This window comes from Paenibacillus sp. NPDC058898, from assembly GCF_049316025.1.
Taxonomy (GTDB): Bacteria; Bacillota; Bacilli; order Paenibacillales; family Paenibacillaceae; genus Paenibacillus_AQ.
On the sequence record NZ_JBMOSM010000003.1, the window covers coordinates 403,073 to 518,415 of the forward strand.

At 48.6% G+C, this 115,343-nt stretch carries 110 protein-coding genes and 1 pseudogene (2 of these 111 running past the window's edge); 23 read left to right on the forward strand and 88 right to left on the reverse strand.

Annotation, left to right across the window (positions count from 1 at the left end; all coding sequences use genetic code 11):
- The 4 genes from nagE to ACOZB4_RS10240 form a co-directional block, all read right to left on the reverse strand.
- Window positions 1-1,463 carry the 5' portion of an N-acetylglucosamine-specific PTS transporter subunit IIBC gene (nagE, locus tag ACOZB4_RS10225; protein WP_379404532.1) on the reverse strand. Its footprint begins 1 nt before the window's first position, so the window shows 1,463 of its 1,464 coding nt (coding positions 1-1,463); it begins with the start codon at window positions 1,461-1,463; only part of the stop codon is in view: it crosses the left edge, with 2 bases visible at window positions 1-2.
- A gap of 327 nt (window positions 1,464-1,790) precedes the next feature.
- Window positions 1,791-2,288: a PTS sugar transporter subunit IIA gene (locus ACOZB4_RS10230; protein ID WP_379404534.1), complete on the reverse strand. Its 498-nt coding sequence runs from the start codon at window positions 2,286-2,288 to the stop codon at window positions 1,791-1,793.
- 1 nt (window position 2,289) lies between these two features.
- On the reverse strand, window positions 2,290-3,177 hold the full coding sequence (locus tag ACOZB4_RS10235) for a PRD domain-containing protein (protein WP_379404536.1): 888 nt from the start codon (window positions 3,175-3,177) through the stop codon (window positions 2,290-2,292).
- 272 nt (window positions 3,178-3,449) lie between these two features.
- Entirely contained in the window at window positions 3,450-6,134 is a 2,685-nt protein-coding gene (locus ACOZB4_RS10240; protein WP_379404538.1) for a CHASE3 domain-containing protein, read from the reverse strand.
- 250 nt (window positions 6,135-6,384) lie between these two features.
- Between ACOZB4_RS10240 and ACOZB4_RS10245 the strand changes: the two genes are divergently transcribed.
- On the forward strand, window positions 6,385-6,951 hold the full coding sequence (locus tag ACOZB4_RS10245) for a cupin domain-containing protein (RefSeq protein ID WP_379404540.1): 567 nt from the start codon (window positions 6,385-6,387) through the stop codon (window positions 6,949-6,951).
- 68 nt (window positions 6,952-7,019) lie between these two features.
- Here ACOZB4_RS10245 and ACOZB4_RS10250 read toward each other — a convergent pair whose 3' ends face one another.
- Window positions 7,020-7,397: a DivIVA domain-containing protein gene (locus ACOZB4_RS10250; RefSeq protein WP_098746829.1), complete on the reverse strand. Its 378-nt coding sequence runs from the start codon at window positions 7,395-7,397 to the stop codon at window positions 7,020-7,022.
- A 238-nt stretch (window positions 7,398-7,635) separates the two neighbouring features.
- Between ACOZB4_RS10250 and ACOZB4_RS10255 the strand changes: the two genes are divergently transcribed.
- Window positions 7,636-8,199, forward strand: coding sequence for a TraR/DksA C4-type zinc finger protein (locus ACOZB4_RS10255; protein WP_379404545.1), 564 nt, complete (start codon window positions 7,636-7,638; stop codon window positions 8,197-8,199).
- Between the two features lie 66 nt (window positions 8,200-8,265).
- On the opposite strand, the gene ACOZB4_RS10260 is transcribed toward ACOZB4_RS10255, so the two are convergent.
- From ACOZB4_RS10260 to hrpB, 7 genes are all read right to left on the reverse strand, one after another.
- Window positions 8,266-8,826 carry a winged helix-turn-helix domain-containing protein gene (locus ACOZB4_RS10260; protein WP_076322102.1) on the reverse strand — a complete coding sequence of 187 codons (561 nt, stop codon included), beginning with the start codon at window positions 8,824-8,826 and terminating at the stop codon, window positions 8,266-8,268.
- Window positions 8,827-8,907: 81 nt separating this feature from the next.
- Window positions 8,908-10,185 carry an MFS transporter gene (locus ACOZB4_RS10265; protein WP_379404547.1) on the reverse strand — a complete coding sequence of 426 codons (1,278 nt, stop codon included), beginning with the start codon at window positions 10,183-10,185 and terminating at the stop codon, window positions 8,908-8,910.
- Window positions 10,186-10,381: 196 nt separating this feature from the next.
- Window positions 10,382-11,386 carry a Gfo/Idh/MocA family protein gene (locus ACOZB4_RS10270; RefSeq protein WP_379404549.1) on the reverse strand — a complete coding sequence of 335 codons (1,005 nt, stop codon included), beginning with the start codon at window positions 11,384-11,386 and terminating at the stop codon, window positions 10,382-10,384.
- A gap of 42 nt (window positions 11,387-11,428) precedes the next feature.
- Complete coding sequence (locus ACOZB4_RS10275; protein ID WP_071220214.1) at window positions 11,429-11,788, reverse strand: helix-turn-helix transcriptional regulator; 360 nt, start codon at window positions 11,786-11,788, stop codon at window positions 11,429-11,431.
- Between the two features lie 304 nt (window positions 11,789-12,092).
- Window positions 12,093-13,289: an acyltransferase gene (locus tag ACOZB4_RS10280; RefSeq protein ID WP_379404551.1), complete on the reverse strand. Its 1,197-nt coding sequence runs from the start codon at window positions 13,287-13,289 to the stop codon at window positions 12,093-12,095.
- Between the two features lie 470 nt (window positions 13,290-13,759).
- On the reverse strand, window positions 13,760-14,311 hold the full coding sequence (locus tag ACOZB4_RS10285) for a general stress protein (RefSeq protein WP_379404553.1): 552 nt from the start codon (window positions 14,309-14,311) through the stop codon (window positions 13,760-13,762).
- A gap of 78 nt (window positions 14,312-14,389) precedes the next feature.
- Window positions 14,390-16,900 carry an ATP-dependent helicase HrpB gene (hrpB, locus tag ACOZB4_RS10290; RefSeq protein ID WP_379404555.1) on the reverse strand — a complete coding sequence of 837 codons (2,511 nt, stop codon included), beginning with the start codon at window positions 16,898-16,900 and terminating at the stop codon, window positions 14,390-14,392.
- A 182-nt stretch (window positions 16,901-17,082) separates the two neighbouring features.
- Here hrpB and gluQRS point away from each other — a divergent pair, with 182 nt between their 5' ends.
- Entirely contained in the window at window positions 17,083-18,060 is a 978-nt protein-coding gene (gene gluQRS, locus ACOZB4_RS10295; RefSeq protein ID WP_379404557.1) for a tRNA glutamyl-Q(34) synthetase GluQRS, read from the forward strand.
- A gap of 124 nt (window positions 18,061-18,184) precedes the next feature.
- Here the strand turns inward: gluQRS and ACOZB4_RS10300 are convergent, their stop codons facing one another.
- From ACOZB4_RS10300 to ACOZB4_RS10345, 10 genes are all read right to left on the reverse strand, one after another.
- Window positions 18,185-18,565 carry a DnaJ family domain-containing protein gene (locus ACOZB4_RS10300; protein WP_076322109.1) on the reverse strand — a complete coding sequence of 127 codons (381 nt, stop codon included), beginning with the start codon at window positions 18,563-18,565 and terminating at the stop codon, window positions 18,185-18,187.
- A 108-nt stretch (window positions 18,566-18,673) separates the two neighbouring features.
- Window positions 18,674-19,471 (reverse strand): SDR family oxidoreductase, encoded by a 798-nt coding sequence (locus ACOZB4_RS10305; RefSeq protein WP_076322110.1) that lies wholly within the window; start codon window positions 19,469-19,471, stop codon window positions 18,674-18,676.
- Between the two features lie 159 nt (window positions 19,472-19,630).
- Complete coding sequence (locus ACOZB4_RS10310) at window positions 19,631-20,473, reverse strand: hypothetical protein (protein WP_076322111.1); 843 nt, start codon at window positions 20,471-20,473, stop codon at window positions 19,631-19,633.
- Window positions 20,474-20,485: 12 nt separating this feature from the next.
- Entirely contained in the window at window positions 20,486-21,238 is a 753-nt protein-coding gene (locus ACOZB4_RS10315; RefSeq protein ID WP_076322112.1) for a vWA domain-containing protein, read from the reverse strand.
- Between the two features lie 44 nt (window positions 21,239-21,282).
- A complete protein-coding gene (locus ACOZB4_RS10320) occupies window positions 21,283-23,352 on the reverse strand; it encodes a hypothetical protein (protein ID WP_379404561.1) in 2,070 nt (689 codons plus the stop codon).
- A gap of 165 nt (window positions 23,353-23,517) precedes the next feature.
- Window positions 23,518-23,793, reverse strand: a complete 276-nt coding sequence (locus ACOZB4_RS10325) for a WXG100 family type VII secretion target (RefSeq protein WP_006211202.1) — start codon at window positions 23,791-23,793, stop codon at window positions 23,518-23,520.
- 156 nt (window positions 23,794-23,949) lie between these two features.
- Window positions 23,950-24,462, reverse strand: a complete 513-nt coding sequence (locus ACOZB4_RS10330) for a WXG100 family type VII secretion target (RefSeq protein ID WP_076322113.1) — start codon at window positions 24,460-24,462, stop codon at window positions 23,950-23,952.
- 27 nt (window positions 24,463-24,489) lie between these two features.
- Window positions 24,490-25,296, reverse strand: a complete 807-nt coding sequence (locus ACOZB4_RS10335; protein WP_339266123.1) for a hypothetical protein — start codon at window positions 25,294-25,296, stop codon at window positions 24,490-24,492.
- 16 nt (window positions 25,297-25,312) lie between these two features.
- Window positions 25,313-29,290: a type VII secretion protein EssC gene (essC, locus tag ACOZB4_RS10340; RefSeq protein WP_379404565.1), complete on the reverse strand. Its 3,978-nt coding sequence runs from the start codon at window positions 29,288-29,290 to the stop codon at window positions 25,313-25,315.
- Between the two features lie 88 nt (window positions 29,291-29,378).
- On the reverse strand, window positions 29,379-29,690 hold the full coding sequence (locus ACOZB4_RS10345) for a hypothetical protein (RefSeq protein WP_076322205.1): 312 nt from the start codon (window positions 29,688-29,690) through the stop codon (window positions 29,379-29,381).
- 365 nt (window positions 29,691-30,055) lie between these two features.
- On the opposite strand from ACOZB4_RS10345, the gene ACOZB4_RS10350 reads away from it, so the two are divergent.
- From ACOZB4_RS10350 to ACOZB4_RS10370, 5 genes are all read left to right on the forward strand, one after another.
- Entirely contained in the window at window positions 30,056-30,295 is a 240-nt protein-coding gene (locus tag ACOZB4_RS10350) for a hypothetical protein (protein ID WP_098746871.1), read from the forward strand.
- Between the two features lie 440 nt (window positions 30,296-30,735).
- Complete coding sequence (locus ACOZB4_RS10355) at window positions 30,736-31,065, forward strand: PadR family transcriptional regulator (protein WP_071220202.1); 330 nt, start codon at window positions 30,736-30,738, stop codon at window positions 31,063-31,065.
- Window positions 31,058-31,618, forward strand: a complete 561-nt coding sequence (locus ACOZB4_RS10360; protein WP_379404569.1) for a DUF1700 domain-containing protein — start codon at window positions 31,058-31,060, stop codon at window positions 31,616-31,618. The genes ACOZB4_RS10355 and ACOZB4_RS10360 overlap by 8 nt, the downstream gene beginning before the upstream one ends.
- Window positions 31,615-32,463 (forward strand): DUF4097 family beta strand repeat-containing protein, encoded by an 849-nt coding sequence (locus ACOZB4_RS10365; protein WP_379404571.1) that lies wholly within the window; start codon window positions 31,615-31,617, stop codon window positions 32,461-32,463. Before ACOZB4_RS10360 ends, ACOZB4_RS10365 begins: the two co-directional genes overlap by 4 nt.
- Before the next feature lie 263 nt (window positions 32,464-32,726).
- Entirely contained in the window at window positions 32,727-33,353 is a 627-nt protein-coding gene (locus tag ACOZB4_RS10370) for an FMN-dependent NADH-azoreductase (RefSeq protein ID WP_379404573.1), read from the forward strand.
- A 93-nt stretch (window positions 33,354-33,446) separates the two neighbouring features.
- Here ACOZB4_RS10370 and ACOZB4_RS10375 read toward each other — a convergent pair whose 3' ends face one another.
- Window positions 33,447-33,755, reverse strand: a complete 309-nt coding sequence (locus ACOZB4_RS10375; protein WP_379404575.1) for a DUF2087 domain-containing protein — start codon at window positions 33,753-33,755, stop codon at window positions 33,447-33,449.
- Between the two features lie 179 nt (window positions 33,756-33,934).
- Here ACOZB4_RS10375 and ACOZB4_RS10380 point away from each other — a divergent pair, with 179 nt between their 5' ends.
- The 7 genes from ACOZB4_RS10380 to ACOZB4_RS10410 all read left to right on the forward strand — a co-directional run bounded on the left by ACOZB4_RS10380 (window position 33,935) and on the right by ACOZB4_RS10410 (window position 39,157).
- Window positions 33,935-34,912 carry a YpdA family putative bacillithiol disulfide reductase gene (locus tag ACOZB4_RS10380; RefSeq protein WP_379404577.1) on the forward strand — a complete coding sequence of 326 codons (978 nt, stop codon included), beginning with the start codon at window positions 33,935-33,937 and terminating at the stop codon, window positions 34,910-34,912.
- Between the two features lie 20 nt (window positions 34,913-34,932).
- Window positions 34,933-35,376, forward strand: a complete 444-nt coding sequence (locus ACOZB4_RS10385) for a DUF441 domain-containing protein (protein ID WP_015736251.1) — start codon at window positions 34,933-34,935, stop codon at window positions 35,374-35,376.
- A gap of 223 nt (window positions 35,377-35,599) precedes the next feature.
- Complete coding sequence (locus ACOZB4_RS10390; protein ID WP_379404580.1) at window positions 35,600-36,505, forward strand: decaprenyl-phosphate phosphoribosyltransferase; 906 nt, start codon at window positions 35,600-35,602, stop codon at window positions 36,503-36,505.
- Between the two features lie 28 nt (window positions 36,506-36,533).
- Window positions 36,534-37,166 carry an HAD family hydrolase gene (locus ACOZB4_RS10395; protein ID WP_379404582.1) on the forward strand — a complete coding sequence of 211 codons (633 nt, stop codon included), beginning with the start codon at window positions 36,534-36,536 and terminating at the stop codon, window positions 37,164-37,166.
- Window positions 37,154-37,495 carry an EamA family transporter gene (locus tag ACOZB4_RS10400; protein WP_076322123.1) on the forward strand — a complete coding sequence of 114 codons (342 nt, stop codon included), beginning with the start codon at window positions 37,154-37,156 and terminating at the stop codon, window positions 37,493-37,495. Before ACOZB4_RS10395 ends, ACOZB4_RS10400 begins: the two co-directional genes overlap by 13 nt.
- Window positions 37,485-37,805 (forward strand): EamA family transporter, encoded by a 321-nt coding sequence (locus ACOZB4_RS10405; RefSeq protein ID WP_076322124.1) that lies wholly within the window; start codon window positions 37,485-37,487, stop codon window positions 37,803-37,805. The genes ACOZB4_RS10400 and ACOZB4_RS10405 overlap by 11 nt, the downstream gene beginning before the upstream one ends.
- Window positions 37,806-37,864: 59 nt before the next feature.
- Window positions 37,865-39,157 (forward strand): DUF6080 domain-containing protein, encoded by a 1,293-nt coding sequence (locus ACOZB4_RS10410; protein ID WP_379404585.1) that lies wholly within the window; start codon window positions 37,865-37,867, stop codon window positions 39,155-39,157.
- 97 nt (window positions 39,158-39,254) lie between these two features.
- On the opposite strand, the gene ACOZB4_RS10415 is transcribed toward ACOZB4_RS10410, so the two are convergent.
- A complete protein-coding gene (locus tag ACOZB4_RS10415; RefSeq protein ID WP_076322126.1) occupies window positions 39,255-41,000 on the reverse strand; it encodes an ABC transporter ATP-binding protein in 1,746 nt (581 codons plus the stop codon).
- A gap of 133 nt (window positions 41,001-41,133) precedes the next feature.
- Here ACOZB4_RS10415 and ACOZB4_RS10420 point away from each other — a divergent pair, with 133 nt between their 5' ends.
- Complete coding sequence (locus ACOZB4_RS10420) at window positions 41,134-41,646, forward strand: ADP-heptose synthase (protein ID WP_098746891.1); 513 nt, start codon at window positions 41,134-41,136, stop codon at window positions 41,644-41,646.
- 138 nt (window positions 41,647-41,784) lie between these two features.
- Here ACOZB4_RS10420 and ACOZB4_RS10425 read toward each other — a convergent pair whose 3' ends face one another.
- Both ACOZB4_RS10425 and ACOZB4_RS10430 read right to left on the reverse strand, forming a co-directional pair.
- Window positions 41,785-42,234 (reverse strand): NUDIX domain-containing protein, encoded by a 450-nt coding sequence (locus ACOZB4_RS10425; RefSeq protein ID WP_076322128.1) that lies wholly within the window; start codon window positions 42,232-42,234, stop codon window positions 41,785-41,787.
- Window positions 42,235-42,280: 46 nt separating this feature from the next.
- Window positions 42,281-42,586: a HesB/YadR/YfhF family protein gene (locus ACOZB4_RS10430; RefSeq protein ID WP_076322129.1), complete on the reverse strand. Its 306-nt coding sequence runs from the start codon at window positions 42,584-42,586 to the stop codon at window positions 42,281-42,283.
- A 584-nt stretch (window positions 42,587-43,170) separates the two neighbouring features.
- On the opposite strand from ACOZB4_RS10430, the gene ACOZB4_RS10435 reads away from it, so the two are divergent.
- Together ACOZB4_RS10435 and ACOZB4_RS10440 are read left to right on the forward strand one after the other, a co-directional pair.
- Window positions 43,171-44,928, forward strand: coding sequence for an ABC transporter ATP-binding protein (locus tag ACOZB4_RS10435; RefSeq protein WP_379404852.1), 1,758 nt, complete (start codon window positions 43,171-43,173; stop codon window positions 44,926-44,928).
- On the forward strand, window positions 44,929-47,031 hold the full coding sequence (locus ACOZB4_RS10440) for an ABC transporter ATP-binding protein (RefSeq protein WP_339290788.1): 2,103 nt from the start codon (window positions 44,929-44,931) through the stop codon (window positions 47,029-47,031).
- Between the two features lie 161 nt (window positions 47,032-47,192).
- On the opposite strand, the gene ACOZB4_RS10445 is transcribed toward ACOZB4_RS10440, so the two are convergent.
- The 6 genes from ACOZB4_RS10445 to ACOZB4_RS10470 all read right to left on the reverse strand — a co-directional run bounded on the left by ACOZB4_RS10445 (window position 47,193) and on the right by ACOZB4_RS10470 (window position 52,378).
- Window positions 47,193-48,122 carry a protease complex subunit PrcB family protein gene (locus ACOZB4_RS10445; RefSeq protein WP_379404589.1) on the reverse strand — a complete coding sequence of 310 codons (930 nt, stop codon included), beginning with the start codon at window positions 48,120-48,122 and terminating at the stop codon, window positions 47,193-47,195.
- Between the two features lie 67 nt (window positions 48,123-48,189).
- On the reverse strand, window positions 48,190-48,654 hold the full coding sequence (locus ACOZB4_RS10450) for a hypothetical protein (RefSeq protein WP_076324908.1): 465 nt from the start codon (window positions 48,652-48,654) through the stop codon (window positions 48,190-48,192).
- 79 nt (window positions 48,655-48,733) lie between these two features.
- The gene (locus tag ACOZB4_RS10455; RefSeq protein WP_379404591.1) at window positions 48,734-49,462 is read right to left on the reverse strand and encodes a hypothetical protein; all 729 of its coding nucleotides are present in this window, start codon (window positions 49,460-49,462) and stop codon (window positions 48,734-48,736) included.
- Window positions 49,462-50,352 carry an ABC transporter ATP-binding protein gene (locus ACOZB4_RS10460; protein WP_379404593.1) on the reverse strand — a complete coding sequence of 297 codons (891 nt, stop codon included), beginning with the start codon at window positions 50,350-50,352 and terminating at the stop codon, window positions 49,462-49,464. Before ACOZB4_RS10460 ends, ACOZB4_RS10455 begins: the two co-directional genes overlap by 1 nt.
- A 477-nt stretch (window positions 50,353-50,829) precedes the next feature.
- Window positions 50,830-52,215 (reverse strand): vWA domain-containing protein, encoded by a 1,386-nt coding sequence (locus ACOZB4_RS10465; protein WP_379404595.1) that lies wholly within the window; start codon window positions 52,213-52,215, stop codon window positions 50,830-50,832.
- Window positions 52,216-52,255: 40 nt separating this feature from the next.
- On the reverse strand, window positions 52,256-52,378 hold the full coding sequence (locus tag ACOZB4_RS10470; RefSeq protein ID WP_422759537.1) for a hypothetical protein: 123 nt from the start codon (window positions 52,376-52,378) through the stop codon (window positions 52,256-52,258).
- A 465-nt stretch (window positions 52,379-52,843) separates the two neighbouring features.
- On the opposite strand from ACOZB4_RS10470, the gene ACOZB4_RS10475 reads away from it, so the two are divergent.
- Window positions 52,844-53,002 carry a hypothetical protein gene (locus ACOZB4_RS10475; RefSeq protein WP_379404597.1) on the forward strand — a complete coding sequence of 53 codons (159 nt, stop codon included), beginning with the start codon at window positions 52,844-52,846 and terminating at the stop codon, window positions 53,000-53,002.
- A gap of 129 nt (window positions 53,003-53,131) precedes the next feature.
- Here ACOZB4_RS10475 and ACOZB4_RS10480 read toward each other — a convergent pair whose 3' ends face one another.
- The 3 genes from ACOZB4_RS10480 to ACOZB4_RS10490 all read right to left on the reverse strand — a co-directional run bounded on the left by ACOZB4_RS10480 (window position 53,132) and on the right by ACOZB4_RS10490 (window position 56,078).
- Entirely contained in the window at window positions 53,132-54,352 is a 1,221-nt protein-coding gene (locus ACOZB4_RS10480) for an ROK family protein (protein WP_379404599.1), read from the reverse strand.
- 207 nt (window positions 54,353-54,559) lie between these two features.
- Window positions 54,560-54,898, reverse strand: a complete 339-nt coding sequence (locus ACOZB4_RS10485) for a four-helix bundle copper-binding protein (protein WP_076324913.1) — start codon at window positions 54,896-54,898, stop codon at window positions 54,560-54,562.
- A 127-nt stretch (window positions 54,899-55,025) separates the two neighbouring features.
- Window positions 55,026-56,078, reverse strand: coding sequence for a CobW family GTP-binding protein (locus ACOZB4_RS10490; RefSeq protein WP_379404602.1), 1,053 nt, complete (start codon window positions 56,076-56,078; stop codon window positions 55,026-55,028).
- Between the two features lie 107 nt (window positions 56,079-56,185).
- On the opposite strand from ACOZB4_RS10490, the gene ACOZB4_RS10495 reads away from it, so the two are divergent.
- Both ACOZB4_RS10495 and ACOZB4_RS10500 read left to right on the forward strand, forming a co-directional pair.
- Window positions 56,186-56,704 (forward strand): MogA/MoaB family molybdenum cofactor biosynthesis protein, encoded by a 519-nt coding sequence (locus ACOZB4_RS10495; RefSeq protein WP_379404604.1) that lies wholly within the window; start codon window positions 56,186-56,188, stop codon window positions 56,702-56,704.
- Window positions 56,705-56,956: 252 nt separating this feature from the next.
- Window positions 56,957-57,175 (forward strand): annotated as a pseudogene (locus tag ACOZB4_RS10500) (transposase); the annotation flags it as partial.
- Window positions 57,176-57,386: 211 nt separating this feature from the next.
- On the opposite strand, the gene ACOZB4_RS10505 reads toward ACOZB4_RS10500, so the two are convergent.
- Both ACOZB4_RS10505 and ACOZB4_RS10510 read right to left on the reverse strand, forming a co-directional pair.
- The gene (locus ACOZB4_RS10505; RefSeq protein ID WP_379404608.1) at window positions 57,387-57,914 is read right to left on the reverse strand and encodes a hypothetical protein; all 528 of its coding nucleotides are present in this window, start codon (window positions 57,912-57,914) and stop codon (window positions 57,387-57,389) included.
- A gap of 92 nt (window positions 57,915-58,006) precedes the next feature.
- Window positions 58,007-59,005, reverse strand: a complete 999-nt coding sequence (locus tag ACOZB4_RS10510; RefSeq protein WP_379404610.1) for an NADPH:quinone oxidoreductase family protein — start codon at window positions 59,003-59,005, stop codon at window positions 58,007-58,009.
- 206 nt (window positions 59,006-59,211) lie between these two features.
- Between ACOZB4_RS10510 and ACOZB4_RS10515 the strand changes: the two genes are divergently transcribed.
- Complete coding sequence (locus tag ACOZB4_RS10515) at window positions 59,212-60,012, forward strand: hypothetical protein (RefSeq protein ID WP_379404612.1); 801 nt, start codon at window positions 59,212-59,214, stop codon at window positions 60,010-60,012.
- Window positions 60,013-60,091: 79 nt separating this feature from the next.
- On the opposite strand, the gene ACOZB4_RS10520 is transcribed toward ACOZB4_RS10515, so the two are convergent.
- The 27 genes from ACOZB4_RS10520 to uxaC form a co-directional block, all read right to left on the reverse strand.
- A complete protein-coding gene (locus ACOZB4_RS10520; protein WP_339273603.1) occupies window positions 60,092-61,546 on the reverse strand; it encodes a nicotinate phosphoribosyltransferase in 1,455 nt (484 codons plus the stop codon).
- Window positions 61,547-61,603: 57 nt separating this feature from the next.
- Window positions 61,604-62,161, reverse strand: a complete 558-nt coding sequence (locus ACOZB4_RS10525; RefSeq protein WP_379404614.1) for a cysteine hydrolase family protein — start codon at window positions 62,159-62,161, stop codon at window positions 61,604-61,606.
- A 70-nt stretch (window positions 62,162-62,231) separates the two neighbouring features.
- The gene (locus ACOZB4_RS10530; protein WP_071220157.1) at window positions 62,232-63,017 is read right to left on the reverse strand and encodes an NUDIX hydrolase; all 786 of its coding nucleotides are present in this window, start codon (window positions 63,015-63,017) and stop codon (window positions 62,232-62,234) included.
- 162 nt (window positions 63,018-63,179) lie between these two features.
- Window positions 63,180-63,629, reverse strand: a complete 450-nt coding sequence (locus ACOZB4_RS10535; RefSeq protein ID WP_076324921.1) for a RicAFT regulatory complex protein RicA family protein — start codon at window positions 63,627-63,629, stop codon at window positions 63,180-63,182.
- 100 nt (window positions 63,630-63,729) lie between these two features.
- On the reverse strand, window positions 63,730-65,289 hold the full coding sequence (gene miaB, locus ACOZB4_RS10540) for a tRNA (N6-isopentenyl adenosine(37)-C2)-methylthiotransferase MiaB (RefSeq protein WP_379404616.1): 1,560 nt from the start codon (window positions 65,287-65,289) through the stop codon (window positions 63,730-63,732).
- 493 nt (window positions 65,290-65,782) lie between these two features.
- Window positions 65,783-66,355: a phosphate propanoyltransferase gene (gene pduL, locus ACOZB4_RS10545; RefSeq protein ID WP_076324923.1), complete on the reverse strand. Its 573-nt coding sequence runs from the start codon at window positions 66,353-66,355 to the stop codon at window positions 65,783-65,785.
- Between the two features lie 178 nt (window positions 66,356-66,533).
- Entirely contained in the window at window positions 66,534-67,490 is a 957-nt protein-coding gene (locus ACOZB4_RS10550) for a dipeptidase (RefSeq protein ID WP_379404618.1), read from the reverse strand.
- Window positions 67,491-67,581: 91 nt separating this feature from the next.
- A complete protein-coding gene (locus ACOZB4_RS10555; protein WP_006211249.1) occupies window positions 67,582-67,842 on the reverse strand; it encodes a stage V sporulation protein S in 261 nt (86 codons plus the stop codon).
- Between the two features lie 129 nt (window positions 67,843-67,971).
- On the reverse strand, window positions 67,972-68,775 hold the full coding sequence (locus tag ACOZB4_RS10560) for a TIGR00282 family metallophosphoesterase (RefSeq protein WP_076324925.1): 804 nt from the start codon (window positions 68,773-68,775) through the stop codon (window positions 67,972-67,974).
- A 127-nt stretch (window positions 68,776-68,902) separates the two neighbouring features.
- Complete coding sequence (rny, locus tag ACOZB4_RS10565) at window positions 68,903-70,444, reverse strand: ribonuclease Y (RefSeq protein WP_076324926.1); 1,542 nt, start codon at window positions 70,442-70,444, stop codon at window positions 68,903-68,905.
- A gap of 359 nt (window positions 70,445-70,803) precedes the next feature.
- The gene (locus ACOZB4_RS10570) at window positions 70,804-71,541 is read right to left on the reverse strand and encodes a regulatory protein RecX (RefSeq protein ID WP_076324927.1); all 738 of its coding nucleotides are present in this window, start codon (window positions 71,539-71,541) and stop codon (window positions 70,804-70,806) included.
- Window positions 71,542-71,680: 139 nt separating this feature from the next.
- Window positions 71,681-72,742: a recombinase RecA gene (gene recA / locus ACOZB4_RS10575; RefSeq protein WP_076324928.1), complete on the reverse strand. Its 1,062-nt coding sequence runs from the start codon at window positions 72,740-72,742 to the stop codon at window positions 71,681-71,683.
- 289 nt (window positions 72,743-73,031) lie between these two features.
- A complete protein-coding gene (locus ACOZB4_RS10580; RefSeq protein ID WP_339266162.1) occupies window positions 73,032-74,294 on the reverse strand; it encodes a competence/damage-inducible protein A in 1,263 nt (420 codons plus the stop codon).
- A 109-nt stretch (window positions 74,295-74,403) separates the two neighbouring features.
- Window positions 74,404-74,991 carry a CDP-diacylglycerol--glycerol-3-phosphate 3-phosphatidyltransferase gene (pgsA, locus tag ACOZB4_RS10585; RefSeq protein ID WP_076324930.1) on the reverse strand — a complete coding sequence of 196 codons (588 nt, stop codon included), beginning with the start codon at window positions 74,989-74,991 and terminating at the stop codon, window positions 74,404-74,406.
- 258 nt (window positions 74,992-75,249) lie between these two features.
- Window positions 75,250-75,741, reverse strand: coding sequence for a YajQ family cyclic di-GMP-binding protein (locus ACOZB4_RS10590; protein ID WP_076324931.1), 492 nt, complete (start codon window positions 75,739-75,741; stop codon window positions 75,250-75,252).
- A gap of 148 nt (window positions 75,742-75,889) precedes the next feature.
- A complete protein-coding gene (locus tag ACOZB4_RS10595; RefSeq protein WP_144023504.1) occupies window positions 75,890-76,063 on the reverse strand; it encodes a DUF4175 domain-containing protein in 174 nt (57 codons plus the stop codon).
- A 77-nt stretch (window positions 76,064-76,140) separates the two neighbouring features.
- Window positions 76,141-77,133: a helix-turn-helix domain-containing protein gene (locus ACOZB4_RS10600; protein ID WP_076324932.1), complete on the reverse strand. Its 993-nt coding sequence runs from the start codon at window positions 77,131-77,133 to the stop codon at window positions 76,141-76,143.
- A 47-nt stretch (window positions 77,134-77,180) separates the two neighbouring features.
- Window positions 77,181-77,948: a DUF3388 domain-containing protein gene (locus tag ACOZB4_RS10605; protein WP_076324933.1), complete on the reverse strand. Its 768-nt coding sequence runs from the start codon at window positions 77,946-77,948 to the stop codon at window positions 77,181-77,183.
- 204 nt (window positions 77,949-78,152) lie between these two features.
- Window positions 78,153-78,407: a DUF3243 domain-containing protein gene (locus ACOZB4_RS10610; RefSeq protein WP_076324934.1), complete on the reverse strand. Its 255-nt coding sequence runs from the start codon at window positions 78,405-78,407 to the stop codon at window positions 78,153-78,155.
- Between the two features lie 108 nt (window positions 78,408-78,515).
- Window positions 78,516-79,286 carry an elongation factor P 5-aminopentanone reductase gene (ymfI, locus tag ACOZB4_RS10615; RefSeq protein ID WP_379404624.1) on the reverse strand — a complete coding sequence of 257 codons (771 nt, stop codon included), beginning with the start codon at window positions 79,284-79,286 and terminating at the stop codon, window positions 78,516-78,518.
- A complete protein-coding gene (gene yfmH, locus ACOZB4_RS10620; RefSeq protein WP_379404626.1) occupies window positions 79,286-80,566 on the reverse strand; it encodes an EF-P 5-aminopentanol modification-associated protein YfmH in 1,281 nt (426 codons plus the stop codon). The genes ymfI and yfmH overlap by 1 nt, the downstream gene beginning before the upstream one ends.
- Before the next feature lie 3 nt (window positions 80,567-80,569).
- Window positions 80,570-81,850, reverse strand: a complete 1,281-nt coding sequence (gene yfmF, locus ACOZB4_RS10625; protein ID WP_339266169.1) for an EF-P 5-aminopentanol modification-associated protein YfmF — start codon at window positions 81,848-81,850, stop codon at window positions 80,570-80,572.
- 125 nt (window positions 81,851-81,975) lie between these two features.
- Complete coding sequence (gene sleB / locus ACOZB4_RS10630; RefSeq protein WP_339266170.1) at window positions 81,976-82,788, reverse strand: spore cortex-lytic enzyme; 813 nt, start codon at window positions 82,786-82,788, stop codon at window positions 81,976-81,978.
- 192 nt (window positions 82,789-82,980) lie between these two features.
- Window positions 82,981-84,093: a glycoside hydrolase family 88/105 protein gene (locus ACOZB4_RS10635; protein WP_379404629.1), complete on the reverse strand. Its 1,113-nt coding sequence runs from the start codon at window positions 84,091-84,093 to the stop codon at window positions 82,981-82,983.
- 45 nt (window positions 84,094-84,138) lie between these two features.
- Complete coding sequence (locus ACOZB4_RS10640) at window positions 84,139-85,653, reverse strand: UxaA family hydrolase (protein ID WP_379404631.1); 1,515 nt, start codon at window positions 85,651-85,653, stop codon at window positions 84,139-84,141.
- Entirely contained in the window at window positions 85,650-87,107 is a 1,458-nt protein-coding gene (locus ACOZB4_RS10645) for a tagaturonate reductase (RefSeq protein WP_379404633.1), read from the reverse strand. The genes ACOZB4_RS10640 and ACOZB4_RS10645 overlap by 4 nt, the downstream gene beginning before the upstream one ends.
- A gap of 62 nt (window positions 87,108-87,169) precedes the next feature.
- Window positions 87,170-88,594 carry a glucuronate isomerase gene (gene uxaC, locus ACOZB4_RS10650; RefSeq protein ID WP_379404855.1) on the reverse strand — a complete coding sequence of 475 codons (1,425 nt, stop codon included), beginning with the start codon at window positions 88,592-88,594 and terminating at the stop codon, window positions 87,170-87,172.
- A 194-nt stretch (window positions 88,595-88,788) separates the two neighbouring features.
- Between uxaC and ACOZB4_RS10655 the strand changes: the two genes are divergently transcribed.
- Complete coding sequence (locus tag ACOZB4_RS10655; protein WP_076324943.1) at window positions 88,789-89,649, forward strand: helix-turn-helix transcriptional regulator; 861 nt, start codon at window positions 88,789-88,791, stop codon at window positions 89,647-89,649.
- A gap of 77 nt (window positions 89,650-89,726) precedes the next feature.
- On the opposite strand, the gene ACOZB4_RS10660 is transcribed toward ACOZB4_RS10655, so the two are convergent.
- The 24 genes from ACOZB4_RS10660 to ACOZB4_RS10775 form a co-directional block, all read right to left on the reverse strand.
- Entirely contained in the window at window positions 89,727-92,393 is a 2,667-nt protein-coding gene (locus tag ACOZB4_RS10660; protein ID WP_379404636.1) for an FtsK/SpoIIIE family DNA translocase, read from the reverse strand.
- Between the two features lie 40 nt (window positions 92,394-92,433).
- Window positions 92,434-92,676 (reverse strand): YlzJ-like family protein, encoded by a 243-nt coding sequence (locus ACOZB4_RS10665; RefSeq protein WP_076324945.1) that lies wholly within the window; start codon window positions 92,674-92,676, stop codon window positions 92,434-92,436.
- A complete protein-coding gene (locus ACOZB4_RS10670) occupies window positions 92,673-93,449 on the reverse strand; it encodes a ClpP family protease (protein ID WP_379404638.1) in 777 nt (258 codons plus the stop codon). The genes ACOZB4_RS10665 and ACOZB4_RS10670 overlap by 4 nt, the downstream gene beginning before the upstream one ends.
- Before the next feature lie 267 nt (window positions 93,450-93,716).
- Window positions 93,717-95,396: a ribonuclease J gene (locus ACOZB4_RS10675; protein WP_076324947.1), complete on the reverse strand. Its 1,680-nt coding sequence runs from the start codon at window positions 95,394-95,396 to the stop codon at window positions 93,717-93,719.
- Window positions 95,397-95,620: 224 nt separating this feature from the next.
- Window positions 95,621-96,502 (reverse strand): 4-hydroxy-tetrahydrodipicolinate synthase, encoded by an 882-nt coding sequence (gene dapA, locus ACOZB4_RS10680; protein WP_076324948.1) that lies wholly within the window; start codon window positions 96,500-96,502, stop codon window positions 95,621-95,623.
- Between the two features lie 103 nt (window positions 96,503-96,605).
- Window positions 96,606-97,820: an aspartate kinase gene (gene dapG / locus ACOZB4_RS10685; RefSeq protein WP_379404641.1), complete on the reverse strand. Its 1,215-nt coding sequence runs from the start codon at window positions 97,818-97,820 to the stop codon at window positions 96,606-96,608.
- Window positions 97,821-97,890: 70 nt separating this feature from the next.
- Window positions 97,891-98,085, reverse strand: coding sequence for a hypothetical protein (locus ACOZB4_RS10690; RefSeq protein ID WP_379404863.1), 195 nt, complete (start codon window positions 98,083-98,085; stop codon window positions 97,891-97,893).
- Window positions 98,086-98,166: 81 nt separating this feature from the next.
- Window positions 98,167-98,757, reverse strand: a complete 591-nt coding sequence (locus ACOZB4_RS10695) for a dipicolinate synthase subunit B (RefSeq protein ID WP_379404643.1) — start codon at window positions 98,755-98,757, stop codon at window positions 98,167-98,169.
- A complete protein-coding gene (dpsA, locus tag ACOZB4_RS10700) occupies window positions 98,758-99,654 on the reverse strand; it encodes a dipicolinate synthase subunit DpsA (protein ID WP_379404645.1) in 897 nt (298 codons plus the stop codon).
- A gap of 242 nt (window positions 99,655-99,896) precedes the next feature.
- Complete coding sequence (dut, locus tag ACOZB4_RS10705; protein WP_179090701.1) at window positions 99,897-100,343, reverse strand: dUTP diphosphatase; 447 nt, start codon at window positions 100,341-100,343, stop codon at window positions 99,897-99,899.
- Complete coding sequence (locus ACOZB4_RS10710) at window positions 100,318-101,586, reverse strand: pitrilysin family protein (protein WP_339266186.1); 1,269 nt, start codon at window positions 101,584-101,586, stop codon at window positions 100,318-100,320. Before ACOZB4_RS10710 ends, dut begins: the two co-directional genes overlap by 26 nt.
- Window positions 101,587-101,677: 91 nt before the next feature.
- A complete protein-coding gene (locus ACOZB4_RS10715) occupies window positions 101,678-102,670 on the reverse strand; it encodes a polysaccharide deacetylase family protein (protein WP_379404648.1) in 993 nt (330 codons plus the stop codon).
- A 213-nt stretch (window positions 102,671-102,883) separates the two neighbouring features.
- On the reverse strand, window positions 102,884-104,989 hold the full coding sequence (gene pnp, locus ACOZB4_RS10720; protein ID WP_339266188.1) for a polyribonucleotide nucleotidyltransferase: 2,106 nt from the start codon (window positions 104,987-104,989) through the stop codon (window positions 102,884-102,886).
- Window positions 104,990-105,394: 405 nt separating this feature from the next.
- The gene (gene rpsO / locus ACOZB4_RS10725; RefSeq protein ID WP_006211281.1) at window positions 105,395-105,664 is read right to left on the reverse strand and encodes a 30S ribosomal protein S15; all 270 of its coding nucleotides are present in this window, start codon (window positions 105,662-105,664) and stop codon (window positions 105,395-105,397) included.
- A 165-nt stretch (window positions 105,665-105,829) separates the two neighbouring features.
- Complete coding sequence (locus ACOZB4_RS10730) at window positions 105,830-106,783, reverse strand: bifunctional riboflavin kinase/FAD synthetase (RefSeq protein WP_379404651.1); 954 nt, start codon at window positions 106,781-106,783, stop codon at window positions 105,830-105,832.
- A 35-nt stretch (window positions 106,784-106,818) separates the two neighbouring features.
- Complete coding sequence (truB, locus tag ACOZB4_RS10735) at window positions 106,819-107,730, reverse strand: tRNA pseudouridine(55) synthase TruB (RefSeq protein WP_379404653.1); 912 nt, start codon at window positions 107,728-107,730, stop codon at window positions 106,819-106,821.
- Window positions 107,727-108,704, reverse strand: a complete 978-nt coding sequence (locus tag ACOZB4_RS10740) for a DHH family phosphoesterase (RefSeq protein WP_379404655.1) — start codon at window positions 108,702-108,704, stop codon at window positions 107,727-107,729. Before ACOZB4_RS10740 ends, truB begins: the two co-directional genes overlap by 4 nt.
- Window positions 108,705-108,734: 30 nt before the next feature.
- Entirely contained in the window at window positions 108,735-109,088 is a 354-nt protein-coding gene (gene rbfA / locus ACOZB4_RS10745) for a 30S ribosome-binding factor RbfA (protein ID WP_076324958.1), read from the reverse strand.
- A gap of 19 nt (window positions 109,089-109,107) precedes the next feature.
- Window positions 109,108-111,774 (reverse strand): translation initiation factor IF-2, encoded by a 2,667-nt coding sequence (infB, locus tag ACOZB4_RS10750; protein WP_339266197.1) that lies wholly within the window; start codon window positions 111,772-111,774, stop codon window positions 109,108-109,110.
- A complete protein-coding gene (locus tag ACOZB4_RS10755; protein ID WP_179090708.1) occupies window positions 111,767-112,090 on the reverse strand; it encodes a YlxQ family RNA-binding protein in 324 nt (107 codons plus the stop codon). Before ACOZB4_RS10755 ends, infB begins: the two co-directional genes overlap by 8 nt.
- Window positions 112,083-112,394 (reverse strand): RNase P modulator RnpM, encoded by a 312-nt coding sequence (gene rnpM / locus ACOZB4_RS10760; RefSeq protein WP_053492673.1) that lies wholly within the window; start codon window positions 112,392-112,394, stop codon window positions 112,083-112,085. Before rnpM ends, ACOZB4_RS10755 begins: the two co-directional genes overlap by 8 nt.
- 25 nt (window positions 112,395-112,419) lie before the next feature.
- A complete protein-coding gene (gene nusA, locus ACOZB4_RS10765) occupies window positions 112,420-113,517 on the reverse strand; it encodes a transcription termination factor NusA (RefSeq protein ID WP_076324961.1) in 1,098 nt (365 codons plus the stop codon).
- A 32-nt stretch (window positions 113,518-113,549) separates the two neighbouring features.
- Complete coding sequence (gene rimP / locus ACOZB4_RS10770; protein ID WP_076324962.1) at window positions 113,550-114,011, reverse strand: ribosome maturation factor RimP; 462 nt, start codon at window positions 114,009-114,011, stop codon at window positions 113,550-113,552.
- A 179-nt stretch (window positions 114,012-114,190) separates the two neighbouring features.
- Window positions 114,191-115,343, reverse strand: partial view of a PolC-type DNA polymerase III gene (locus tag ACOZB4_RS10775; RefSeq protein ID WP_379404659.1) — the 3' portion only. Its footprint extends 3,164 nt past the window's final position; only the last 1,153 of its 4,317 coding nucleotides appear in the window; its start codon lies beyond the right edge, outside the window; the stop codon is at window positions 114,191-114,193.

The following is a 115,343-nucleotide window of genomic DNA, read 5'->3' on the forward strand; positions in this document are numbered from 1 at the left end:
TATTTTTTCATAATGTCCTTGATGTCGTCCTTCAGTTGCTCGGACTGTGGTCCAAATACGATCTGGACCGCACCTTTGCCCAACCTCATGACACCGGAAGCACCTAGCGTTTTAAGAGCAGCATCATTTACTGCTTTATCGTCCTTAACAACTAGACGAAGGCGAGTGATACATGCATCGACGCTGACAATGTTATCCTCTCCGCCGATGTTTGTAAGAACCTTCGCTGCTTTCGTGTCACCACTTGACGCTGGACCGTCAGCAACCTCGTTAATTTCAGTCTCTTCACTTTCATCCTCACGGCCCGGTGTTTTCAGGTTCAGCTTCACGATCAGAATTCTGAACAACAGATAATACACCACCGCAAAAGCAAGACCAACTGGAATGAGCAGGAGCGGGTTCGTAGACAACTGATAGTTAATCAAGTAGTCGATCAGGCCAGCTGAGAATCCAAATCCGAGCTTCACGTCAAGCGCATACATGATAAACCCTGAGACACCTGCCAGGACGGCGTGAATAATGTAGAGTACAGGAGCTACGAACATGAATGCAAATTCAAGCGGCTCCGTGATCCCTGTCAGGAATGAAGCCACGGCCGTTCCGATAAAGATGGAAGCAACCATCTGGCGTTTTTCCTTTTTCGCTGTATGAATGATCGCCAGCGCGGCTGCCGGAAGACCGAACATCATGATTGGGAAGAAGCCTGTCATGAACATGCCCGCTGTTTTATCTCCGGCAAAGAATCGATGCAAGTCACCATGAATGACTTTACCTGCCGCATCCGTGAAGTCACCGATCTGGAACCATACAATGGAGTTAATGATATGGTGAAGCCCGAATGGTACAAGTAAACGGTTTGCAACCATGTGAATCGCGCTGCCTATGCCTCCGAGCCCTACGATCCAGCGGCCGAATGTATCCAGCACTTCCTGAACAGGACCCCAGATGATACCGAATACAATACCCAGGACAACCATGGTAATCGCGGTAACCATCGGAACAAAGCGTTTTCCGCCGAAGAAGCCTAACCAATCCGGCAGCTTGATATTATGGTACTTGTTGTAGAGGAATGCAGCGATCATACCAACGAAGATACCGCCGAGTACGCCCATGTTCAGTTCCGCATCCGGGCTCATGATGGTTGAGAAAGCTGTAGGCACTTTGCTCAATACATTCATCAGTATAATATGCCCGATGACGGCTGATAACGCTGCTACAGCGTCTCCTGCCAATCCGATAGCAACGCCCACCGCAAAAATCAACGGCAGATTATCAAATATCGTGGTTCCCCCTGCATCCAGGAATGGAGCAATGTAATGATTCAGGAACCAGCCTACCTTATCACCCAGGTGAAAATCTTTGACATAATCGATGTTCCCGAATCTCATCAGGATGGCCGCTGCAGGCAATGTTGCTACAGGCAACATGAGCGACTTACCGATTTTTTGTAAAAATGCCAACATGTGATTCAATCCCTTCAACTTAATTTTTTGCGGCTTGGAATCGTTTACATATCCAGCCATTTTAACTGCGCACAAGTAGCGCTACCCCTGAAAAGAAACTAAAACTACTCATCCTCACTTTCTTGAGGGAAAACGTAGCTGTGTACCGACGTGGACAAGCAAAAAAGCCAAGGACAATAGTCTACTTAATATAGACCAATTATCCTTGGCTCATGCCCACTAATGCGGTAACACGCCGTTCTCATATTCATTTATGCTGTTATCTTAATTCACGACTTCCTGTTTTGTCAATAACCAATAATTCAATCAATCGCCTATGGAATTGAATTATTTCAATTCTATGGTCAAGACAGGATCCTGGCCGGACACGACATTACCCGTCTGACCATCAACCTTGGAAGCTACCTCATCGGCATTGGTCACAATAACCGGGGTAATCGTCGGATAACCTGCGGCTTGGATTGCAGCCATGTCGAATTCGATGAGCGTCTGACCCGACTTCACCTGATCACCCGCTTGAACATGGCTTGTGAAACCTTCGCCTTTCAAGCCAACTGTATTAATCCCGATGTGGAATAAATATTGCAGACCAGTCGCCGGATCCTCCAGCATCACGGCATGTTTGGACTTGATGACATGCGCAACCGTCCCGTCAAATGGCGCAATTAATTTGCCCTCGGAAGGCTCAATGGCAATGCCTTTGCCCATATGACCAGCAGCAAATGCCTCATCGGGCACTTGCGATAAAGGTACAGCTTTACCTGACAATGGTGCTGTGAGTTGAATAGCAGTAGCTGTTTTTTTCTTTTTCCAACGATCAAACATGTTAAGATTCCTCCCTGGGTTGATTCTTTTGTTGTAGTCGCCCTGTAAAAAGCCGATATAGATGCATCGCTAGAAAGCAAACCTCCGCTTCAGGTACTTTCTTGCCGAGTTCTTTCTCCATCATGCCTGCAAGGCGCGTAGCCAGACCATATTCATTCGTGAACTTGGAGCGGATCTGGTCCGCAAATGGATTATCCACATGGATTTCTTGATTCAACATACGGTCTACCGAGAACCTCAAATGCATCAGAAGACGGACGTAATCCATGCTTCCCCGGTCAAAAGCGACCTGTCGTTCCTCTTCAATATACCTTACCAGGTTTCCCACCACATTCGATGCCTTGACCAGATGGCCTACGGGCACATGGCTGACGGCCGAATACACATGGTAGGTTAAGAAGCCGATCTCATCCTCCGGAACTTCGATATCGAAGGCCTGGCCGATCAAAACCGCTGCCTTGGCTGCGATATCATATTCTTTTGGGAAGCTGATCCGGGTTTCTTCAAGGAAAGGATTAATAATATCCATGTCTTTACGGATTCTGTATATCGTAAACTGGATATGGCTTGGAAGTGCCAGGTACACCTTGTCATTTAGTGTGCCCGGAAATTCCTGTCCAATGAGATTGAGTATCTGATCTGTAATCTCCATCACCAGTGGATCAAATTCTTCCAGCAGATGGTGAGCTTGACTCCACTGCTCCCGATCCTCCAGCCTGAAGAGTTTCTCAATCCGCTTGTCGTCCGAAGCGATCGTTCCGCCTGCTTTGGCGCCGAAGCCAATCCCTTTACCCAGGATGACGTATTCCGATTCTTTCTTACCGCCGGTAACCATCACGACATTGTTACCAATAACACGTACGACTGTAAACAACTCGATCCCGCTCATAAACTTCCCCCTTTCCTTTAAGTTTAATCAGAGAAACGGCGAAGGATTCATATCCGAAGAAATGCTCATATCGATCCCCAAAACATTAAAAAAGCCAAGAAAAGACCCCATGTGAAAGCTGTCTCTTCTTGGCTCATGCCCTCTTAAGGTAACACGCCGTCTTATGTTCCTGCTATGAATCCATCATAAAACAATTGGCTCGCATTCGTCAACATACGACATTATGACAATATTCGAAGCTGCCGCCACAGGTGAATATACGATCGCTTCCCTTAATCCCCAATCCATTTCTGAAGCGTATGGATCACTTCTTGGATATGAATGGGTTTGTGCAGATATCCATTCGCGCCGTCTGCAAGAAACTGATCCGTATCCCTCATTGTGTTGGAGCTCATCACGATAATAGGAAGCTCCGCCCATTCCGGGTTCTCGCGAATCCGCTTCATCGTTTCGACTCCGTCCATTTCCGGCATGACCATATCCAGCAGCACCGCATCGATGGTTTGATGTTTGTATAACATCTCCAAGCATTCGAATCCGTTCTGGGCTGTATGCACGGTCATTTGGAGTTTCTCCAGCACATTGGTCAAACCGTACACATTCCGAATATCATCATCTACAATCAATACGGTTTTGTGCTCCAATCGGCTAGATACTTCCATGTCGAACGCCTCCATTCGGAGATCACTCCAACTGGCGCTGCTCGAAGTGGCAGCCGCTTCAGGGAGCATAAACAGACTTTCGCTGGTGCCATATTCCGTAACAAGCGGTAAATATAAAACAAACGTGCTCCCGATTCCTTCCTCGCTCTCCACGGTAATATACCCACCAAGCAATTTCGCCAAATGCAGCGATATGGATAAGCCGAGACCTGTCCCCCCAAACTTTCTGGCTGTAGCCTCTTCGCCTTGCTGGAACGCTTCGAAGATCGGTTGAAGATGCTCTGCTGCAATCCCGATGCCGGTATCTTCAACGAAAAAAGCAATGACGTCGCCACTGATCACAAAATCCGAGGTCACAATCGAATTCATCTTCTTCACCCGTAGTTTAACACTGCCGCTCTCCGTAAACTTAATTGCATTCGAGAGCAGATTACGCAAAATTTGATGGAGCCGCATCCCATCACTGTACATCATGTCAGGCAAGTCATCGGCCATCTCAATATCAAATTCCAGATTTTTGGATTCTGCGCTTTTGGAGAAATAACCTTCCATCAGTTCTGGCAGCTCCGTCAAATTTACCAAGTCCATTTCGATTTGCATCTTTCCGGCCTCGACCTTGGACAGATCCAGAATATCATTGATTAAATTAAGCAATTCACTGCCTGAATTATGGATGACAGAAGCGTAATGCTGTTCTTCCTCCGTCAGGTTCCCCTGCTTGTTCTCAGCCAAAATCTGGGAAAGAATTAACATGCTGTTCAGTGGTGTCCGCAGCTCATGGGACATATTGGCCAGAAATTGAGACTTGTACTTCGAACTCTTCTCCAGCTCTTTCGCGTATTTTTCCAATTCGCTGGCTGCGATTAATGCGGCCTCCTTCTGAGCCCCCAATCGCTCGTTCAGCATATGCATTTCCACAGAATGGGTTTGCAGCTCCTCGGTCTGCGCCTGTAGTTCTTCGGTTTGACTCTGAAGCTCCTCATTCAGCGTTTGGGATTCATGATACAATTGCTGGATTTCCATTTTACTCTGGATCGAGTTCAATGTTACCCCAAGCTGAAAATTCAGTTGTTCGATCAGCTGAACTTCCAGGTCATCGAAAGGCTTGAACTTGGCCAATTCAATGACACCAAGAACTTGTCCTTCAAACATAACGGGCGCTAGCAGCAGCGTGGTTGGCTCAGCATCACCCAGCCCCGATTCAATCCGCACATAGTTAGGTGGTATATCGTCCAGAATAATCATTCGCTGCTCCAGCATACATTGTCCAACCAAACCTTCGCCTGGCAGGAAACGATCTCTGACCTTGTTCCAAGGCTCACCATCCGGATCGGCAAAAGCAGCTGCCTTTACCAGTTCCGATCCACCCCGGTTAATAAAAACGGCACCGTACGGCAGTTTCATGATCAAAGCAAGCTTATGAATGAAAAACTGTACGGCCGTTTCCACACGATCTGACGATTGAAGAAGCGTCGACATAACCGAAATGTGATCCTTAGCCCAGTTCTGTCTGCCGACCTGTGCAAGGAGTTCGTTGGTTGTGTCCGCCAACTGGCGGACCTCATCATTGGATCGCACATGAATCCGTTGGGAGAGGTTACCACCTCTGACAATATCGGAGATGATATGAGTTACCTGCGTGATCGGCTTTACAATGCTCTTCGATATCACCCAAGCTCCACATATGGTAATCAGCGCTGCCCCAGCCCAAAGGAGATACATCGTATACAATAAATGGGTGTTGCTTTCTTTCATCTCTTCAATCCTGCTGGTTGTCAGCTCGCGTTCCTTGCTTCTAAACGAGAGGAACAGCTCATGAATGGAGTTCATGGCTTGCTGGCCGGGATCATTAATAAAGAAATGAAGGGCCTCCTCATCCTGCCCTAGCTGCTTCAATTGAACGGCAGGCTGACCGGCGTTGGTAATCCACTCCTTGATATTCTCCTTAATATTCTCCAGATGATTGGCTTGCTCCGAATTATCGCTAACAAGCTTATACAGCTTGTTATAGTTAATCTGCCAAGACGACAGCGCTTGGTTGAAAGGTTCCAGGTAGGAATCATCCCCCGTTATCACATAACCCCTCTGACCCGTTTCCATTTCAAGTAAATTCTTCTCGATTTCGTGCGTGAGATTATGTACTTCGATATCATGCTTCTCTATAAAATCCGCCTCTTCCTGCAGAGAAGAGATGCGGTCTGATACAATCCAGAGAAAAGCTCCAAGACATAATAATATCATTAAATATCCAACTACAATCTTGCTGCGGATGTTGAATTTCAGGTTGTTAGACAAATGGCTAACCTCCCTTGTCATCTATCAGTCTAAGTCTGCTCCTATTCTCATAGTAATTGTTATGAAAATGGTTTACAAGCAAAACCAGTTTTGATGACATCAATGATTCTTTAGTCGTAGGCAGTCAGATTTATAAACGTATGAGCATATATTATAGAGGAACACGCTTGTACAACATAATAGGATCTCAATCTCAAAAAGGAGGAGTAACTCGTATGATAACCTTTAAAGCGCTTGCGGGGATCCTGCATTGACGAGGCATGTATATCATTCCAGGCAACAGGCTGAGCGTATAACCGGCCTCGGAGTTGCGAATGTGTCGTCACTGGAGCTGCCCCTTCTGCAAGGTTTGATGATGTCAGAAATTCACCTTGAACGAGGTAAGGGCCTCTCTCCCCATAGCCACCCGGACACGGACGAATTGTGCTATGTCATTCAGGGAGAAATCAGCTATTCCTTGATTGATCCGGATACTCATCAGAAACTCGTATATCAGATCGTACCCGGTCAGGTGGTACACGCCCCTATTGATTGGTGTCACTGGATAACAGCGCTAACCCCTGGAACGATCTTGCTATTGGTCTATAACACTGAGCGTCCACACCAAATGGACATTGCACCGGTCTGGGCTTATACGCTCATGGGAGCAGAAGCGTTGCCATGTGATGATACGAACAAGAAACCTCTCTCGGAGGCGCTCATTACACCCGTCCCGCTAAATAAAACGATGGAGAGTGACGCCTCGGATAAACCTCTGCCTGCGCCACCCTTACTCATAACCGGGCACCCAAACAACAAAACCACACGCAGCCGGTGATCGGCCAAGTGTGGTTATTGTTATCGGGACGCTTCTTATGTAATGATTTCGCTCGCAACGATATTGCATCAATCAATATAAAATCTTTGTTCAGGGCGAATCTGCTTCTTAAGGGTATGCAAGTCGGCCTCCAGCTTCGCCACCGTCTCTTCAATCTCTTCCGGGTTCAGCGCCGGGCGTTCTGCCTCTGGCTTAACGCCAGCCCTGAGATCGCGAATGGTGATTTGCTGCTCCTGCCATTTATCCATAAGATCGGAGATGGTGGCATAAAACCGCTCATAATCTTGAATCACTTCGTCCAGAAAGGAATCCACTTCCTCCTGATCATAACCCCGTAGTTTATTCGAAAAATTCTTTTCATGGATAGACAAAGCGTCCAGTTGAATGCCTAGTTGCTTAAATAGCTTTTTCTGTTTATCCAATCGGCGTTTCATGTGTTCATCCATAATGATTTACCTCCAAATATTGGCGCAGCCCTACTTTTTTTAGCCTTCTCTCTCTATCTTTGTTTATATCACATTAAGCACTGGGATTAAAACACTCCAGGGCTTTTTTGGAGAATGTTCCAAAAACGATGGGCTGCCATTCCCACAATTCATGTGATTGTTACCAATCCATTTCGGGTATTGATTTTACATAAGAAGCTTTATTGTGTACTTAGCGAAAGAGAGGAGCGACTTATCTATGACAACGATGACAAAACAACAATACAGTGAACTTAAACGACGGTTGCTCAGTGATAAAGAACGATTGGAAGAGCAATTGGAGTCCCGCGATGAAACCAATAGGGATCATTCCCTTCGGGACTCTACGGGAGAGCTGAGCTCAGCCGATAATCATCCCGCAGACATAGGGACCGAGGTTTTCGAACGCGGACGGGACCTGGCCATTCAGGACACGCTCGATCATGAATTGGAGCAGATTATGTCTGCCTTGCAGCGAATGGACCAGGGCGAATACGGGACCTGTGCCGAGTGCGGCCTAGAAATTCCATACGAGCGGCTTGAAGCTTTGCCTTATACGGCCTATTGTCTCGAACATACGCCGCGGAAAGATATCAACGACAACCGGCCGGTTGAAGAGGATGTCATGACCCCGCCCCCTTCCGGAGCTGGCGTCAACCGCCAAGCGGCCGACGGTAAATTTGATGACGCCGGTGCGTGGGATGCCGTGGAAGATTACGGAACGTCCACCTCTCCCGGCATGTCCATTAAACCTGGACAAGACGATTATAAGAAGAAGGTATGAACCGATCCAGTTAAATAGAAGGGAAAGCTGGTACCTGTACGTTAGGTACCAGCTTGTTTTCCGTGATCAAGTTTCTTTATGAGTCCGAACATTCGAAGCAAAAAACTCATATTCGTCGTAACCTTCACCGCGTTTCTTTTTATAGGGGGTCAACATTTTATCCAGTTCAACAAAAAATTCACGCGCTTCTTCCTCGCTCATATACAAGGTTGTATTGGTCAACATGGACGTCGTTTCGCCCTCTTGACTCATATTTTTGAAGAAACGGTCTCTATTCTGGTCAAACAACTCCGATAATAGTTTGTTCGTCTCGGTTCGAATTAATTCCTTGATCACGGGCTCCTCGGAATTTGCTCCGCGTTTGATCTTTACCGTACCGACAAAAGGTTCATAATACTTAGCAATGATGCCGTTGATCTCTTTCGTGGAAACGATCTTGACCATTCCGATTCGCTCCAGCTTCTTCATATGATAATGAACTTTAGCAGGCACATCCCCGATATTGTCCGCGACTTCCTTTACTGTTGCCGGACGGTCCATCTTATTCAATACATTCAAAATCTGGAGCCGATATGGATCTGAATATATTTTGATCTCTTCCAGTGTAGTCAGTTCCTTCGTTTCCACACCGTACACCTCAGCTTCATGTTATTTTTCACTTCTTTTCATTATAGGCCGAGAGTATCGAAATTACAAAATGCGAAGGATTTAAATGGCACGGAAACTCTTCTTCCGAATGAGAAATATGACGGGCAGTATCATGACAATTCCCATGATCGAATACAGAATGGGAGGAGAGTAATACTCCGCTACAACTCCGGTAATCAAGCTTCCCACAGGAATGGCAGCCGTGCACGCCACCGCCATAAGGGCACCTATTCTGCCGAGCATATGCCGAGGCGTTACTTCCATCAGATACGTCGAGATAGGGGCACTAAGTAAAGAGACGGCAAATCCGGCAACAAACATGCAGACCGCCGCAGACTCCACGCGCCATGCCGGCAGATGCCCTGGAATCCCTAACGCAAAATAACCGATTCCGAGCATGATAGACCCTGACATGATCAACGTGCTCTTTTTGAAGCTCTTCCCATAACGTCCAATCCATAACCCGCTGCAAATCATACCGATCAGGAGGCCCGTTCCTAAAACGCTCAGACCTCCGGGTCCTGCACCCAAGGTCTCTTTGACGTAGACCGGCTGCAGTACGTTCAGGGGGGCCAAACAGAAATTATTGATCATGGCAAGCACGGTTGTTATAAGGAGCAGCGTATGCTGCTTCACAAAAAGAAGAGCCTCTTTAATATCGCCGAACACCGTTTTATTCATCTCTGTCTCTGGCCGTGTGGAGGTTTCCTTGGCTTCAGCCTGTTCGGCTGCCTCCGGATTCGGCATAAAAGCGATAATAGCTGCTGCAATTAGAAACGTTATAGCATCAATCAAGATCGTCCCCGAAATTCCGATCAGAGCAATAAGGGCACCGGCGATGGATAAACCGATTAATTCAGCGCTCCGACTTACGGAAGTTGAGAAAGAATTGCCTGCCAGCAGTTTATCCTTAGGAAGCAGCCGGGGGACTATGGAGGTCTCGGCGGGTCTGGAGAAGCACTCCAGAGTTGAATTTAGAAACGTGAACAGGAACAAATGCCAGACTTCAAGAGAACCTACAGCGTACAGAAAGGCCGTTAGCGAAACCACAATACCGCGACTGAGATAGGTTAGTGCCAGGACGAGTTTCTTCGGCCAGCGATCGACATAGGTGCCGGTAAACAAACTGAAAAGCAACCCGGGCAGAAAATTAAAGGCGAACAATGTACCCATTAACAGTTCGGAACCTGTGAGCATATAGACCATCCAACTGTAAGCGATGGAATCCAGGGAATCTCCGAATCGGGTAATAGCCTGGGCAGATAAATAAATCAAGTACGGGCGAATTTTCAAGAGCTGACCAAAGCCTTGCTTTTCCAGAACAGCAGCATTTTGCATGGTTTCTTTCTCCTCTTCGTTAAATGGATAATTACATTAAACTTTTTCAGTCCATTAAAATAATATTTACGTTAAAATTATTTTATCGTTAAGTTTATTTTAATGATTTTGAAGAGGAATGCAATAGGTAAAAAAAAATAAATCGCCATCACGGCGATTTATTGAGTCTAACGATTATTTTGACAGTGTTGCTTCTTTATTTAATAGCCACTCGCGATGAGGATCTGGCTGCTTGAAGACACGCTTCAATGGCTCTGATATTGCTGATGGCATCTTCCGGACCATAAGGGAGCGGCGTTCCGTCCATCACGGCCGCTGCCATCGCATCCGCTTGCAATGCAAAGTGGTTGTAAATCCCTACCTTCTCCTCACGGGATCCCTTGGCCGTATGAACGCAGATCTGGGCCATGTCCTCCATGCGCTCCCATCCAAAGGCAGAAGGAAGCTCAATCCTGCCCTCCGTTCCTGCGATCTCTAAAGAGCATCTGGAATATGTCCACATCCCGCACTCAAATGTAAGTCCCAGTCCATCGTCAAATTCCACCATCCCGTGGACCATCATGTCCACACCGTCATGCTCCTCAGAGAAAAAAGCATGGGCCGTTACAGCCTTGGGTTCCTGACCATAAATCATGCGCGCCGCTGAGATGGGATAGCATCCCACGTCATAGATTGAACCTCCGCCCATATCCTTGCTGTAACGAACATTGCTTTTATCCTCCGCATTGTTGAAGGTAAACGATCCGTGAATTCCGCGCAGCTGGCCGATTTCGCCGCTTTCGATGATTTCGCGAACACGCGCGTGTTTCGGATGATATCGGTACATAAAGGCTTCCGCGAACAGCACGTTGTGTGCTTTAGCAGCCTCGGCCATCTCACGGACATCCGCTTCGGTCAGGGCTGCCGGTTTCTCGCATAAGATGTGCTTGCCGGCCTGTGCCGCTTTGATGGTCCAAGGTTTATGAAGGTGATTCGGTAAAGGAATATATACCGCATCAATGTCGGGGTCTTCCAGGAGCTCGTCATAAGATCCGTAGTATTTCCCGATATGATATCGATCCGCGAGCTCACTTGCTTTGTCTGCATTGCGGCTAGCGACCGCCCCGACTTCACAGCGTTCCGATTTCAATATGCCTGGTATCATTGAATTTCTTGCAATCCGAGCAGTGCTCATAATTCCAAAGCGCAATTTCTTGCTCACGAGGTCATTCCTCCTTTGGCTGCATTCCGTTCAGATGTTTTTTTAAAAATTATCGTTGACCGCTTTATGAAGAATCCCCAAACACCGATCCAAATCTGTTTTAACCTGTTTTTTGTAGAGTTTAGCTTTCTCGGCACCGTCATCAGTAAAATGATAAAGAACGATTTCTTGAAAATCGACCCGCGGATCATTCCCTTTCAGCTGCTTGGTACGGTATAATACACCTTCTTGCACCAACTCATGCAGAGCCCGGTAAATTTCGCTTTGCGGCGGTGAATATCCATGGCTCTTGAATTCTTGCCGCAGTTCTTCCAGCATCTGATATCCATATCCGCGCTGCTGCTCCACCATGGTAATGAGATATACTTTGATAAAAGCACGCTGGGCGATCATAAATGCCATCTGGACGCCTCCTCCTTCACGAGCTACTTGTCCCATAATATACCTAATTATAACCCACAGTTTCCCAGTTTGCACAATAGGAAGCATCCCCCTCTTTTTAAACCAAGAAGGCATAGATTGAAACGTGGTTGGGGCTTGGATGAAGAAGAATGATGCAAGAGCGTCAGTGTTTATACTATTATGAATTTTTCATATAATGAAATTATATAGTGTGTGGTTTTTCATCTGCTGTTTTTTGGGTGGTTGGTGGATCAAAGGATTGGTTTCATGAAAAAACCCACCCTCGGAGGGTGAGTTTAATTCTTCACATCCCGGTGGATGTGCCGGTGTTTGGCCGCGATTTACCGTATGGGCGAACCCCGCGATTTTTTCTTGCTCCGGCGATTCCGACAAGCCACTTCCCGAACGGCAGCTTGGCTAGCAGGCGAGTGGCACCATAAGCCACGCCCACGCTGATGATCCATGAAGAGAGTATACGAACCAGAGGGTGCATGCTGATCAGCATAGATTCGTCGACTACATAGCTCATACGTAGTGTCAATAGATGGATCAGGTAAGCACCATACGAATAGAGCCCGATGGAGGTCAGAAGCGCATTCGCTCCCGCTCCGGCATGACGACATATCCAACCAGCCACATCGTACATGACCAATATAGAGCTAATCAGAAAAAGTGCCATCATCGGGCGAAGCAGCGATAAGGAATAGAATGTGATCGCGCCATTCGCGGCGGAACGGATTTCATTAACGGCCTGGATGAGCATCCATCCGAACAAAAATGCGAAGGCGAGCCATATCGCCGGCCGTGCCTTTTGCAGCCATTTTTCCCAAGCGTCATGGTATAATCCGGCCGCCGCCCCCAGCGCAAAATAGAAGAAATAATAGAGTGCATTTCGATCTGCGTAGGTTGTGAACAGCTCACTCCATACCGGGATATTCAGGCTTCCCATCCATTGGCCAATATCATTGATAATTCCTGTTAAACCCACGTACAATAACCCGGATACAATCAATATCGTAAGCTGCGTCTGCCAGCCCCATCGCTTCTTTATTCCTAATATAGCGGAGCGGAACAGCGGGTACAGCAAATAGAATTGAAACAGCATAATGATGTACCAAAAATGCGAGCTCGATTTCCCGGTTAACCATACTTCCCCAAGATACTTCCAATCCTCAATTACAGTGGGATTAAACTTATGATTGATCAATAAAGTAATCAAGGTCCATACCGCAAACGGAACGTAGATATCACCAAAACGCCTCTTGATGAACTTTCCGTAATACAGTTGACCTTTATCGTTATAAAACAGCACCATGCCAGTAATAAAAATAAAGACGGGCACAGCAAATTTCGTCACCATCAGAAGAACTGCCATCATCAAACCATCGCCTGTCGTCATTCCCGGCGCGACAGAATAGTGCGCGATGGAGTGCTGTAAGACTACAGCCAGGAAAGCAATTCCCCGCAAGCGCTCAATTTCCGGTATTCTTTCTTTGGGCATACTGCTCCCCCTTCGTCTGACTTCGTGTGAACACTCCTCATTGTAAGGGACACTGCCCTGAATCGGGTAATCCAATTATTTACTGATCCTGAGGTTAAGGACCCTCGAAGAAGGTCCCCTTGTTATTTACTTCTGCAACTCAGCCAGCTGGACTTCTAGATGAACAAGTTTAGCTTTGGCGTACTCCAGGCTTTTCTTTGCTTCATCAATCCTGCCAATAATGTCGACGCACTGCGTAATTTCTTCATAAACCGCACCCCATTAGCATATTTTGGCATCATTATAATATTACTAGGAATAGGTGTATGCCTAAATTTGTTCGCATGTGATAATCCGTCATGAGTTTATGTGTTATAAAAAGGTTTTCAGATATCAAAAAGAAATACGTCTGTCGATGAACCTTCATAGAAGACAGACCGCGATTGATATCAATATAAAACCCGGTTCCAATGAGAACCGGGTTTGTTTCCTTACAGCAGCGTAGTGCCTCGCGGCGGAAGCATATCGTCCCGATCCAGATCAACCGCACCGGCACGACCCTCGTTTCTATAATCATAATCGCGGAATATATCGTAGATGCCTGTATTTTCTTGATCAGCGTCAACCAGTACCAGAATCCGTCCTTGCTCTATATAGGACTCGTACTCTTTCGCCTCATCTTCCGGGATGCCAAGGCCGATAAAACCACCGACCAGCCCCCCGGCTCCCGCTCCCACTGCTGCGCCGGTAAGCGTCGCTGCAATAGGTCCTGCGGCAAGAATCGGACCGATGCCGGGAATAGCCAAAGCCCCAAGTCCTGCCAGCAAACCTGCCGTACCCCCAAGTATGCCGCCTGTTGCTGCGCCTGCAGCTACTCCTTCTGGCGCCATTGTTCCCGTCTGTTCAGCAATCATGTCTGCTTCGCGTTTATCCTTCGCTATAATCGAAATGGCATCATTCGGAACCCCATGCTGCTGAAGCTGCTCGATGGCTTGAGCCGCTTCCTGTTCCGAACGGAATACTCCAACAATTTTCTTCTCCATGATAAACCCTCCTCATCGGTGGTCGTTCATATTTAACATTACCCGACGGAAGGTGAAATTAAACGTGGCGCTGCTCTGTTATGCCTTGGGCCGGATCCGATGGGTTGCAGTCGCCTCCATGGGATCATCAGGCCAATAATGTTTAGGATATCTTCCCTTTAAGTCTTTTTTCACATCGAAATAGCCGCTGCGCCAGAAACTGGATAGATCCGAGGTTACCTGAACGGGCCTTTGTGCAGGTGACAACAAATGCAAGGTCAACGCAACCCGTCCATTGGCAATTCGCGGAGTATCCTGAAGTCCGAATATTTCCTGCAGGCGAACAGCCAGGAACGGTTGTTCAGGGTCACTGTAGTTAATTGGGATCAAGGACCCGCTCGGTACCCTGATATGAGTTGGCGCTTCCTTCTGAAGCTGCTGCTTTTGCTCCCAGCTAAGCATATGCTCCAAGAGCGTTCCCGGAGCAAGACGTCTCATATCATTTCGATTCCGCAGCCCGTCCAAATAAGGGAGCAGCCACTCCTCCGCCTGATTCATCAGGCCTTCGTCCGAAACATCAGGCCAATTCCCCTCGGGATCATGTCGGAACATAAAAGCCAGCCGCTCTCTCAGCTGCAATGCTGCCTTGCTCCACTGTAACAATCCAAGGCCCTCTTGCCTGATCCCTTGCAGCAAGGCTAGCGCTATTTCCTCTCCAGTTGGATTCGAATAGGATTGCTCCTTGATCACGATCGCTCCAAGCATCTGCTTTTGTCTCGCCCTGATGCTGCCGGTAGCAGCATCCCATACGACCTCTTTATGCTGTTCCATCTCGCCATGATAATACTTATCGAGCCATAATTCATCCATTTCAGAGGCAAGCTGAATATTCCCGTCCGCGCCTTGATCATCAACTGCAGCGACCACAATATACGGGGCACGGCTCATAGGCTGTACCGACACCAATTTCACACCTCTGCCGCTTCGCATAAGGAACCCGGTTCCTCCCCTGTTCTTTGCGATCCGATCCGGGTAGGCGAATGACAGCAATAGTCCACAGAGGTTCAGATCCCCGCTTACTGTATATGTGATATTTAGCTGTGTATGCAGTTTCCTAATCTCTTGTTTCATCCGCTGCAGTACGGCTTCATTGGACATATCTTGTTCGGCGAACCGCTGCCCACCTTGTTCATACGCGAGAAGCCGCTCCACGCGCGAACGCATATCCTGATCCCTTAAGGCTTCACCTCTGCTCATGATATCACGCTCCTGAAGCAGTACAGCCATTCGGATGGCCAGCGATGCCTCGCCTAGTTCTTGTGCCTTCAGCAGCATGTGGGCCAGCCTTGGATGAAGCCCGAGAAGCGCCATCTCACGGCCATGCTGTGTAATACTGCCCGAATCATCCAAAGCCGACAGCTGCTTCAATAACGTTTGCCCTTGCGTAAGAGCTGGTCGAGGCGGCACATCAAGCCAGGCAAGCTGCTCCGGGTCGCGCGACCCCCATACTGCCAATTCCAAGGCCAGCGGCGTCAGATCGGATTCACGGATCGCCGGAATGGTGCTTTCCGGCAGATGGCGATGCTCTTCCTCACTCCATAAGCGATAACATACACCCGGAGATACACGTCCAGCCCTTCCCCTCCTCTGATCTGCGGATGCCCGGGATAACCGTCTCGTAATCAATTGCGGCAGTCCCGTTCTCGGCGAGAACACCTCCGTCCGCATATAACCGCTGTCAATAACGGTCATGATCCCCTCAATGGTAATACTGCTCTCGGCAATGCTTGTGGAGAGTACGATTTTACGCCTGCCATTCGAATCGCGTCTAATCGCTTCATCCTGCTTCTCTATGGGAAGCGCGCTGTATAACTCTCGAATGACGACATCTTCCCTTAAACCCATTCTTAATAATTCGTTAGCGGTCCTCCTGATTTCGCGGGCGCCCGGCAAAAATACTAGCATATCGCCTTCCTGTTCGGAGAGTGACCGCATGATGGCACTCGCAGCACCTTTATGTAACTCTTCGAGAGAGAATGAGCGCAAATAGTGAGTAGACACTGGAAAAGCACGCCCTTCACTAACGATGATTGGTGCATCGCCAAGAAGCTTCGCTACTGGTGCGGCCTCAAGGGTAGCAGACATGACGAGCAGCCTTAAGTCTTCCCGCAGCACCGACTGGGATTCCATCGCAAAAGCCAGGCCGGTATCGGCCTGCAAATTTCGTTCATGAAATTCGTCGAATATAATCATACCAATGCCGGTTAATTCCGGATCATCCTGCAGCATGCGCGTCATGATGCCTTCCGTCACAACTTCGATCCGCGTATTCTGCCCGATCTTACTGTCCATTCGGACGCGATATCCGATCGTCTCACCAACTGCCTCTCCTAAAGAGGATGCCATGTAACTCGCGGCCGAGCGGGCTGCGATCCTTCTGGGCTCCAACATGATGATCCGCTTGCCTTCCAGCCAGGGTTCATTCAGGAATGCTAAGGGCACCTGGGTCGTCTTGCCTGCACCCGGTTCAGCGATCAAAACCGCATGGGTCCCAGTAGATAAAGCCATTTTTAATTGTGGAAGTATTCGGTGAATCGGTAATTCAGTCATGGATACATCTCCGTTATCCTATTAAATATCAATATAATCCCTTAATTATATAAAACACCCGATGTTCGTCAAGGGGAGCTCCTTGTTCGCCACGGCTGGAAAGTATCGATATAATTGCGCTACAATATGAATATCATTCCCAAGTGAACATCAAGATTCATGGAGTCAAGAAGGTGAACTGTATGGAGCAGCATGCCACATTTCGCGGTCGCTTTGCCCCTACGCCATCAGGCAAAATGCACATCGGCAACGCATTGACCGCTTTACTTGGATGGCTGCAAATAAGGAGTATGAACGGCCAATATATACTCCGAATAGAAGATATCGATGTCCAGCGTTCCCGACAGGAGCTTGCCGTCGAGATTATGAGAGATCTGGAATGGCTCGGTTTGGATTGGGATGAAGGTCCTGGTATGGCCGGAGCCTATGGACCTTATCATCAGGCGGCACGCCAAGCGCTGTACGAGCGGGAAATCAGCAAGCTGAAGGAATCGAATAAACTATACCCCTGCTATTGCAGTCGGGCCGATATCACGGCCGCAGCCAGCGCACCGCACGGCATTGCATCGGAAGGCCTCCGCTACCCGGGAACTTGCAGAGATTTAACTCGGGAGGAAGCGGTGCTTAGAGAGCTTCATAAGAAACCTTCGCTGCGGATGAAGGTACCGCAAACGATCGTTTCCTTTGTTGATGGCATCGCCGGAGAGCAGTCCTATCGGCTATCCGATGGAGGAGACTTTGTGGTTCGCAGGGCAGACGATATTATCTCATATCAACTTGCGGTAGTCGTGGATGATGCCTTAATGGGCATAACCCATGTACTCCGAGGAGCCGATCTACTGGACTCCACCCCACGTCAGCTTCTGTTATACCAAGCATTAGGCTACCACCCGCCACAGTTTGCGCACACCCCGCTGATGGTGGATGCGGAAGGCAGAAGGCTCGCTAAGAGAACCCGCGGACTTAGCCTCTCATTTCTTCGCGGCCAGGGCCTGATGCCCGAACGCATCATCGGCTGGCTGGCTTGGACCGCCGGCCTTCTGGATCATTCGGAATCCGTTCGCCCTGCGGATCTAATTCCTGTTTTTGACTTATCGAAAGTATCCTCTGCCCCGATAAAAATGACGGATCATGTCAAAAATCAGCTGTTTGAATCCTAAGTACAGCTCACCGAAATAAGGGATTCATTGAGCATTGTTCAAATTACATACCTTCACATCCCGACAAACAATCAGCGCCAGCACTATCATTCTCGAAAAGAGAAGAAAGGCTGGCGCTGTTCTGTTATTCCTCATGGGTTAATCGTTCCCTGACCTTGGACTCATACTGTGTAAACGCGCTATTACCGCTAAGGCCCCGCTGTTCCATCAGCAATTGCAGTCTTAGATGCTTTTCATTCAGCTTGCGTTGAAGCTGCTCCTGCTCACCCTCGTTTTGGGCTGCACCGAGTAGGTCATACAGTTGAACGCATTCCTTGCGAAGTGTAACTTCTTCAGGAACATAACCCGCATTTTTCATGATGCGGTAGGACATTCTCAGATCTTCCGGAATGTGCGAAAGATCGTCGATCGGAAGTTTCTTCCCGGCAAAAGGCAAATGATCGAGCTCTCCGTTACGTATCGCTTCTTCAATCTTCTGCTCAGCCAATCTGGAAAAGATGCTCATTATTATCCAGCCTCCTCCTTTTCCCTTCGTCCTCCTCATCATATAGCAGCGCAGTTTATATTCCAAGTTCTAAATGCAGGGAACCTTTGGGGGTTCAACTGATCTCATTTACAACAGCGATTCGGCTCCATCTATGAATATTTGAGCCCCTGTAATATGTCTCGACTGATCGGAAGCGAGAAACGCCACCAAATCCGCGACCTCTTCAGGCGTACCCGGACCGTCAGACAGCGGCTGGCTCCCCTCCGGATATTCCACCGGAATCACGATCTCCTCCAGATCGCCCTGCTTCTTCGTGCTTTGATCAATGTTGGTAGAAATTGCGCCGGGGCAGATTACATTAACCCTGATCTTGAATTTTGCCAGCTCCAGCGCAGCCATCTTCGCAAAAGCCACCTGTCCCGCTTTGGTTGTGCTGTAAGCGCTCATCCCAAAGTTGGAGAAGGTTCGGGTGCCATTGACGGAGCTGGTAATGATAATGCTGCCCTGTCCCCGTTTCTTGAGGTGCGGAATCGCATATTTGACCGTCAGAAACGTACCGTTCAAATTCACGTTCAGCGTCTTGGTCCATTCCTCCAGCTTCATTTCATCAATTGGCGTCATCACGCCATTAATCCCTGCATTGGCGAATACGATATCCACACCGCCAAAAATCTCCACCGTTTCGAGGACCGCCTTCTCCACCCGGTCAGGATCTGTGGTATCCACGTCAAAGGCTCTGGCGGAACCCTCCCGAATCGAGTTGATCTCCGATTCCGCTTTATTCGTTCGGTCATCCAAGAGATCAAATAAGGCAACGTTTGCGCCTTCCTTCGCCAGGTGAATGGCCGCTGCTTTTCCGATGCCTGATCCGGCTCCGGTAATGATCGCTGTTCTCCCATGAAAACGTCCGTGTCCTTCATTCATTATCAACACGCTCCTTTTAATCGTCATCCGTTATGCATTCATCTGTCACAAGATTACCCAAAAGGAGTTGTTTTATAATCATGATTTCTAATTTTTTGCACAAAAAAGCCGGACCCTTGGGTCCGACTCAGCGTTTATCATACCATACTTCTTGGGAACCTACCATACAATCTCCAGAAACGAAGCATCATCTTCCAGACCGTCCGTATGGCGAGCATTCATTAATACTTGCACCTGCTCATCGGGAATCGGCTCCTTCATCGGGTCCAGATCGTTGAGCCCATCGCTGTATAGCTGAAGCCGATATTCGGTCTCCGGGTCTAATTTGCACGAGAACACATGAGGACTGCCTCCGATCGGTCCACTTCGGGAAGACCAGCGTTCCGACGTTCGGAAACGATCTCCGAATACCGAGGTGATCTCGTCTTCCTTGCGCCACAAGCGTACCCTGGAATCACCCTGCCATGCGAGCCACAGCCTTCCTTTGCGACGAAAACCCGAAGAGAGCTCTATGCGACCGCAAATATACATGGCTTCGCTTCCCTTGCGCTGCTTCTCCTCCAGTACTTCACGAAGCAGCTTTGGCGTTTCGGAACTCAGCGAATGCGTCCGCATTTCCCGATCGGCTTCATGGGTAAGTTCCTTCAGTTTGCGTTCAAGCGATGCGCTCGTGAGTTCCTCCACCGTTTCCAGCCAGTTCATTAACCCCTGACCCAGCAGACGTGAAGCCACATCGCCACGATAACTCAATCCGACACCATCACACAGTACAAAATGGCACACATCTTCATTCATCTTTAACGCAATGAAATCTTGACCCATCTCGGAGAGCATGACAGATTCTGCCGCTCTGCCATACGCATAACGACATGTGAACAAATCTTTAATCTTCGTAATCGGTTCTTCCACGGTCTGCTTGCTCTCGTAATAAAACGACGCTGCTTGAGCCTTCCGCTTACGAATTCCCAACGATTCCATGCTTCTCGTGTATGATCGCTTCATCTTTGTGACCTCTTACCTTACAGGCGTGGCAGCTGACATCTGAAACCCGATGGACACCAGCTCAGAGCAAGTGCCTGGAAGCATCATCAAGGCTCCCGGGCTCAGTTGATAATCCGCCTCAAGCAGCATTTCTCGATAGCTTTCGGGAAGAACGGAAGACATCATTTTAAGTTTGCGCGCATGTTCATCCTCAAGCGATGTATCAGCCAAAATCCCCTTCCATCGGCGCGGTTCGGATATCGGCTGGCTCATCAGATGATCGGAAATGAAAATATTCTCCACGAGCACGTTGCCGTCCGGAACGCTCATGTTCATGATGCGGCGAGCAATCGGTTCCGGATCCTCTCCCGTGGCTACACCGTCCGTCATATGACACACAAGCGGTGCAGGGCAATCCTGCATATTCGGAATCTCCGATTGCAGAATTTTCTCGGCTTGAAGGAACGCTTTCGCCGAATCGGAGAACCGTTTAGGCGTTAAGTCCGGAAGCGATCCGATCGCCGCAATTTCGTCAATGCCCTTGATCCCGTTTAACAAATCATAGACATCATCGCTGTAAGCAAGAATGGCGATCCGGTACCTCGGCGTCAGCCGATTCCCTTTGGTGGAGCGAAACACCATTTGCCGAATGGCCAAGGACAATGCTTCGTATACGACGTCGATCCGCCTGCGGTCCTCCATCAGCATATTCATAGACGCGCTGATATCAATCAGGTATATAATGAGCGCTGGCGTGCGCTGTGATGCTTGAATGGTATAGTTCATCGTGAATTAACATTCACCCCTGCATTTTCGTCATGTTTACTTCTTTATAGTTTTGGTATCCAGTGGCTGTCGTTACTTATGAATTCCTGCAGATTATTAAGGCGGCTGCTCATTTTACCAACCGTCTTATAATAGGCTTTATCGTTGTTATACAGCTCTATGAACTCACGCGCGGCATTCTTGGCGCGGTCTTTATTGCCAGCTACCTGGGCATTATACGCCTTATTATATAGGGCAACCAGTTCTACTACGTTTTGTGAACGCTGCTTCTGAAGCATTGCGGCTTGGGCTTCTTGGGCAGCCCTGGCTTTCGCCTGACGCTCTGCCTCCGCCTTGGCAGCCGCTGCTTCCTGGGCCGCCTTTTTCTTCTTCTCTTCCATTTGGGCTAAGTACGCTTCATACTTGACTTGATTATCATATTTCTCTTGCAATACTTGCTTCTTTTTCTTCTCTTCTAGCGATGCCAGGTAAGCTTCATACTTCGCCTGCTTCTCATACTTTGCCTGAAGCTCGGTTTTCTCCTGTTCCTTCAGCGCCTGCTCAGCTTCTTTAGCCTTCTTGGCCTCTTCTGCCTTCAAGCGCTCCTCTTCCACTTTCTTAGCCTCTGCTTCTTTCTGAGCCGCCTCTTCCTGCTGCTTCCGCGCTTCTTCCTCTTGCTTGCGCGCAGCTGCTTCTTTCTCCTGCGCTTGCTGCTCGGCTAATCGCTGGGCATCCAACTGACGGCTCTCTGCCTTCTCCGCCAAAATCTGGTTCACCGTAATTGCAGAACCTGCCAATATGACGATAGCCGCAGCGGCCGAGAGCATGAATTTACGGGATAACAATAGTGCTTTAATGCCTTTGTTGGATGATTCTTCAGCCGGACGAAGCTGCTCCTCGAGCCCCTTTATAGCGGCGGCAAGCTCCACTTCAAGCGGACTATCCTTTTTCACAAAATGATACGCGGAGCGGAATATTTCCAACGCACCGGAAAGATTGCCCGCATCCTCCAGATCACGCGCCTGATGAAACAAACGTCCAACCACACTGTCGTTGACCTCTCGGGTGCCTGGCTCAATTCCAAGCGATGCCATAATCTCAGCCGGCACTTCTTGGGAAGTTTCAGAACGAGGTTCATCCGAATGGTCGTCATGGGCGGTTGCAGCGGCTGCAGCGGCTGATACTTCCTCCACCACTTCTTCCTCACTTAATGAGGATAATGCAATCAGCCACTCACCAAAGGTAGGACAGCTGCTCAAATCCTGACTATCCCAGGTTCTGCCGAACAGATCCGAAATCCGTGTACCCCAACGCTGACCCAGCGACTTTTTCAGTAAAAAATAACGCTCGCACGGAGTCTGCATTTCATGCTGGTCAAAATAACTTTCGCCCCATGCCCGATTAACGATAGCCGGATCGCTCCATCCCAGCATTTCCGCAATGATAACAGCGCCCGCGAAACGGTCGGCATACGCACTCCATAACCCGCTATGTACCGTTCGATGAGCCGCATATCCAGGAGAGCCAGCAAGCAAAACATCAGGTCGATCCATTTTGGGGCTGTACATCTGCTCCACATCGACAAGTTCAACGGCGGCAGCGCCTTCCGGCAGCTTCACTTCCGAAAAAAACGGAAGCATGACATTAGGCGCAGACAGGTCACAGTGTGCTAATCCGCGCTGCTCCATGCTTGAACCGATGGCTGCCAATGCCTTGGCAAGCATCAGACTTTCAGAACGTCCCAGATTACGCTGATCGCTTATTACGTCAAACCAAGTACATCCATGAATCCATGGCATGATGACCGCGTAGAGCAAATCCGGATATTCCGCTATCAAATCTCCGTTTCTTTCGGGAGTGAGCACCTCTCGACTACTTACCTGCAAACCCGGTATCTCGCGATAATTCCCCATATGCTCGGATTGGTACACCATAGCCGGAATTCTGAACTTAGGAAAAAACACCTTTAGTGCTTTGGCTTCATGCAGCTCTCCATCCACAGGAAGCAGCTGATAGACGATTCCCTGCCGCCCAGCTTGGGCGTAGGCTACGCCTGGCGCTGCGGGATGCTGCCCTACTGTATAAGCCGTTCCATTTACAACAATCCCATCGCCCGGGTTTGGCTGAAATGTCATGAACGTCATCCTCTCTTAACTCCGTTACCTAACTATATAACTCTCTACTCTATTAACCAGATTGTTATATTCTAAACATCCAAAATTGCAAGAAAACCGGGTTGTCTTCCACCCGGTTTATTCTGCCTATTAAACTATTATAAAGCAAAAGTCTCCGAATGGGTATTAACGAGATTCGTCAGCCATACGGAATTTCTGAGCGATCGCTTTCAGCTCATTGCTGATGCTGTCAAGCGTTTGTACGAAGGAGTTCATCAAGCGGCTTGCTTCCTGGAATTCTTGGAAAAAGCGCTGCTTCGTCATACCGTCCCATTGACCTTCCATACCGTTGATCGATTGAGTCAGGCTGTTAACGATTTGCTGACTTTGATCACCGCTCTGTTTAAATTGGTTCGCTACTTGCTCGACTTGCTCTGGCGTAATTAAAATACGTCCTGCCATTTATGTAACCTCCTAGAAATTCGTTTCTGGTGACACTTGACATCTTAGCCCAAGAGCCTCAGTTTATCAAAATGTCCTCAGACCTAATTTCCAGTTACCCTATACGTCCCAATTTGAAACATTTACCATCCTGATTATCCCAAAGGGAATAGGAATTTAGTTGGCAATACCAAATGAAGACGGATCGGTAAAGGTCCAGCTTTGCCCGGCTAATGCGGCTTGTTTAGCCGAATCCCCGTTGTCTCCACTGGCCATACCTACGGCAGCGGCTACCGAACTCGGGTTCGATATTACCGTCGAGGAATTACCATATTCCGGTAATATGGATGAACGCCCCTCCATGCCGGAAGCCGCAAACAGAGCTGTCGGTGATACTGTACTTATGATTGCATGCTCCAAAATCGTATGGTACTGATGATCCGTTTCTTGAAATTGATCGGCTTTGCTTTGAAGATGCTTGCCCAGCTGAGCTAGAAGAGCTCCCAGATGCTCTCCAAGACTCCGGGCAGACTGCCACTCATCAATAACCGCCGCTTTGAGAGACGTCTCCCAAACGAGTGATTCCATAGCTTGGTTGAGCGTTCTCGTAATCGCTAAATATTCATCGCCACTATGCTGCAGCTGACGGCTTAACGTCCGGAGAGACTCCGGCTCGACAGAAATACGCATTGGTCCTCACCTTTCATACAGGCTCTGTTACTGTTTCAGCCACATGAGTAGCATATGACGAAACTGCTCTTTAGTCGCTGGCGCTGCGGTTAACCAGTCCTGGTCTCCCTCCAGGCTCATACGCAGCAGCCAATTCATGGACTCGTTCACTATAAATGCTGCATTTTGACTTTCCCAGCTGATTCCGTTCCATATCGACAGCTGGAGTTCCCCCGAAGACACCTTGTTTTTCATACATTTCGCTAGAGCGATTGAACCCTCCGCATCATCCGTCAACCTGGCCAAGCGATCGCCGATATCGTCACACTTCTGTTCGGAAACGGAGGTGTAAATATCTCCGAATTCTTTCCGGCTAAGGAGTAGTGCCGGTATATCCCCCCAGTTTTGGTCGCTTAGGGCCAGATCCTGCACCAGCTGATCGCAGGTTTGTTCGATAGTACCAAGTTCGCTAAGCAGGTAACATCGGTTGTCTTCGCTGCTTCTGCATACTTGTATTACCCGTTCGTCCGTAACATGCAGATATCCTTCAAACGCCGAATCCTGATTTTCATATTTCAACCAGCACGCACGTTCCGCAAGTCCGGCAATAGCCACTCTTGAGAAGACTTCGGGTGGAATCGACAATTCCCCGCCTTCCTCTTGAATCAAATATTGCTTGCTTAGGAGCGATTGTTTGGTTTTCTCCCACTCAACCGCGATTTCTTCCGTTAAGTATCCTACAAAAGGATCTTCAACACCAAGTAATCGGTCCGATCCGATAATTCCAGCCAAGAAGAAAAATTCCTTGTCGTTCAGCGTGATCGTTTCTTGTTTGGAAGCATGAATTGTCAACATTATGAGCCACCTCCCCTCAAACTACAACATGCCATCGGTCGCGAATTTCTGTGACCCATCTTTGGGCGTTCCATTCGTCATCGAACGGAACTGCGCCTTTTATTCTGGAAAATTTACGTTTTACATAGTACCCCTGTCCTGGCGGAAGTATTTTTAGTCCTCCAGGACTATTGGTGGATTCGGAAAAAGGAATTCTGAAGAACGATAAATCGTTGGAATCCAATGTTCCGAATAAAAATCCGTTTTGTGCAGCCTTGATATCGGTAAACCAATCGACGCCATACGTCGGGAAATCGGCCGGTACACCGGCAATGACAACATGTACCTTGCGGTCTCTTCCCTGTCTGACGATGGCAGACAGCTGGTCTTTCAAAGTGAAATCGGAAAGCTGCTTGCTGAGCACGTCAGCGTCATCAATCATAAGCAGGATAGTCGGATCTTCACTGTCTTTGGACCGGGTCTGAACCCGTTCATAAAGGCCTGAAATGAGCGGAGCCAAATCTTCCTCATTCTCCGCATGCCCACGGACATGCGGAAGATGGTTCATCCTACTCAGACCGCTACTTCCATAGCGCGTATCTACCGTATATATTTCCAGCTCATCCGGCGATGTATGATATGCAAGTGATAACATCCAGCTAAGGAGGAATGACGTTTTGCCGCCTTCCATCGGACTCGCCACAATAAAATGTGGTCCATCCTCTAGATTGATAGCAAAAGGGGTCAAGTCATCCGTAGCCACCCCGACAGGAACCCGAAACTTCACCATTCCTGCTGATTCATAAGGCTTATGTACCTTCAGCAGTTGATGGAGCGGAATCTTGTCCGGCAGTGACTCAATCCGTGGTGCTTCTTCCCCGTGCCACGCTGCCCGGTGAGTGCGAATCGTATCGCGGAGCGCTGCGGAACGGTCCCCCTCTTCCTGACCGGAAGCCGGCAAAGCCGTCTGAAATTCAAGCGGCGGCACCTGCCCTTTAACCAATCCTCTTCCTGGAGGAAGCTGGCTGGGAACTCTTGTTGGACGCCCCACTGCATAATAGTAATCAGCAGGATCGGCGAGTTCGTACGATACTGCTTGCGAGATATTGCTTCGGACCTTCTCGAACATATCCGAAATCCGGTTCGCCGTAATGACAAACGTAATCCCCAGACTGCCGCCTTCTCGCAGCAAGTATTCAAGCATATCATTCTCATCCGGATAGGAGTTGCGGAAATTCAAGTAACCGTCAATAACCACGACCAGCTGCGGGACGGGGCCTGTGTTGCCCCGGCGGTAGGACGCAACAGTCTTCACACCTGCTTCAGCAATCATATCTTTGCGAGTCGCCGCCGTTTTCGTCAGAAAACGGAACAGGCGCTTGATACGATCCTCTTCCTCCGCCATCATGACTCCTCCGATATGAGGGAGCCCTGCAAAATCCCGCAGCATCCGGCCCATATCCACGATATACCCATGCCAAAAGTCCGGGGTATACCGATTGGCTAACGACATCAGCATCGTTTGAATAAAGGTGGTCTTTCCAAGTCCGGGCATGCCATATACGGCCCAGTGGCCTTGCTCAAGATTGAGCATCAGCGGCTTCTGGCACTGGTTTGGCAGATCATCAACCATCCCAACATAGGACACAAGTGCCGAATCACTGAACAGATCTTGCTTCTGCAGCTCGGTCCCAGACGGTATGCTCTCCAGATCCAGACTCTCCGGAAGCGGTGGAAGCCAAGGTCCCTGAAGCCGTTCGATCCCTTGCTCCTTGGCCACCTCAGCCACATGGTCGATAAACACCTGGAGCTGTTTGGGCACCTCCAGATGCGCTCCCAGGGAGGGATTAGAAGCAAGCAGAGGCTCCGACTTCCCGTTGATTCGCACCTCGCGAATAACCACTGCGCCTGGTGTATCCTTTTCTTCAATATAAGGAGCGCCGCTCCAGGCAAACTGCATTTCTTCAAACACTTCGTCGCTGCCCACCTGAAAATAGCCTCGTCCGGGCTTGTTAATCCAGGCTGCATTCGGAATCTTCAGCATATCACGGCTGTCGCCCTCGCTTTGTACCCGAAGACAGATCCGAAAGCGCGAGTTACTCCAAATTTTATCGTCCACGACGCCTGCCGGTTTCTGGGTCGCAAGAATCAGATGGACACCAAGTGTTCGTCCAATAGCGGCAATGCTGATCAATTCATCCATAAACTCCGGTTGATCTTTCTTCAGCTGTGCAAATTCATCAATGATGATAACGAGATGCGGGAGCGGCTCGCCATGGCGATTGCGCAGCAGCTTGTAGTACTCGTCGATATGCTGCAGATTTCCCGCATCGTTCAATATTTTCTGGCGGCGGACCAGCTCGGCTTTCAGCGACACCTTCGCACGTTCAATCAGATTGTTATCCAGGTTCGTTATGGTGCCTACTACGTGCGGCAAGTTAACAAACGTGTTGGACATGCCGCCGCCCTTATAATCAATAAGCATAAATGCTAGATCATGCGGGTGAAACTCGGAGGCCAGGGAGGCCACAATCGATTGAATAACCTCACTTTTCCCGGAACCGGTCGTTCCCGCAATCAGACCGTGCGGTCCATGACCTTGACGCTCTATTTTATCATGAAGATTCAAATTAATCTTCTTTCCGCCCGCCCGGACACCCATCGGAACGGGTAATGAATCCGGATATCGGTTCTGCTGCCAGCGTCTGTGCATATCCAAATCGTTGATTTTCTGTATATCCATCATCTCGAAAAGTGCCAAAACGCTAGGGATATCGGACGCAGAAGATCGCTTCAGCCGGATCGGCGCCATGTATCGAGCCAAGGCTTCAATCTGCTCCCTGCTAATATGATGGGATTGGAAGGTTTGCTTGGAGACCGTGCCGTCCGCTTTCTTAATCGTGTACGCCGCCTGCTCCCGGTCAACCTCAACAATAAGCTGGCAGTGCATCGGCAAGCTTTCCTTGCGGTCGGACAAGATGATGGTAACCGCATCGGTCGCTTCGGCATCTTCCATCAGCAGAGGCAGCAGCGGTTCTTCCTCGATTAATTGGGTAGCAGATAAGATCACCACGTATGCCGGCGTCTCAATCGATTTCTTCCCATGTTCAGAGCGATTATTTTTACGCCGGTACAAGTGAGTAAATATTTCATCGGCAAGCTGATGGGCATTGCTCCGTCGATTCGCAAGATAGCGGCTGGAACGATCATCATCCCACGTATGAGGGAGCCAGCGCAGCCATTGCCACTCGCTCGCTTCTTTCTCTTCGTAGAAAGCGGCGATCTTCACTTCATCGGGTGAGTGCCGCACAGCCGTTTGGGCCATCATCACGCGCAGCATATTTAATACGCGGTCTCTTCCGCCTACGATCCCTATTACCTTGGATTCGAATAACGGCAGCGCAATCGATGCATCGTCGACGGACTGAAATTCGGAAGACAGCAATTCGGCTGCTTCTATCAGAGGGTCCTTGTCATACCCATCCGCACGGGGTGGCTTTACGTTAATGTAGAACGGAACTTCTCCCTTGCCCACGCAAATCTCCAGAAAATCCTTATCTTCCGGGGAACGTTCCCACAAGCTGCTGCTCCGGTTCTTCACAACGTTGTAACACACGTCCGGATCGCCATGGATATCAAACAGAATGTGTACCTGATCCTCCTGCCGCCCCTTAAGCTCTTCCCGGTGCAGGTCAAGCTGTGCACGGTACTTCTGATTTCGTTCGGCCAGCTTCTTCTGATAAGTCTTCTTGTTGCTTAAATACATGAAGAACGGCAGCGTGTAGGAAGTCAGCATCATAAAGATGGTGAGTATCATGTAGCTGCTCCCCATTTTGCCGTTCGCGCTCATATAGAAATAGAAACCAACCATCGCAGCCGTCATAATAATCGGAATAATGATGGCAATCATCGAAAACGACGGTTTGCTTGGCTCGGACGGGGGTCTCAGAATCTCCATGTCTTCATTGGGTAAAGCCGGTCTAATACGCGGCGAACGTTGGTACAACACGTTCATATGTCACTTCCTCCTAATCCAGAGCGTCTGAAATGCACAATTATGTATTTGCTGTTTCAATTAAAACCAAAGGGTTACTTACCCAATCTCAGCTTTCTTGAAACAACAATCTTCTGCCATAGACAGGAGCTTCCTCGGTGGTTGTTGAGAATGCCCGCTGTAAACGGATATAGGAGCCTTCTCTAAGTCCTGCTTCAACTAGGTTAGAATGGCCCCCTACCGTAAACCACAAGCCTTCCGGGAACTTTGCTTCCAATATATATTGAATCCCTTCACCCGAGGGTTCACGAAAAAGACGTAGCCCCAGCAGCTCATTCAACCGTTCAATGGAGCATTCATCGGGTACGTCGATATCAAACCAATCATCTTCATTTCGCCCGCTGATCACGGTGAGTATCATCTGGTTAACCTGCCTTTCCAAAAATGGTAATCCTTATGTTTATTCCATATGCAAAGTCCAATCACCTATTTCAATAGTTGCAAAAAATAGTTACATTATTGTAATAATATCATCCGAGGGTCAGTTCTGTCAATTTGTGTCATATTTCCTATTTCCTATTTTTCACGCGGCATTGTTAGTCCCGAGGGACTATTTATGTATTGATTATAGGTTAAATCCGGGTTTGTAGTCGGGAAAATATCGTCGTTCACAAAAATGTCACGCTCAGAAAAATGATGCTGATTAATTCTATGAATTTAAGGTTATTTTAAGATTGGCAATTTATAATGCAAATATCATGAAAAATCTTTCGTGAGGTGATTGATATGAAAACACTAATCATGTTCCAAAATAAGCCGGTTCCCGTATACTTTACAACGGATAGCAAGCAGCCGGTACAGAAGGTGCTAAAACTGCTAACCAGCGCGCTTGACCATAAAATTCAAACCGGTAAAAACGCGCTGCAAAAATGCCTCAATTCCCTGATCAGCATTGAAATCGAGGGATCCGAGGCAATTCTTCACAGCAAAAGCGAAAACGACTCTCTTGCGCTATCTCTCTTTTAAAGAGGGATAGCCCTTTTTTTGTTTAACTTCATTATAACCCGTAATGGCGATCCTCGGCTATCTGCGCTCTCTGAATTCGGATTTGAAACAATTTTACGAGATTTCTCCGCGTTGTGATCTCCTGGCATCTGTCCAATTTTTTTAATATAAACCGATCGATGGACATACTGTTCATCCCTCCATTCTTCTTTTGGAAAAACGACCCAATGTTCTGATAACTTCTATTAACCGTGCCTTTTTAAGATTAAACGAGACTTTCTTTCGTTTAACAAAGCTTCTTATGATTCGACGTTATTCTGACGACAGCCCGTTTTATAATCAGTACCTTGCATTAATCAGTACTAAGTGATATCTTATTCATAACCACTACTGAATATTAATTACTACCTCATTGTTTACAGCATGAACATGGACTTATGAAAGGAGGTATCATCTGCCGTATGAATGTCAGTATTCAATTCAAAAAAGGCGTGCTTGAACTCTGCGTCCTTGTGTTAATCCATCGCAAGGACCAGTATGGCTACGAGTTGGCTCAAGCGGTATCGAGGCATATTGAGGTAGCCGAAGGGGCGTTGTACCCTCTCCTTCGCCGACTTGTTAATGAAGGCTATTGTACGACGTACCTCCAGGAATCGACCGAGGGTCCGCCCCGTAAATATTATAAGCTGACGCCTAGCGGAGTGATTTATATGAGAGCCTTGGTAAAGGAATGGCAAGCTTTTGTGGGCAATGTGACCAATCTGATAGAGGAAGGAAATTTGTATGACTAAAAAACAGTTTATTTCAATTTTGGAATCGCGTCTTGCCGCGCTTCCTCCCGACGAACGGCGGGAATTCATTCATGATGTGGCGTCCCATTTTGTCATTGGCATGCAGATTGGACGAACCGAAGAGGAAATCGCCCGTGAATTGGGAGATCCTTTTGAAATGGCCAAGGAAGCGTTAGGCGACCGGTATGTGGATATGGATATGCCTGTTCCGGCAGCGATCCGAAGACCGTCTTCTTTTGGAAAATATGCGTTAGGAGTCGGTTTGTTCTTCTGTGCATTGGTGGCAGTCCCCTTCCTTGCAGCATTATGGTCCGGAGGGGTCGCCATTGCTCTGGGAGCCCTGGCAACCTTGCTGAGCCCAGTGCTCGTTCTGATTGACTATATCGTAAACGGAACGTTTTATCCGGCCAAATTATTCTTATCCATCTCTTTGATCGGAATCGGCATCTTCCTCGGATATGCCACACGCTCAGCCATGGTTGGATTGTTATCGTTAACCTTGAGGTACTCCAGATGGAATACGCGTTTGTTGAAGGGACGTGACGCACAGTGAACAGAAAATGGTTGTTCAGTTTAGCAATCGCACTTATATTGGTAGGAATCATCGGCATGGCCTTGAACAAGTTTAAATTCGGTGAAGAGCTTGTCAGCTATCAGAATCGATGGGATCTGCAGGATGCCGTAAATTTGAAAAAATTAACTATTGCCAGCAATATTAATATCAGCTTCGCGTTTGAGGACAGCGGCGATTCGAACGGATATATCGCTTTTGACGGCAAATTAAAACCGGAGCATGTCGATATTCTTAAAAACTTTAATCCATCAGGCCCTGAGGTGAAATTGGATCTGACTACACCTTCCACTTTCCAGTTGATGAGTGTGGACTTTCGTTCACCGAAAGGAAAACTGACCATTGTGCTTCCATCAAGCACAAAACTCGACGAACTCGATTTATCGACGCTCTCAGACAATATCCAGGTAAGCGGAGCTTCCTCCAAGATGATTGACATCTCCGTGAAGTCAGGCGACATTAACATGAGCGGAATACAAGCCGAGCAGTTAAGCGTTGAGAACATTTCAGGAAATATTCGCGGTTCTGACATCCGGGCATCCACCCAGCTGGTCAATCATTCGGGAGATGTCGTGCTGAAAAATATGGAAGGTCCCGTCGACGTTGAGGTCACTTCCGGAAACGTAAACGTGGGATTGCTTGGCGTTTCATCGGTTAATATCCTGTGCAGATCCGGCAATGTGAAAGTGCAGCCTGACCCGTCCTTCCGGGGATTCTATGACCTTAAGACACTATCGGGAGACGTTTCAGCGCCGGAGTCACTGAAAGAAACAACCGATACCATCCTAGTGGAAACCTACTCCGGAAATATCGATATCGTACATTAAGAAGTTGTTCAAAAAGTCCGCTTTTGATCACGAAGCGAATCAGGAAGCAGCTCGACATCGAATCTTGAATTCAGCCGGGCCTTCCGGTGCTCACGTACCCAAAACGTACGCTCCGCTCCTGACGTCCCTAGCTTCATCCAACCTTCTCGGTGCTGAAAATCGACCTTTTTGAACACGCACTTTAAGACGTTGTTGACAAACGATCGAAATGAAATATACTATACTTTATAAAGTAAACTACACAACAAGGAGAGTTTTCATACATGTCTAATGTACTATTCATCAAAGCAAACAACAGAGCCATCGAACAATCGGTAAGCGTAAAAATGTACCATGCGTTTTTGGAATCCTTCAAAGCAAGTCATCCGGAAGACCAAATCACGGAGCTTGACCTTTTTGCAGAGAATCTTCCTTATTATGACGGCACAGCCATTAACGGTATGTTCAAAGCTGCTCAAGGATTGGAATCTACCCCCGAAGAGAAGGCAGCTGCTGCGAATGTAAGCAAATATCTTGACCAGTTTCTTGCCGCTGACAAAATCGTGCTCGCTTTCCCATTGTGGAACATGACCGTACCTGCCGTTCTTCATACCTATATCGACTACCTGAACCAAGCAGGCAAAACGTTCAAATATACGCCGCAAGGCGTTGTAGGTCTGGTGACAGGCAAAAAAGTCGTCATCCTGAATGCTCGTGGAGGTAACTATTCGGAGGGACCTATGGCCGCGGCTGAGATGGCAGTTAACTTCGTAATGGGTAATCTTCGTCAATGGGGCGTGCAAGATATCGAAACCCTCATCATCGAAGGCCACAACCAATTCCCTGATGAAGCGGAAATGATCGTTCAGAACGGTCTCGAGCTCGTTAAAAAGGCTGCTGCCGGTTTCTAATCGAACTTTTACCTATGAATACAACGGATAGTTAATACAAAAAGCCACCTTCCACTGCTCAGGCAGTAAAAGGTGGCTTTTGTGTAATCCCGTTTAAACCTTTTCCCATTGGGTCCATAACTCGCGCGGGTTACGTGTATAGATTTCATGATCGCGGCTCATATATTGATGAATGATAAATTCCCGCCGAATGGTCGCATAATCCGCATGATAACGCTTGATAAACGCATTGATGTCCTTTTCCGGATATTCTTTCCCTGCTTCAAGCTGCTCTACCAGATACTCCAATATGACGAGTTTCTTTTTGTACTGGGCCGGAATGGAACGCAGCGTTCCGTCTTTCGTTATAAAATTCCGGAGAACGGATGCCTTATAGGCCTCACTTGCAATTTGTTCCATCATGGTGTTCTTCCTCCCTTCTAAATAAATTTTACAATCATCTAATTTAATATTTATCTAATTAGATGATAATCAAATTTGAAATGTTTGTCAATCCCGTCAAATCTGGATTTATCCTTTTATTTGCTGTAGGATTATTATGCAGATCGATAGCGTAAGGTTATTACATAAGGAGGTTCACCATGCTCGACGTCTTAATTATCGGCGCAGGCCCATGCGGTCTCTCAGCTGCCATTGAATGCCGCAACCGGGGCCTCAGCTGCGAGATCATTGATAAACACAATGTAGTTCATTCCATTTATCTCTATCCAACGCATATGCAGTTTTTCAGTACGGCTGAAATGCTTGAACTCGGAGAAGTTCCGTTCGCGATATCGAATGATAAACCGTTTCGGCACGAGGCACTGGCTTATTATCGCAGAGTTGCCAGACACTTTAATCTGAAGATCTTCCCATACGAAGAAGCTCTCACCATAACCAAGCAGCCTAACGGCAGCTTTCAGGTAAAGACCCAGCGCCGCGGCGGTGTAGAGTCCATACGAGAAGCCAAACACGTAGTCATTGCTACGGGTTATTTTGATCATCCGAATTATATTGGCATTCCTGGAGAAGACTTGGAGAAAGTTACCCATTATTTCCGGGAAGCCCATCCCTATGCTGGAATGAAAACCGCGATCATTGGCGGCAGTAATTCCGCTGTGGATGCTGCCATGGAGCTCATCCGTGTCGGAGCCGAGGTCACGATGGTATATCGGGGTGAGGAAGTTTCACAGAACATCAAACCTTGGGTACGTCCTCTGTTCGATAGTATGGTGCAAAAGGGACATATCCAGCTTCACCTGAACTCGCGTGTCGTACAAATCGCAGAGTCTTCCATTACCGTCCTTTCGAATCAAGGCCAGGAAACAATCATTGAAAATGATTTTGTACTGGCATTGACCGGATTCCGTCCTGATCGCAAACTGCTCGCTTCCTCCGGCGTTGAACTGGATGAAGACATGGAGAAGCCGCTCTATAATCCGGATACGATGGAGACCAATGTTTCGGGACTCTATGTCGCTGGTGTCATTGCATCCGGTCGTAATGCCAATGAGGTGTTTATTGAGTCAGGGAGACTACACGGTCGTTTGATTGCCGAGCACTTGGTCTTGAAAGCTTAACAAAAAAGGAGCGATCCCCCATGGACGTAACTTCACTCATCCTGCTGGCTATGGCGGGACTTGGTATTATCAGCAGCAATTCTGCCGTGACCATTGCGATGCTGGCATTGCTTCTTATCCGCGTAACCGGCTTTCAGCAAGCATTCCCATGGCTGGAGAAATACGGACTGACCCTCGGCATTATCATTCTCACCATAGGTGTCATGTCACCGCTGGCCAGCGGCAAAATGAGCCTGCAAACGATCGGCGAATCCTTCCTGAACTGGAAATCTCTTTTGGCCATCGCCGTCGGCATGCTTGTCGCTTATCTGGGCGGTCGTGGCGCCACGCTGATGGGAAGCAATCCCACCGTGGTTGCCGGTCTTCTTGTTGGCACGGTACTTGGGGTCGCCCTGTTCCGCGGCGTGCCCGTCGGGCCGCTCATCGCCGCCGGTCTGTTGTCCCTGCTCATCGGTAAATCGTGAGGAACAGGAACAGATGCAACCTTTTTTTATAAATAACATAAATAGAACAATAACCTCCCTGCCGGTTCGTGAACGCTTGGGGAGGTTTATTTGTTCTATTAACAAGCCTTGTATCGGACGGATCATTACCATATATAGTCTATTTTATGGTATGATAGCTATCGTGTTTTAGCGATTTTTCCGTAATCCCTTATGAAATATGATGTATCAGGAGGTAACACAATTGTCTTCAACGAATACCGAATCGGCGGCTGCTCCGCTTAGGCAGCTTCCCATGCTGCTCTTCAGGCAGCTGAGGCCGAAGCAATGGACCAAAAATCTGCTCATATTTGCAGCCCCCCTCTTCTCGTTTGAAGTGGTAAATCCCGGCGTGCTCTTCGACACCCTGATCGGTTTTTTCCTGTTGTCCTTCGTTTCCGGCTGCGTCTATATTGTGAACGATTATGCCGATCGCGAAGCGGATCGCAACCATCCGGTAAAGAAATACCGTCCCATGGCCTCGGGTGCGCTGCCGCCCAAGCTGGCTATTGCATTCGGCGCGCTGCTGCTAATCGCTTCGCTGGCCGTATCTTATTTCCTAAATCCGCTGTTTACCGTGTTATTGGTGCTCTATTTTGCCATGAACGTAGCCTACTCCTTCCGGCTGAAGCATGTTGTCATCATTGACATCATGATTATCGCGGCAGGGTTCGTGCTGCGAGCCATCGCGGGCGGACTAGTCATCCACGTCCCGTTCACGCCATGGTTCCTTCTCTGTACGATGCTGCTATCGCTCTTCCTGGCGATCGGCAAGAGACGACATGAGCTCCATCTGCTGCAGCATGACAAAGGCTCTCACCGCAAGGTGCTCGATCAATATTCGTTTGATCTGCTGGACCAGATGAGCAGCATTGTCACCACAGCAACCATCATCAGTTATTCACTGTTTACCTTTACGTCAGGCAGAACCGTTCACCTCATGTGGACCATACCGCTTGTCATATATGGGATGTTCCGCTATCTTTATCTGATTCATATCGAGAAAAAAGGCGGGGCTCCGGACCGGGTGCTCCTAGAGGACAAACACATCCTGGTCACCGTGATCCTCTATGTCATCAGCGTTATCGGGATTTTAGTATACTTTGAATAATACAGAATTAGTAATTGAGGGAAATGATATGAAACAGAAATTCGCAATCTTTGACATCGACAAAACGGTCATCCATACAGACTCCATGTTTCAGTTTTTAAAATATGGTATTCGAAAAAAACCGTCCACAGCACCCTTCATTCTGAAAGTCGTGCTGCATTCCGTGCTGTACAAGCTCCGTCTTTTGGAGGCTGAGAAGGCAAAGAGCGCTTATTTTCATGCGATGCGCCATATGGATGATGCCGACCTGAAACATTTTTACGAAACGGAATTAAAACCTGCCATCTTTCCGGCTGCGCTGAAGGAAATGCAGCGAAAAAAAAGCGAGGGTTATCATGTGCTGCTTGTAACGGCGTCCCCCGACGCTTACATGAGATACTTTGCAGAGCTTCCTTGCGTCGATACCGTGATCGCTACGAAACTTTCCGTACGGGAAGGACGCTTTACCTCGATGATTGAAGGAAACAATTGTAAGGGGGAGGAAAAAGTGAACCGGATTCAGCAGTACTTGAACGAGCGGCAACTGAGCATTGATTATGCAGCTTCCCGCGCTTACTCCGATTCCTTGTCCGACCTCCCTATGTTCGGGCTCGTCAAATACAAATATTTGATCAATCAGAAATCTGCTCAGGGATGCGAGGGATTAACATGGAACAGATAAAAGCGCAGAGCGCCCCGCGCCACCTGGGCAAGCTGTTCATGGTTCTATCGGCTTTTTTGACGGCTACCGGCCAGCTGTTCTGGAAATGGGGCCACGCCAACTTGATATACATGGGAATCGGTTTTATCTGCTACGGCCTCGGGGCCATACTCATGATCAAATCGTTTTCATTGGAGAAGCTGTCCGTTGCCTATCCTCTGATGTGTATCAGCTATATTGTGGCTCTGTTTTATGGTGATTTTTTTCTGGATGAACCATTAACCCTGCAAAAACTGGCAGCCGTAGCCCTGCTTGGAATCGGGGTGACATTAACTTCCTATGAAAAATGACGGGTTCCTATACTTGCTTCTGCTCCTGATGACCTTACTCGGCTCACTGGGCAGCGTATTCTTCAAAGGATATACCGCAAACAAACAAATCAAGCTGCTGCTGATCGGTTTTCTTAGTTACGGATTGGGAGCCTTGTTAAACATCTACCTTCTAGGAGAGCTTCCTTATACGCTGGTTATGCCGGCGAATGCACTTACGTTCCTGTGGGCGTTACTGTTTGCCAAACTGGTTTTCAAGGAAACCATCGGGATCCGAAAAATCGCTGGCGTCGCTTTTATTATTTCCGGATTGCTCCTGCTGATCTGGTAAGCGAATGCCGCTTGGCCTATTTTCAGTACATATAAAAGCAAGATGGGGGAACGAAAAACATGACTTTTTTCAGTTATTTATTTCGACATAAAAAAGATAATTACACAGCGATCGGCCTAAGCGTCTGTCTGGCCCTATGGTATGTGTTCATGAACCTTCCGTTCGTAGCCTACATCAAGGATCATGCAGCCGAGTTGATGCCTCATAGCCCATTCTATGGTGCGCCCTTTACGCTGAATCTGTTCAACTTCGATCCTTCAATGGAATATGGACCGGAAAACATCTCAATTATCCATCCGTTCATTAATTTCCTGACCAGTCCGTTAACAACGATGATCGGGAGCTCCAACCTCCCTTACCTTCTGATTCAATCGGTCCTGAACGCTTTTAGCGCAGCGCTGGTCTACTACATCGTCCGAAGAAGCGGAGCCAGCTGGTTGTTGTCTCTTGTCACGGCGGCTTTCTTCGGTATCAGCTCTTATTCGCTGTTCACGGCACTCATACCGGATTCCTACGCTTATGCGCAGTTTATGATCATCCTATCAGCCGCTTATTTGCACTATGGCCGGCTTACGAATCGATTTGCCGTCATGCCGAATGCCTCCCTGGCCCTGATTAATTTCGGCATCACGTCTACGAATGTAGCTACGTTCGCAGGAGCACTGCTGATCAGCCAGTTCGATAGAAAACAAAAGGACACGTTTAAACGGTTTATCATGACTATGCTGATTTTCCTGGGGATGGCGGTGATCGTAACTCTGCTTCAACACTTACTGTTCTCAGGTAAATCGTGGATCGCCAACGTGTTTTCAAGCGTGCAGAACGGTGCGCTCAGCTATGTTTCTCCTTTTTCATTCGAGCACCATTCCCGAGTCTTCTACATGTTATTTGTAAGTCCCATCCTATCGCCTGAGCTTGCCATGATTGATCCGGGGATCGCTGCATTCGTGACGAATTTGGCCAAGCCGTATCCGATTCATGTCCATATCGTCGGTATCGGGATGCTTATCCTTGCGGTTCTATCCTTCATTAAGGGTATCCGCTCCCGCGATACCTGGGCATTTGGCATCTATATTCTGTTCGCGATTCTGCTGCACATCATCGTTGGGTTTGGTTTGGCTACGTATGCTTACGATCTGTACTTGTACGCAGGACATTATCTGTTTGCCCTGTTTGTGCTTGCAGCACTGTTTATTGCCAAAACAAAGAACCTCCGGATTCAACAAGCGCTGACCGGCATCATGGTACTATTCCTGCTGATCACCTTGGTGAACAATATCGTATTACACGGGCAGACGCTGGACTATATTCAGACGACTTATGACACGGTGTTCAAGAATATCGAGAAATAAGCCTTGAAACACATCAAAAGACCCGTCCCCTGAAGCATGGCCGAACACCATGCCTTAGAAGGACGGGTCTTTCGTTAATCAATGAAATAAGAGAATATTAATTCTCCAAATGCTGCACGTTGTATAGTCTGGCATAACTTCCATCCAGATTCATCAGCTCGCCGTGCGTGCCTTGCTCTGTAATTCTGCCATTCTCCAGCACAACGATTTGATCAGCATGCGTAATGGTAGAAAGGCGATGGGCCACGATCAATGTGGTGCGATTGTTGGACAAGGACTGCAGCGCCTGCTGTATCAGATGCTCGGACTCCAGGTCCAGCGCCGAAGTCGCCTCATCCAGCACCAGAATGTCCGGATCCTTGAGGAAGACTCTGGCGATGGCAAGTCTCTGCTTCTGCCCGCCCGAGAGCTTGACGCCCCGTTCCCCCACTTCCGTCTCATAGCCTTGCGGCAACTGGGTGATGAAATCATGCGCATTGGCGGCTTTGGCAGCGGCGACGATTCTCTGCTCATCCGCTTCCGGATTGCCAAACAATATATTTTCACGAACGGATCCGCTAAACAGGAAGTTGTCCTGCAGGACCATCCCCACCGATCCGCGCAGGCTGTCCAGCGTCAAATCCCTGACATCGTGACCGTTAATTTTAACTGCTCCCTGCTGTACATCGTAAAATCTCGGAATCAATCCAATCAGGGATGATTTGCCGCCGCCGCTCATCCCGACGAAGGCAACCGTCTGCCCCTGCTTGATGGTCAGGTTAATATCTTGCAGCACCCAACCTGCGGCATCATTGTACTTGAAGCTTACGCGGTCAAACTCGATCTGTCCTGCTGTCTTGAGCGTTTTGGCACCCGGACGGTCCACGATGTCATATGGCTCGTCCATGAGCTCCTTGACCCGTTCCAGCGAAGCTGAAGCCTGTGTCAGCACCGTTGACGAGTTGATCAAGCGGCGAAGGGGCGCATACAGCCTGTCAAGATAACCAAAGAAGGCAACAAATGTACCTAATGTCAGATCTCCCTGAATCACCCGATATCCTCCATAACCGATAACCAGAATAGGCGCAATATCGGTGAGTGTGTTGATAATGGAGAAGGTGAGCGCATTCCAGCGGGTCTGCGCCATCGCTTTTTTCAGAAAATTGCCGTTGATGCCTTCGAATTTCTTCTGGTCGTACCGCTCCAGAGTAAAGCTGCGGATAACCGAGATCCCTTGAATCCGCTCATGCAGGTACGCTTGGATGCCGGCGAGAGCCTGCGACCGGTCCTTAGTCAAGCGCTTAAGCCGCTTATACAGCAAATTCACCGCTAACCCGTAGAGAGGAAGAATCGAGATGGCAACCAGCGTCAGAACGGGATTCATGAAGAACATGACGATTAATACAAACACCAATGTAAACATATCCAGCCAGATGTTCATCATACCGACTTCTACCAGGTTCTTGGATTGTTCCACATCATTGATAAAGCGCGATATCGCCTCGCCTACCTTGGTATTCTGATAGTAACGAAGGGATAACCGCTGCAGATGGGCATACAGTCGATTACGCATATCGAATAAAATACGACTGGTAATGAACTGGGCAAAATACTGCCGCAAATATTCCACCGGACCACGTACAACGACAAACAGCACCAGGGTCCCGGCGAGAATCCACATCAGATCCTGGATTTTCTGTTCAATGGTCATCTGCTGGTTGATTAGCAGATCATCCACGACATATTTCATGATCATGGGCAGTAACAACGGGATTGCAAATTTGATCATGCCGATAATAAGGGTCAGGATGATCCACTTCATATATGGCTTAACGAACGGATAATAGATTTTCCATGATTTCAAAGGTGATAACAGCCCCTTTCTGAAGTAACATCCACGTGGTTGACAGGCGAAGAGCAGTTGACATTTATGCGCTTCAATGCTTTATTAGTTCTAAACTTATGAATTGTATCATGTCTTGCAGGAGGATTTAGTCATGACCAGAATTTTCGTGACGGAGGCCGTCATGCTGGCCATTTACGGTCAGCTGTTAGTACCACCTAAACCCGTCGAGTACATCATTCCGTACACTACCATTTTGGAATTATATGAGCTTCATACCACCGAGGAACATCTCATGAATAGCAGTGCTGATGACCAGCACGTCAAGATAAAGATTGGCGAATTGATTTCCTATTTTGAAGAACCACTGAACAAAAAGAAAATCGAGCGCGCGCTGCAGGTGCCTTGGTCCAAGAGCCCCACCATTCCCGTTAGTGAAACTACCCGGGTCTCGGTCATGAATACCATGGACACCGCACCCTATGGGGAATCCTTCGATCCTGTGGAAACCGAGCTGCTGCTGGCATCCCAAAGAGCCGCGGCTCCCATACTGACCGATCAATACGAATTGATTCAGCGTATCGTCGAAAGCGCTCTTCCCGTTCAGGTCTATGATATCGACGATTTTGATTTTGCATTGGAGGTCCCGCTGTCCGGGCAGCCATAATGATCCTATGTACACACCTTCGCATGGCAAAAGGAGTCCCTCCCCGGTTTGAATGGGGCAGGGACTCCTCATGTTGACCGAAAAAAATTCCCCGTGCGGGGAATTTAAGGCGTACAAACTGCCACCACTAAACGAGCCTCAGCTGTTCTTTTTTATCTTGTCCAGCAAGCGGACCGTGATCTCATCCATAACGGGCAATGCTTGAAAATCAAAATATTTAAGAGATACTTCCGTATTAGGGGACAAATGAATGGCACTGTGCAGGCCGGTTGCCGCATACACACCTATCACATAATACACTTCATCTCCACCTATTTGCTTCTTCATATACTCCGGACCCGACACAAGGTCCAAGAGTCGCATATCATCCGCTGTCTGGCCGCTCTCCTCCCACAGCTCTCTGGACGCTGTGTCTTCAAGAGCTTCGCCGGGCTTCAGGTTTCCGAGTGGAAGTCCCCACTCGTCCTTGTTCTGCCGCTTCAGGAGCAGAATCTCTCCGTTATCGTTCAGCACAAGCACCGCCGCTTTCACACGGACCACCGAGCGTTTGCCGATGTATTGGCGAATATCGCGGTGATATACGCTCATCTTGGGAACCTCCTTTCCCTAGATGGCGCTGCAGTCTCACATAGGGTTAATTCACTGCGCCCTCTTCTTCATAAATATACGAAATGTCATCCAAGGATTCCTCATACTTCACGCGTAGCGTATATCCCTCCAAATACCACAAATCCTGTTCTTCCATAAAAAATGTTACCTCTTCGGAATGCTCCGTCAGTCCCGCTTCTCTTGGTTCTTCTACCGAAATACCGAGCGAAAATCCGGGATGGAGACCGCCGCCTGAGCTATATCGTGGAAAGAAGCGAACGAACGTGCCTGACTGAAGATCAAGTTCCTTCTTGTACCAACGTGCCGCCTGGTCGCTGACTTGAATTTGCATGTGTCGTACACCCTCCTTAGACGTCATATTATGTTGACCCCTATCTTTTTTGAGACCGGAGATCTTAGGGACGGTATCTTATAAATAGTTGCAATATTATCATAACGCATACGCACGTTAGGATACAAATCATTTTGATAATAAAATAGTGACATAAGGTTCTATCCTACCTTCACTATCGAATATCTTGCTATGATCCTGAAAAATAAGTTTGACACATTCCAGTTCATGGTGATAAAATTCAGTCCATACGAGATCGATTTGAATAAATTGTAAATTTACGAAGAAAGGGTGAGTGACATGTTTAAACTGTTTGCGATGGATCAAGATCATCTGGATCATCATTTCCTACAATTAAATATGGATCGACTCCCCAATGGTGCTGTCTCATCATCATCAAGCCTCGTTCATTCGTTGCCAGAATGATCAGAACGAAGCAGCTAACCGTTGCGCGGAAGTCATGATCGCCGTGCGAATGATAAGTTCAAAATTAATGAAGCATATCGTCCGTCGTCGGATGATGTGCTTTTTTTGGTTTTTAGGATGATATGATGCCGGAACGACCTACGAAAGGAAGGGATAATGTGTTTGCCGTACTTAAAAATTTAGGCTGGTTTTTCAAGCAAGAGAAAAAGCGTTACTTGATCGGCCTTGCGCTTCTCATCTTTTGCGGACTGGTTGAGCTGCTGCCGCCGCTTCTGCTCGGAAACGCCATTGACGATATCGTCAGCAGTTCCATAACGTGGGCGTCCCTCGTCCAATATCTGCTCATGATTCTCGGCATCGTTGCTGTCGTTTATTGTGCCACTTACATATGGATGCACCGTTTGTTCGGAGGAGCGAACCTCGTGGAACGCCTGCTCCGTACCCGGTACATGAACCATTTGCTGCGGATGCTTCCGCCGTTTTTCGAGCGTAACCGTACAGGAGATCTCATGGCAAAAGCTACGAATGACCTTCGCTCCGTGGCAGCAACTGCTGGCTTCGGGATGCTCGTCATGACCGACTCCACCATATACTTGATTGTCGTTCTGTTCGCCATGGGCTTCATTGTCAGCTGGAAGCTGACATTGGCAGCCATTCTGCCCATGCCGATCATAGCCATTGGTATGGTCATCTACGGAAGAGCCATCCATAAACGCTACACGCTGGCGCAGGATGCCTTCGGTGACATGAACGACCAGGTTCTGGAGTCCGTAGCTGGTGTGCGTGTTGTCCGCGCTTATGTACAGGAACGCGCCGATCAGCAGCGCTTCCAGGACATTACGGATGATGTATATCGTAAAAACCTGGCGGTAGCCAAAGTGGACGCCCTATTCGAACCAACCATCAATTTCTCCATCGGTCTCAGTTACGTCATCGGTTTAGCCTACGGTGTGTATCTGGTGTTCCAGAATCAAATCACGCTCGGAGATCTCGTATCGTTCAACATGTACCTCGGGATGATGATTTGGCCGATGTTTGCCATCGGGGAATTGATCAACATTATGCAGCGCGGAAACGCATCCCTGGATCGGGTCAACGAAACTTTAAAGACCCCGCCAGATGTTACCGACGCCGCGAACCCTGCAGATGTGGAGGTTCCGGATACGATTCAATTTAAAGATGTCACGTTCCGTTACCCAACCTCTACAATTGATAATTTGAAACATATTAATTTTACGCTGCAAAAAGGCCAGACGCTCGGCGTCGTAGGACGCACGGGCAGCGGCAAATCGACGCTGCTGAAGCAGCTTCTCCATGAGTACCCTACCGGAACCGGCGAAATCCTCATTTCCGATATACCAATGGAGAAACTGGCGACTGACCGGCTCCATGGCTGGATCGGGTATGTGCCGCAGGAGCAGATTTTGTTCTCCAAGACGGTGCGTCAGAACATCCAATTCGGCAAAAAGGATGCCAGCGACGAATTGATCATGGAGGCCATTACGACCGCTGCGTTTGACCGCGATCTGGTCACCCTGTCCGATGGGCTTGATACCCTTGTAGGCGAAAAAGGTGTGGCGTTGTCCGGTGGGCAAAAACAAAGGGTCTCACTGGCCCGAGCTTTTATCGGCGACCCTGAAATCTTAATATTGGACGACTCCTTGTCCGCTGTAGACGCCCGGACGGAAGCCAGAATCATCGATAATATCCGGAGCAAACGCGCCGGCAAGACGACCCTGATCTCCACGCATCGACTCTCAGCCGTTCAGCATGCCGATATCATCGTGGTGCTGGAGGACGGTCGAATCACGGAGCAAGGAACCCATGATGAACTGCTGGAGCTCGGTGGGTGGTACCGTGAGCAATTCGAACGCCAGCAGGTAGAAAACAATCTGACCTCGGAGGAGGTGTCTTAATTGACTCCAACCGATACGACCATATCGAATGAATCCGGCATTGCCAAACGACTGTTCCGTTATGCCTTAACAGCCAAGGGCACCTTCATCGCCGCCTTGATTCTGCTGGCCATCGGCGTTGCCGCAGAGCTTGCAGGTCCCTTCATCGCAAAAACGATGATTGACGAGCATATCCTGGGCATCGAACGGCCTTATTATGAGACGACGCAGGCTCAAGATGCCGCATCCTATAACGGGACTTATTATAAACGCGAGGATCGCTTTCTTGAAGGCGAGACGCGAGGACAGGAAGTACGTCTCGTTCAGGCTGGCCGCAGCTTTTACTTCATTAACGAGCCGGTAGCCCGAACCGAAGGAAACCGCTCCTTTCAGGACGGTGTCATGACAATTTCCTACGCCTCAGAGGAGATGCAGTATCCGGCTGTTAAATTGACCAAGGAACAGCTGTTTGAATTTTATAAACCCGAACTTCCCAACATATATAAGCTGGTCGGCCTGTTCCTGATCTGCCTGTTGATCTCCATGATTACAGTATTCGGCAGAACCTACTGGCTGCAATCGGCAGCCAATCGGGTCATTCAGAAGCTGCGTACCGATGTGTACGCCCATATTCAGCGGCTGCCCGTCAATTTCTTTGATGATTTACCGGCGGGCAAAGTCGTTTCCCGGGTAACCAATGATACCGAAGCGGTAAAGGACCTGTTCGTTGCGGTATTATCCAACTTCAGCTCCGGCGCCGTGTATATCACGGGTGTCTACGTCGCATTGTTCCTTCTGGATGTACGACTGGGCTTGATCAGTTTGTTTGTTATTCCGATGTTGATTGTATGGACCATTCTGTACCGTAAATTTGCAACCAAATACAATACCGTCATCCGCTCCCGTCTGAGCGAGATCAATGCCATCATTAATGAATCCATTCAAGGTATGGCCATCATTCGTGTATTCCGCCGCCAAAAAGCGACCCAGGACGAGTTCGAGGCGCTGAATGCGGATTATATGGCTCATCAGAACAAAATGCTCAATCTGAACTCCTTCACCACGCACAATCTGGTGAATGTTCTACGTAACGTTTCCTTTGTAGTCGTACTCTGGTATTTCGGTTCTGCTTCATTAAATGGTGCCGGCATCGTCTCGATCGGCGTCCTCTACGCCTTCGTTGATCTGCTTGGCCGCATGTTCCAGCCGATAACGGGCATGGTTAACCAGCTGGCAGCGCTCGATACCTCCATCGTCTCCGCCAAACGGGTGTTTGAGCTGATGGATGAAACAGGCGAGAAAGTAACGGATGGCAGCATGCCGCGGTATTTAGGAAATGTAGAATTTCAGAACGTGTCGTTTGCGTACAAGAAGGACTATGTCCTTAAGAACATTTCTTTTGAAGCGAAGCAAGGCCAAACCGTGGCGCTTGTAGGTCATACCGGCTCCGGCAAAAGCTCCATCATCAATCTGCTGTTCCGCTTCTATGACCCGCAGAAAGGCACGATTACCATTGATGGCCAGCCCGTTACCGATATTCCAAAGCAATGGCTCCGCAAGCATATGGGGATTGTACTGCAAGACCCGTACCTGTTCACAGGCACCATTGCTTCGAATGTCAGCCTGGGTGACCCGAGCATTACACGGGAACAAGTGGAGCAGGCGCTGCGCGACGTAGGGGCTGATCGGCTGCTCGCTCATCTTCCGCAAGGCTTCGATGAGCCAGTACTGGAGAAAGGCAGCACACTCTCTGCCGGACAACGACAGTTAATCTCTTTTGCCCGGGCTCTTGCGTTCAATCCGGCCATACTGATTCTCGATGAAGCCACCGCTAACATTGATACGGAGACGGAAGCCTTAATCCAGGAAGCTCTGGAGGTACTGAAGCGAGGGCGCACGACCTTTATCATTGCCCACCGCTTATCCACGATCCGCAGCGCCGATCAGATTCTGGTCCTTCACCGCGGCGAAATTGTGGAACAGGGTTCCCATGACGAGCTGATGGCCCTGGGCGGAAGATACTTTAAAATGTATCAACTCCAGCAAGGCAGCACGGCTCCGATTGCAGAGAGTAAGGAGACGGTACTTGCCTCCAACAGTAAAATGGCTGGTGGTCATGTATAAACCAAGTTAGAAGAGTTTTTTCTTGCGAAATCAGGAAGACCCAGGCTTCGAAGTTTATACCTACAGATATCAATAAAAGAAGGCTGTCCCCTGTCGAATGTTACATTCGCTTGGGAACAGCCTTCTTTATTGCATTGTATGCTGGCGGTACATTACAAGAATTACTTTGCCGGATGATCAAGAGTAGCTTCTGCTTTGACCGTGATTTTGGTGTACTTGGAAGGCACGAGCACGTCATCTGAAGATTTGGAGATGACTTGCGGGTACATTTTGTCCGGATCGGGTTGAAGAACTTTGTAGTAGATCACGGCTTCGGTATCGCTAACATAGTCGACCGACGTAATTTTAATGCCATACCCCGGATTCGGTAGGTCTTCCTTGGTTACCGTGATTTTATTCTGCGCATCATCCACCTTAACGACGCTTGTACTTACATCCGGTTCAGATTGTCCCGGCTTCTCGGGTATCATGTTCTTCTGATGCTCCTCAATAAATTGAGTGGAATTGTACGCAAGCTCTGCCGCTTCAATACGGGTTAAACTCTTGGCGGGATGGAACTTGGCGTTGGCGTCGAGCTCAGCGATCTTGGTTAACAGCAGGAACTGCACCGCTCCCCGGCTCTCCTCTTTCATCAAATCCTCGTCGGCCACATGCAGATACATCATGACCACGGGATAATTCCCGGTCTTCTGAATCGCTTCCGAGAGCAATGTCGCGAACCCTTCTCGGGTTATCGGTTCATTCCATTTCATGTCTGCGGATACGGACAATCCGTTCTGAGCCGCTATATTCACAGCATCCGCGAACCAGGCATCCTTCGGCACACTGTCAAACGAACGGCCCGTATAGTTCGGCTGTACCTTCAGGTCGGCGACATTCACAATCATCTGCACCGCTTGGGCGGTCGTTATTGTTTTGGCCGGAGCGAATTTATCGGCACTAATCCCTTGGATAATTCCTTTCGCTTGCAGCTCCTTCACCATTTGTAGTGGCTGCTCCTCTTGAATATCGTTGAAAGCAGAGGCGGCGCCGGCACCGAGCAATGACGAAGTGACAAGCATTGCCGTTAACAATTTCGTAGTTTTTTTCATAATTACACCTCCTAATCTATCTGACGCAGAGGTGCTGGAATATGTTTCATCTCAGCCCTAATTTCTTTTATACGCTTTTTTCGCTGTCCAGGCCAAGCTTCACATACATTTCGCGAGAATAGCCCTGCAGCTTTTGCTCTAACGCTTGAGCCTGGTCCTTAAATGCGGTCAGCTCCCGAATCATTCGGGAACGGCCAGCCGGACTGAACGTCTCATGAATCCGTTCTTTGAAATAATCATGAACGATGTAGTTACGCTGCTTCCAGACTTCTTTTAATTGAAGTGTTTCTTCTTCGGAGAATGGAAAGTAATGCTGGATCTCGTGTACCAGTTGGCCCAGAGAGCTGCTTAATTTCCGATGATATAGTTGGGTGAAATCTTCTTCTGAAGGCACATTCCCTTGGGAAAGCTTGATCAGCATCAACAGATTCGCGAGCTGCTGCTCAAGCGCCTGTGAATAATACACCGCTAATCCGAAATAGGCAAACAGCTCTTTGGAGTGGTCACTATCCATCAGTCGAGATTGTTTCATGGTATCCTCCTCTAGTATTGGCTGTCTTTACCGTTTCTATTTGTGTATATCCCTATGGTAAAGGAAGATTCCTCCTACTTCAACCTACTTTTCGGATTATGGTTGCCGCATCCTTACGACAGGCCGTCCATAGATAAACCGCCAGCAAAATAAAGCTGTATATGAACGTGTACGCAATCGTCATGAATAACACGAACTGGGAACGCTCGTCAGCATGAATGAACATGTCAATCATAACAGAGACAGGTGGCAGAACATAAGGAATCAATCTCAGATAAACAAGTTCATCCTGAACGATAGATTGCCCGGCTAAGGAAATAACGATAACGATTAACAGCCATCCTGCCGCTCTTCCCTGATTCTCCATAAAGCCAAACTGAAAAAATACGGACAGAGAAATCCCAAGCAAGGACAATGCCACATGTCCCAGATAACCCAATGCAAACTGGGATAATGTAATCGGCTTATCAAACATTCCAAATACGATTGGACAAAGGACGGCAAATAAACTGAACAGGATAGATAGAAGCGTTACGGTTACATATTGGGCGGCATAATATCGTATGGCCTTCCCGCTGTGAACGATCAGGAGCATCGTTTGACGCCCTTGATCATGATTGAGAAAGTTCAAACCTAGCCAAGCTGAGCCAACAAACAGAAATGCAGCCGTTACGGCATAACTGTCCATGATCGGATTGGGCCGGTAGGAGTATATAAACACCACCGATATCAATATGAAGGCAATCGGAGCGAAATATCGATAGGATCTCGTGTAACTAGCAAGCATGTAACGAATCAATGACCCCATTATGCTCCCTCCCCTTCATTTGATTGACCAGAGGTTGGGTACACTTGCTTTGCCATCTCTCCGCTCCAGGGTTCCAGCCGTATCAGCGAACCACCTGACTGTAAAATATCCAGCAGCATATTATCCGCGACTTGCCGCGACACGACCATCGATGCAGGGTTACCTCTCGAAATCCAATAGTGAAACCCTGAACGGCGTTCCAGTTCCAGCATTTTGTCCTGAGAAACACGCGTGAATTCCAGCTTCATCCGTCCCATCTCCGAACCGGCTTCCAGCGTTCCGTCCCGTTCGATCCGCCCCTGGCGGAGCTGCGTTACCCGGTCAGCCAGCGAAGCAATAAGCAGCGGCTCGTGAACGGACATCACAATAGCTGTCCCTTGTCTTTTGATTTCACTTAGAATGCCAATCATCTCCATTTGAGAAGCCTCGTCCAGTCCCGACAGAGGCTCATCCAGAACCAATAGATCGGGCTGACGAAGCAGGGCCTGCATGATGTTGACTTTTTGCAGCATCCCCTTGGAGCATAGGGTCATCTTCATGTCCTGCAGCTGAAACACATTCAGCATCGCACCAATTCGATTCTCGGCTTCTTGCTTGTTCATACCCTGAATGGCGGCCATATGGCGCAAGTATTCAGAAGGACGAAATCGAAGCGCAGGGAATCGCTCCGGAACATATCCGACGCGAAGGGAGGTTTCATACTCGACCCGGGACCCTCCCGATGGATTAGCAAGTCCGGCTATTACATGCAGCAGGGTGCTCTTTCCAGCGCCGTTGCTTCCTGTAATAGCAACACACTCGGCTCGGGAAATGCACCAGGTAATGTTATGTAAGATTGCAAATTTACCGAAACGCTTGTGTACTCTGTTCAATTCCAGCAGCTCTTGCAAACATTTCAACTCCTGTTCACTTATTCTGGTGTTATATGTATTGTAGAGCTATTTTACCTGAAAGCACAACACTTCAAGCTTCATGGACAAAGGTGCCGTTACCTCACATGACACGAAAATCCAGCGTTTATTCCGGTCACGAGACCATTATCAAAAAAAACATCGGAGGTCACGGGCAGGAAGATAAAATAAAGCAAAGGCGGCCTAATGGCCGCCTTCACCTAGTTAATCATTCCTTCTTAACGTTCACCTTGGTCATAACCCTTTTCTGATTGACCCAATCCATTTACGCTGTCATCATCGCAGCCGTTGACCTGCCAATTCAAATGATTCAATCTCTCACGATCCGACAAAAGCGGTTAGCGCCGCGCCTATGGCCCCCTCTTCGGCATGACGCGATACATGAACGGGGAGCCCAAAGTCCCTTAACCTGCCATTGCTGACCTTTGGCTCACATGAGTCACATTGCCTCAGCCGCTAATTATTCTGCTTATTCTCCAGATCTTCGATATTCTTATCGCCTTCATTCTTGTAATCGTCATAAACCTGGTTTCCATTTTTAGTGACTTCGTCATATAAACGTCTCCCTGTATCACGAGCATAATTCCATGCGAAATTCTTACGATTAGTAACCTGCATCCAGATCTCACCGTGAGGGATATCATTTCCGTATTTAGTTTCTAGAACCCGAAGGGCTGCTAGCAGATTATCATATTCTTTGTTCGCTAGAATTTGCATATCCATTTCTGTAGTATTGATAGCTCCCTGCTTCCGTATGACTTGTGTATTTGCCTCTCCTTCTCCTTTTATTTGCCACGTCTTCCACTCGCCGAGTAATTTAATATACGCTTTATTGAGATAATTTTTTAGTGATTCGTCATTATTTACATAAGTGAACTCTCCACCTCCAGATGAAGCAACTTGTCGAAGCAATTTCTGTCCTTCGTTATCCACATCAAAGCCAATAATATTTACAACGGTCTTCACTTTGGATTGGTTGAGTTCTTTGGCAATCTGTACTGGATTACCTCCACATGTTTCAATTCCATCACTTACCACATATACGATCGAATCGGTTGTCTCAGGATCTATATCTTGTTTTACAGATTTCAGAGCATTTGCAATGGGTGTCCATCCAGCTGGTTTCACGCTTTGAAGCGCCGTTTTTATTTGATCTGTCTGGTTACCTGGGCCATGAAATATTTCTTCTGTACTGTTGCATGATACTTGTTTATCTTTCTGACTTCCAGTTCCTTTATGTCCATATACCCGCAAAGATACTTCTGCATTTTCAGGTAATTTATCTGCGAAAATCTGTATAGCTTCTTTGGCAGAGTCCATTTTTGATTTGCCATTGATCTGCGCTTTCATGCTGCCACTGGCATCAAGTAGGATCGAAATGTGTAATTTCCTACTTGCGGGTAATGTGATGTTGCCATCAGGTCGCTCAATATCCACTTTAACTTCTGTGTCATATTCTTTGAATGTGGTTATATAAGAGCTATAATCTTCACCCAATAGAAGGAGAAGTTCTTCAGTATATTGATCAGCAGTCAAGTCATTGGGTAATTGATCCACAGCTTCCTTAACTTTCTGTTCATCATAATTGGAACCGGCAAAACGTCCTGGTGGTTTCATTAATGTTTCTTCATCGGTCAAGGAAGTCTGAGGTTCACTTTGATTAGAGTCCGGTGGACTCTGAATTTCTGAGCTGGGTTCATTTTGATCTGAACCTGATGGGGTTTGAATGTTTGAAGGACTCTTTTCTGGTTCATTACTTTGCGTAGAATCTGATGAATCAGGAATTTTTAAAGCATTCTTATCTGTTTCATTACTGCAACCTGCAAGGAATAAGATTAACATAATAAAAATGAAGATAGATCTTCGAAACATCAACTCACCTCTAATTAATCATCTTCTGATACATAAACAAATTATTATCCACCCGGAGTTCATTGGCGGTCATGATGAACGGCTCCGCTTTGGGCTCGTGCAGCTGTATTTTAGAAAATATAGAAACCGCCATCTCGTATTCGTACTTCCCTCCTTAATCTAAATGTTATAACTGGTGAGAGCAAAATTTGGCGGGAAGTTAGGTTATGACCAATAGCTGATGCGCCCGATTCCCAAGTATCTTTCCAAAATCATACACTACAATCCAGTCATTAAACACCTAATAATGGATAATCAAATAAACATTAGACTTTCTTCCTATAACCATTGAACCATGAAGAGGGCCCACCGGGTCTTATAGTAAATGAAGTGTTGAACTTTATCATGATATTCAAGATTCTTGATCGTAATTTATAAAATCTTGATACTTCGTAATTAAATGCCGAATAGCCCGGTGCAACAACACTTGATATCGTTTAGATGGTTAACCGTTTAAACAAGAACTTAATATCAGTTTTGCAATCCTCAGCACCTGTATAGAGCGTCTGCAAAGCCTCGATTTTGACAAAGATGAGTACACTTCGATAGCAAAAACAGATTGAAAAAGCAAAAACAGCTCGTTCATCTGACGATGAACGAGCTGTTTTTGCTCCCCTACTACACTGCGGATTTGCCTTACCAAAATCAATATCTGAGCATAGCCACGAACTTTTACGAATTCCAAAGTAACCGGTTTCCTGCGCCAACATCCACTTGAACATGTCTTTAGTGGACTTTGATAACGTCGAGCTACTGTAGAAGTTGATCCAGAGCCACTTAGGGCAGTGGCTTCACAGATTATTAAACCTTATTTAATATTAATGAAGGTGAAGAAGTCCTTTTCCCTCTAATCGCTCATTTCATTCAGATATTTTTCAAACACAATCGTACCTGCACCAATGATGCCCGCATGTTCTCCAAGCTCTGAGGGCTGCAGCACCATCTGATTATGGAAGCTGGACGAGCTTCTGTTAAAGGATGTTTCATTAACATGATTGTAGAAATCCGGGTAACGATTAGCCAGTACTCCGCCAAGGATGATGGTTTCCGGTGTAAGCAGATTTATCATATTGGCCAGGGATATACCGACATAACATGCCGATTCATGCAGGATATTGGCAGCTAGTGGATCTCCAGCCAGCCCGGCATGGATTACATCGACTACATCCAGATTCTGATTCTCACCATTTAGATAAGAACTAAGAGAACTTTCAGTCCCACGTCCTATCTCCTCACACACTCTACGGACGATGGCAATCCCCGACGCCATTGCTTCAAGGCAGCCGTCATTACCGCAAGTGCAGCGCGGACCGTTGATATCTATCGTACAATGCCCGATCTCACCGGCTCCAAAGGGGAAACCCTGATATATTTTCTGATTGATGATCAGGCCGCTCCCAATCCCGATATCCGCATCCACGTACACCAGATTGTTGAAATGGCGACCGTTTCCATACCATAGCTCACCGAGTGCCATTACGTTAGCGTCCTTCTCTACATGGGTTGGGAGCTCCGTATTCTCCTCGATTAGTTCCTTTAAACGTACTTGATGCAGACCGGGTAAGTTGGGCGGAGACAGAATTTTGCCTTGAAACGGATCGAGCGGTCCGGGAGCCCCTACGCCGATGCCGATAATTTCGGACTCCAGGCCTGACTTGTCCAGTACAGCTTGTATCGTGGATATAATAATATTCACTACACTGCCGCGATTGGCGCTATCTTCAAAGGAGCAATGTTTCGTGAACAACATGTCTCCCTGCAAATTAATGACCGCTGCCCGCACGGAGGCTGCGGTAATATGGACGCCGACCGAATACTTATCGGCGGGATTCAACGAGATGAGCTTGGGCTTCCTGCCACGGCTAGAGTCATCATATAACCCGGCTTCAATGATCAATCGCTCCTTCATCAGCTCTTCCACCAGATTGTTAACCGCTGTAAACGTTAAGTCCATCTTGGCTGCGATTTCCGCTTTCGTTAAACTGCCATAATCGCGAAGCAGCCCGATAATGCCGATACGATTCATATTTCGGACATACCGATTGTTTTTTCCAACTGAATTATTCATGTTACAACCTCATTCTTTACCATTCATTATACTTACCTTCCTCGCACATCTATCATAGGGGAAAATACGAAGTTAGTAAAATTCCTCCAGTTGATCTCGTGGAGAAAAGTCAGTTCACCGAACCTGAAGACACTCAACTTACAACTAAAAAGCCTAATTTCCCGCTTCGGAAATCAGGCTTTGTTATATCGTACTACGATAGTTAACTTACATGTGCTTTAGCATTTCGCGGCATGCGTCGGCACATTTCCGGCACGCGTCGGCACATTGTTTGCAGTGCTCGTGATCATGCTTCCCGCATTCTTCCGCACAAGCCAGGCATGCCTTGATGCATAGTTCGCAAATTTCCTTAACGTAAGGACTTTTCCGTGACATGGCTTGAGCCGCAAACGCGCATATATCGGCACACTCTCTGTCAAGCGTTATACAATCGCGAAGCATGGCCAGTTCGTATTCTTTCAGACAGGATACATAGCATACATTGCAAGCGTTCATACATTGGAGACATGCTTCAATACATTCTTTATATTTGAGTTCATTTAACATTGGGTAGATCCTCCTTGTAGTTATTACGCTATGCCTTTGTATTAAACTTTGAACTGCCCTCTGAATCAAACATGGGCCAGAAAGACCCCAGTAGAATTGCCCAAAAATGATCAGGCAAGTCTGTGACTTATGCCCGACTTATCTTCCCTTCCAGCATTTCAAGCTGCTCTCGCAGCAGCGACTTCTGGAAGTGCTCCCCGATAAATACCACCACATCCGGTACTTGACCCTGAGGCGTAATTTTCATAAAATCGGATTCCCGGAAGGCGTACTGAAATAGAAACCGGCTGTTGGTATCATTGAAGGTGAGGATGCCTTTAGCCCGGTACACATCCCTTGGCAGCCCAGCTATGAATCGCTCGAATTCCACACTGTTTACCGCATGGCTGAAATAGTAGGTGTAGGACATCACATGATCATGAGAATCGTGAGCATGACCATGCTCGTGGTCGTCGGCATGGTCACGATTGTGCGCATGTTCATGGCTGTTGGCGTGCTCTTGCTTGTATGTATGTTCATGGACATCCCTGTTCTCTAGACCATGTACATGCGAATGCTCATTCTGTCCATGTGAACCGCTCTGCAGCAGATCTTCAAAATTCAAGTCGCAGCGTACCGCAGGGATAATCGGAGCATACGGGTTCCAACGCTCAAGCAGCTGCTCAATCGTCTCTTTGTCCTGATCGTTCACCAGATCCATCTTATTGAGGACGAGCGCCGAGGCGGCGCGAATCTGCTCCTGCATCAAGCGATAGGTCTTCCCCTTCTGCTCTATATTCAAATGCAGCAGATGCGCGGCATCCACGACGGTGATCAGCTTTTTCACATCGATTCTCATGTATAAAGAAGCTTCTGCCGCTGCGTCCAGGATTTCCATCGGATTGGCGATCCCCGTCGCTTCAATGACGATGACATCTGGCTGTTCCCGCTGGATCAGCATCGCAATTTCAGATGATAAATCGGATCGAATGGTACAACAAATACAGCCACTTAGCATCTCTGCCGTTGGTACCTCTTCACCGGCGACAAGCCCTTCAATGTTGACCTCGCCGATTTCGTTCATGACAATGGCCGGCCGCAAGCCCTGCTGCTTGAAGCAGGTAATGAGACGGCTAAGCAATGTCGTTTTTCCACTGCCAAGAAAACCTGATAAAATATAAATGGGTGTTACATGCTCCACGTTCCATACTCCTTTGCGTGCATCATGATTATGCTAGCGAGTGTACTACATTTCATCCGACTACTGCAAGTTCACCACCATTAACTACTACAGGAGATGTCATTTCTATGAATTCAACGCAAGAGCATAAACAGCAATCCCCCGCTTCCGCGAACTGTAAGGTGATTACGGTCTCGGACACGCGGACCAAGGACACGGACAAGAGCGGTAAACTGATGATCGGCTTGCTTGAAGAAGCCGGGCATGCCGTTGTATCTTACAGCATTGTCCAAGACGACTATGAAATAATCCGTGAAACGATCTATTCCGCGGTCAGCAATCCAGAGATTGATGTCGTCCTATTAACCGGCGGTACAGGCATATCGAGCCGGGATACCACCTATGAAGCCGTATCTTCACTGCTTGATAAGGAACTCCCCGGATTCGGCGAGATCTTCCGCTTCCTAAGCTTTACGGAGGATATTGGGTCTGCGGCCATTTTGAGCCGCGCGATCGGCGGCACGCTAAGCCACACAGCCGTCTTCTCGATGCCAGGTTCGACCGGAGCTGTAAAACTTGCGATGAACCGGATTCTGCTGCCTGAGCTGCGGCACATCAAATATGAGCTGGATAAACACAAATCATAATAACAGCGAATTTAACATGCTAAAGAGGGTGTCCCAAAAGTTCTTAGATCTGGCGGGATGCCCCCTTTTTCTGTTAGGAGACGCTCCGTGTACGAATCGTTCCTCCCATCGCTGTTGCCCCCAAATTTCTTGGAACGGTTCTAAGCAAGGATGAAATTCGGGGACAAAGGCGACCGCTCTCGCTTGTCCGGAATCGTTTCGTCCTCTCCGCTAAGTTGTGCAGATCCCCCACATTAGACATACGAAAAGAAACTGGACTTGGAGGACGACATTCCACCTCATCATCTTGTTTGCATCATTCATGAAGCGGTCAACCGCTTGGATGACCGCATCTTTTCGGTTGCCCATCCCGGTGGCGGGCGAGACAGCTACCATCCCAAGATGCTCACCAAAGTCATCATTTACGCCTACACACAGCGAATCTATTTCTCTCGTCAGATCGCCAAACTGGAACACTATTATTTGTATTTCTGCTTCGAGGACTGACGAAAGTGAGCCTATGTCGGATGGCTTTCGCTTGCCCATAATCTACTCAAGCAAGCGATACAGACCGAAAAGCAAGAAATGGCGGTGCAAGGATAACATCCTGAGCACCGCCATTTCTTCATTTGACACATTTTTTATCTGACGAACCGCCCGTCAAGTGAGCAAACCTACTTATGGACAGCTACTTCTCTCCACTCTAACTGCTGGCGCGTCGTTGATGTTTGGCAAGCAGGGAGGGCGCTATTTTTTTGACCTGGTCATAATAGTTATCCGTTTTGTCGCCCGTCGACGTATATACGATGGACGTTTCCTTGTCGCTCATGATCAGGTTATGCCCGCCGGCCGCATTGGCATCCCCTTCTGTAACGCCGAATATCTCCTTGATCCCTTTTTCCCTGGCCGCTTGATCCTGATAGACATACACGGTAATAAACTGGCTTGCATCATAATTGATCCGGTATTGATACGTGATGTTGCCTACGTTGTCCTCCGCATAGGTTTCATTGGTCAGCGGCATGCCCACCTGTTTGAATGAGGCCTTGAGATCCGCAAGGAATTTTCCATTCATGCCCCGCCCCGATATCCGGGCCTCCCTGGAACCTTCCTCGTAAGCCCTCATGTTATATAAGCGCGCCTCGTCCCTGGCCACCTGCCTGGAACAACCGACCGATATGGCAAGAATGGAACAAAGCAATAAAGCGGTAACGATTCTGCGGTAATTCATGTTCACTCACCCTTCCTTAGGTGTCAGAGGTTGCCTTCCCTTAGCATGCCTGAGGATGAGGAACATTATGCGTATGAGAAATCAAGGTAATATTATAGAGCGATGACGCTTCTTCCAACCGCCCTGCCCTGCAGAATGGTGTTCAGCACTTCAGGCAGATCGTGTAGACCGTATTCTGTAATTCCTTCTTGAAGAACAGATGCGGGCTTCCATTCATCGGCCAGCTTCGACCATACCGATCGGCGGAAGGCCATAGGACAATACACCGAATCGATTCCGAGAAGATTGATCCCCCTAAGGATAAACGGAAACACCGTCGAATCAAAAGCACCGCCGCCCGTCATGCCGGAAATGGCGACGCTCCCGCCGTATTTCACGCCTTTCAGCAGTGAACCCAATTGGTTTCCACCGACCGGATCTACCACCGCTGCCCATCGCTCGGCAGAGATGGCCCCCTTGGAGGATGCCGCAGCCTCTTCCCTGGATATCACTTCATGGGCTCCCAGCTTTAAGAGCCAGTCCCTCTGACTTGATTTGCCTGTGGATGCTGTTACGCTATAGCCTAATTGACTGAGGATGGAGACCGCGAAGCTGCCCACGCCCCCTGTTGCCCCCGTAACTAGAACGGCCCCCTGTTCCTGTCGCAGTCCATTCCGTATCAAGGCCTCTATCGATAATGCAGCCGTAAAACCTGCGGTTCCGATAGCCATCGCATCACGCGGGGACAAACCCTGCGGCAACGGGACGAGCCATTCTCCCTTAACCCGTGCGTACTGGCTGAACCCACCTTCATGAGATACCCCTAATTCATAACCGGTACAGAGAACGCCATCGCCTTCCTTGTAATCAGCATGAGCGGAATGCACAACCGTCCCTGCCAGATCAATACCCGGAATGAACGGGTATCGACGGACAATTTTCCCCTCCGGTATGCTGGCTAGACCGTCTTTATAGTTGACCCCGCTGTATAATACCCGCACAATAACGTCACCTTCGGGCAGCTGCTTCAAACTCATGTTCTCCACACTGCCGCGAACCCCTTGCTCATCTTGACGCAGCACGTAGGCCTGAAATTCGGTTTCGTTGTCCACACATATCACTCCTTGGGTTAGTTTAGGTGCTGTAAAGCAATTTGGATCTGCACTATGAATATGTCGAAGCTTTATACAGGAATATGGCGACTTATGCGCTTTCCCGAGAAATGATCCTGCACTCGGCTTAATTAGTCAAAATTATGTTATCATGGAAAAGGAATACTTTTATACAAAAATCACCAGAAGGAGTTGAAATCCAAGTTATGATGCATTCAGAATATAGATCTAAACGTTCATCCTTCCGCTTCTCGTACTTACTCACTTTGGTGACGTTAATTCTGTTATCGGTCGTTTATAAACCGATCAGCCAGTTTTTTGAAGCCCTTGGTATTCCTATACAATCAGGAGGCATTGCCGGCTCGTTTCTCGTGTTCTTCCTGAGCTTGGGGCTCATTCTAACACTGTATCGGCTAATCTTCAGAGTATTCCCCATCATTACCCGGCCTGGTCTCAAAGTATACGTATTAATCGGTCTATTCTTCCTATTGTTTACCGGGATCTACGAATACAGGAGCACACACCGCACAGTTGAAGCGGCCGTGTTCAATGGGGAGCATGCTTTTCTTGAGGCATCTTTTAGGGTTGATCATGCTGAAATCATAAAACCAGAATCATCGCCGAACAAGGCGTATGCTTTCTTGGTTACACCTGGAACAGGATTGCATTTATCAACCTATACCAAGGGATGGTTCGGATGGAACACTTCATTTGCAACAATATTGTACCCTCCTGTTGAAGATTCCTCTTCTCCCTCCGTATTCTCGAAGACAGACAAGTATTCATCACTCGTCCTTGGCATATATAGAAGCCAGGAACCCTTTCAGGTCCAAGTAAATGGTCAGCCGGTCCATACCATACCTTATCAGCAACTCAAGCCATATGTCAGTGAAGATTTGTACATTTGGTATTACGAAAGCCAGCCCGACATGCTAGAGAACAAGGACAAGGTTCATCTCACCGCACGTGACGTAAACGGAAGTATAGTGGATCGACTTGACCTATAGCCGAGTACAAAAAGACGCCCCTTCTCCTGCCAAGCGTCAAGATTGGGAAAGCGTCTTTTTCATTGCTGTATTTTATAACCTACTCTTCATGCTGTTCCATGAACTCGGCCATCATCCGATGTTTCACTTCCCAGACCTCTTCACTCAGATTAACGCGGTATATTTCCGGATTAAGTTTCCGCAGATACTCCGGCCAGAACTGATCCAGCTGAGCATCATGATAGCTGCGAATCTCTTCAAGCTTCGGCAGCTCATACACCAGTTCGCCATTCAGGAACACCGGTTCAAGCATGGACACCGCTTCAAAATTCTTTACATTTTTACGCATGTAAGGATGCAGCGGATTAAACAGCTTTAATTTCCCGTTTTCCGGCGGCATCTCTTCTTCCGGGAAGCAGATGTAATCGGCTATCGCTTTGCCACTTCCCTTGGATATAATGCGGTATACTTCTTTTTTGCCTGGTGTGGATACTTTTTCGGGGTTGCCCGAAATTTTGAGAGTCGGCACCATCTTGCCGTCAACTTCCCGCTCCACGAGCTTATAGACGCCTCCAAGCGCAGGCTGGTCGGCTGCCGTGATCAATTGGGTACCCACGCCCCAAGTATCCACTTTAGCTCCCTGTGCCTTGAGATCCAGAATCGTTCCTTCATCCAGATCATTGGATGCCACGATGCCAACATAATGAAGACCAGCCTCATCCAGCATCTTCCGTGCCTGAATCGACAGATAGGCCAAATCCCCGCTGTCCAGACGAATAGCATTCATCCGCTTCCCTTGGGCCTCCAGCTTCTTCGCTGTTACAATGGCATGGGGAATCCCGCTCTTTAACGTATCAAAGGTATCCACCAGCAGCGTCACTTGATCCGGCATCACCTCGGCAAAAATATCAAAAGCCTCCTGCTCACTCCGGAAGGTCTGCACCCAGGAATGCGCATGCGTACCTTTCGTCGGGATTCCGAACTTCTCGCCAGCCAGCATATTCGATGTGGCATGGAAACCGGCCAGATACGCAGCACGCGCGCCCCAAACCGCTGCATCCGCTTCCTGTGCACGTCTTGTGCCAAACTCCAGCAAGGTATCGCCGCTGGCAACCTGACGGATACGGGACGCCTTGGTGGCGATCAAGGTTTGAAAGTTCATGAAGTTCAAGAGTGCCGTTTCAACCAGCTGTGTTTCAAAAATGGTGCCTTCAACTCGAATGAGCGGCTCATTCGGGAATACCAGCGCCCCCTCTTTCATGGAATGAATATTCCCTTGAAAACGGAACCGGCGAAGCTCCTCCAGAAATTCAGGTTTATACTTCTCTTCCTGTTTGGCCAAATACGCGATATCATCCTCTGTGAAACGCAAGGATTCAATATAATGTACAATCCGTTCAAGACCGGCAAAAACCGCGTATCCGTTACCGAATGGCAGCTTGCGGAAATACGCCTCAAACACCGCACGCGTACGATGAGAGCCATTAATCCAGTGAGCGTACATCATGTTGATCTGGTATTTGTCCGTATGTAGTGCTAATCCTGCTGTCAGCATCACGATCATCCTCCACTGTTACCCGGTTCATCTAGGCTTCCGGGTGGTTCAAGCTGTCTATTGATTAAGAAGTTCCTTACTTCGCACGACCGATGCCCCGAGACTGCCTTGAAAGTGACTTAAAGCCCACTTGTGTCCCTCCGGATTAAAGCTCGCGACGGCATCTTCATAAATCGTAATCCGGTATCCGTAATTATAAGCATCCACTGCAGTATGCAGAACGCAGATATCGGTGCATACTCCGACGAGATCGACTTCGGTAATCCCGCGTTCCCGCAGCTTCTGGTTCAGATCCGTACCGCAAAATGCGCTGTATCTCGTTTTGTCCATCCAATAAATGGTGTCCTTGCGTTCCTCATATACCTGCTGAAGTTCACCGTACAATTCCCGCCCCCGGGTTCCCCGAATGTTATGCGGAGAAAACAGCTTGGTTTCGGGATGATAAGCATCATTGTGCTCATGCAGGTCCACGGCCATTACAACAAAATCACCACGATCACTGTATGACTTGGTTAGCTCCGCGATTGTGTTCTGAATGTTGATGGCGGGTTCGCCTACAGGCAGATTGCCATCCACGAAATCATTCGTGAAATCTATCACGATCAAGGCTTTCATCTGACACACACTCCTCTTCAACATGATTAATGTGATCGATAAAATAACAGCGGGTGAATCCATTCCATTCCTACGTATAAATCGATAGCAGTGGTGCATGATCCGTAAAACGATACAATTGGGCCGGCCGTTGGGAATATTGATTGGAATTTAGCGGCTTGCCGTTCTCATCACGGGCTTCTTCCAGTATCCCCTGCCTGCTGCGGGTCGATGTGATTTTGCGGATGAAATTGGGCTCGTTGAACTCGGGCACGACGGTCTGAATGACCTGGTACAACTCACTCAGTGTAAAATGCTCCGGTAAAAACTGCCGTGCAATTGTCGTTTGCAGCATTTGCTGCTGAATCTTGCGGTACGCATCCATAATGATATCCCTGTGGTCAAAAGCAAGCTCCAGCTCCTCCAGAGCCTCCGCTACAGTAAACAGACCCACCTCTTCCGCATCATCGGCAGCCTGGCGGTGCTCCAGCATCCATTCTTCTACCAACGCATAGAATGCATGGCTGATGATCCAGCCCCTTGGATCCCGTCCCGGTGCGCTGTACACGCCCAAGTACTCCAAGTGACCGCCGTCCACCCCGGTCTCTTCTTTCAGTTCCCGTTTGGCGGCATCGTAAATAGACTCACTCTCACGGCAAAATCCACCGGGGAGTGCCCACATCCCCGCACATGGCCATGATCTTCGCCTGATCAGCATCACCTTAAGCTCACGTATGGGCAATGTCTTGGTGAAGGTTTTCCGTTCCCGCTTCGTCAAGGTAAACATCACGATATCGGCGGGTACACCATCCGGTGTTCTGTATTTCTTGGCACTGCTCTTTGGCGCCTGTTCGCGATCCGTCATTTCCATCACCATAACTATTATTTTGATAATTTCATTATGACATATTTAAAGATGATGTCAAGGATTTCCTGACCTCATCCTCTTTATAAGTGTACTATGCCCTATTCATTCTCATTCTGTGCATAATGCAGCAAGAATAGAAAAGGTGCGGAACCATTCCGCACCTCGTTTCATCTATCCGCAGCTGCTTGGCGGCGTATCTTTTCCTGTTTCCACATTCACTTTTTCCGAAACGGTATCATGAATCACGGACACAACCAGCTGAAGAAGATAATTAATATCGCTTTGACTTTGCTGGAATTCCATCACGAGCGGAATACCGTCAATTTCCTCTTGCAGTTCCTCGATCTCCCGTTCGATTTTGGCAACCATATCCTTGTTCTGGAACGATTCAAAGGCTACGATTTCTTTTTGCTTTTTCTTAATGGTTTTAATCAGGTTTTGAACCCGTTCGTGGTTCTGGATCTTCTCTTCGGCCTGCTTAAACATCTGAACTTCTTCACTGGTGGATATTAATTCAGCCAGCTCGCCGGCTTTTGCTAAAATATCGTCACGTATAATCAATTCACGAGTGTTGTAAGTTGACATACCGTATGTGTTCGTACGAACATGATCATGTGCCAAGGTTCATCGCTCCAATTCTTCATCATCTATATGGGAATATGCAGCACCAGCCGCATTCTGCTCGCAGCCCAATGCTGCATTTGAATGCTGTGCTTCTCTATTATACCGCATCCGAGGCAGGAATCGTGTTCGGGATCATATCCCCTTTGATATACCAGGTCTTCGTATCCGTAATTCGTACATTCACGAAGCTGCCTATGAGATCCGCTGAGCCTTCGAAATGAACCAGCTTATTCGTGCGTGTGCGTCCCGACAGCATGGAATCATTGTTCTTGCTGACACCTTCTACAAGGACCTCCACCGTAGCGCCAAGCAGCCTATCATTGCTCTGGCGGCTGTACTCACTAATGGCTGCATTCAAACGTTGAAGCCGCTCGCTCTTGACCTCCATCGGTACATTATCCTCCATCACTGCAGCCGGTGTTCCTTGGCGAGGAGAATAGATGAACGTATAAGCAGCATCATAACCTACTTCTCGCACAAGAGACAGCGTCTCCTCAAACTGCTCATCGGTCTCACCGGGGAACCCGACAATAATGTCGGTGGTAAACGCTACATTGGGAATTGCCTTCTTAATTTTATGGGCCAGTTCCAAATACGTCTCGCGTGTATATTTGCGGCTCATTTTTTTGAGCACTTCGGAGCTGCCCGACTGTACCGGCAGATGAATATGCTCGACCAGGTTGCCACCCTTCGCCAGCACTTCGATCAGATGATCGTCGAAATCCCTTGGATGGGATGTCGTGAAGCGAATACGTGGGATATCGATCTTGTGAATATCATCCATCAGATCGCCGAAACGGTACTCGATATCTTCAAAATCCTTGCCGTAGGCGTTCACGTTCTGACCGAGCAGCGTAATTTCCTTATACCCTTGCCGGGCCAATTCACGAACCTCAGCAATGACATCCTCCGGACGCCGGCTGCGTTCCTTGCCGCGGGTGTATGGAACGATGCAATATGTACAGAATTTATCACAGCCGTACATAATGTTGACCCAGCCGCGGAGACCTTCTCTCTTCTTCGGAAGATTCTCAACAATGTCGCCCTCCTTGGACCACACTTCAACCACCATTTCCTTGCTGAAGAGCGCTTCCTGAATAAGGTGAGGCAGACGATGTACGTTGTGCGTACCAAAGATCAAGTCCACGAAGCCATGCTTTTGGAGAATTCGATTAACAACCGATTCTTCCTGCGACATACAGCCGCAAACCCCAAGCAGCATATCCGGCTTTTCGATCTTCAAATGCTTCAGGTGGCCGAGTTCGCCAAACACTTTGTCCTCCGCATTTTCACGAATGGCACATGTATTGAGCAAAATGATATCCGCCTGCTTCCGATCCTCGGTTGCCTGGTAGCCCATCTGCTCCAGCAATCCCTTAATCGTCTCGGAATCATGCTCATTCATCTGACATCCGAACGTATACACAATATAATGCTTGCCAGCTCCGATGCTTCGAAACTCTTCCGGCAGCTCAGTATCATACAATACTTCGACACTCTGCTTGCCGCGCTGTTTTTCCTGTCTATGATTAGGCTCCGAAAGGATGTTGATTTCCCGGCCATTGATGCGAATTCTCTTCCCGTGTTCATCTTCCGAGAGAACTTTGGCTCCTGAAAAATCAAAATACTTGGAGTAGTCCTTACTTTCTTTGGACATGCTTGGTCACTCCTTAGATCCGCAAAATCTTTGGTTTACATGACAAAATATCTTAAATAGTACGTGTTCAAAAAGTCAGGTTTTCAGCACCGAGAAGGTTGGATGAAGCTAGGGACTGAGGAGCGGAGCGTAGGCAAAACCTACGTGAGCACCGGAAGGCCCGGCTGAATTCAATATTCGATGTCGATTAAGCTTCATGTGCTGCTTCGTGATCAAAAGATGACTTTTTGAACTACCTCTAATTAGGCACTGTTTTAAATTATATCATGATCTTATTGCCTAAGCTACCACCCTGGCGTTATTGAGGCTAAACCTTAACAGATGAACTTTCTCCTTCAAATTGGCTTCCCGAAACATTTAAACCCTTGGGAAATTTCAAAAAAGAGCCTGAAATCGAAGTGAATCGACTCAGGCTCTTCCAGCTGTGATCGCTTAACAGCAGCACATGCGTGACACATACAGTATGTTCATAAAGGTTTACTGAAGCTATGGATTAATCAATAATTTCAGCAGTGTCTCCGGTTTTGGCGCCAGCAGCGTTAGCTTCATCGGTATCGATGTGCATGTCGAGCGCAAAATTATCGGATACGCGGGCAATGACATTCTCCAGTACAAGACCGCGTTCGCCGCCTAAGCGTACCTTCAGCAGATCCTTGTCTTTAATCCCCCATTGATCCGCAACGGACGTATGGAAGTGAATGTGACGAGCAGCTACGATAACACCTTCGTCCACCGTTACTTCACCTGCCGGGCCTTTAATCGTGATACCCGGGGTACCGGCGATGTTTCCGGATTCGCGTACGGGTGCTTTTACACCGATGGCGAAGGAATCCGTGCGGGAAATTTCCAACTGGGTTGCAGGACGTGCAGGTCCCAAAATTCTTACTTTATCGAATTGTCCCTTCGTTCCAATGACCGCTACCGTTTCGTTGGCTGCGAATTGTCCTGGTTGGGACAATGGTTTGAACTCTGTAAGCTGATATCCAGGGCCGAACAATGCCTCAATATGCTCTTGGGTTAAATGAATATGGCGGGCGGATACACCCACAGGTACAGTTTTACTCATCTGTCTCACTCCTTGTTTTTCTCTATATGCTGTACATGCCATCACCTATTATACTCTCTATTACCCAAAAATAAAAAGGCAACCCGGGTGATTCAGGCCGCCTTCTTCCGTTTCATGAGCAATCTGCAACAGGATTGTCAAAGTTATCCTCGAATCATGGTCGTTATGCGAAAGGTTACTACGCTTGAGCTGACAATGAAGGTAAATTCTGCTCAAGAAAACGGAGGGCATACTCCGACATCCAGCCCTTGACCATCGATTCAGGATAATGTTTAAGCAGCAGCTCTTGAAAATCCGAATACCGGCCCGGATGCTCAAGTCCGGCTACCCATTGATCAATCCCGTCGAAATCCGAACCAAACATGATGTGCTTCTCTCCGCCCATCTCACAAATTTTCTCGATGTGCGGCAATATGTCCTCCGGCTTGACACGCTCTACTCCACTGCGGATAAACCAGGGCACAAACGTGATTCCGATCATCCCGTTTAGCGCGATTAATGCCCTTATCTGTTCATCATTCAAATTCCGGGGATGCTGGCAGACGGAGTACGCATTGGAATGCGAGGCGATGATGGGCCCTTTGGTCAGCTCCGCGAGCTCCCAGAAGCCAGCTTGGGACAGATGGGACACATCCAGAATAATACCTGTCGAATTGCATAGCTCTACCAGTTGACGCCCCCGTTCTGTGAATCCCCCATTTCGCTGCTCCAATGCTCCATCTGCAGCCCAGTTCGCATAATTCCAGGTAATCCCCATAAAACGAACGCCCATCTCATACAAGAGCTGGACGTAATATAGATTCCCCTCCAGCCCGTCAACGCCTTCCAGCGACAGAACGCCGTACCGTCCATTCTTCCGTTGTCCGAACTCTTGGACTTGTTCTTGCCAGAGCAGTGGCTTCAGATGACCCGGTTTAACAATGCGGCTGCGGTAAGTATCTATTTGTCCCAGCACCCGTTCAAAGGAGGGTCTCCCCCATTTCTCCGATAAAAAAACAGCGAACACCTGAAGGACCAGATCGCCCTCCTCCATGCGCTGCAGCGTTACATCCAAATGCGGGTCATCCACAAAGGAGGCTTGGGAATCTTCCCACATTTTGCTCAAAACATCACAGTGAAAATCAACCGTCCGCATCGCGCCATTCATCTCCCTTCTAAACTTATCACAGCAAAAAGCCTGTTTACACCAAGGAGAGTAAACAGGCTAATACCTCAACATTCGAAATTTATCTAGGTTCTACGATCAATTTAATTGCCGTCCGGTCTTCGCCATCAATCACAATATCCGTAAAAGCAGGGATACAAATCAAATCCACCCCGCTCGGTGCTACAAATCCCCGGGCAATTGCTACCGCTTTAATGGCCTGGTTCAGTGCTCCCGCCCCAATCGCTTGCAGTTCCGCCCCGCCTCGCTCCCTAAGAACTCCAGCGAGCGCCCCTGCAACTGAATTAGGATTGGATTTTGCTGAAACTTTTAATACTTCCATGGTAAGTACCTCCCCTGGGAATGTTGAGTGATGGTTTGCTTCCGCTTACTAGATGTTATTCGTGAGAGGGGAAAAAATTCCTGCTTTTTACCATCCGTTCCTAATTTAATTAAACGGATTCCGCCTTTTTTAATCCATCCGCCATTCGTCTTCGTACATGCGGATTTTCTGTATCTTCCGGGCTCTTCCCGTTTCCTCATCCATATCCACGCATACGGCATGGAACTGCCATTTGCCTTCGTCGACCTGGAAACGAGCAGGAAGCTGGGTCTTGAACTTATACATTACCGCATCGCGCTGCATGCCGAGGATGCCTTCCTTGGAACCGACCATGCCGGTATCCGTAATATAAGCTGTTCCTCCAGGCAGTATGGTGTCGTCATTGCTTTGTACGTGGGTGTGCGTTCCAACCACCATCGAGGCGCGGCCTTCCAGATGCCATCCCATGGCAATCTTCTCCGAGGTTGCCTCTGCATGGAAGTCCACCAGAATGCACTTCGTCTTCTGGAGAAGTTCATCCACAATGTCATCGGCTGCACGAAACGGGCAATCGATCGCTGGCAGGAATGTTCGTCCCTGTAAATTCACAATCGCTAGCTGTTTGCCGTTCGCTTTGATGATCGTGTATCCGCGGCCCGGTGTGCCGGGCGGAAAGTTTGCCGGACGAATCATGCGAGGCTCATCATCGATAAACTCAAAAATATCCTTGTTATCCCATGTGTGGTTTCCCAAGGTGATGCCATGAATGCCCCAATTAAAAAATTCATTGGCTATGGCCGAGGTAATGCCGCGTCCTGAAGCTGCATTCTCCCCATTGGCAATAATGATGTGCGGATTATATTTGGACTTCAGCTCCGGAAGGGAAGCCTTCAAAGCTTTACGACCTGTACTGCCGACAATGTCTCCGATGAATAATACGTTGATGTCAATCACTCCTTCAGGGATGCTTGTCCTGATTCCCGGCAAGACCGTTCCCGATTCATAAATGTCCGAACTGTATTTTCGGAAATTTTAAAGATAAAAAGTGGCCGGATTGCGGCCACTTTTTAAGGTCCAAACTCTATTTTGCGTAATCCACCGCTCGGGTTTCCCGGATAACGGTGACTTTGATATGACCCGGATAATCCAGTTCATTCTCAATCGTTTTGGTAATGTCGCGTGCCAGGCGGAATGCTTCAGCATCGTCGATTTTCTCAGGCTGTACCATGACACGAACTTCACGTCCTGCTTGAATGGCATAGGATTTCTCAACGCCTTCAAAGGATTCGGAAATTTCTTCGAGCTTCTCAAGACGACGGATATACGTCTCAAGCGTCTCTCTGCGTGCTCCCGGTCTGGCAGCAGACAATGCGTCAGCTGCGCCAACCAGCATGGCAATAACCGAAGTTGCTTCACAATCACCGTGATGAGAGGCAATGCTGTTGATAACCACCGGATGTTCCTTATACTTCTTCGCCAGCTCCACGCCGATTTCAACGTGCGATCCTTCCACTTCATGATCCAGCGCTTTACCGATGTCATGCAACAGTCCTGCCCGTTTCGCAAGCACGATGTCTTCGCCCAACTCGCCGGCCATCAGGCCAGTCAAATAGGCCACTTCCATGGAGTGTTTCAACACATTTTGTCCATAGCTTGTACGGAATTTCAGTCGACCCAGAATTTTGATCAAATCTGGATGCAAACCGTGTACGCCAACCTCGAAAGTGGCTTGTTCTCCGTACTCGCGAATGCGTTCGTCCACTTCCTTGCGGGATTTCTCCACCATTTCTTCGATACGAGCCGGATGAATCCGTCCGTCTGCCACGAGCTTTTCCAAAGCTGTACGGGCAATTTCACGGCGAATCGGATCAAAACCGGAGAGAATAACAGCTTCCGGAGTATCATCGATAATAAGGTCAATCCCTGTAAGGGTCTCAAGCGCACGAATGTTTCGGCCTTCACGTCCGATAATCCGGCCCTTCATTTCTTCATTCGGCAAGGTGACTACAGATACCGTGGTCTCAGCTACGTGATCAGCCGCACAGCGTTGAATAGCCAGCGTGATGATCTCGCGTGATTTCTTATCTGCCTCTTCCTTCGCCTGCTGCTCGATTTCTTTAATCATCTGAGCGGTTTCATGACGAACTTCCTGCTCAACATTACTGAGAATAATGCTGCGGGCATCCTCCATCGACAGGTTGGAGATGCGCTCCAATTCTGTCGTTTGTTTCTTGTAAATGGCATCGATTTGCTGCTGGGTCTCTTCTATTCGTTTCTCTTTGTTCGCCACTTGTTCTTCTTTACGTTCCAAAGATTCTATTTTTTTATCCAGCGACTCTTCCTTTTGCAACAATCTGCGCTCCTGCCGTTGAATTTCATTCCGGCGCTCACGAGTGTCTTTTTCAGCTTCGGCTCTGATTTTATGAACTTCGTCTTTAGCTTCGAGAACCGTTTCTTTCTTCAATGCTTCTGCTTCCTTCTTCGCACTTTCTACGATCTGCAAAGCGGCATGCTCGGCACTGGAAATTTTAGCTTCTGCAAGGGATTTGCGAATAAAATAACCGAACCCAAAGAATATAGCGGCTACAACGAGAACGATTATGATCCACCAAATTGGATGCATCTGATCACCTCCTCGTTGGTTCCTCCAAGGCATTCCTTGGGAAATGTGCAATTGTCAGGTTACTCATTCATACATAAAATTTTCCGGCAGTGGAAGCTGCCGTCCATACTGCGAACGCCGTATCACGTACGCAAATCCCGCCTTACCCAGCGGAATACATTTCACTATGAATTGGCGATTTAAGAATCTTTCACAAAGTAGTCACTTTTTTGGAAGGAAAAAGGATTCTAATTTATGATAAAAAGATTCATATTTATTTTAGTATTTATAAAAAGATATTGTCAAGGGAAAGCAATGGGTAAACGTCAGTTTCATCCAACGAAACCATTTCTTTCACGAAAAAGTGCCCAATTTGCCCTTTATTCGAAATCTTCCAGTCCATCGTCCCACTCACCCTGTTGCTGATCCTCATCGACCAGACGTTTGAGTACCTGACGCACCTGGTCCCCGCCGAAGCCCCTACGCATTAAATATGCTCCCGTTTTACGTTTGCGATCCAGCATCTCCCCATGGGTTTGCTGCCATTTTTTCCGTCCCACGGCGAGCGCGCTCTCCAATTCGGCATCTGCACTGATCTCGCCCAATGCCTCGGAGATCAGCTCCGTGCCGATTCCCTTCTGTCTCAGTTCCTGCTTGACCCACAGCCGTCCCTTCTTATGGCTGGTCATTCGCTGCTCTGTCCACATCTTGGCGTATAACGCGTCATCAATCAGCTTGTCCTTCTCCAGGCGCTCCAGCGTCGTCTCCACGCTGCTCGGCTCGAAACCTTTTTGCTGCAGTCGCTGGGTGATCTCCTTGGCTGTTCTTGGCTTCCTAGCCAGATGATTCAACGCCTCTACGTAAGCCCGCTGTCGCTCGTCGGCCACGATAATTTCTTCCAACTCTTCCTTACGAAAAACATTTCCCTTGAACATCCTGTATTTCAGCATTACATCTTCATGAACGGTCATGAGGTACGGACCAAACGCGATTCGGTATCGATGTTTGGGCTTTTTCAGCATTTCGACTGAAGTTACAACCAAATCCTCGTGAGCCGGAAAATGCTCAATACCTGATGATTCTGCCTGCTCCGACATTTCTTTATTCTCTTCTTCCATATGTCGCTCCTCTCACTACCGCGCCATCCTGAGTAAAATAACCAAGACTGACTCTCAATTCTGGATAAATGCAAAGAAGACCGTCTGGTGTTACAAACACCGGACAGTCCTCAACACTTAATCGTTAACCAGCAATTTACTACTCTACTTTAAACAACTCTTGCTCTTCTATTTCCTCTTGTTCCTTATCCTTCTCGGAAGGCTCAGGAACAGCCGTAGTCAGATTGCTCGCTTCACGGATTTTGTTCTCGATAACACTAGCAATCTCCGGATTCTCCTTCAAGAATTGCTTCGCATTCTCACGTCCTTGGCCAAGACGGTCACCTGCATAAGAATACCATGCACCACTCTTATCCACGATATCGAGGTCCGTTCCGATATCGATTAGGCTTCCCTCTCTAGAGATGCCTTCACCGTACATAATATCAAGCTCAGCCTGTTTGAAAGGTGGCGCTACCTTGTTCTTAACAACCTTAATCCGTGTGCGGTTACCCACCACATCGTTCCCCATCTTGATGCTCTCAATTCGACGCACATCCAAACGAACCGTCGAGTAGAACTTCAGAGCACGTCCGCCTGGAGTCGTCTCAGGGTTACCAAACATAACACCAACCTTCTCACGAAGCTGGTTGATAAAGATGGCAATCGTTTTCGATTTATTAATAGCACCCGACAATTTACGAAGAGCCTGGGACATCAGACGAGCTTGCAGACCCACGTGGGAGTCCCCCATGTCGCCTTCAATTTCAGCTTTTGGAACAAGCGCAGCAACCGAGTCAATAACGATGACATCCACTGCACCACTGCGTACCAGAGCTTCCGCAATTTCCAACGCCTGCTCACCCGTGTCCGGTTGGGAGAGCAGCAATTCATCAATATTAACGCCCAGTTTACTTGCATACGATGGATCCAGAGCATGCTCGGCATCGATAAATGCGGCCTGTCCACCAGCCCTCTGAACTTCCGCAATAGCATGGAGGGCTACTGTTGTTTTACCGGAGGATTCCGGTCCGTACACTTCAATAATCCGGCCTCTAGGCAATCCGCCGGTTCCTAAAGCTATATCCAATGCCAACGATCCGCTCGGCACAATCTCAACTTGCATGTGGGTGGATTCACCCAGTTTCATGATGGAACCTTTTCCGAACTGTTTCTCTATCTGACGAAGCGCCATTTCCAGCGCAGCACGACGATCTGACAATTGTTCCACAACCCTTCACTGTTGATAGTCATATCATACCTTGTTTTGACACGTTTGCCAAGCTTTTTTTCGAACATACATTCGTTTTTTTTTATTCAACGCCCCTTCCGGTATATGCTCCATCCCCTATGTATAAAGAACAAGAACCGTGGCAACATCATTCGATATGCCACGGTTCTTCCGTATTTCCCATTATACTTGGAACTGTTGGTTAATTCAAGAAGAGGTACCAAGCAAGGTGTAAATTATTTACTTTTTTTGAAAAGCGGATATCTCTATTTTCGCAAAATTAATCTTGTTTGGAGGCAACAAGACGCTGCCAAAGCCGGTAGAGCAGCGCCTTCGTCGCACGGAGCCGGATCGTCTCACGGTTACCCTGGAGGTGCAGCTCATACACTTCTGTTTCTTTTCCCCGTTGAGACAATCCGATGTAAACAAGACCTATAGGCTTGCGTTCAGCGTACCCTGGACCTGCTACGCCCGTTACCGATAAACCAAAGTCGCTGTCGGTTACCATCCGAACATGATCTGCAAGCGCTTCGGCAACCTCCGCACTGACGGCTCCCGGCGCATCATCCCCCTCAAGCAGCGCATGCGGGATATGCACAAGCTTCTCCTTGATCTGGTTAGTGTAACAGACGATCCCGCCAAGGAACATCGATGCGCTGCCGGGGATGGAGGTCAGCGTCTCTGCTACAAGGCCTCCCGTGCAGCTCTCCGCGGCGCTCAGCGTCCAGCTATGATCTGCCATCATATCCACGATAACCTTCTCAATGGGCACATCCTCGTTAGCATACATAAACTCAGGGCCTCTCTCCTGGATCCGGGCTTCCAGTTCATTCAGCCGGACCATCGCCTCAGCCTCGCTGGAGGCCTTCGTGGAGATTCGGACGGTGACCTCCCCTTCCTTGGCATACAATGCAATCGTCGGATCGGTCTGGGCCGTAATCAGGTCTTCCAGGCGCTTATCAAGCGCGGACTCCCCGATGCCTGCGAATTTGAGCATCTTCGAATAGATGGGAAGCTCTCCCGTAAGCACATGCTGCAGAAGCCAAGGCTTGGCCTCCTGTTCAAACATCGGCATCAGTTCTTTCGGCGGTCCGGGCAACACAATATAATGAGTGCCTTCATACGATACCGCGTTCCCGACGGCGAGGCCTGTTTCGTTCGGAAGCGGAGTCCCTCCCTCGATAGCCAGGGCCTGGCGCCGATTGTTCTCGGTCATTACGGATCCCCGTTCTTGGAAGAAACGTTCGATCCGGTCCATAGCCATCCGATCAATATGCAATGAACGATTCAGAAAGGATGCGAGCGCATCCTTCGTCAGGTCATCCTGTGTGGGGCCCAGGCCGCCGGACAGAAGCACGATATCGGCTCTGCTGCTGGACAGCCGCAAGGTCTCCTTGAGCCTCTCCATGTTATCCCCAACAACGGTTTGATAGTACACATCGATTCCCATTGAGGCAAGCTGTCTGGACAAATACTGTGCATTGGTATTCACAATCTGTCCAAGGAGAAGTTCGGTTCCAACTGCAATGATTTCTGCTTTCATGATTCGTCGATCCTCCTGTATCTTCTATCTCTTCACAATACTCGCCACTCGCCGTCACAAATTTATTACCCTGCGGAAGAAAAAAGCAATAGGATAGCTCCTATTGCCGTTATGCCCCGGTACCTTTAAGAAGATGCCTGTTCTGGACAAAATATTCGATTCCCGAATAGATCGTAATTATCGCGGCAGCCCAGATTGCAATGACATCAAACGGAATTCCCAAGAATACAAACGGGAAATTATTGATCAGAAGCGCGACAATTGCCACAATCTGAATCACCGTCTTGATTTTTCCTGATTGACCTGCTGCAACGACGGAACCTTCCAGGAGCGCAATTTGTCTCAAGCCAGTAACCGCGAATTCTCTGCTGATAATGACAACAGCAATCCATGATTCACATTTCCCCATCTCCACAAGCGATATGAGGATAGCTGCCACCAGCAGTTTGTCCGCGAGCGGATCCATAAGTTTACCCAGGTTTGTCACCATATTGTTTTTCCGGGCCAAATACCCGTCAATCCCATCCGTGCTTGCAGCAAGTATGAATATCAAAGCCGCAATCAATTGGTTATAGGGCAGGACAAAATCATTCCATACAATAGGAGCCGGATAAAAATCGAAATCCACCAGCAGAAAAATCATCATGACAGGGATCAAGCAAATGCGGGCCAACGTGATACGATTGGGTAAATTCATGGGGCAACCTCCCTTGCAACGGGTTGTCTTGAAATTTTCGCAGACCCCGCGACTGTTAACCATCTGTACTTCAATAGGGTCGCTCTTCCCAAGAGCCTAAAGGGTTTGAAGCGTGAAGCGCTGTCTGTCATATTCATCCCCCAGTGATCTATGTATACGTTAATCCTTATATATCGTTTTTTAGTATAATATTTCCGTTGACGCCCTGTCAAAAGAAACAACCTGTCCATCCAATCCTACGTGAGCCTGTGACGGCGTTTATTTGAAATTGGTGAACTGCAGGTCCAGAGAAAGATCCGCTTTGCGAAGCAGCTGCATGATCTGTTGAAGATCGTCCTTGTTTTTTCCGGTTACCCGAATTTGGTCACCTTGAATCTGACTCTTGACCTTCAGCTTGGAATCACGGATCAATATATTGATCTTTTTCGAATTTTCCTGATCGATTCCTTGCTTTAAGGTCAAACGCTGGCGAACGGTACCCATGGAAGCCGGCTCGATCTTGCTGTACTCCACATTTTTCAGCGACAAGCCCCGTTTCACCATCTTGGTTTGCAAAATATCAATAACGGCGTTGAGTTTATACTCGTCATCGGATGCAATGACCAGTGCGTCCTTGTCCAGCTTCAAGCTGCTCTTGCTGCCCTTGAAGTCAAAACGGTTCTCAATCTCCCGCTCCGCCTGATTAACCGCATTACTAAGTTCCTGCATATCCATTTTGGATACGATATCAAATGAATTTTCTGAAGCCATGGTGAATCCTTCCTTTCATTAACGATAATGCTTCTATTATAGGTAAAACATAGAGACAAGTCTAATCCCATTAAGGATCAGCGGGTGGATCTGGAACGAAAAAGACTCCGCTTATCGCCAACACTCGGCGAAAACGAAGTCTGCTCCTTCAACTGCTAGCTTTCTCATCCTGCACCGGACGGCGGAACATGCTCAATATACCAAGCAAAATATGTGCCAGTCCAAAGCCTAATATGCCATATCCCCAGTCGCTTGGAATCAAATAATAGCCCAAGAGGCTGACGATGACGCCTAATCCGAATATAATCCAGTTGACCGTCACGAAAGCAACACCTCTTCCATGAAGCGAAATAACAGCATGCAGCTGCATGCTGTTATGATGGCCTGGAGGTGAGACAATTATTCTACATCCGTAGTGCCTGTAGAGTCAGTAGTACTGGTATCCGTAGTCCCTGTGGAACCATCTGCCGGCTCCAGCAAGATACGCGACGTTGATTTCCCATCTGTTACGGGCTGGCCGCCAACCGTAATGGTGGTTGCAGCGGAATTCCCCGATTTCACGTAGAGTCCCTGGCTATCCAGGTCAAAGCTGAGCGCAGCACCATTCTCAAGCATTTGGAAAGCCAGCTTCTCCCCGGAGGTATTGTAACCACGATACACTTCTACCCAGCTCTTTCCTTCACTTGTTGCCACAATTTCAACCTTCACAGACGAGCCTGATACCTTAAATACGGTGTTCTTGCCTTCCGTCCGGTCCTGCGTCACCGTAGTTGCTCCAGGCGTTGTATTCCCTGGTTCATCGATGTCCGTGCCATCTGTTCCATCCGTTGCGTCTGTGCCTTCACCGTCTGTGCCTTCGTTACCTGTACCGTCCGTGGCGTTATCGCCGCCCTGCGCTCCGTCACCTGGCGTGGCGGGATCCGTATTGCCAGAATCTTCCGGCTTTTGCGCTTGATCCGTCTGCGTCTGGTCATTATTGCTTACCTGAGGTTCATCCTTAGGCTCATTCGAATTGATTGCCACCAAATAAATGACGACAACGATCAGAATCGGGAATGTCCACATCAGCAGAGTAGGCAGCCATTTCATGTTCCGTTCGGCTGAAGGTCTGGTGGCACGCTTTTGAATAACCGGCTCCATGGTCGCTTCCGGTTCGGATTTAGGCACATCCTGTTTATGGCCTTCAAGCAGTTCGTCCGGGTCAATCCCCACCGCTTCCGCATAGGTTTTGATGAATGCCCGCACGTAAAAACTGCCGGGAAGTACTTTGTAATCCCCTGCCTCGATGGCTTCCAAGTATCGCTTGCGTATTTTTGTCATTTCCTGCACATCATCAAGGCTCATCCCTTTTTGTAGACGCGCCTCCCTCAATTGCTGTCCCAGTTCGGACATGCCATCACCTCCTACTTTAGAATTTCGTGGTCAAAGTCAAAAAAATATTATAAATCGTCACTATAAGAGCCCGTGAACGTATCATAAACGATTTCCTCTTCCGGATTGTTTCGCAATTCGATTATAATGTCGAAATCATCATAGGAATATTCGGATTCGCGAACAAAAATATCCGGATGCTCGATCACCTTCGTGCTCCCCATCCCCATAATATCCTGCAGGAGTTGATAGTGGCGCTCATTCGATCGGATCGTGCTGACAATCCCGTCAATGATGAAAACGTTGTTCGAGTTCATCTCGTCCTCAGAGAGTTGACTGCGAATGGTTTGGCGGAGCAGCGTAGAGGAGACAAACGTCCAGCGCTTCATCGCGCAGACACTGCCAGCGATAATGGACTCGGTTTTGCCGACGCGAGGCATTCCGCGAAGACCGATGACCTGATTACCTTCCCTTTTGAACAATTCACCCAAAAAATCAACAAGTAAACCGAGCTCATCACGCGTAAAACGAAACGTTTTACGATCATCCGAGTCCCGGTCAATATATCGTCCATGTCGGACAGCCAAAATATCCACCAGTTTTGGGGGTCTCAAGGCTGTTACCGTAATATTTTTCATTTTGTTTAACATTTTGCCCATCAGGATAATTTTTTCTTCATCATCCGTTTCCAGCAGCATTCCGCGAGTTTGGCCTTCAACGCCGTTAATTGTCAGGATGTTGACTTCGAGCATACCTAACACGGATGCAATGTCACCGAGCAAACCAGGTCGGTTCTTATGTATCTTGTATTCCATGTACCATTGATTCGATTCCACAAAGACACCTCTTTGCACTTCTTTTCCATCAATATTCGACAAATTTCAGCGAAAATCGCACGCAAAAACAGGTCAAATGAAAAATGGGTCACGTTAATGATATATAAAATAAAAATGAAAGGCAAGTATTAACGATGACATGAAAATTACATTCTTTTTTCTTGACAAAAAGCCCCCGTTGGCGGGGGGCTTTTTGCAAGAGGGTTATGCGTTGTTCTTGGCCAGTTTCACCATCAGACGCGCGATAACGTGGCGTTCTTCCTCGTTACCTACATCCCACAATTCTTTCAGTGCCCGGTTGGATGAGTTTTGCGGATCAACCTTCTCATCAAGGAAATCACCAATCTCATAAGCCAGCTGAGAAATGGTGTCTTCACTCATACCCGCTTTCTCGGCTTGAACGACACGATCGCCCAGGAATTTCTTCCAAGAATCAAAGTTTTTGATTACGGATGACATGAGTTAAATCCTCCTTTTGCGTGGTGGCAATTCAGATTTAAAGTAACAATAGTAATATGTCCCCGTAATCAATACCTTATGAGTGGTGAATTGCACCACGAACGACGATCAGGTCACCCAGCCGCCATTTGGGCTGATCACTTGCCCGGTAATGTATCCCGACTCGGGCAGCGCCAGAAAATACACCAGTGATGAAATCTCATCCGGCTGTGCCAATCTGCCGACCGGAATCTCATCCTCCAGCATGCGGATTTCATCCGATTCCAGATGCCCCAGCATGGACGTATCCACCGCTCCGGGTGCAACGGCGTTCACCGTCACGCCTGATGGGGCAAGCTCCTTCGCAAGGGCCTTCGTAAAGGCGTTAACGCCGCCCTTGCTTGTTGAATACAATACCTCGCAGGAGGCACCCGATAAACCCCAGATCGAGGACACATTGATAATCCTGCCAAAACGATGAGAGATCATACGCCCCATAAACGCCTGGGAACACAGAAACATCCCTCTCAGGTTAATGGACATCAAAGTGTCCCACTCTTCTTCCGTCACGTCAGACAGAAGCCCATAATGGGATACCCCGGCGTTGTTTACCAGGATATCGGGCTCCATATCATGACTCTGCAGCTTCTCTTTCATGCGCAATATCTGCTCTTTGTCGCGAAGGTCCGCAGATACGGTTAATACCTTAGCTCCATAGCCCATACAGCGACGGGCAACTTCATTGGCCGCTTCATGCGAATTCATATAGTGAATAACCACATTCATGCGTACCGAGGCAAAGCGCTCGGCAACAGCCGCACCAATGCCTCTGCTCGCACCGGTGATCAGCACCGTCATTTCCCCGATCGGTTTCAGTTCTCTTCCCATGTCTTGCTTCATTACGGACTCACAACGATTGATACGGCCAATTGATCCCAATCGACATGCTCCTGCAGGCGGCGGTTTACATCTTCAATGGTAATGGATTCATAAACCGAAAGAACCTTGAAGAAATCCACCCCGCGGAATTGATAGCGAGTGAATTCATGAGCAATGTTTTCCGGGGAATTGAGCATACGCAAATATCCGCCCATTTTCTTTTTGCGGGCACGTTCAAAGTCGGAGACCTGAAATCCGGTTGCCTTTAGCTTATCCACCTCAGTGCGGATGCGCTCCAGCAGTTGATCCGGATCCTTTGTATCTCCGCCAACCGCAGAGAACGCATACTGGGGTGAACTGTTATACTCATGGCCGAAGCTGTCGGAAATCAAATCTTCGTCATATAGCTGCTGATACAATTCCGTACTGGATCCGAACAGGAGATCCATCATCAGCTTCGTTGTCAAATCACGTCGCAGCTGCTCCTCGGCCGTTAAACCGACCTGCTTCTCCTTGAAGCCGAACAGGCATTTCGGAAGTGATACAGCCAGGCGGCTCTCTCTCCGCTTCTCTTCAACTCCCTGCGGCTCTTGATCGAATAAACGCTCAATGGAGCCTTGCTTCTCATACGATTTCGCGGCTTGATTTGAACGGATCAGGTTCATCGTTTCTACAGGATCTACGCCACCCACCACGAACAGCAGCATGTTGCTCGGGTGATAAAACGCATTGTAGCACGTATACAGATCTTCCTTTGTGATCGTCCCGATGGATTCAACCGTACCGGCAATATCAATATGCACCGGATGCACCTTATACATCGCTTCGATCAGACCGAAGTATACGCGCCAATCCGGATTGTCCTGGTACATGTTGATTTCCTGGCCGATAATCCCTTTTTCCTTCTCCACGTTCTGATCGGTAAAATAAGGGTTCTGCACGAAATTGATCAGTGTCTCCAAATTTTCATGGATGTTCTCCGTGGCAGAGAAGAGATACACGGTCTGGTCAAAGCTTGTAAATGCATTCGCCGAGGCACCGTTCGAGGCAAACTTGGCAAAAACGTCGCCTTCCGGCTCCTCAAACATTTTGTGCTCGAGAAAATGCGCAATGCCATCAGGAACGCGAGTTTCGGACTCGCCTTCGACCTTGAAATGGTTATCCACCGAACCGTATTTGGTTGCGAAGGTCGCATAAGTTTTCTGGAAGCCGGGTTTAGGCAGCACGTACACGTGCAGCCCGTTATCCATCACTTCGTAATACAGCGTTTCCTGCAGGTTGTCATAATGAATGCTCTCCACCGGCTATTCCTCCTTTTGACCTTTCAGGAAATAGATCGTATCCAGCGAAAATGCCGCAGCCGCCTGCTTCACATCATCCACTGTAATGCCTTCCACCTGCTGCAGCAGCTCATCCGGCGTACGTTCCCGGCCTGACAGCGTTCGATTGAAGTCATAGGCAATCATCTCAAAGGCCGAATCCTGCATTTCCTTAATTACGTTGCGAATCATCGCTTTCGTTTGGGTCATTTCGATATCCGTAATGGCACCCTTAGCCATGTCATCAAGCTGTTGGCGAATAATTTGGACGGCCTTCTCGAAATTTTGAACTTCGATGCCGGACTGAATGGTAGCAATCCCTTTATGACCGTCATATCGGGACGACGCGTAATACGCCAGACTTTCCTTCTCCCTCACGTTAACGAATAGCTTTGAATGCGGGTAACTTCCCAAAATCCCGTTATACATGAGCGCAGCGGCATACTCATCATCGCCGTAAGTAATCGTGCTTCTCAGGCCCATGTTGAGCTTGCCTTGATTAATGTCCAGCTTCTCCACAACCGTCTGCGTCTCGCTCGCGACCGTTCGTGTGGTGGAAGGGACATAATCCTTACTTCCGGTTCGGTTCAGTTTAAAATGCTCCTCTACGAGCTTCTTCACCTCATCCAAACTCGTATCGCCAACTACATACAGATCAAGAACAGATTCATTAAGCCAATTCTGATAGGACTCATACAAGCCTTCCGGCGTGATACCATCAAGATCCTTCCGTTCTCCTAACGGATGCAATCGATACGGTTCGTTCTTGCACATGACCTCAATGCAGCGTTCCGCGGCGTAACGAATCTTATCATTGACGATGGACTCCAGCTTCTTGCGGACCGTGTCACGCTCGGTCTGTACATAAGATTTGCGGAATGCGCCATTCTCTAGCACAGGCTGGGTGAAAGCTTCACCCAAAAAAGCAAATGAAGAGCGCAGCAGGCTCTCCGGACTCTTAACAAAAGAGTCATTGATCGTATCCATGCGAAAGTGCACGATCTGATAATCGCCACGCTTATACACGTCAAATCCAAATCCGGCGCCATATAACTGCTCCAACTGCTCTCGGAATGCTCTTGTTTCCGGGTATGAAACGGTTCCTCTGCGCAGCACAAAAGGTGTAAGCGCGGTCGAGGTCACGGTTTCTTCTGCTAATGGACTTCCGGCGTAAAGCGATATCGCAAATGTCTTGAATCGGTTGGTCGGCAACACGTGAATTCGTATTCCTCCGGCCATACCGTGTTCAAATTCCGTTTTCGTCAAGGTCCATATCCCCTTACATCATGGATTGTCGTTGCCATAATTTACTTCATAGATAACTTTCATTCTAACCCATTGCAAAGTGAAGAAGCAACCGAAGACAGGCCCCGGTTGCTGTTGTTTGCGGCTTACATACAGAAGATATGTTGACCGATGGTTTTGACTTGAGGGCGGGTCCATATCCATGGCGAGGTCGCTGTTTTCGGATTAAAGTAATACAGACAGCCCCCTGTCGGATCCCAGCCATTTAGCGCCTGCTCTACGGCTTTCCGCGCCTGCTCGTTCGGCTCAAGCCATATTTGACCGTCAGCTACAGCGGTAAAGGCTCTCGGCTCAAATATAACCCCATGCGGCGAGTTAGGGAAGCTTGGAGATTTCACTCGATTGAGAATAACCGCCGCTACGGCAACCTGGCCTTCGAACGGTTCTCCGCGCGCTTCACCATAAACGGCATTCGCCATGATCCTTAAATCGTTGTCTGAAAGTCCCATGGTATTGGAAGAGGCTAAGTTGTTATTGCCGCCTTCCTTGTTGGATGTACCGCCGCCCGCACCGGCCGCTGCTCCGCCCCCACCTTCATGAAGCTTCGGAGCGGTCGGACGGAAATCCTTGGTTGCATTATACAGTTTAAGCTTGACCTTCGGACCTACGATACCGTCAACCTTCATGCCAAATTCCGATTGGAACCATTTAACGGATCCTTGGGTTTTGGAACCGAATACGCTATCGATTTTGCCATGATAAAAGCCCAGGTATTTCAGACGGCCTTGCAGCTCATACACATCTTCGCCGGTAGAACCAAATTTGATGGTCTGCTGGCTAAAGGTTGGCAAAGCTTCCTGAAGATTTGAATGATCTGCTTTAAGGCCTCCCTGAGCGAAGACAACGGCAGATAACAGGATCGCAATGCTGATCAGAATCCAGATTCTTGAGTTTTTCATGCTGCGCTCTACCTTTCTCTTGTGGTTTAACAAGCCTCGCTACCGTTATTATGACAAGCCTGCCAGTTTCCTATGCACCTGTTCGGCGAGAGGAGCGAACGAAGACGGCACATCATTGAAACACAAAGAGAGCTGTTCCTCTAAGGAACAGCTCCTTGTCGTTCGGAGTAGAGTTAACGATCCTGCACCGATTTATTCAGATGTTCTGCCAAGTTCTACACACGCCATGACCAACGCTCCAACCCCATGAAGATCATTCTCGCATTGCTGCCTTTCCACATAGTGCTTATAATCGCCGACACCTGTGCCGATGCAGATTTTAGGCATAACCAGATGCCCCTGATCATTCATATATACGGATTGGGCCAGGCCAGTATATCCGTGTCTTGCGTGTGAGATCAGGGAAGAATCCAGGTAACCGAGGCGGATTCCTTTGGCTAAGGTATATATGAAGAGACTGGAGCATGAGGTTTCCAGCCAATTGTCCTCCCGGCCCCCTTTATCTATAACCTGATACCACAGCCCGGTCAGTGGATCCTGATAACGCACCAGCGCCTCACTTAATTCGCGGAGCACGACAGCCAGTTCTTCCCTCGCCGGATGATCCTCAGGCAGTAAATCAAGGAATTCCACGATCGACAGCGCATACCAGCCTAACGCGCGTCCCCAAAATTCCGGGGATTGTCCGCTAACCGGATCTGCCCAGGGCATCGTTCTGCTCTCGTCCCAAGCATGATAAAATAACCCGGTTGCCTGATTCTTGGTATGGGAACGCATCAGCCTCTCCTGGAACAGCACCTCGTTAAATAAATGCGGCTCGTTATACTGCTGCGCATATTTCATCGTGAACACGCCACCCATATACAAGCCGTCCAGCCACATCTGGTAAGGATAGCGATCCTTATGCCAGTATCCTCCATCCGTGGTCCGATTCAGCGTAGATAACAGACGGAGCAGTTTATCAGCGGCAGCCCTGTACCGATGTTCGGGACATACAGCATCCAGCTCCATCAGGAGTTGGCCCACTTGAACGGAGTCCAGCTCCCCCCGCTCCAGCAGCAGATTCCCGTTGGAGTCCACCAGATGATCGACATAACCCTTTACGTAATCCAAAAACTTTGACTCACCGCTAAATTTCCACAATTGAGACATGCCAACCAGAAATACGCCCTGGTGGTAATGCCACCGCCCTGCAGGTGGCAGCTGCTCCGGCGAATACGTTCCCATGATCGATTGACAAGCCTTGGTGCCAAGTTGTAGGGGTGATAAGGTTAACGGTCCTTGCTGCTGAATAGGATTGGACATATGTGCTCCTCCTCTTTTTTCTAACCATCGTTCCAACAACTCACGCTATAAAATGACGCCATCCTTAAAAATGGATATTTCCCGGAAGCCATTGCGTTCATTTCTCGTCTGTTCAACACCCGAGGCTAATTGGACCATACGATTCATGAGTTCCTCATGGAGATCCTCCATGCTTTTGCCTTCCAGCAAAGCACCTGCATTAAAATCAATCCAATGCTTTTTGCGAGCGGCCAGTTCGGAATTGGTCGCGATTTTGACGGTGGGTACCGGGCCGCCAAACGGCGTCCCCCTGCCCGTTGTGAACAGGACGAGATGGGCGCCCGCTGCAGCCAAGGCCGTAACCGATACGAGATCATTGCCTGGCGCTTCTATCAGGTTTAACCCCGGCTTTGTTGATCTCACGCCGTAACGGAGTACATCGGTCACCGTGGCATTTCCCCCTTTTTGAGTGCACCCCAGCGATTTCTCCTCCAGGGTTGTGATGCCACCGTCTTTATTCCCTGGAGAAGGATTTTCATAGATTTCCTGTCCGTGCGATACGAAATATTGCTTAAAATTGTTAATCAGCACCGTAATATCCTTAAACACCTGTTCGTCGGCTGCCCGGTCCATCAGGATCGTTTCGGCTCCGAACATCTCCGGCACCTCCGTCAGCAGAGCTGTGCCACGGTGAGCGGTGATGGTATCTGCAATGCGGCCCGCCAGCGGATTGGCTGTAATGCCCGACAGACCGTCCGAACCCCCGCATTTCAGTCCGACCTTCAGTTTGGAGAGAGGAACTTCCGTTCGTTTGAAAGTCTCGGCATGTTCCACAAGCTGGGATATGAGGGACATGCCCTCCTCCAATTCATCCTCCATATCCTGAGCACGCATATACTTGATCCGTTTTCCGTCCTGCTCGCCAATCATGGCCTGCATTTGATCGATCTGATTATTCTCGCAGCCGAGCCCGATAATAAGCACGCCTGCCGCATTGCCATGCTGGGCCAGGGACGAGAGCAGACGCTGGGTATGGCTTAGATCATCTCCAAGCTGCGAGCAGCCGTAGGGATGCGGGAAGTGATAAACTCCATCAATGCCTCTCCCTTGAAACTGCTGGCCAGCCATACGCGCTAACAGCTCGCAGGTTTTGTTAATGCAGCCGACGGTGTTGATGATCCAAATTTCGTTGCGGATCCCAACCTCACCGCTTGATCTGATATACCCTTGGAACATCGAGGATTCCATAACAGTTGGCGAATCTTGAGGCACTGATTTTGCACTAGGATTATACTGGTACTCCACTTCACCGGATAGTCCGGTTTTCAAATTGTGAGTATGGATCCATCGTCCCGGCGAAATGACTTCCTTCGCCAGTCCGATCGAATAACCGAATTTTAAAACATGGCTGCCCGGCTCTATCAATCGAAGAGCCACCTTGTGACCTTTGGGCACGTTCTCGGTTACCTCGATCGCATGCTCCTTCCCGTTCAGAAGCCCGATGGCATGTTCTCCTGCTGACAAAGGACGAAGCGCGATGCCTACATCATCCTTGTTGTGAAGTATGACGATGTCGCTCATGTCTCGATCAGCTCCATTTCTTCGATATAGCCGCTTACAACTTCATGAAGATGGGATATCTGGTTCAAATCCTCGCCCCATAAAGCCTGATTGCCAAGAATGGATGCCACAAGCTGACGTATACTCCATTCCCCCTCTTCTACCTTTTGCCACGTTTGATAAAATGTCATCAGGCTGTCCGGATCATCTCTTAACAGCATCTGTTTACCATCAAGACACGTTCCGTACCACTGCCCCTCGACCGATTTGGCATGATACAGACGGATCAAGGAGGCCAATCCCCGAGTGATGAGGCTTGGGAGCGTGTTGTGCGAACTGACATATTCCTTTAAGCTTGGCAAAAGCCTCACCTTGAACTTAGAGATGCTGTTCATGGCAATATCCTGGAGCTTGTGCCGAAGAAAGGGATTGCGGAATCGCTCCCATACAGATATGGCATATGCCGTAACCTCTTCCAACGGGAGAGGCACCAAGGGGACGATCTCTTGCAGCATTGCGCCGCGAATGTCATTTCCCCATTCCGTGCTTTCTGCGATCTCTTTCACTTCAGTGAAACCACGAAGCAAACCGATGGAAGCCATCAGCGTATGCGTTCCATTCAATATTCTTACCTTTCTCACTTGATACGGGGTCAGATCGGGTACCCATCTTGCCTGGAGACCCGCTGACTGCAGGGGCAGCCTGGACTCCAATGAAGGGTCGCCCTCAATAGCCCAGAAATAATAGGGCTCCGCCGTGTTCAACAATCGGTCTTCATAACCCCATTGGTCAAAATAGCGCTCAGCCTCTTCCGGATAACCGGTTACGATCCGGTCCACAAGTGAGTTCAGAAACAGGTTGCACTCCTCGACCCAGCTCTGAAAAGCCGGCGAAAGGCCCCAATCCTCTGCATGCCGCAGCACAACCGAGCGCAAGATGTCCCCGTTTCGTTCCAGCAGCTCGCATGGGAGGATCAACAGGCCCTTGTCCGGCGAGCCTTCATAACACTCATAACGCCGATATAAAAGCATAGTCAGCTTTGCGGGGAATGACATCGGTGGTTCCGACGGATTCCAGTCACTGAGCTGATAATCGAGACCAGCTTCCGTTGTATTGGAGACTACGATCTCCAGGGAATCCAGCTCGGCGATCCTTAAGAAATTCTCCCATTCCGCATAAGGATCTATGATCTTTGAAAACACCGGGATCCACCGTTCTTCTTCTATCTTCCGTCCATCCTGGATACCTCGGGTCAGCAAACCGTAAATCCCTTCCTGCTCTCGAAGCTGCTCCAGCTTGCGTCGTCCCCCAGGTCTTGGCTGACTGACGGCAACGCTCCCTTGAAATAACCCCTGCAGGTTGCATTCATAGATCATCCAATCGAAGAATCCCCTTAGAAAATTGCCCTCGCCTATTTGAAGCACTTTAACGGGGTAGTTCAACATATCCAAGTGGTGCTGCTGTTGTAATGGCAAAGAATCCCTTCCTATCAACTTCAGCGCTCGGCTACGGTCTGTGTTTGCATCCATGTTCTGATCTATCTCCCTTCCATCCCGCCAAATCGGAAATAACTCTCTGCGTTGTTGTAACAAATATCCTGTACAATTCCCCCGAGCCATAGAAGATCATCCGGCGCTTCTCCCCGTGTAACCCAATCTCCGAAGAGATTGCACAGAATCCGCCGGAAATACTCATGCCGGGTATAGGATAAGAAACTTCTGGAGTCGGTCAGCATGCCAACAAAGCGGCTTAACAGCCCCATATTGCCGAGTTTACTCATCTGGTCGACCATACCGTCCTTGGTATCGTTGAACCACCACGCGGATCCGAACTGAATTTTGCCCGGAATGCCGTCGCCTTGAAAACTGCCGATCAGTGCTGCGAGAATATCGTTATCGCTTGGGTTAAGTGAATAGAGAATCGTTCTCGGAAGTGCCCGCTCTTGATCAAGCCGATCCATCAGCTTCACGAGCGGTACCGCAATTGAACTGTCGTGAATCGAATCATAACCGGTATCCGGGCCCAATTCTCGGAACATCCGGGTGTTATTGTTGCGCTGGGCATTAATATGAAATTGCATGACCCAGCCGAGTTTTGCATAGATTTGGCCGAGATAAAGCAGCGTATACGTTTTGAATTGTTCCTCCTCCTGACGGGAAACCCGCTCCCCTTTAAGCGCTTTCAGGAATATGTCAGCCGCTTGCTTCTCCGTAACCTCTTGATAGGGCACATAATCCAGCGCATGATCGGATACCCGACCGCCAACCGAATGGAAAAACTTAGCCCGCTGCTCAAGTGCCTTCAGAAATACCGAATAATCCGTAATCTCCATCCGGCTTCGGTCCGCCAACAACTTCACCCAGGGCAGGAACGTCTCCCGGTTAATCTCCAGTCCCTTATCCGGACGGAATGAGGGGAGCATCTGAAATCCGGTATCGCCTTCCTCCGCCAACTTGATATGATAATCCAGGTTATCCGTCGGATCATCTGTCGTACAGACGACTTTCACACGGCTTGAAACGATCAATCCCCGGGTTGTCAAATCATGTTCCTGCAGTCGCTTGTTCGCCGCTTCCCATATCTGCGGGGCATTCTGTTCATGAATGATATCCTTAATGCCAAACAGTCTTTGCAGCTCCAGATGAGACCAATGGAATAACGGATTGCCGATCGTCATCGGAACGGTGCGCGTCCAAGCCAAGAAGCGGTCATAATCGCTCACTCCCGGGCCGCCCGTGATGTATGCCTCTTCCACTCCAGCGGCTCGCATTGCCCGCCATTTATAGTGATCGCCGTTAATCCACGCTTCGGTCAAGTTCTCAAACAGGTGATTGTCATAGATCATTTTCGGACTCAGATGACAGTGGTAGTCGATGATTGGCATGTCTTTTGCATAATCGTGGTATAAGGTACGCGCAGTCTCGTTGTTGAGCAAAAAATGTTCATCCATAAAAGGTCTCATCATAACACCGCCCATTTCTGTAGATTATCTACTATGTTACGGCATCATCAGTTGGATTTCTTCACGTTTATTGCGAAATTGAAGGATTATTCAACATATCTTGCTTTGTTTTGGTCAATAGAAGTTGCTACAATATAACTGAAGAACTGGAATAGACCTGATCATGAAGGAATTGAAACGAAGCGGGGGCGATTATGATATCCAGCGATACCCATACCGTAACCTACGGAGAAGAAGAAGGGGAATTTTACTACCATCGCATTCATCGCACAAAGCCCTTTGAACGAAATAACCATTATCATGGAACCTATGAAGTCTACTATCTGGTTTCAGGCGAGCGCAATTATTTTATCAAAGAAAAATTGTACACCATTCGGGCGGGAGACCTCATTCTCATCAATAAATTCGACGTTCATAAAACCTCGGGTCAAGGCGATCCGGAGCATGAACGTATCGTCATAAATTTTAGCGATTCTTTTCTGGGGAAAGGCCACCCCTTGCTGGCATCCGGATTGCTGAGCATGTTTAATCAGGATACGCCGCTGCTGCGTTTAACCGTTCCAGAGCAAGCAATCATCATGCAAATTTTGAATAAAATGGCCGATGAGATCAGAGAAGGCTCTGCTTCGTACGAATACATGCTGCAGGTACTGCTTACCGAGTTATTAATTAAAACCTCTCGGTTAACCCATTCCGCCTCGCTGCCTGCTCACATCTCCATGAACCCGCTCCATCAGAAAATCACGGACGTCGTTAAGTTTATTCACGCCCATTACGCAGACAAAATCACGCTGCAGCAATTATCTGAAACCTTCTACATCAGCCCGTTCTACCTGTCCCGGATATTCAAAGAAATTACGGGCTTTACGATCATTAACTATCTGAACCTCACCCGCATTCGCGAGGCACAGCGCCTTCTGACGGATACGGACCTGAAAATCGTGGACATCGCCGAATCGATCGGCTTTGAAAGCCTGACGCATTTTGACCGAACCTTTAAGAAACTTATGAAAATGACGGCAAGCAAATACCGCAAAAGGCACAGCATCCCGTAAACCAACAAAAAAGGAAGCGATCAACCCAAAATTCTGGTTGTTCGCTTCCTTTTTCTGAAGTTAAGGGATTGACTCCCTTAACTGATTCGATTCTGCTGTTGTTGGTATTGCTCCATAGACATCAGCACTTCCCGCGGTTTGCTTCCCTCGTAAGGTCCGATAATCCCGCGTGCCTCCATGGAATCAATAAGACGTGCTGCACGGGTATAGCCTACGCGCATTCTCCGCTGCAGCAGCGATACGGACGCTTGCTTTGCTTCCAATACGATGGTCACCGCCTGCTCATACAGCTCATCCAATTCTTCTTCATCCGAATTCGACGATTCCTCTATCTCAGGCACTAACGACTCATCATATTCCGCCTGCCCTTGATCCCGGACAAAATCCACAATGTTCTCGACCTCATGATCACTCATGAAGGCTCCCTGCACCCGGATCGGCTTGGAGGAGCCCATCGGCATAAACAGCATATCCCCGCGGCCAAGCAGCTTCTCTGCTCCCGCCATATCCAGAATCGTTCGGGAATCGACCTGCGAAGACACGCCAAAGGCAATACGCGACGGAATGTTTGCTTTAATGACCCCCGTAATAACGTCGACCGACGGACGCTGCGTCGCGATGATCAAGTGAATCCCGGCGGCACGGGCCATCTGGGCCAGACGCGTGATCGCGTCTTCCACATCGTTGGCTGCAACCATCATCAAATCGGCCAGCTCGTCCACGATCACGACGATATAAGGCAATACTGCCGGCAGATTATCCTTCATCAGATTGTTGTAACCTTCAATATTTCGCGTTCCGGATTTGGAGAACAGCTCATACCGTTTCTCCATCTCTACTACGATTTTCTTAAGTGCCAAGGATGCCCGCTTCGGATCCGTTACCACCGGTGCCATCAAATGCGGAATTCCGTTGTAGACATTGAGCTCGACCATCTTCGGATCGACCATCAGGAACTTAACCTCATCCGGCTTCGCTTTATACAGAATGCTGGTAATGATGCCGTTGATACATACGGATTTACCCGAACCCGTTGCACCTGCAACAAGGAGATGGGGCATGCGTGCCAAATTACCGACAATCGTCTGACCTGAAATATCACGGCCAAATGCAATTGACAGCTTCGATTCCGCTTCCTGGAACGTCGGCGTCTCCATAACCTCTCTCATCGTAACCAGTGATACTTCGTTGTTCGGCACTTCGATCCCGATGGCTGATTTGCCAGGAATCGGCGCTTCCATCCGAATATCCTTGGCCGCAAGCGCGAGTGCAATATCATCGGTCAGATTGACGATCCGGCTGACCTTAACCCCGATGTCCGGCTGAATTTCATAGCGGGTTACCGACGGCCCCCGGACCACCTCCAGCACCTTGGCCCGAACGCCGAAACTTTCCAGCGTCGCCTCCAGCTTGCGCGCTGTCTGCATATAATCATTCTGGTCTCCACCCTTACCGCCGTTATTCGGTTTGGATAGCAGCCGGAATGGAGGCAGCTTGTACGGCTTGGGCGGCGGAGCCGGAGGTGCTGCCGGTGCCGTTCCCTCCTGCCCCTCATTACCTGCAGTAGCAACTCCATTCAACTCGCCATTCGACGCTTCAAGGCCACCCATGGGCTCAGGACTTGCTGCCGTGTTCCCCAAAGGGTCCTCTTGTGCCGAAGGTATCACCGCTTCGTGATCGTCGTACTCGTCATCCAGGCGTCCTTCTTGTTTCACTTGCTCGAAGAAATCACGAATAATCGGCGAGGAAGGCACGGATTCTGCTGCAGGAGTGATAACATCCGCTCCCTCCTCTGGTTGAACCGGACTGTTGAACAGGACGACCTCCCCTTTCTCCTTAGCACCATGCCCGTTGCCAACGGTAAATACCGGAGCCGCCTCATCCGCAGCATCCCCAGCCTCTTCCACTGCTTCGTTCCGTTTGTTGCCTTTGGAACCGAACAACTGGAAGAATTGCGGCGTTTTGCGGCGCGGCAGTCTCATGCTCTCCATATCATCCAGATCATCATCTTCATCCAGATCCTCCGGCAGCTGGATGCGTTGTTCCTTCGCGCTTGATTTCGCCGCAGCTCTTGATTTAGTCTGCTGGCTGTTCACTTTTTTCTGAATCCGTTCTCCAGCCTTTACAACCCTCACGCGGAACATCCGCATTAAATCCACATAGGACAGATTGGTAATCAGCATGAAGCTGATCACTAGCATGACAATCACAATCAACTTTGCCCCTATGCTGCCAAACAGCATTAACAGAAAGGCAAACTGCAACGCTCCAATGTAACCGCCGCTGATGTCTCTGCCCATGACGGGATGATGTCCATCATCTGCCCCGGCATGAAGGAGCTCGCCTTGCAAATCACTATGTATCTGGCTCATCGCATTTGACGCATTCAATTGTCCAATCGGGGCCAGCTTCGACTCCAAACCTGCAATGCTGCTCATTAAAGTGAGCGATAATACCAAGAGAAGGACACCGGTGCGTCTGCTGTTCCACCGTTTGGGCCATTTCCGGTGAATCATCACCATTAACCCGTAATAGATGCCGATTAGGGGGATGATAAAATAATACTTGCCCAGCAGATATCCCGACATCTTGGACAGGGAACGCCCCACCGGTGCTTCTCCGGATAATGCGATGACCGAAAGTGTCATCAATACAATCCCATAAATTTCATACTTCAATACGGCTGCAAAGGCTGCCTTCTTCTTTCTTTTCCGCTTTGCCAAAAGTGTCACCCCCGAATCCATATTATAGCATAATATTCGGTGGCGTACCTATGTTCTGTTTTCAGCCTTTAGCCTCATTTTCAACCGTCGGAATATAGCGAATCATTGCCCCCGGAGCGTAGCGTGGATTCAAATAATCTTGAAGCCCGCAATCGAGTAAACGGACAATTTTCGCCTGATCCTCTGCCATAGGTTCAACTTCCATTAGTATTCCTTCAACCCGAACTTCCCTGGACGTGACGGCTGCCTGTTCCCCTTGCAGCATCCCGATCGGATCCAATGGCATGACGCTGTACCATATCATTGCGTAATCCCTCCAGGGCTTATCGTTTTACGTTCTTCAATCATGCTATTCAAACGGCTTAATGCCTGCCCAATGCCCCCCACCTCGTTCATAAGGCCATATTTGACGGCGTCTGTACCTGAAACCGCGGTACCGATATCCCTGTTCAATTCACCGGTTTTGAACATCAGATCCTTAAACAGTTCCTCTGTTATCCTCGAATGACTCGTTACAAAACGTACGACACGTTCTTGCATTTTCTCCATGTATTCAAAGGTTTGCGGCACGCCAATGACTAACCCGCTCATGCGTATCGGGTGAATGGTCATCGTCGCGCTCTCCGCGATGATCGAGTGATCTGCTGCTACAGCGATAGGGACGCCGATACTGTGCCCCCCTCCAATGACTACCGTTACGGTCGGTTTGCTGAGCGATGCAATCATCTCGGCAATGGCAAGTCCGGCTTCAACGTCGCCGCCAACGGTATTGAGTATGATCAAGAGTCCTTCGATCCGCGGATTTTGCTCAGCTGCCACAAGCTGTGGAATCATATGCTCATATTTTGTGGTTTTATTTTGCGGTGGAAGCACGATATGTCCCTCGATTTGTCCAATGATGGTCATGCAAAAAACGTTGGATTCCCCGCCGCTCGGCAGTCCCGTCTGTCCCAACTGCTGTATCGTTTCCGTTACGGCCGCTTTTTTGCCTTCCTCGGTGGGGACGACCGGAGGCGCTTCCGTCTCGCCAGTCCATCCTGCCCTTATGTTGCCGGTAGTCCATTGATCTTTCTCCATCGCGCATCCCTGCCTTTATCTTAATGTCTAGCTGCTGCAATCAACACATAGCTAACCCTTAGTATGGCAAATGACGGGATCATTTTATGCTTATATGGGTACATTCAGCTTGGCAGCGGAATAGCAGCAACCAAAAAAACTCCTGCCGAAATCTTTCGGGAGAAGTTTAAGGAGCAACCTATAAAAAGCCCCTCTTTCGCGGGAACCGTCCAATTATTACCTGCAAAAAAGGGGCGACTGTGTGCCTGATTATTTTATTATCTTGTATCAGACTTCCATAATGATCGGCAAGATCATCGGTCTGCGACGTGTTTGTTCATACAAGAAGCGTCCCAAAGCGTCTTTTACGCTGGTTTTCAGTGACGCCCACTCATTCACGTTTTCACTCATCAGCTTCTGAAGCGTGCTGGAAACGATACGGTTCGCTTCATCCAGAAGCCCTTCGGATTCCCGTACGTATACGAATCCACGCGAAATAATATCAGGACCGGATACGATGGAACCGTTTTGCTTGCTCAAGGTAACGACAACGACCAGAATTCCGTCCTGGGACAGAAGCTTGCGGTCGCGCAATACGATGTTTCCTACGTCACCAACGCCAAGTCCGTCAATCAGAACATTTCCAGCGGTTACTTTGCCGGCTTTGCGGGCCGAGCCACCTTGGATTTCCACAATTTCACCGATATCGGTAATAAAAATGTTGTCCGGATCAACACCAACGGACTCTGCAAGCAGAGCGTGACGGCGCTGCATCCGGTATTCTCCATGGACAGGGATGAAAAATTGCGGTTTCATCAGATTCAGCATCAACTTGAGTTCTTCCTGGCTGCCATGACCCGATACGTGGACACCTGAATTGGATCCACTATAAATCACGTCTGCTCCAAGGCGGAACAACTCATCAATCGTACGTCCCACATATTTTTCATTACCTGGAACCGGAGTTGCTGCAATGATAACCGTATCCCCTGGCAGAATGTCCACCTTGCGGTGAGTGGAACGTGCCATGCGTGTGAGCGCTGACATCGGCTCTCCCTGACTGCCTGTACACAATACAACAACCCGGTCAGCTGCCATTTTGTTAACCTCTTCAGGTTCGATCAGCATGCCGTCCGGAATGTGCAAATATCCAAGCTCAGCGGCAATGGACACCACATTGACCATGCTTCTTCCGATAACCGTTATTTTGCGGCCCGTGGATTCGGCTGCATTAACAACCTGCTGAATCCGGTGCACATTCGATGCAAACGTTGCAACAACCACCCGCTGCTCGGCTTTGCGGAAAATATCTTCCAGCACGATGCCCACGTTTTTCTCGGAAGGCGTGAAACCAGGTCTCTCTGCGTTCGTACTATCTGACAGAAGAGCCAATACTCCCTTGCTTCCGATCTCAGCCATACGCTGCAGATCCGCATATTGGTCATTTACCGGAGTATGGTCGAACTTAAAGTCACCCGTATGCACAACATTGCCTTCCGGTGTTTCGATACAGATCCCTACGGAATCCGGGATACTGTGATTGGTCTTGAAGAAGGTCGCTTTCAGTGTGTTTCCGAGTTGTACTTCCGAATCCGCATGGATCAGAATCCGTTTCGTCTCACCCAGCAAATTCGCTTCTCTGAGCTTGTTTTCCACTAATCCGAGCGTCAATTTCGTTCCGTACACAGGAACATTCAAGTGTTTCAATACGTAAGGGAGGCCGCCGATATGGTCCTCGTGACCGTGAGTCAGCAAAATCGCTCTCACTTTGTCGCGATTCTCCGTTAAATAGCTAATATCAGGAATAACAATATCAATCCCAAGCATATCTTCTTCTGGGAACTTCAATCCCGCATCCACGACAACGATGTCATTGGCATATTGAATGACATACATGTTCTTCCCGATCTCACCGACGCCGCCCAAGGCAAAAATCGATAGTTTATCGTTGCTTATTTTCTTAGACAAATGTATCTAACCCTCCTATAGTTTTGGACGTCGTACCATTGTTATATTAAATTTCAAAAAAATACCGCACCCAGTCACTTGAATTCATTATACATGATGAAAAAGTGAAAACACAAGTCAACCACCTTCGTGAGCCATAGGATACCCAGAAACAGAAGGGTTTAAAACGAAGAAAGCCACTGCCTTCATTGAAGGCAATGGCTTAGGTTTGGTAGGTGCGCAGCTTACAAGGATGACAGCATATTACGGATAAATGCAGCCTCGTTCTCACTAGGAGAAACGAGCGGCAGACGAACGCCGCCGACCTGATAGCCCCGCTCATGCAGAGCGAATTTAACCGCCGCCGGGTTTGGAAGCGGGTCAGGACATTCAAACAGGCCCTTGAACAACGTGAACAAGGATTGATGCAGCTTGGCGGCTTCCTTCACGTTTCCTTCCACATAGGCGTGGATCATATCCTTCATGCGGGCGCCAGCGATATGGCTGGCCACGCTTACGATTCCGTAAGCACCTACGGCCAGAGCAGGCAGGGCTGAGGAATCGTCGCCGGAATAAACGATGAAGCCGTCCGGAGCACCTGCGGCAATGGCGGTGACCTGATCAATCGAAGCACATTCCTTCGTCGCAACGATGTTCGGTAATTGAGCCAGACGCAGGGTGGTAGCCGCGCTCAGGCTGATGCCCGTCCGTCCCGGCACATTGTACAGCATGATAGGTAAGGAAGTTGCCTCAGCGATCGCCTTAAAATGCTGGTAGAGCCCTTCCTGGTTCGGCTTATTGTAGTACGGAGCGACAAGCAAAATGCCATCGACGCCGCAGCTTTCCGCTTTTTTCGTCAATTCTGCAGAATGTGCCGTATCGTTGCTGCCGGTACCTGCGATAATCTTGCTTCGTCCACCTGCCTGCTTCACTGCGAACTTAAACAATTCAAGCTTCTCGTCTTCGCTAAGCGTTGGGGATTCGCCCGTCGTTCCTGCAATGACCAGAGAGTCCGACTTCTGTTCGACAATCAGGTACTCAATCAATCTCGCAGTCTCGTCCCAATTGATCTCGTTATTCTGATCAAATGGGGTTACCATAGCCGTAATCAATCTTCCGAAATCCACAATGATTCCTCCTTAAAGCTCTCCCGAACAGGCAAGCTTCCTTCGTAAGTAATCTTATATATAGTATTTCCTATCAAACGATTAACGAACAGACTCTAAGGTATTATCGGTGAAGTTCAAATTTGTAATGCAATGCGCGCAGCGCTTGAGCCATATCTTCCTTCTTCACAAGCACCCAGATCGTAGTGTTCGAATCTGCCGATTGCAGAATCGGAATATCGTGCTCGCTCAAGGATTCCACGATTTTGGCCATGATGCCAGGAACCCCGTTGATGCCGCCGCCAATAACGGATACCTTTGCACAGCCGGACAAGCTTTTTGGTTTCAAATCCAGGCTCTGCAGCACTTCAATCGCCTTCTCCGAGTCGCTGTCAAACACTGTATAAAGGACTCCCGTAGGGGTAACATTAATAAAGTCCACGCTAATGGAATGCTCCGCCATCGATTTGAAAACCTTCAGTTGAAGACCTTCCGTGCGATCGCATTCCACTGAGATTTGCGTAATATTGCTTACATAAGCAACTCCCGTCACAAAGCGGTCCACAATTCCGGATTGTATATCTCTGAAGCCCTCCGGCTGGGTAACCAGTGTTCCCTCATTATCCGAGAAGGTTGACCGCACTCTGACCGGAATTTGGGATTGCATGGCAATCTCAACTGCTCTAGGATGAATGACCTTGGCACCTTGATGAGCCATATTGCAAATCTCTGTATAACTTACATAGCTGAGTGGCTTCGCATCCTCGACGATGCGGGGGTCTGCCGTAAGAATGCCGTTGACATCCGTGTAGATATCAACCATTTCGGCGCGAAGCGCGGCTCCAAGCGCGGTGGCCGAGGTATCGCTTCCGCCCCTGCCCAGCGTCGTGAAGTCACCCGAATCGGTCTGCCCCTGGAAACCAGTGACGATAACAACTTGGTGAGACTCCAACTCTTTCAAAACCCGTTCAGGTTTTACGTCCTTAATGCGTGCATTTCCGAAGTGATCGTCTGTAAGAAATCCGGCTTGGGCACCCGTCAGCACCGTCGCGGTTATCCCTTCATGCTGAAGCAGACTGCATAGCGTTGTGGCTGAGATAATCTCACCGCAGCAGAGCAGCATATCCCGCTCTCTGTCTGGAAGCGCGTTTCCGCTCTGACCGATCCAATCCAGAAGAGTATCTGTAGCGTAAGGCTCCCCGCGGCGTCCCATAGCCGATACGACCACGACCAATTGGTAGTGATTAGCCAGTTCGCGCTGGATGTGCCCAATAACATGGGTTCTTGCTTGCGGTGTAGACAACGAGGTTCCGCCGAATTTTTGAACTAAGATGCGCATAAAATATTCCTCCGTTTATATATGCCCAGGAGACGTAAATTTCGGGCCGACCGATTGAAACGGCCGGCTACTAAGCCAGGCCGTTCCGTTTGTTGACGATGATTTCTGCGATTAGCACGGCATTCCATGCTGCATCCTTCAGAAAATGATCTGAAACGATCCACATGTTAAGTCCGCACTGATGTCCCTCCAACAGCTTGAGGATCTTTTGCCCGACTGCGCCAGTTGCTCCAACAACGGCCACATTATAATAATGCTCGGTCATATGGCTAAATTCCCCTTCATGAATGAAACTGCAGCTGTAACTTTCTATGTTGCCCTTATTGATCAAAAGGCTTTATCGCGGTTAACGCGAATATTCAACGATCATCGGCTGCAGCTGCTTCCCTTCTAGGGCCGCATAACACGCTTCCGGAATCAAATCCATTTTGGCGACAAGCGAGTTAGGCTTCTGCTGCGGATTATCCTGTCCGTAAGGAACAAAATAAATATTTTTCGTTACAAGCAGCTTCGCGATATTCGCCGCATTCAGTCCAAGGCCATCATTCGTTGAAATCGCCAGAACCAGCGGTCTGCAATTTCTCATCTGCGCCTTGGCTGCCATTAACACAGGGCTGTCAGTCATCGCATTGGCCAGCTTGCTGGTCGTGTTTCCCGTACATGGGGCGATAACCAAAACGTCAAGAAGCTTGGATGGGCCTAGCGGTTCCGCCTCCACAATTGTAGAAATAATATCATTCCCGGTTATTTCTTTCAACTGTTTCTGCCAATTCTCCGATGTGCCGAATCGGGTATCCGTTGTCATAATAGTGCTGGACACAATCGGCACCACATTCGCTCCACCATTTTTGAACCGCTGGATCTGCGGCATCACTTCTTCAAGCGTGCAGTGCGATCCTGTCAGGGCATAACCCACTGTTATTCCATTCCAATTCATCTACGCATCCCCCCGAATCTTGATTTCTTCAGAAATCAGCTCCACCAGCGTATTGGCCATGATGATGCCGGCTGTTTTAGGAGCCACGATTCCGGGTAGTCCGGGTGCGAGCATGGCTTTGATACCCCGTTTTTCAGCATAGCGAAAATCGCATCCACCGGGTGCGGAGGCAAGGTCGATGATGACAGCCTCCCGAGGCATTTTCGAGATGATTTGTGCTGTGACTATCATAGTTGGAATCGTGTTAAAAAGCAAGTCAATATCCGACACATAAGAACTCAGATCCCTTACCAGGAAGGGCTTCCAGCCCATTTCCTCCGCTCTGGCATAGTGCTCCGATTTACGTACGCCCATCCGAATTTTGGCACCCAGGCCTTGCAGGCTGCGCGCCATGGTGAATCCTGTCCGTCCCATGCCAAGCACCATGCTGGTTGATCCGTGAATCGTAAAATCCGTGTTTTGGATCGCCATCATCAGTGCACCTTCCGCTGTCGGAATGGAATTATAGATGGCTACATCGTCCCTCTCCAAAATCTCTACCAGCTTGATCTTATATTTGTCACATAGCGAGCGCAAATAGGGCTTCGCCATGCCTGTATAGATCACTCCATGTCCAGGCATCGCTGCGATATGCTCCTCCTGCAGTCGCAATGCCCCCTCTGAGAACAGCGCGCTGACACGTCCCTCATCATCACATCCCACGACAGGCAGGATCAGAGCATCAGCATTCGATAACAGCTCTGGCGTGAGCAGCTCGCGAGTCACTCCCTGAAAAGAATCCTGCAGTTTCTCAAACCCGGCGATCATGACGGAGGCATCCATCTCAGCGCATTTTCGTATGACTTCAATTTGCCTTGCGTCTCCACCTACAAAGACGGTCCGGACTCCAGTCAGCATGGAAGACCTCGCTCCTTTCTTCTAACCAACGTATAAACCATCTTATGCCGTCGCCTATAGGGTGGTGAGCGCATTTCAATTAAACTACCGCCTTAACGCAATAAAATAACACTATAGATGGAGAGTCGGATCCGAAGCCATTTTGCATGGACGCTAACGCAAAAAACACCGCCCGGCTAGGCCGGAGCGGTGTGCTTGGTAAAACCATGATGATGATATCCATAAATTATCTATAATATAGATTACTTGCCGGTATGACCGAATCCGCCTGCACCCCGTACGGTATCGGACAACTCGTCAACTTCCATGAATTCTACCGCCGGGACGGTTTTGAACACCATCTGGGCAATGCGTTCATTACGCTCAATTGCAAATGGCTCTTGTCCTAAATTCACCAGCAGCACCTTCACTTCCCCGCGATAATCAGCATCAATCGTGCCTGGAGAATTCAAGCAGGTAATACCATGTTTGTAGGCCAGTCCGCTGCGCGGACGGATTTGAGCTTCAAGCTCGGCCGGCATGGCAATCGCAAAACCGGTCGGGATTAATTTGCGTTCGCCCGGGTTCAATACCACCGGCTCATGAACCGCCGCGTGCAGATCAAAACCTGCAGCTAGTTCGGACATTTTCACGGGAAGTTTCACATCTTCATTACCTGGCAATCTATTGATTTGAACGTAGTGCAACAAATTCATTCCTCCTAAGTACATTCAGTGCTTTATCTGAAGTTCCTACCATCGCTAGTGCATATGGAGTCCCGAACATGCGGTCAAGAACCGCGTCGACATCCTTCATGTCAACCTGCTCAATCCGTTTAATAATTTCATCCAGGCTAAAATGGCGACCCAGCATTAATTCGTTCTTACCCAAGCGATTCATGCGGCTGCTCGTGCTCTCCAGACTCAGAATGAGACTGCCCTTCAGTTGTTCCTTCCCTTTGCGCAGCTCTTCCTCTGTCATACCGTTCTGTGCCAGATCCTGCAGCATTTCCGTGGTTAGTTGAAGGACTTCCTTTGTCTGTTTGGGCGCTGTGCCTGCATAAATGGTGAACATTCCGTTATCTGCGTGCGAACTATGATATGAGTATACCGAATAAGCCAGTCCGCGCTTCTCCCGGATTTCCTGAAACAAGCGTGAACTCATGCCGCCGCCAATGGCGTTATTCAAGAGTACCATTGCATACTGAAGCTCGTCTCCGATGGAGCAGCCGGGAAACGACATGCAGATATGATTCTGCTCTGTTTTCTTCTTACGGAACTGAACACCATCCAAAAAGGCAGGCACGGCCAGCAGTTCGGAGCTGCCGTGATTGGCAAAGCCGCCAAAATGACGCTCCAATAACTCAATCGCATCCTCATTAATGTTGCCTGCCAGAGCGATCACTGTATTCTCAATGGTATAGTGTTTGTCCATGTAATTTCTCAGCGCTTGCGAATCCATCGATTCCAGCCGTTCCTTTGTGCCAAGAATCGGATAAGCCAGCGGATGATCGCCGTATGCCGATAACGACATCAGGTCATGCACCAGATCATCCGGTGTATCCTCATACATCGCGATCTCTTCCAGAATGACATTCTTCTCTTTGGCTAACTCGCCCGCATCCAGCTTGGAGTTGAAGAACATGTCGGACAGCACGTCAACCGCAATCGGAAAATGCTCATCCAGCACCTTGGCGTAATAACACGTATATTCCTTGGACGTAAAAGCGTTGACGTTGCCGCCGATAGCATCAAATTCTTCAGCAATGGCACGGGCGTCAAAGCGATCGGTCCCTTTGAACATCATGTGCTCTATAAAATGCGTTATCCCGTTGATGTCCTCCGATTCATTGCGGGATCCGGTCTTCACCCAAATACCGAATGAAACCGAACGACTTGTCGGGATTTGCTCCATAACCACTCTTAGGCCGTTAGACAATTGTATTTTTTTCACGAGGGCCCCCCTAACTGTTCCATCCAGGCTCACTTTGGCTGATTACCAGCCTCATGCCATCCATTCATTCTATCAAACTTTACCATGCCGCTCAACTTCCCTTCGGCATAATTCGCTCAGGAGAAAGCGTCTGGCTCACGGTTCCGATTTCCAGCCCTTTGGCCCGTATTCCGTCAATCATTCCCTTTAACGCCCGGGACGAGGAATCCGTGGGATGCATCAAAATCAGGAAACCCGGCTCCACCTTCGTGGAGATTTTCTGAACGACAGCATCCGGTGCAGGATGCTTCCAATCGACCGTATCGAGCGTCCACAGGACCGTCTTCAATCCCCTTGCCTGGGCGATGGATACGGTCTGCTGATTAAAATCGCCAGAAGGCGGCGCAAACCATTTGTTCTCCACACCGAGGCTTTCTTTGAGCAGATCCTGCGTCTTCGCGATTTCCAGTTCCGCCCGATCTCTGCTGAGACGGCTCATATTCGGATGCGTATAGGCATGATTCTCCACCTCATGACCTCGTTTCAGAATTTCGCCGGCAAGCTCCGGGTTCTTCTTCAACCAGCTCCCATCCAGGAAAAAGGTCGTCTTCACTTTCTCCGCATCCAGCGTGTTCAGCATCGGCACCAGAAATTCATTCCCCCAGGCCACGTTAATCATCAACGATACCATCGGCTTGTTGGGGTTGCCCCGATAAATCGGTTGCTCTCCAAGATCATTAAGCGTTACTTTGGCCGGAATTTGCCGGTATACGTAAGGAACGGCCTCTCCAGCTTTTCGCTTTTTCGACGATGCTGCTTGGTATGTAGCTTCAATATCGATCTCAAGTCCATTATAACCGGGAATCGCTTTCCACACGGAGTCCACCCTGGCATCCACCGGCTCAATGCGTGATTTTGCCGCAGCGGCTTCGATTTGACTCAATAAATTCAGATCTACTGCATTCTCTGAACCGCTAACGAGTTGCCCCACGGGTTTAATCTGCAGTCCCGAAACATATCCCCAGGCCCCGCTGAACACGGCAACAGCCGACACCATTGCGGCACCGGTTAGCAGCACAACCATCTTTTTTCCATTCATGGGCATATCCACCCTCCCCTTGAGAAGCTTTGTCCCATTTTATGTAGCTTCAGGAGGAAATATGTGCCTTAAAGTGGGCCTATGCCGTGAAGCCTATTGTAGATGCTTGTTCAAGACTAGAGGATTCCCATGGGCCGAAAAGATTAAAAAAAGAGCCAGAATGATAGGTTCTGCCTCTTTTCCTTGTATCTATATGCTGTTAAACAAACCAAGCGCGGATTAAGATCCGCTCTTGTTTGTTTCCGCAGTCAAAACCGCTTTGCGAGACAGGTTAATCCGTCCCTGCTGGTCGATTTCGGTAACCTTCACAGTAATGACATCACCGATGGCAACCACGTCCTCTACCTTCGCTACGCGCTCAGTCGAGAGCTGGGAGATATGAACAAGCCCGTCTTTGTTAGGCAGAATTTCAACGAATGCACCGAATTTCTCAATCCGTTTGACAGTACCTGTATAGATTTCGCCAACAGCTACCTCACGGACGATGCCTTCGATAATCGAAAGAGCTTTTTTGTTCATCTCATCGTTGGCAGATGCAATGAACACGCGGCCGTCTTGTTCGATATCGATCTTCACGCCGGTTTCCTCGATGATTTTGTTAATGATCTTGCCGCCGGCACCGATCACATCGCGAATTTTGTCCGGGTTGATCTGCATCGTAATAATCTTAGGCGCATATTGGGACAACGTTTCTCTTGGCTTTTGAATGGCTTCTGCCATTTTTCCAAGGATATGCATGCGTCCTTCTTTTGCTTGCTGCAGTGCTTCCTGCAAAATCGCGCGGTCAATACCGTCAATTTTGATATCCATTTGAATGGCGGTAACCCCGTCAGGTGTCCCTGCCACTTTGAAGTCCATGTCGCCGAGATGATCTTCCATCCCTTGAATATCTGTCAAGATGGAAACATGATCTCCGTCTTTAATCAAGCCCATCGCCACGCCGGCTACAGGAGCTTTGATCGGCACCCCTGCATCCATCATAGCAAGTGTGCTTGCACAAATACTCGCTTGGGAGGTCGAACCATTCGACTCAATTACTTCGGACACGAGACGAATCGTGTACGGGAATTCCACTTCATTCGGAATAACCTTCGACAATGCACGTTCACCAAGTGCACCATGACCAATTTCACGACGGCCTGGAGCGCGAAGCGGACGAGCTTCCCCTACGCTGAACGGCGGGAAGTTGTAATGGTGCATGAAACGCTTGGTCTCTTCCAGATCGATTCCATCGAGAATCTGTACATCACCTAGAGCACCTAGTGTACATACGCTAAGAGCCTGGGTTTGTCCACGTGTGAACAGACCGGAACCATGCGTTCTAGGCAGCAGACTGGTATCGCAATCGATAGGACGGATCTCAGACAGACCACGACCGTCCGGACGAACTTTGTCATGCGTGATCAAACGTCGAACTTCTTCCTTCACGATATCGTGAAGCACTTCTTTAACATCCTTCAACAACTCAGGTGTTTCGATATACTTCTCTTCAAATACGGTGTATGCTTCATCATTGATAGCGTCAATCGCATCCTGGCGAGCATGTTTCTCCTCAATGCGAACGGCTTCAACAAGACGGGCTTCGGCGAAATCACGCACTTCACGATTCACCGTTTCATTGACCGCATGAAGTTTAACTGCCATTTTTTCTTTACCGCAAGCGGCTACGAGTTCTTCGATCTTAGCTACGATTTTCTTGATTTCCTCATGCCCGAACATAATCGCTTCCAGCATGACTTCCTCAGGAACTTCGTTCGCTTCGGCTTCAACCATCATGATTGCATCTTTGGTACCTGAAACAACAAGATAGATGTCGCTTGCTTCCTGCTGTGCAATATTCGGATTCACCACAAATTCGCCATCAACACGCCCTACGGCTACGCCGCCGATCGGACCGTTAAAAGGCACATCCGAGATGCTCAAGGCAGCGGAAGTACCGATCATGGCCGCGATTTCCGGCTCGCAATCCTGATCTACGCTCATCACGAGATTCAGAACCTGTACATCATTACGGAATCCTTCAGGGAACAACGGACGAATCGGACGGTCTGTCAGACGGCTGGCAAGAATCGCTTTCTCGCTTGGTCTGCCTTCGCGTTTGATGAATCCACCCGGAATTTTACCGACTGCGTACAAACGCTCCTCATAGTTGACCGTCAATGGAAAGAAATCCAAATCCTTCGGTTCACTGGAAGCTGTCACTGTACACAGGACTGCCGTTTCGCCGTAACGAACCATCACAGCCGCATTTGCCTGCTTCGCAAGGCGCCCTGTTTCGAATACGAGGGGTCTTCCGCCAAGCTGCATTTCAACACGTGTTTCCATGTAATCCCTCCTCATGGGGATAAATTTTTTTGAAATCTTCTTCTACCATCAGCATGTCTTTTGCAAAACACTGTCCACATTTCCTAACCAGAGCCATCCAAACGGTCGAAATCGCAAACCTATGTACAGGAACAACCCGAACCGTATAGAACATTCTCCGTATAGATTGCCCCTGGTTATACCATTAAGCGAAATTTAGCGAACAGACCACGCCTACAATCTATAAGAATCTATATTAAGATAACCCCACAAAGTGGAGTTTAGGCTATGAAGCGTACGCAGTACTTTGTGGGGAGCTCGAAAACGGTAAATTGTACAATACTTAGAAAAGAGCCCGGCTGTGCCGCTGTCGTTCCAAGAAGGACAGTGGACAACCAGGCTGTTTTCGGCACATCTTATGGATGATTAGCGACGCAATCCAAGCTTCTCGATCAAAGCACTGTAACGTTTAACATCCTTGTTTTTCAAGTATGCAAGCAGCTTACGGCGTTGGCCGACCATTTTCAACAATCCACGACGGGAATGATGATCCTTCTTGTGTGTACGCAAGTGGTCAGTCAAGTTCGTAATGTTTTCCGTTAGGATAGCGATTTGCACCTCTGGAGATCCTGTATCGGACTCATGAGTTTTGTGCTCGTCAATCAGTTGTTGTTTACGTTCTTGAGTTAATGCCATCCTGTTCACCTCCCTCATTATAATCGCCGTTGGCCCAGGTACCGACGGTGAGATCGAACATCCAAGCCAAGGTTAAAATCGCCCAATCTTCAGGCGACCTCTAAGAGTATAGCATACTTTACCTGAAAAAGAAAATCCGTTTGCGAACAATTTGTCCCAAAACGTTTATTCACTGACTTCTAATATTTTGCGAGCCTCGACGGCATCTCGCTGAATCCATTCCACAAGCTCCTGAACCGATTCGAATTTATGCTCCTTGCGGATATATTGAACGATATCCACCGTCATGGTCTGATCATACAGATCCCCTTCAAAATCAAACAGATGCACCTCAAAAACAGGCTCTGTGGCCCCTTCATGGAACGTTGGCTTCACGCCGATGTTCATCACGCCCGGAATCCAGTCGTGATGCTTATCCGTGCGTGCCCGAACGGCATAGACGCCTAATGCAGGTACCACGAACGGATCCGTCAATTCCAGGTTCGCGGTAGGAAAACCGATCTTTCTTCCCCGCTTCTCCCCATGAATGACCGTGCCGCGGATATGATAATTCCGTCCGAACCAGCGGTTTGCATCCGACAGCTGCCCCGTTTTCAAGGCAATCCGTATGGATGAACTTCCTACCTTCTCGCCATCAACCAAGAATGGCGGAACCGTAACGACAGACATCCGGTCTTCACCGAGTTCCTGAAGTTTGACTGCGTCACCGGCGCCTTTATGGCCGAAACGGAAATCAAACCCGACCACCACTGTTTGAAGATTCAAGGGAAACAGCATCTCTTCAACAAATGTTTCCGGACTTACCTGGGAGAATTCCTTATTGAACTCGACAACGTACAAAATATCGATGCCCATCTCCTCAAGCAACTGCTGCTTGTCAGGCTGAGGCGTCAGATATCCCTCGTAGCTTCCTTTACCAATCACGTCTTTCGGATGAGGATAAAAGGTAATAACGGCGGCTGGCACTCCATTCTCCCGCGCAATATTGACTGCGGTTGAAAGCACGCTGGCATGTCCCAGGTGAAGACCGTCGAACTGGCCGATTGCAGCTACCTTCGGCTCGGCAGCTTCTCGTACGATATCAGAAGATACAGGATAAGATAAAGAAACAATCCTCATGATTACTCACCTCCACTCACTAAATCCAGTCATGCTTAGGAAAATACTTTCACAGGAACGATAGCCCCTGTCTCCTCTTGCCGCTGATAGATTCCCAGAAAGTTTTCCTTTATATCATACAAGCGAATAGGCTCCGAGCTGTCAACAGGTGGTTCTACCGCTCTCGAGGACAAGCGCTGTCCCTGCAGGGCAGCATCCGTTTTCTCTTCAGAAACCGTATGCTTCGGCAGATAATCAATCGCTTGATCCACGGGAATAAGCCGGGTGTGCAGCGTTTCATCCTTCATGAACTGCTCAATTTGCTCCAGGGTTAAGCACTGCTCCTCCGTGATTCCCGCCGATACTGTGCGTACCAGCTTAACCATGACAGACGGCACGCCGAGTTTCCTCCCGATATCCACGCAAAGCGTGCGGATGTATGTACCTTTGGAGCACAATACTCGAAAAGAAATTTCCGTATACTCCCCTTCAGCATCAAAATCCGTCATTTCGATTTCATGAATCGTTACGGTCCGGCTCTTGCGCTCCACGGTCTTACCTTCTCTGGCAAGCTCGTATAATCGTTTACCATTGATTTTGACAGCGGAAAACATGGGTGGGATCTGAGAAATCTGGCCTGTAAAAGATTGCAGCGCTTCAAGCGCCTCTTCTCTGGTCACATGAACATCATCTACCGTCTCTACTACTTGCCCAGTGATATCCTCGGTATCCGTCGAATATCCAAGACGGAGGACCGCGTGATACTCTTTAGGCAGTTCCTGAAGGTATTCCACTACTCGCGTGGCTCTCCCCAGGCATAACGGAAGCACGCCTGTTACTTCGGGGTCAAGCGTACCCGTATGTCCAATTCGCTTCAAACGAACCATTCCACGAACCTTCGCCACCACATCGTGGGATGTCCAGCCTGCCGGTTTGTGAACGGCCAAGATACCTTCTAATTGCGTCATAGCTTTAATCTCACCTGCTCTACTACTCTAGGGATGATGTCATGAAGGGAGCCTTCAATGCTGCAACCGGCTGCCCGAACATGGCCGCCTCCTCCAAATAACTGGGCTAATGCCGCAACATCCACTTTTCCGGCTGAACGCAAACTCGCCTTGACCATTCCGGATTTCAGTGACTTGAATAGAATCCCGACTTCAACTCCTTGAATGTTTCGGGGGTAATTCACAATCCCTTCCAGATCCTCGCTAACGGCGCCGCATGATTCCATAAACTCAGGCGTTACGTATACCCAGGCTATTTTACCATCATCCGACACACTTAACGTATTTAATGCCTGAACCAGCACTTTCATCTGTGGAAGCGTCATTTCCTCTAGTAACGTTTCCGCAATTTCAGGTCCGTTCACGCCATAGGACAACAGATCGGAAGCGATGCTCATAACCTTGGGCGATGTGTTCGAGTACCGAAAACCGCCGGTATCCGTTAGCAATCCCGTATAAATCGCTGTTGCAATATCGGTATCCCAGTCCACTTCAAACAAATTCAGCAAATCATAAAGGATTTCTGCGGTTGCTGCCGCATTCGGCACGACCAGGTTGACGGCTCCATAACGATCATTTGTTGGATGATGGTCAATATTAACGATGCTTGCCTGATCGGCAAACACCTGTTTCGTATAGCCTACTCTAGCAAAATCCGCACAATCCACACAAATGACGTGAGAGAACGTTCTTCCTGGCTGCTCTTCAGACAGATTGAGAATGTCTTCTGCATGCCACAACATTTTCATGCGTTTTGGAATGGGCCCCTCATTAATCATCGTGAATTTCTTGCCCAGACATGAGAGAAGCCAGCCCACCGCAAGGGTGGAACTGACTGCATCTCCATCGGGCTGAACATGCGACACAACCAAATAATCATCGTGCTCCAGCAGAAACGATTTCACCTGCTGCAGCTCTTGTTCATAGGTCTGCATTCGCCCTCTCCTTTATAAAAACGAACTACTCTATTTCTCTTCGCGATCCACGATTTCGGTCAGCAGCTTCTCAATATGGCTGCCATACGCAATGGAATCATCGAATTTGAAGATCAGCTCCGGCACATGCCGAAGTCGGATCCGCTTGCCCAGCTCGGAGCGAAGAAAGCCGCTTGCCTTCTCCAACCCTTTTAAGGAGGCTGCCTTCTGCTCGTCGTCGCCGAGCACGCTCAGGTATACCTTCGCTTGAGACAGGTCATTTGTAACATCAACACCGGTCACAGTAATGAAACCGATTCTTGGGTCTTTCATCTCCGATTGGATCAGTTGGCTGAGCTCTTTTTTAATCTGCTCGCCTACGCGCCCAGTTCTGATTTTTGCCATGGTCTGATCACCTCATTCGTTAGCGCTCTACCGTCTCCATGATGAAGGCTTCGATTACGTCTCCTTCTTTGACGTCGCTATAGCTTACCAAGGTAATACCACACTCATAACCTTGTGCCACTTCTTTAGCGTCATCTTTAAAGCGCTTGAGGGAATCGATCTTGCCTTCATGAACGACAATGCCGTCACGGATCAAGCGAGCTTCTGCGTTACGCGTAATTTTACCGGATGTCACCATACATCCTGCAATCGTACCCACTTTGCTCACTTTAAAGGTGCTGCGGACTTCCGCATGACCGATCACGGTTTCTTTGTACTCCGGATCGAGCATCCCCTTCATAGCTTGCTCAATTTCCTCGATTACATTATATATTACACGGTGCAGACGAATATCAACCTTTTCCTGCTCGGCGGTTTGTTTCGCTTGGACGTCCGGACGAACGTTAAAGCCGATAACAATCGCGTTGGAGGCAGCTGCCAAAATAATATCGGACTCCGTGATCGCCCCGGCACCGCTGTGGAGAATTTTGACGCGAACGCCTTCCACTTCGATTTTGTTCAAGGAACCTTTCAGTGCCTCAACAGAACCTTGTACGTCACCTTTGATAATCACGTTAAGATCTTTGATCTCGCCGTCCTTAATGTGTTGGAACAGGTCATCCAGCGTCACACGAGTATTCGTGTTCAACTCGGATTGACGATGGGTAATCGCACGCTTATCAGCGATATTACGCGCTTTACGCTCATCCTCAAACACCATAAACGGATCGCCGGCACCTGGAACTTCAGTCAAACCGGTAATTTCAACTGGTGTTGAAGGACCCGCTTCTTTTAATCGACGGCCTTTATCGTTCACCATCGCACGAATACGTCCAAAGCAGTTGCCCGCTACGAAGGCGTCGCCCACTTTCAATGTACCATGCTGAACGAGAATGCGTGCTACCGGACCTCTGCCTTTATCCAGCTCAGCCTCAATAACGGTACCGCGTGCGCGTTTGTCAGGATTTGCTTTGTATTCATTCACTTCTGCTACCAGAAGGATCATTTCAAGCAAGTCTTCCAGACCCATCCGCTGTTTCGCCGAAACGTTAACAAAGATGGTATCTCCGCCCCACTCTTCAGGCACTAATTCGTATTCCGTCAATTCTTGTTTAACTTTATCCGGGTTAGCATCCGGTTTATCGATTTTGTTCACGGCAACGATGATCGGCAAACCTGCTGCTTTCGCATGGTTAATCGCTTCGACTGTCTGTGGCATTACGCCGTCGTCAGCCGCAACCACGATGATCGTCATGTCCGTTACTTGTGCACCACGGGCACGCATAGCTGTAAACGCTTCGTGACCCGGTGTATCCAGGAACGTAATCTTCTTGTTATTGATCTCGACTTGGTAAGCACCGATATGCTGCGTAATACCGCCAGCTTCGCCACTTGATACGTTCGCGGAACGGATCGCATCAAGCAGCGTCGTTTTACCGTGGTCGACGTGACCCATAATAGTAACGACTGGTGGACGCTCTTTCAGTTCTTCAGGAGCATCGTTTTCTTCAACGGTCTCAAAACGATCTTCCTCTACCGGAATTTTCACTTCGACTTCTACACCGAATTCACCAGCGAGCAATAGAATCGTATCGATATCCAGCTCCTGGTTGATGGTGGCCATCACGCCGAGGAAAATCAGCTTCTTGATGACTTCGGAAGCGTCCTTATGAAGCAGCTTCGCCGTTTCACCGACGGTCATGTTGCCACGGACGATAATTTTCTTCGGCGTGTTGTCGATTTTCTCGCGAGGCGGCTGCTGATTATATTGATTCCGGCCGCGGTTGTTCTTTCCACCGCGATTGTTGCCACGGAATCCTCCCTGACGGTTGTCATCAAAACGTTTGGAGTCTGAACGATTGTTATTGTTGTTTCTGGAATTGCGGTTCTGGCCATTGCTGTTATTGCTATTGTTATTGTTGGATCCTGAGAAACCGCCTCCGGTTCCACCCGGCTTGCTCTGTGGACGTGCTCCGCCCTGGTTGTTGCTGCCCTGCGGACGCGTTCCACCTTGATTATTGCCTTGCGGACGTGCGCCGCCTTGACCTCCGCCCTGAGGACGTGATCCGGTCTGCGTGCTGCCGCCTGGTCTGGATGATTGGCTACGATTGTTCTGCTGACTTCCTTGTGCGGAGCCAGACTGAGTTCTTCGGGTATCCTGCCCTCCTTGGGGGCGCTGGGAACCTGAAGTATTCTGAGTGTTTTGATTCGTTCTACTATTCATACCTACCTGCTTTTCCTGTTGTTTTTTGGGCTGGCTTTGACCTTGTTGTCCTGGTGCTCTCTGTCCTGAATTGCGCATACCGTCCTGCCCATTACGGTTGCCTTCGGCACTTACACTAGCGGAAGTGCCTTCTGTTTTTGCATTGGATACAGTCGCAGCCGCATTGGCTCCGGAAACCGCTGGTTTACGGTTCTCGGTTCGGGAAGCGTCACCACTATCCCGCTTGGCTGCTGCATTGGATTTGATATCTTTGAAAAACTGCTCTACCTTGGACACCGTATCGTTCTCCATTACGCTCATATGGTTATTGACCGGAATGTTCAAACGTTTGAGGATCGTGATGATTTCTTTACTGCTCATGTTCAACGATTTAGCATATTCGTATACTCGAAGTTTATTGTCTTTGTTTTCCTGTTTACTCAATATACTCCACCTCCGACATTGTCTCCATTTTCTTGGAGATCATTTCTGCGAATCCTTGATCCGTAACTGCCAGCACAACCCGCTCGGGTTTACCTACACTTGTGCCCAGACTTTCCCGGTCAAATCCGATTACCAGAGGGATATTGTAAGTACCGCATTTATCGCGGAACTTCTTTGTTGTATTAACTGAGGCGTCACCCGCCAGAATAACCAATTTTGCATCAGAAGACCGGATGGCTTTGAGCACGATCTCATCCCCGGTAACCACCTTACCTGCCCTCATGGCCAGGCCGAGCTGAGAAAGCGCCCTATTCATCATCGGCAGCACTCTCTTTTGCAGCCAGGAATTCATCTTCCACCTTGATGAAATCCTGTGCCAACTGTTCATAGATCTCAGGTTTCACATGTTGTTTCAACGCTCGATCCAGTGCTTTATTTTTGTGTGCCAGCTTGAAGCAGGAAACTTTGCCGCATAAATACGCTCCCCGTCCCGATTTTTTGCCGGTGAGATCGATCAGGACAGCATCCTCGGGCGTCCTAACAATCCGGATAAGCTCTTTCTTCGGCATCATTTCCTGACACGCTACACATTTACGCAGCGGTATCTTTCTCTGTTTCAAGACGACAACCCCCTGTCATTTGGAATTAATCGACAGAGACGGAATCCTGGTGCATTTCACCTGATTGGGACTTCGGTCTGCCAAATTCCTGCTCCGCCTGACTTTCGCTCTTAATATCAATCTTCCAGCCTGTCAGCTTCGCCGCGAGACGAGCATTCTGGCCTTTGATCCCAATCGCAAGCGAGAGTTGATAATCCGGAACAATTACACGCGCCATCTTCTCATCTTCAAATACTTGAACTTCAAGTACTTTGGATGGGCTGAGCGCATTGGCCACGTATTCTTCAACCTGATCGGAATAACGCACGATGTCAATTTTTTCGCCGCGAAGCTCATTGACAATAGTCTGTACGCGCATACCCTTAGGTCCTACGCAAGAACCAACCGGATCGACTTCATCGTTGCGGGAAAATACCGCAATTTTGGAGCGGAATCCAGCTTCACGCGCAACCGAGCGAATTTCAACGACGCCATCAAAGATTTCCGGCACTTCAAGCTCGAACAGGCGCTTCAAGAGGCCCGGATGCGTACGGGACAGCATAATCTGCGGCCCCTTGGTTGTGTTCTCAACCTTGGTAATGTAAGCTTTGATCCGGTCGCCATGCTTGAACTTCTCGTTAGGCATAAGCTCGGTAAGCGGCAAGGCCGCCTCGATCTTGCCAAGGTCGATATAGATGTTGCGTAAATCTTGGCGCTGCAGCGTACCCGTTACGATATCATCTTCCTTGTCAATAAAAGCGCTGTAGATCAGGCCTCGTTCGGCTTCTCTAATGCGCTGGGTAACAACTTGCTTTGCCGTTTGAGCTGCGATCCGTCCGAAATCACGCGGCGTAACCTCGATTTCCGCTATATCTTCAATCTGAAAATGCGGATTGATTTCCCGGGCCGCATGCAGCGAAATTTCAGTCCGCGGATCCAGCACCTCGTCCACAATCAGCTTCCGCGCGAACACCTTGATGACACCCGTATTGCGATTCATGTCTACCCGTACATTTTGCGCCGTGTTAAAATTGCGCTTGTAACTCGAGATCAGTGCCGCTTCAATGGCTTCAAACAGCACATCTTTGCTGATGCCCTTTTCTCTTTCCAACTCATTCATCGCTTCAATAAAATCCATACTCATTGAAAATCGGTTCCCCCTTTCAAAACTTCCGTTTAAAAAATGATGGCCAATCTGGCACTGGCTACTTTTGCATATGGAATCACGTGCTGCTTCTTGACGGTTTGAATGACTAGCTCCTCGTTATCGAAGGATTCCAGCTTGCCTTCAAACTCTTTCAACCCGTTAATCGGCTCGTATACCGTAACAAACACGTTCTTGCCGACTGACTTCGCAACATCCTCTTTTTTCTTCAGGGGACGTTCCGCGCCAGGAGAAGAGACTTCAAGAAAATAAGCTGTCGGAATCGGATCGTTCTCGTCCAGCTTCTGGCTCAGGTATTCACTGATTAAACCGCAATCGTCAATGTCAATGCCGCCGTCTTTATCAACAAACACGCGCAAGAACCAGTTGCTTCCTTCCTTAACGTATTCCACATCTACCAGTTCAAAGCCGTGTTCGTCCAAATACGGCTGCACCATTTCTTCCACAGTCGTTTTAATCTTTGATGTGCTCAAAGAACATAACCTCCAAGTTGATTTCCTATATACCAAAGAGTAAAGAGTGGGTTGCCCCACTCTTTACACAACGGTTTTATCTCCATGATTACCAAAAAAATTATAACATAGTCTGGTAATAGTGACAAGTATGACTCCTTGACTGTCAAGGCGTCACGGCCATGAAAGGATGACAAGAATCAGAACAATGACAACTGATTGCTCTCCGGCAGACCGCGGAAGCATCCCATTTGGGTCAACAGCTCCACGGCGGTTTTGCTTGCCTTCGATTTTTGCTGGAAATCCTCTATGGAGAGGAATTCACCGAATTCACGGGCGGCAGCAATATTGCGGGCGGCATTATCACCGATCCCCTGCAGTGCAGAGAACGGCGGAATGAGCGAATCTCCATCCACCTTAAATCGGAGCGCATCCGATTCATACAGATCGATGTTCTTAAACGAGAAGCCCCTTGCCGTCATCTCCAGCGCCATCTCCAAAATTGGCAGCATCCCTTTTTCCTTCGGGCTTGCTCCGAAGCCCAGCTGCTCAATCTCTTCAATTCGGCGATAAATCGCCTCATAGCCCTGACAGCATAATTCGATATCGAAGTCCTCGGCTCGAACCGAGAAGTACGTTGCATAATATTCTATCGGATAATAAAGCTTGAAGTAAGCCGTCCGCACCGCTGAGATAACATACGCGGCGGCGTGGGCTTTCGGGAACATGTACTGGATTTTGAGACAGGAATCAATGTACCACTGCGGCACTTTGCATTTCTTCATCTCGTCAATCCATTCCTGTGACAACCCCCGGCCTTTACGCACACTTTCTGTTATCTTAAATGCGAGGCTAGCATCCATGCCTGCCTTATAAATCAGGAACAACATGATATCGTCGCGGCAACCAATAACGGTTTTGATGTTGCATGTACCATTCTTGATGAGCTCTTGAGCATTGCCGAGCCAAACGCCGGTTCCATGTGACAGACCTGAGATTTGCAACAAGTCGGCAAAACTCGACGGCTGCGATTCCACCAGCATCTGGCGTACAAATTTGGTTCCCATCTCCGGAACGCCGAAGGTGGCCACCGGTGAGCGTATTTGCTCCGGCTTGACGCCCAGCGCTTCCGTTGAGTTGAACATGCTCATCACTTTCGGATCGTTCATCGGAATGGTCGTTGGATCCACGCCGGTCAAATCCTGAAGCATTCTCATCATGGTTGGATCATCGTGCCCGAGTATATCAAGCTTGAGCAAATTCGCTTCAAAGGCATGATAATCGAAATGCGTCGTTTTCCACTCGGCGTTGACATCGTCCGCAGGGAATTGCACCGGCGTAATCTCTTCCACT

Bases quoted from the DNA above. Each gene is read 5' to 3' on its own strand.
- ACOZB4_RS10230 (WP_379404534.1), bottom strand. From the start codon at position 2,288: ATGTTTGATCGTTGGAAAAAGAAAAAAACAGCTACTGCTATTCAACTC.
- ACOZB4_RS10235 (WP_379404536.1), bottom strand. From the start codon at position 3,177: ATGAGCGGGATCGAGTTGTTTACAGTCGTACGTGTTATTGGTAACAAT.
- ACOZB4_RS10250 (WP_098746829.1), bottom strand. From the start codon at position 7,397: ATGGATGAACACATGAAACGCCGATTGGATAAACAGAAAAAGCTATTT.
- ACOZB4_RS10255 (WP_379404545.1), top strand. From the start codon at position 7,636: ATGACAACGATGACAAAACAACAATACAGTGAACTTAAACGACGGTTG.
- ACOZB4_RS10265 (WP_379404547.1), bottom strand. From the start codon at position 10,185: ATGCAAAATGCTGCTGTTCTGGAAAAGCAAGGCTTTGGTCAGCTCTTG.
- ACOZB4_RS10275 (WP_071220214.1), bottom strand. From the start codon at position 11,788: ATGGCATTTATGATCGCCCAGCGTGCTTTTATCAAAGTATATCTCATT.
- ACOZB4_RS10280 (WP_379404551.1), bottom strand. From the start codon at position 13,289: ATGCCCAAAGAAAGAATACCGGAAATTGAGCGCTTGCGGGGAATTGCT.
- ACOZB4_RS10285 (WP_379404553.1), bottom strand. From the start codon at position 14,311: ATGGAGAAGAAAATTGTTGGAGTATTCCGTTCGGAACAGGAAGCGGCT.
- hrpB (WP_379404555.1), bottom strand. From the start codon at position 16,900: ATGACTGAATTACCGATTCACCGAATACTTCCACAATTAAAAATGGCT.
- gluQRS (WP_379404557.1), top strand. From the start codon at position 17,083: ATGGAGCAGCATGCCACATTTCGCGGTCGCTTTGCCCCTACGCCATCA.
- ACOZB4_RS10300 (WP_076322109.1), bottom strand. From the start codon at position 18,565: ATGAGCATCTTTTCCAGATTGGCTGAGCAGAAGATTGAAGAAGCGATA.
- ACOZB4_RS10305 (WP_076322110.1), bottom strand. From the start codon at position 19,471: ATGAATGAAGGACACGGACGTTTTCATGGGAGAACAGCGATCATTACC.
- ACOZB4_RS10310 (WP_076322111.1), bottom strand. From the start codon at position 20,473: ATGAAGCGATCATACACGAGAAGCATGGAATCGTTGGGAATTCGTAAG.
- ACOZB4_RS10315 (WP_076322112.1), bottom strand. From the start codon at position 21,238: ATGAACTATACCATTCAAGCATCACAGCGCACGCCAGCGCTCATTATA.
- ACOZB4_RS10320 (WP_379404561.1), bottom strand. From the start codon at position 23,352: ATGACATTTCAGCCAAACCCGGGCGATGGGATTGTTGTAAATGGAACG.
- ACOZB4_RS10325 (WP_006211202.1), bottom strand. From the start codon at position 23,793: ATGGCAGGACGTATTTTAATTACGCCAGAGCAAGTCGAGCAAGTAGCG.
- ACOZB4_RS10330 (WP_076322113.1), bottom strand. From the start codon at position 24,462: ATGCGTATTTCTGTCGAGCCGGAGTCTCTCCGGACGTTAAGCCGTCAG.
- ACOZB4_RS10335 (WP_339266123.1), bottom strand. From the start codon at position 25,296: ATGTTGACAATTCATGCTTCCAAACAAGAAACGATCACGCTGAACGAC.
- essC (WP_379404565.1), bottom strand. From the start codon at position 29,290: ATGAACGTGTTGTACCAACGTTCGCCGCGTATTAGACCGGCTTTACCC.
- ACOZB4_RS10345 (WP_076322205.1), bottom strand. From the start codon at position 29,690: ATGATACTCACCGTGATCAGCGGGCGAAATGAAGATGATTGGTTTGAT.
- ACOZB4_RS10350 (WP_098746871.1), top strand. From the start codon at position 30,056: ATGAAAACACTAATCATGTTCCAAAATAAGCCGGTTCCCGTATACTTT.
- ACOZB4_RS10355 (WP_071220202.1), top strand. From the start codon at position 30,736: ATGAATGTCAGTATTCAATTCAAAAAAGGCGTGCTTGAACTCTGCGTC.
- ACOZB4_RS10360 (WP_379404569.1), top strand. From the start codon at position 31,058: ATGACTAAAAAACAGTTTATTTCAATTTTGGAATCGCGTCTTGCCGCG.
- ACOZB4_RS10370 (WP_379404573.1), top strand. From the start codon at position 32,727: ATGTCTAATGTACTATTCATCAAAGCAAACAACAGAGCCATCGAACAA.
- ACOZB4_RS10375 (WP_379404575.1), bottom strand. From the start codon at position 33,755: ATGATGGAACAAATTGCAAGTGAGGCCTATAAGGCATCCGTTCTCCGG.
- ACOZB4_RS10380 (WP_379404577.1), top strand. From the start codon at position 33,935: ATGCTCGACGTCTTAATTATCGGCGCAGGCCCATGCGGTCTCTCAGCT.
- ACOZB4_RS10385 (WP_015736251.1), top strand. From the start codon at position 34,933: ATGGACGTAACTTCACTCATCCTGCTGGCTATGGCGGGACTTGGTATT.
- ACOZB4_RS10395 (WP_379404582.1), top strand. From the start codon at position 36,534: ATGAAACAGAAATTCGCAATCTTTGACATCGACAAAACGGTCATCCAT.
- ACOZB4_RS10400 (WP_076322123.1), top strand. From the start codon at position 37,154: ATGGAACAGATAAAAGCGCAGAGCGCCCCGCGCCACCTGGGCAAGCTG.
- ACOZB4_RS10405 (WP_076322124.1), top strand. From the start codon at position 37,485: ATGAAAAATGACGGGTTCCTATACTTGCTTCTGCTCCTGATGACCTTA.
- ACOZB4_RS10410 (WP_379404585.1), top strand. From the start codon at position 37,865: ATGACTTTTTTCAGTTATTTATTTCGACATAAAAAAGATAATTACACA.
- ACOZB4_RS10420 (WP_098746891.1), top strand. From the start codon at position 41,134: ATGACCAGAATTTTCGTGACGGAGGCCGTCATGCTGGCCATTTACGGT.
- ACOZB4_RS10425 (WP_076322128.1), bottom strand. From the start codon at position 42,234: ATGAGCGTATATCACCGCGATATTCGCCAATACATCGGCAAACGCTCG.
- ACOZB4_RS10430 (WP_076322129.1), bottom strand. From the start codon at position 42,586: ATGCAAATTCAAGTCAGCGACCAGGCGGCACGTTGGTACAAGAAGGAA.
- ACOZB4_RS10445 (WP_379404589.1), bottom strand. From the start codon at position 48,122: ATGAAAAAAACTACGAAATTGTTAACGGCAATGCTTGTCACTTCGTCA.
- ACOZB4_RS10450 (WP_076324908.1), bottom strand. From the start codon at position 48,654: ATGAAACAATCTCGACTGATGGATAGTGACCACTCCAAAGAGCTGTTT.
- ACOZB4_RS10455 (WP_379404591.1), bottom strand. From the start codon at position 49,462: ATGGGGTCATTGATTCGTTACATGCTTGCTAGTTACACGAGATCCTAT.
- ACOZB4_RS10465 (WP_379404595.1), bottom strand. From the start codon at position 52,215: ATGTTAATCTTATTCCTTGCAGGTTGCAGTAATGAAACAGATAAGAAT.
- ACOZB4_RS10470 (WP_422759537.1), bottom strand. From the start codon at position 52,378: ATGGCGGTTTCTATATTTTCTAAAATACAGCTGCACGAGCCCAAAGCG.
- ACOZB4_RS10480 (WP_379404599.1), bottom strand. From the start codon at position 54,352: ATGAATAATTCAGTTGGAAAAAACAATCGGTATGTCCGAAATATGAAT.
- ACOZB4_RS10485 (WP_076324913.1), bottom strand. From the start codon at position 54,898: ATGTTAAATGAACTCAAATATAAAGAATGTATTGAAGCATGTCTCCAA.
- ACOZB4_RS10495 (WP_379404604.1), top strand. From the start codon at position 56,186: ATGAATTCAACGCAAGAGCATAAACAGCAATCCCCCGCTTCCGCGAAC.
- ACOZB4_RS10505 (WP_379404608.1), bottom strand. From the start codon at position 57,914: ATGAATTACCGCAGAATCGTTACCGCTTTATTGCTTTGTTCCATTCTT.
- ACOZB4_RS10515 (WP_379404612.1), top strand. From the start codon at position 59,212: ATGATGCATTCAGAATATAGATCTAAACGTTCATCCTTCCGCTTCTCG.
- ACOZB4_RS10520 (WP_339273603.1), bottom strand. From the start codon at position 61,546: ATGCTGACAGCAGGATTAGCACTACATACGGACAAATACCAGATCAAC.
- ACOZB4_RS10525 (WP_379404614.1), bottom strand. From the start codon at position 62,161: ATGAAAGCCTTGATCGTGATAGATTTCACGAATGATTTCGTGGATGGC.
- ACOZB4_RS10530 (WP_071220157.1), bottom strand. From the start codon at position 63,017: ATGGTGATGGAAATGACGGATCGCGAACAGGCGCCAAAGAGCAGTGCC.
- miaB (WP_379404616.1), bottom strand. From the start codon at position 65,289: ATGTCCAAAGAAAGTAAGGACTACTCCAAGTATTTTGATTTTTCAGGA.
- pduL (WP_076324923.1), bottom strand. From the start codon at position 66,355: ATGAGTAAAACTGTACCTGTGGGTGTATCCGCCCGCCATATTCATTTA.
- ACOZB4_RS10550 (WP_379404618.1), bottom strand. From the start codon at position 67,490: ATGCGGACGGTTGATTTTCACTGTGATGTTTTGAGCAAAATGTGGGAA.
- ACOZB4_RS10555 (WP_006211249.1), bottom strand. From the start codon at position 67,842: ATGGAAGTATTAAAAGTTTCAGCAAAATCCAATCCTAATTCAGTTGCA.
- rny (WP_076324926.1), bottom strand. From the start codon at position 70,444: ATGCATCCAATTTGGTGGATCATAATCGTTCTCGTTGTAGCCGCTATA.
- ACOZB4_RS10570 (WP_076324927.1), bottom strand. From the start codon at position 71,541: ATGGAAGAAGAGAATAAAGAAATGTCGGAGCAGGCAGAATCATCAGGT.
- ACOZB4_RS10580 (WP_339266162.1), bottom strand. From the start codon at position 74,294: ATGAAAGCAGAAATCATTGCAGTTGGAACCGAACTTCTCCTTGGACAG.
- pgsA (WP_076324930.1), bottom strand. From the start codon at position 74,991: ATGAATTTACCCAATCGTATCACGTTGGCCCGCATTTGCTTGATCCCT.
- ACOZB4_RS10590 (WP_076324931.1), bottom strand. From the start codon at position 75,741: ATGGCTTCAGAAAATTCATTTGATATCGTATCCAAAATGGATATGCAG.
- ACOZB4_RS10600 (WP_076324932.1), bottom strand. From the start codon at position 77,133: ATGTCCGAACTGGGACAGCAATTGAGGGAGGCGCGTCTACAAAAAGGG.
- ACOZB4_RS10610 (WP_076324934.1), bottom strand. From the start codon at position 78,407: ATGTCATCCGTAATCAAAAACTTTGATTCTTGGAAGAAATTCCTGGGC.
- ymfI (WP_379404624.1), bottom strand. From the start codon at position 79,286: ATGAAGCAAGACATGGGAAGAGAACTGAAACCGATCGGGGAAATGACG.
- sleB (WP_339266170.1), bottom strand. From the start codon at position 82,788: ATGAAAAACTCAAGAATCTGGATTCTGATCAGCATTGCGATCCTGTTA.
- ACOZB4_RS10635 (WP_379404629.1), bottom strand. From the start codon at position 84,093: ATGTCCAATCCTATTCAGCAGCAAGGACCGTTAACCTTATCACCCCTA.
- ACOZB4_RS10640 (WP_379404631.1), bottom strand. From the start codon at position 85,653: ATGAGCGACATCGTCATACTTCACAACAAGGATGATGTAGGCATCGCG.
- uxaC (WP_379404855.1), bottom strand. From the start codon at position 88,594: ATGAGACCTTTTATGGATGAACATTTTTTGCTCAACAACGAGACTGCG.
- ACOZB4_RS10655 (WP_076324943.1), top strand. From the start codon at position 88,789: ATGATATCCAGCGATACCCATACCGTAACCTACGGAGAAGAAGAAGGG.
- ACOZB4_RS10660 (WP_379404636.1), bottom strand. From the start codon at position 92,393: ATGGATTCGGGGGTGACACTTTTGGCAAAGCGGAAAAGAAAGAAGAAG.
- ACOZB4_RS10665 (WP_076324945.1), bottom strand. From the start codon at position 92,676: ATGATATGGTACAGCGTCATGCCATTGGATCCGATCGGGATGCTGCAA.
- ACOZB4_RS10670 (WP_379404638.1), bottom strand. From the start codon at position 93,449: ATGGAGAAAGATCAATGGACTACCGGCAACATAAGGGCAGGATGGACT.
- dapG (WP_379404641.1), bottom strand. From the start codon at position 97,820: ATGCGCATCTTAGTTCAAAAATTCGGCGGAACCTCGTTGTCTACACCG.
- ACOZB4_RS10690 (WP_379404863.1), bottom strand. From the start codon at position 98,085: ATGACCGAGCATTATTATAATGTGGCCGTTGTTGGAGCAACTGGCGCA.
- ACOZB4_RS10695 (WP_379404643.1), bottom strand. From the start codon at position 98,757: ATGAATTGGAATGGAATAACAGTGGGTTATGCCCTGACAGGATCGCAC.
- dpsA (WP_379404645.1), bottom strand. From the start codon at position 99,654: ATGCTGACTGGAGTCCGGACCGTCTTTGTAGGTGGAGACGCAAGGCAA.
- ACOZB4_RS10715 (WP_379404648.1), bottom strand. From the start codon at position 102,670: ATGCCCATGAATGGAAAAAAGATGGTTGTGCTGCTAACCGGTGCCGCA.
- pnp (WP_339266188.1), bottom strand. From the start codon at position 104,989: ATGGAAACACGTGTTGAAATGCAGCTTGGCGGAAGACCCCTCGTATTC.
- rpsO (WP_006211281.1), bottom strand. From the start codon at position 105,664: ATGGCATTAACTCAAGAACGTAAACAACAACTGATTGACGAGCACAAA.
- ACOZB4_RS10730 (WP_379404651.1), bottom strand. From the start codon at position 106,783: ATGAGGATTGTTTCTTTATCTTATCCTGTATCTTCTGATATCGTACGA.
- truB (WP_379404653.1), bottom strand. From the start codon at position 107,730: ATGACGCAATTAGAAGGTATCTTGGCCGTTCACAAACCGGCAGGCTGG.
- ACOZB4_RS10740 (WP_379404655.1), bottom strand. From the start codon at position 108,704: ATGCAGACCTATGAACAAGAGCTGCAGCAGGTGAAATCGTTTCTGCTG.
- rbfA (WP_076324958.1), bottom strand. From the start codon at position 109,088: ATGGCAAAAATCAGAACTGGGCGCGTAGGCGAGCAGATTAAAAAAGAG.
- ACOZB4_RS10755 (WP_179090708.1), bottom strand. From the start codon at position 112,090: ATGAATAGGGCGCTTTCTCAGCTCGGCCTGGCCATGAGGGCAGGTAAG.
- nusA (WP_076324961.1), bottom strand. From the start codon at position 113,517: ATGAGTATGGATTTTATTGAAGCGATGAATGAGTTGGAAAGAGAAAAG.